Annotated in this window: 97 protein-coding genes and 2 pseudogenes (2 of these 99 only partly in view); 58 read left to right on the plus strand and 41 right to left on the minus strand. The window is 69.4% G+C overall.

The features are described from left to right. The 15 genes from F4560_RS02630 to F4560_RS02700 all read left to right on the plus strand — a co-directional run. On the plus strand, positions 1-2,224 hold the 3' portion of the coding sequence (locus F4560_RS02630) for an alpha-L-arabinofuranosidase family protein (protein WP_184915699.1). It extends 254 nt beyond the left edge of the window; 2,224 of the gene's 2,478 nt are visible here — the last part of the coding sequence; the start codon falls outside the window, past its left edge; the stop codon is at positions 2,222-2,224. Next, positions 2,221-2,373: a hypothetical protein gene (locus F4560_RS02635; protein ID WP_184915701.1), complete on the plus strand. Its 153-nt coding sequence runs from the start codon at positions 2,221-2,223 to the stop codon at positions 2,371-2,373. The genes F4560_RS02630 and F4560_RS02635 overlap by 4 nt, the downstream gene beginning before the upstream one ends. Before the next feature lie 158 nt (positions 2,374-2,531). Continuing rightward, positions 2,532-3,518 carry a LacI family DNA-binding transcriptional regulator gene (locus F4560_RS02640; RefSeq protein WP_246478049.1) on the plus strand — a complete coding sequence of 329 codons (987 nt, stop codon included), beginning with the start codon at positions 2,532-2,534 and terminating at the stop codon, positions 3,516-3,518. Positions 3,519-3,762: 244 nt separating this feature from the next. Then, positions 3,763-5,418, plus strand: a complete 1,656-nt coding sequence (gene araB, locus F4560_RS02645; protein WP_184915706.1) for a ribulokinase — start codon at positions 3,763-3,765, stop codon at positions 5,416-5,418. Positions 5,419-5,420: 2 nt separating this feature from the next. Further along, positions 5,421-6,074, plus strand: a complete 654-nt coding sequence (locus F4560_RS02650) for an L-ribulose-5-phosphate 4-epimerase (protein ID WP_184915709.1) — start codon at positions 5,421-5,423, stop codon at positions 6,072-6,074. A 20-nt stretch (positions 6,075-6,094) separates the two neighbouring features. After that, entirely contained in the window at positions 6,095-7,603 is a 1,509-nt protein-coding gene (araA, locus tag F4560_RS02655; protein WP_184915711.1) for an L-arabinose isomerase, read from the plus strand. Between the two features lie 83 nt (positions 7,604-7,686). Further along, on the plus strand, positions 7,687-8,799 hold the full coding sequence (gene chvE, locus F4560_RS02660) for a multiple monosaccharide ABC transporter substrate-binding protein (protein ID WP_184915713.1): 1,113 nt from the start codon (positions 7,687-7,689) through the stop codon (positions 8,797-8,799). A 7-nt stretch (positions 8,800-8,806) separates the two neighbouring features. Then, the gene (gene mmsA / locus F4560_RS02665) at positions 8,807-10,333 is read left to right on the plus strand and encodes a multiple monosaccharide ABC transporter ATP-binding protein (RefSeq protein WP_184915716.1); all 1,527 of its coding nucleotides are present in this window, start codon (positions 8,807-8,809) and stop codon (positions 10,331-10,333) included. After that, a complete protein-coding gene (gene mmsB / locus F4560_RS02670) occupies positions 10,330-11,553 on the plus strand; it encodes a multiple monosaccharide ABC transporter permease (protein WP_184915720.1) in 1,224 nt (407 codons plus the stop codon). The genes mmsA and mmsB overlap by 4 nt, the downstream gene beginning before the upstream one ends. Positions 11,554-12,021: 468 nt before the next feature. Further along, positions 12,022-13,422: a glycosyl hydrolase gene (locus F4560_RS02675; RefSeq protein WP_246477705.1), complete on the plus strand. Its 1,401-nt coding sequence runs from the start codon at positions 12,022-12,024 to the stop codon at positions 13,420-13,422. 233 nt (positions 13,423-13,655) lie between these two features. Beyond that, positions 13,656-14,777 (plus strand): right-handed parallel beta-helix repeat-containing protein, encoded by a 1,122-nt coding sequence (locus tag F4560_RS02680; RefSeq protein ID WP_184915723.1) that lies wholly within the window; start codon positions 13,656-13,658, stop codon positions 14,775-14,777. Positions 14,778-14,827: 50 nt separating this feature from the next. Continuing rightward, positions 14,828-15,958 carry an ROK family protein gene (locus F4560_RS02685; protein WP_312868241.1) on the plus strand — a complete coding sequence of 377 codons (1,131 nt, stop codon included), beginning with the start codon at positions 14,828-14,830 and terminating at the stop codon, positions 15,956-15,958. Between the two features lie 60 nt (positions 15,959-16,018). Then, complete coding sequence (locus F4560_RS02690) at positions 16,019-16,804, plus strand: DeoR/GlpR family DNA-binding transcription regulator (RefSeq protein ID WP_184915725.1); 786 nt, start codon at positions 16,019-16,021, stop codon at positions 16,802-16,804. 175 nt (positions 16,805-16,979) lie between these two features. Continuing rightward, positions 16,980-17,996: a LacI family DNA-binding transcriptional regulator gene (locus F4560_RS02695; RefSeq protein WP_184915727.1), complete on the plus strand. Its 1,017-nt coding sequence runs from the start codon at positions 16,980-16,982 to the stop codon at positions 17,994-17,996. A gap of 13 nt (positions 17,997-18,009) precedes the next feature. Next, positions 18,010-19,296 carry an ABC transporter substrate-binding protein gene (locus F4560_RS02700; RefSeq protein ID WP_184915730.1) on the plus strand — a complete coding sequence of 429 codons (1,287 nt, stop codon included), beginning with the start codon at positions 18,010-18,012 and terminating at the stop codon, positions 19,294-19,296. Between the two features lie 59 nt (positions 19,297-19,355). On the opposite strand, the gene F4560_RS02705 is transcribed toward F4560_RS02700, so the two are convergent. Beyond that, positions 19,356-20,564 carry an RNA-guided endonuclease InsQ/TnpB family protein gene (locus F4560_RS02705; protein ID WP_184928853.1) on the minus strand — a complete coding sequence of 403 codons (1,209 nt, stop codon included), beginning with the start codon at positions 20,562-20,564 and terminating at the stop codon, positions 19,356-19,358. Between the two features lie 155 nt (positions 20,565-20,719). Between F4560_RS02705 and F4560_RS02710 the strand changes: the two genes are divergently transcribed. Continuing rightward, positions 20,720-21,652, plus strand: a complete 933-nt coding sequence (locus F4560_RS02710; protein WP_184915733.1) for a carbohydrate ABC transporter permease — start codon at positions 20,720-20,722, stop codon at positions 21,650-21,652. After that, a complete protein-coding gene (locus F4560_RS02715; RefSeq protein ID WP_184915737.1) occupies positions 21,649-22,464 on the plus strand; it encodes a carbohydrate ABC transporter permease in 816 nt (271 codons plus the stop codon). Before F4560_RS02710 ends, F4560_RS02715 begins: the two co-directional genes overlap by 4 nt. A 61-nt stretch (positions 22,465-22,525) precedes the next feature. On the opposite strand, the gene F4560_RS02720 is transcribed toward F4560_RS02715, so the two are convergent. From F4560_RS02720 to F4560_RS02730, 3 genes are all read right to left on the minus strand, one after another. Next, complete coding sequence (locus F4560_RS02720) at positions 22,526-23,944, minus strand: MFS transporter (RefSeq protein WP_312868243.1); 1,419 nt, start codon at positions 23,942-23,944, stop codon at positions 22,526-22,528. A gap of 40 nt (positions 23,945-23,984) precedes the next feature. Continuing rightward, positions 23,985-25,037, minus strand: coding sequence for a sigma-70 family RNA polymerase sigma factor (locus F4560_RS02725; protein ID WP_184915739.1), 1,053 nt, complete (start codon positions 25,035-25,037; stop codon positions 23,985-23,987). A 155-nt stretch (positions 25,038-25,192) separates the two neighbouring features. After that, positions 25,193-26,053, minus strand: coding sequence for a LysR family transcriptional regulator ArgP (locus F4560_RS02730; RefSeq protein ID WP_184928855.1), 861 nt, complete (start codon positions 26,051-26,053; stop codon positions 25,193-25,195). 69 nt (positions 26,054-26,122) lie between these two features. Between F4560_RS02730 and F4560_RS02735 the strand changes: the two genes are divergently transcribed. After that, entirely contained in the window at positions 26,123-26,707 is a 585-nt protein-coding gene (locus tag F4560_RS02735; RefSeq protein ID WP_184915742.1) for a LysE/ArgO family amino acid transporter, read from the plus strand. Between the two features lie 10 nt (positions 26,708-26,717). Here the strand turns inward: F4560_RS02735 and F4560_RS02740 are convergent, their stop codons facing one another. Then, positions 26,718-27,791, minus strand: a complete 1,074-nt coding sequence (locus F4560_RS02740) for an epoxide hydrolase family protein (protein ID WP_184915745.1) — start codon at positions 27,789-27,791, stop codon at positions 26,718-26,720. Positions 27,792-27,935: 144 nt separating this feature from the next. Here F4560_RS02740 and F4560_RS02745 point away from each other — a divergent pair, with 144 nt between their 5' ends. Then, entirely contained in the window at positions 27,936-28,367 is a 432-nt protein-coding gene (locus F4560_RS02745; RefSeq protein WP_184915747.1) for an MmcQ/YjbR family DNA-binding protein, read from the plus strand. Position 28,368: 1 nt separating this feature from the next. On the opposite strand, the gene F4560_RS02750 is transcribed toward F4560_RS02745, so the two are convergent. Both F4560_RS02750 and F4560_RS02755 read right to left on the minus strand, forming a co-directional pair. Then, positions 28,369-29,565, minus strand: a complete 1,197-nt coding sequence (locus F4560_RS02750) for a hypothetical protein (protein WP_184915750.1) — start codon at positions 29,563-29,565, stop codon at positions 28,369-28,371. Beyond that, a pseudogene (locus tag F4560_RS02755) lies at positions 29,562-30,374 on the minus strand (alkaline phosphatase D family protein); the annotation flags it as partial. The gene F4560_RS02750 and the pseudogene F4560_RS02755, both read right to left, overlap by 4 nt. Before the next feature lie 63 nt (positions 30,375-30,437). On the opposite strand from F4560_RS02755, the gene F4560_RS02760 reads away from it, so the two are divergent. Next, a complete protein-coding gene (locus F4560_RS02760; protein WP_184915753.1) occupies positions 30,438-32,072 on the plus strand; it encodes a recombinase family protein in 1,635 nt (544 codons plus the stop codon). Between the two features lie 248 nt (positions 32,073-32,320). On the opposite strand, the gene F4560_RS02765 is transcribed toward F4560_RS02760, so the two are convergent. The 4 genes from F4560_RS02765 to F4560_RS02780 all read right to left on the minus strand — a co-directional run bounded on the left by F4560_RS02765 (position 32,321) and on the right by F4560_RS02780 (position 36,993). Then, a complete protein-coding gene (locus F4560_RS02765) occupies positions 32,321-34,651 on the minus strand; it encodes an FtsK/SpoIIIE domain-containing protein (RefSeq protein WP_184915756.1) in 2,331 nt (776 codons plus the stop codon). Beyond that, on the minus strand, positions 34,648-34,983 hold the full coding sequence (locus tag F4560_RS02770; protein WP_184915759.1) for a hypothetical protein: 336 nt from the start codon (positions 34,981-34,983) through the stop codon (positions 34,648-34,650). The genes F4560_RS02765 and F4560_RS02770 overlap by 4 nt, the downstream gene beginning before the upstream one ends. Then, a complete protein-coding gene (locus tag F4560_RS02775; RefSeq protein ID WP_184915762.1) occupies positions 34,980-35,324 on the minus strand; it encodes a WhiB family transcriptional regulator in 345 nt (114 codons plus the stop codon). Before F4560_RS02775 ends, F4560_RS02770 begins: the two co-directional genes overlap by 4 nt. A gap of 394 nt (positions 35,325-35,718) precedes the next feature. Continuing rightward, positions 35,719-36,993 carry a helix-turn-helix transcriptional regulator gene (locus F4560_RS02780; protein WP_184915765.1) on the minus strand — a complete coding sequence of 425 codons (1,275 nt, stop codon included), beginning with the start codon at positions 36,991-36,993 and terminating at the stop codon, positions 35,719-35,721. A 544-nt stretch (positions 36,994-37,537) separates the two neighbouring features. On the opposite strand from F4560_RS02780, the gene F4560_RS02785 reads away from it, so the two are divergent. After that, positions 37,538-37,906 carry an Imm1 family immunity protein gene (locus F4560_RS02785; protein WP_281391865.1) on the plus strand — a complete coding sequence of 123 codons (369 nt, stop codon included), beginning with the start codon at positions 37,538-37,540 and terminating at the stop codon, positions 37,904-37,906. 199 nt (positions 37,907-38,105) lie between these two features. Next, positions 38,106-38,417: a hypothetical protein gene (locus tag F4560_RS02790; protein WP_184915769.1), complete on the plus strand. Its 312-nt coding sequence runs from the start codon at positions 38,106-38,108 to the stop codon at positions 38,415-38,417. Positions 38,418-38,875: 458 nt separating this feature from the next. On the opposite strand, the gene F4560_RS02795 is transcribed toward F4560_RS02790, so the two are convergent. Both F4560_RS02795 and F4560_RS02800 read right to left on the minus strand, forming a co-directional pair. Continuing rightward, positions 38,876-39,604 carry an alkaline phosphatase D family protein gene (locus F4560_RS02795; RefSeq protein ID WP_246477706.1) on the minus strand — a complete coding sequence of 243 codons (729 nt, stop codon included), beginning with the start codon at positions 39,602-39,604 and terminating at the stop codon, positions 38,876-38,878. A 217-nt stretch (positions 39,605-39,821) separates the two neighbouring features. Beyond that, on the minus strand, positions 39,822-40,133 hold the full coding sequence (locus F4560_RS02800) for a hypothetical protein (protein ID WP_184915772.1): 312 nt from the start codon (positions 40,131-40,133) through the stop codon (positions 39,822-39,824). A 10-nt stretch (positions 40,134-40,143) separates the two neighbouring features. On the opposite strand from F4560_RS02800, the gene F4560_RS02805 reads away from it, so the two are divergent. The 3 genes from F4560_RS02805 to F4560_RS02815 all read left to right on the plus strand — a co-directional run bounded on the left by F4560_RS02805 (position 40,144) and on the right by F4560_RS02815 (position 42,256). Beyond that, positions 40,144-41,061: a hypothetical protein gene (locus tag F4560_RS02805; RefSeq protein WP_184915775.1), complete on the plus strand. Its 918-nt coding sequence runs from the start codon at positions 40,144-40,146 to the stop codon at positions 41,059-41,061. A 129-nt stretch (positions 41,062-41,190) separates the two neighbouring features. After that, positions 41,191-41,775 carry a flavoprotein gene (locus F4560_RS02810; protein WP_184915777.1) on the plus strand — a complete coding sequence of 195 codons (585 nt, stop codon included), beginning with the start codon at positions 41,191-41,193 and terminating at the stop codon, positions 41,773-41,775. Beyond that, the gene (locus F4560_RS02815) at positions 41,738-42,256 is read left to right on the plus strand and encodes an AAA family ATPase (protein WP_184915780.1); all 519 of its coding nucleotides are present in this window, start codon (positions 41,738-41,740) and stop codon (positions 42,254-42,256) included. Before F4560_RS02810 ends, F4560_RS02815 begins: the two co-directional genes overlap by 38 nt. Here F4560_RS02815 and F4560_RS02820 read toward each other — a convergent pair. The 3 genes from F4560_RS02820 to F4560_RS02830 are packed head-to-tail and all read right to left on the minus strand — an operon-like array spanning position 42,253 to position 44,982. After that, complete coding sequence (locus tag F4560_RS02820; protein ID WP_221483308.1) at positions 42,253-42,888, minus strand: hypothetical protein; 636 nt, start codon at positions 42,886-42,888, stop codon at positions 42,253-42,255. The genes F4560_RS02815 and F4560_RS02820 overlap by 4 nt on opposite strands. Next, positions 42,878-43,981, minus strand: coding sequence for a galactokinase (galK, locus tag F4560_RS02825; RefSeq protein ID WP_184915782.1), 1,104 nt, complete (start codon positions 43,979-43,981; stop codon positions 42,878-42,880). The genes F4560_RS02820 and galK overlap by 11 nt, the downstream gene beginning before the upstream one ends. Next, positions 43,981-44,982: a LacI family DNA-binding transcriptional regulator gene (locus tag F4560_RS02830; protein ID WP_184915786.1), complete on the minus strand. Its 1,002-nt coding sequence runs from the start codon at positions 44,980-44,982 to the stop codon at positions 43,981-43,983. Before F4560_RS02830 ends, galK begins: the two co-directional genes overlap by 1 nt. A 169-nt stretch (positions 44,983-45,151) precedes the next feature. Between F4560_RS02830 and F4560_RS02835 the strand changes: the two genes are divergently transcribed. Next, complete coding sequence (locus F4560_RS02835) at positions 45,152-47,875, plus strand: AbfB domain-containing protein (RefSeq protein ID WP_184915789.1); 2,724 nt, start codon at positions 45,152-45,154, stop codon at positions 47,873-47,875. Here the strand turns inward: F4560_RS02835 and F4560_RS02840 are convergent. Then, complete coding sequence (locus F4560_RS02840) at positions 47,872-48,459, minus strand: hypothetical protein (RefSeq protein ID WP_184915792.1); 588 nt, start codon at positions 48,457-48,459, stop codon at positions 47,872-47,874. The genes F4560_RS02835 and F4560_RS02840 overlap by 4 nt on opposite strands. 112 nt (positions 48,460-48,571) lie before the next feature. Here F4560_RS02840 and F4560_RS02845 point away from each other — a divergent pair, with 112 nt between their 5' ends. The 4 genes from F4560_RS02845 (at position 48,572) to F4560_RS02860 (ending at position 52,413) form a co-directional block, all read left to right on the plus strand. After that, on the plus strand, positions 48,572-49,105 hold the full coding sequence (locus tag F4560_RS02845) for a DinB family protein (RefSeq protein ID WP_184915795.1): 534 nt from the start codon (positions 48,572-48,574) through the stop codon (positions 49,103-49,105). A gap of 41 nt (positions 49,106-49,146) precedes the next feature. Beyond that, positions 49,147-50,688: a nucleotidyl transferase AbiEii/AbiGii toxin family protein gene (locus F4560_RS02850; protein WP_184915798.1), complete on the plus strand. Its 1,542-nt coding sequence runs from the start codon at positions 49,147-49,149 to the stop codon at positions 50,686-50,688. Between the two features lie 76 nt (positions 50,689-50,764). Beyond that, entirely contained in the window at positions 50,765-51,769 is a 1,005-nt protein-coding gene (locus F4560_RS02855; RefSeq protein ID WP_184915801.1) for a sensor histidine kinase, read from the plus strand. Further along, a complete protein-coding gene (locus F4560_RS02860; protein WP_184915804.1) occupies positions 51,766-52,413 on the plus strand; it encodes a response regulator transcription factor in 648 nt (215 codons plus the stop codon). The genes F4560_RS02855 and F4560_RS02860 overlap by 4 nt, the downstream gene beginning before the upstream one ends. A gap of 5 nt (positions 52,414-52,418) precedes the next feature. Here F4560_RS02860 and F4560_RS02865 read toward each other — a convergent pair whose 3' ends face one another. Beyond that, positions 52,419-53,639, minus strand: coding sequence for a S8 family peptidase (locus tag F4560_RS02865; protein WP_312868258.1), 1,221 nt, complete (start codon positions 53,637-53,639; stop codon positions 52,419-52,421). A 263-nt stretch (positions 53,640-53,902) separates the two neighbouring features. Here F4560_RS02865 and F4560_RS02870 point away from each other — a divergent pair, with 263 nt between their 5' ends. Beyond that, positions 53,903-55,726 (plus strand): DNA/RNA non-specific endonuclease, encoded by a 1,824-nt coding sequence (locus F4560_RS02870; RefSeq protein ID WP_184915807.1) that lies wholly within the window; start codon positions 53,903-53,905, stop codon positions 55,724-55,726. Positions 55,727-55,748: 22 nt separating this feature from the next. Here F4560_RS02870 and F4560_RS02875 read toward each other — a convergent pair whose 3' ends face one another. Then, positions 55,749-56,945 carry an FAD-dependent monooxygenase gene (locus F4560_RS02875; RefSeq protein ID WP_184915810.1) on the minus strand — a complete coding sequence of 399 codons (1,197 nt, stop codon included), beginning with the start codon at positions 56,943-56,945 and terminating at the stop codon, positions 55,749-55,751. Between the two features lie 82 nt (positions 56,946-57,027). On the opposite strand from F4560_RS02875, the gene F4560_RS02880 reads away from it, so the two are divergent. Continuing rightward, the gene (locus F4560_RS02880) at positions 57,028-57,561 is read left to right on the plus strand and encodes a TetR/AcrR family transcriptional regulator (RefSeq protein WP_184915813.1); all 534 of its coding nucleotides are present in this window, start codon (positions 57,028-57,030) and stop codon (positions 57,559-57,561) included. A gap of 34 nt (positions 57,562-57,595) precedes the next feature. Here the strand turns inward: F4560_RS02880 and F4560_RS02885 are convergent, their stop codons facing one another. The 3 genes from F4560_RS02885 to F4560_RS02895 form a co-directional block, all read right to left on the minus strand. Then, positions 57,596-59,035 (minus strand): RICIN domain-containing protein, encoded by a 1,440-nt coding sequence (locus F4560_RS02885; RefSeq protein ID WP_184915816.1) that lies wholly within the window; start codon positions 59,033-59,035, stop codon positions 57,596-57,598. Positions 59,036-59,129: 94 nt separating this feature from the next. Next, the gene (locus tag F4560_RS02890; RefSeq protein ID WP_312868263.1) at positions 59,130-59,984 is read right to left on the minus strand and encodes a DUF4253 domain-containing protein; all 855 of its coding nucleotides are present in this window, start codon (positions 59,982-59,984) and stop codon (positions 59,130-59,132) included. A 110-nt stretch (positions 59,985-60,094) separates the two neighbouring features. After that, the gene (locus F4560_RS02895) at positions 60,095-61,279 is read right to left on the minus strand and encodes a cytochrome P450 (RefSeq protein WP_184915818.1); all 1,185 of its coding nucleotides are present in this window, start codon (positions 61,277-61,279) and stop codon (positions 60,095-60,097) included. 109 nt (positions 61,280-61,388) lie between these two features. On the opposite strand from F4560_RS02895, the gene F4560_RS02900 reads away from it, so the two are divergent. From F4560_RS02900 to fxsT, 4 genes are all read left to right on the plus strand, one after another. Next, a complete protein-coding gene (locus F4560_RS02900) occupies positions 61,389-61,934 on the plus strand; it encodes a TetR/AcrR family transcriptional regulator (RefSeq protein WP_246478055.1) in 546 nt (181 codons plus the stop codon). Positions 61,935-62,081: 147 nt separating this feature from the next. Further along, the gene (locus tag F4560_RS02905; protein WP_184928859.1) at positions 62,082-64,016 is read left to right on the plus strand and encodes an MDR family MFS transporter; all 1,935 of its coding nucleotides are present in this window, start codon (positions 62,082-62,084) and stop codon (positions 64,014-64,016) included. A gap of 127 nt (positions 64,017-64,143) precedes the next feature. Further along, positions 64,144-65,655 (plus strand): VMAP-C domain-containing protein, encoded by a 1,512-nt coding sequence (locus F4560_RS02910; protein ID WP_184915824.1) that lies wholly within the window; start codon positions 64,144-64,146, stop codon positions 65,653-65,655. Between the two features lie 185 nt (positions 65,656-65,840). After that, positions 65,841-69,716, plus strand: coding sequence for an FxSxx-COOH system tetratricopeptide repeat protein (gene fxsT / locus F4560_RS02915; protein WP_184915827.1), 3,876 nt, complete (start codon positions 65,841-65,843; stop codon positions 69,714-69,716). On the opposite strand, the gene F4560_RS02920 is transcribed toward fxsT, so the two are convergent. From F4560_RS02920 to F4560_RS02930, 3 genes are all read right to left on the minus strand, one after another. Next, the gene (locus tag F4560_RS02920) at positions 69,713-71,551 is read right to left on the minus strand and encodes an HEXXH motif domain-containing protein (protein ID WP_184915830.1); all 1,839 of its coding nucleotides are present in this window, start codon (positions 71,549-71,551) and stop codon (positions 69,713-69,715) included. The genes fxsT and F4560_RS02920 overlap by 4 nt on opposite strands. Continuing rightward, a complete protein-coding gene (locus F4560_RS02925; RefSeq protein ID WP_184915833.1) occupies positions 71,548-71,730 on the minus strand; it encodes a hypothetical protein in 183 nt (60 codons plus the stop codon). The genes F4560_RS02920 and F4560_RS02925 overlap by 4 nt, the downstream gene beginning before the upstream one ends. 140 nt (positions 71,731-71,870) lie before the next feature. Continuing rightward, positions 71,871-72,773, minus strand: a complete 903-nt coding sequence (locus F4560_RS02930; RefSeq protein ID WP_184915835.1) for an effector-associated domain 2-containing protein — start codon at positions 72,771-72,773, stop codon at positions 71,871-71,873. A 108-nt stretch (positions 72,774-72,881) separates the two neighbouring features. On the opposite strand from F4560_RS02930, the gene F4560_RS02935 reads away from it, so the two are divergent. After that, a complete protein-coding gene (locus F4560_RS02935; RefSeq protein WP_184915838.1) occupies positions 72,882-74,147 on the plus strand; it encodes a hemolysin family protein in 1,266 nt (421 codons plus the stop codon). Between the two features lie 24 nt (positions 74,148-74,171). On the opposite strand, the gene F4560_RS02940 is transcribed toward F4560_RS02935, so the two are convergent. Then, positions 74,172-75,587 carry an aminopeptidase P family protein gene (locus F4560_RS02940; protein ID WP_312868269.1) on the minus strand — a complete coding sequence of 472 codons (1,416 nt, stop codon included), beginning with the start codon at positions 75,585-75,587 and terminating at the stop codon, positions 74,172-74,174. Positions 75,588-75,774: 187 nt separating this feature from the next. On the opposite strand from F4560_RS02940, the gene F4560_RS02945 reads away from it, so the two are divergent. From F4560_RS02945 to F4560_RS02965, 5 genes are all read left to right on the plus strand, one after another. Beyond that, entirely contained in the window at positions 75,775-78,297 is a 2,523-nt protein-coding gene (locus tag F4560_RS02945; RefSeq protein ID WP_184915844.1) for a hypothetical protein, read from the plus strand. A gap of 79 nt (positions 78,298-78,376) precedes the next feature. Then, the gene (locus tag F4560_RS02950; protein WP_184928860.1) at positions 78,377-78,823 is read left to right on the plus strand and encodes a GNAT family N-acetyltransferase; all 447 of its coding nucleotides are present in this window, start codon (positions 78,377-78,379) and stop codon (positions 78,821-78,823) included. 46 nt (positions 78,824-78,869) lie between these two features. Further along, positions 78,870-79,250: a hypothetical protein gene (locus tag F4560_RS02955; protein ID WP_184915847.1), complete on the plus strand. Its 381-nt coding sequence runs from the start codon at positions 78,870-78,872 to the stop codon at positions 79,248-79,250. Then, positions 79,243-79,671: a hypothetical protein gene (locus F4560_RS02960; protein ID WP_184915850.1), complete on the plus strand. Its 429-nt coding sequence runs from the start codon at positions 79,243-79,245 to the stop codon at positions 79,669-79,671. The genes F4560_RS02955 and F4560_RS02960 overlap by 8 nt, the downstream gene beginning before the upstream one ends. A 319-nt stretch (positions 79,672-79,990) precedes the next feature. Next, the gene (locus F4560_RS02965) at positions 79,991-83,080 is read left to right on the plus strand and encodes an efflux RND transporter permease subunit (protein ID WP_184915853.1); all 3,090 of its coding nucleotides are present in this window, start codon (positions 79,991-79,993) and stop codon (positions 83,078-83,080) included. A 66-nt stretch (positions 83,081-83,146) separates the two neighbouring features. On the opposite strand, the gene F4560_RS02970 is transcribed toward F4560_RS02965, so the two are convergent. Next, on the minus strand, positions 83,147-84,409 hold the full coding sequence (locus F4560_RS02970) for a helix-turn-helix domain-containing protein (RefSeq protein ID WP_246477707.1): 1,263 nt from the start codon (positions 84,407-84,409) through the stop codon (positions 83,147-83,149). A 137-nt stretch (positions 84,410-84,546) separates the two neighbouring features. Between F4560_RS02970 and F4560_RS02975 the strand changes: the two genes are divergently transcribed. Both F4560_RS02975 and F4560_RS02980 read left to right on the plus strand, forming a co-directional pair. Then, entirely contained in the window at positions 84,547-85,119 is a 573-nt protein-coding gene (locus F4560_RS02975; RefSeq protein ID WP_184915856.1) for a bifunctional DNA primase/polymerase, read from the plus strand. Further along, the gene (locus F4560_RS02980; RefSeq protein ID WP_184915859.1) at positions 85,116-85,436 is read left to right on the plus strand and encodes a hypothetical protein; all 321 of its coding nucleotides are present in this window, start codon (positions 85,116-85,118) and stop codon (positions 85,434-85,436) included. Before F4560_RS02975 ends, F4560_RS02980 begins: the two co-directional genes overlap by 4 nt. 111 nt (positions 85,437-85,547) lie before the next feature. Here the strand turns inward: F4560_RS02980 and metH are convergent, their stop codons facing one another. The 4 genes and pseudogenes from metH to F4560_RS03000 form a co-directional block, all read right to left on the minus strand. Beyond that, positions 85,548-89,138, minus strand: a complete 3,591-nt coding sequence (metH, locus tag F4560_RS02985; RefSeq protein WP_312868274.1) for a methionine synthase — start codon at positions 89,136-89,138, stop codon at positions 85,548-85,550. A 183-nt stretch (positions 89,139-89,321) separates the two neighbouring features. Beyond that, positions 89,322-89,621, minus strand: a pseudogene (locus F4560_RS46770) (LutC/YkgG family protein); the annotation flags it as partial. A 527-nt stretch (positions 89,622-90,148) separates the two neighbouring features. After that, positions 90,149-91,543 (minus strand): LutB/LldF family L-lactate oxidation iron-sulfur protein, encoded by a 1,395-nt coding sequence (locus F4560_RS02995; RefSeq protein ID WP_184915862.1) that lies wholly within the window; start codon positions 91,541-91,543, stop codon positions 90,149-90,151. Further along, positions 91,540-92,268: a (Fe-S)-binding protein gene (locus F4560_RS03000; RefSeq protein ID WP_184915864.1), complete on the minus strand. Its 729-nt coding sequence runs from the start codon at positions 92,266-92,268 to the stop codon at positions 91,540-91,542. The genes F4560_RS02995 and F4560_RS03000 overlap by 4 nt, the downstream gene beginning before the upstream one ends. Before the next feature lie 71 nt (positions 92,269-92,339). Between F4560_RS03000 and F4560_RS03005 the strand changes: the two genes are divergently transcribed. Beyond that, a complete protein-coding gene (locus F4560_RS03005; RefSeq protein WP_184915867.1) occupies positions 92,340-93,044 on the plus strand; it encodes a FadR/GntR family transcriptional regulator in 705 nt (234 codons plus the stop codon). Positions 93,045-93,092: 48 nt separating this feature from the next. On the opposite strand, the gene F4560_RS03010 is transcribed toward F4560_RS03005, so the two are convergent. The 3 genes from F4560_RS03010 to F4560_RS03020 all read right to left on the minus strand — a co-directional run bounded on the left by F4560_RS03010 (position 93,093) and on the right by F4560_RS03020 (position 96,318). After that, a complete protein-coding gene (locus tag F4560_RS03010) occupies positions 93,093-93,533 on the minus strand; it encodes a DoxX family membrane protein (RefSeq protein ID WP_184915870.1) in 441 nt (146 codons plus the stop codon). A gap of 1 nt (position 93,534) precedes the next feature. Further along, a complete protein-coding gene (locus tag F4560_RS03015; protein ID WP_312868279.1) occupies positions 93,535-95,166 on the minus strand; it encodes a peroxidase family protein in 1,632 nt (543 codons plus the stop codon). Between the two features lie 192 nt (positions 95,167-95,358). Then, on the minus strand, positions 95,359-96,318 hold the full coding sequence (locus F4560_RS03020; protein ID WP_184915876.1) for a helix-turn-helix transcriptional regulator: 960 nt from the start codon (positions 96,316-96,318) through the stop codon (positions 95,359-95,361). A 62-nt stretch (positions 96,319-96,380) separates the two neighbouring features. Here F4560_RS03020 and F4560_RS03025 point away from each other — a divergent pair, with 62 nt between their 5' ends. Both F4560_RS03025 and F4560_RS03030 read left to right on the plus strand, forming a co-directional pair. Next, positions 96,381-97,541: an epoxide hydrolase family protein gene (locus F4560_RS03025; protein WP_184915879.1), complete on the plus strand. Its 1,161-nt coding sequence runs from the start codon at positions 96,381-96,383 to the stop codon at positions 97,539-97,541. 72 nt (positions 97,542-97,613) lie between these two features. Further along, positions 97,614-98,474: a transglutaminase-like domain-containing protein gene (locus F4560_RS03030; RefSeq protein WP_184915882.1), complete on the plus strand. Its 861-nt coding sequence runs from the start codon at positions 97,614-97,616 to the stop codon at positions 98,472-98,474. Here F4560_RS03030 and F4560_RS03035 read toward each other — a convergent pair. Continuing rightward, positions 98,444-99,316, minus strand: coding sequence for an SDR family NAD(P)-dependent oxidoreductase (locus F4560_RS03035; RefSeq protein WP_184915884.1), 873 nt, complete (start codon positions 99,314-99,316; stop codon positions 98,444-98,446). The genes F4560_RS03030 and F4560_RS03035 overlap by 31 nt on opposite strands. A 94-nt stretch (positions 99,317-99,410) precedes the next feature. Beyond that, entirely contained in the window at positions 99,411-100,412 is a 1,002-nt protein-coding gene (locus F4560_RS03040) for an AraC family transcriptional regulator (RefSeq protein WP_184915887.1), read from the minus strand. A 70-nt stretch (positions 100,413-100,482) separates the two neighbouring features. Here F4560_RS03040 and F4560_RS03045 point away from each other — a divergent pair, with 70 nt between their 5' ends. Then, positions 100,483-101,985, plus strand: coding sequence for a flavin-containing monooxygenase (locus F4560_RS03045; RefSeq protein ID WP_184915888.1), 1,503 nt, complete (start codon positions 100,483-100,485; stop codon positions 101,983-101,985). 20 nt (positions 101,986-102,005) lie between these two features. On the opposite strand, the gene F4560_RS03050 is transcribed toward F4560_RS03045, so the two are convergent. After that, on the minus strand, positions 102,006-102,542 hold the full coding sequence (locus F4560_RS03050; RefSeq protein ID WP_312868283.1) for a TetR/AcrR family transcriptional regulator: 537 nt from the start codon (positions 102,540-102,542) through the stop codon (positions 102,006-102,008). A gap of 117 nt (positions 102,543-102,659) precedes the next feature. Between F4560_RS03050 and F4560_RS03055 the strand changes: the two genes are divergently transcribed. Continuing rightward, on the plus strand, positions 102,660-103,580 hold the full coding sequence (locus F4560_RS03055; RefSeq protein WP_184915891.1) for an SDR family NAD(P)-dependent oxidoreductase: 921 nt from the start codon (positions 102,660-102,662) through the stop codon (positions 103,578-103,580). Between the two features lie 22 nt (positions 103,581-103,602). Here F4560_RS03055 and F4560_RS03060 read toward each other — a convergent pair whose 3' ends face one another. Beyond that, positions 103,603-104,364, minus strand: a complete 762-nt coding sequence (locus F4560_RS03060) for an SDR family NAD(P)-dependent oxidoreductase (protein WP_184915894.1) — start codon at positions 104,362-104,364, stop codon at positions 103,603-103,605. A gap of 141 nt (positions 104,365-104,505) precedes the next feature. Here F4560_RS03060 and F4560_RS03065 point away from each other — a divergent pair, with 141 nt between their 5' ends. Together F4560_RS03065 and F4560_RS03070 are read left to right on the plus strand one after the other, a co-directional pair. Continuing rightward, complete coding sequence (locus F4560_RS03065) at positions 104,506-104,721, plus strand: hypothetical protein (RefSeq protein ID WP_184915897.1); 216 nt, start codon at positions 104,506-104,508, stop codon at positions 104,719-104,721. 87 nt (positions 104,722-104,808) lie between these two features. Further along, the gene (locus F4560_RS03070) at positions 104,809-105,174 is read left to right on the plus strand and encodes a DUF1330 domain-containing protein (protein WP_184915900.1); all 366 of its coding nucleotides are present in this window, start codon (positions 104,809-104,811) and stop codon (positions 105,172-105,174) included. A gap of 10 nt (positions 105,175-105,184) precedes the next feature. On the opposite strand, the gene F4560_RS03075 is transcribed toward F4560_RS03070, so the two are convergent. After that, complete coding sequence (locus tag F4560_RS03075; RefSeq protein ID WP_184915903.1) at positions 105,185-106,600, minus strand: MFS transporter; 1,416 nt, start codon at positions 106,598-106,600, stop codon at positions 105,185-105,187. Between the two features lie 55 nt (positions 106,601-106,655). On the opposite strand from F4560_RS03075, the gene F4560_RS03080 reads away from it, so the two are divergent. Further along, on the plus strand, positions 106,656-107,033 hold the full coding sequence (locus F4560_RS03080; RefSeq protein WP_184915907.1) for a MerR family transcriptional regulator: 378 nt from the start codon (positions 106,656-106,658) through the stop codon (positions 107,031-107,033). A 4-nt stretch (positions 107,034-107,037) separates the two neighbouring features. Here the strand turns inward: F4560_RS03080 and F4560_RS03085 are convergent, their stop codons facing one another. Beyond that, on the minus strand, positions 107,038-107,973 hold the full coding sequence (locus F4560_RS03085) for a helix-turn-helix transcriptional regulator (protein ID WP_184915910.1): 936 nt from the start codon (positions 107,971-107,973) through the stop codon (positions 107,038-107,040). 63 nt (positions 107,974-108,036) lie between these two features. On the opposite strand from F4560_RS03085, the gene F4560_RS03090 reads away from it, so the two are divergent. The 5 genes from F4560_RS03090 to F4560_RS03110 all read left to right on the plus strand — a co-directional run bounded on the left by F4560_RS03090 (position 108,037) and on the right by F4560_RS03110 (position 111,943). Next, positions 108,037-108,483 carry an SRPBCC family protein gene (locus F4560_RS03090; RefSeq protein WP_184915913.1) on the plus strand — a complete coding sequence of 149 codons (447 nt, stop codon included), beginning with the start codon at positions 108,037-108,039 and terminating at the stop codon, positions 108,481-108,483. 66 nt (positions 108,484-108,549) lie between these two features. After that, a complete protein-coding gene (locus F4560_RS03095; protein ID WP_184915916.1) occupies positions 108,550-109,668 on the plus strand; it encodes a sensor histidine kinase in 1,119 nt (372 codons plus the stop codon). Continuing rightward, complete coding sequence (locus F4560_RS03100) at positions 109,661-110,833, plus strand: hypothetical protein (RefSeq protein ID WP_184915919.1); 1,173 nt, start codon at positions 109,661-109,663, stop codon at positions 110,831-110,833. The genes F4560_RS03095 and F4560_RS03100 overlap by 8 nt, the downstream gene beginning before the upstream one ends. Continuing rightward, positions 110,812-111,489: a response regulator gene (locus F4560_RS03105; protein WP_184915922.1), complete on the plus strand. Its 678-nt coding sequence runs from the start codon at positions 110,812-110,814 to the stop codon at positions 111,487-111,489. Before F4560_RS03100 ends, F4560_RS03105 begins: the two co-directional genes overlap by 22 nt. Positions 111,490-111,718: 229 nt before the next feature. Next, on the plus strand, positions 111,719-111,943 hold the full coding sequence (locus tag F4560_RS03110; protein WP_184915925.1) for a hypothetical protein: 225 nt from the start codon (positions 111,719-111,721) through the stop codon (positions 111,941-111,943). A 7-nt stretch (positions 111,944-111,950) separates the two neighbouring features. Here F4560_RS03110 and F4560_RS03115 read toward each other — a convergent pair whose 3' ends face one another. Then, entirely contained in the window at positions 111,951-114,743 is a 2,793-nt protein-coding gene (locus F4560_RS03115) for a toll/interleukin-1 receptor domain-containing protein (protein ID WP_184915928.1), read from the minus strand. Between the two features lie 74 nt (positions 114,744-114,817). Here F4560_RS03115 and F4560_RS03120 point away from each other — a divergent pair, with 74 nt between their 5' ends. Then, positions 114,818-115,343, plus strand: partial view of an ABC transporter ATP-binding protein gene (locus F4560_RS03120; RefSeq protein ID WP_184915930.1) — the 5' portion only. The gene runs 413 nt beyond the window's last position; the window shows 526 of its 939 coding nt (coding positions 1-526); the start codon lies at positions 114,818-114,820; its stop codon lies beyond the right edge, outside the window.

Consider the following 115,343-nt stretch of genomic DNA (forward strand, 5'->3'; position numbering starts at 1 on the left):
CACCGCGTGGGCGCCGGCCGGCGGCACGCTCGACGTGGTCGACGACGACGGCCGGCTCAACGAGCGCAACCGCCGCTACCTCCGCGTCGGCCTGCCCGGCGGCGTGATCAACTCCGGGTACAACACCGGCGTCAACGTCGAGCGCGGCGAGCGCTACGACTTCTCCGTCTGGGCCCGCACGGACCAGGCCGCCGGCACCCCGCTGCACGTCGGCCTGACCGACGAGGCGGGCGCCGACCTGGCCGCGCCGTTGAAGCTCCAGGTCACCGGTGACGGCTGGAAGAAGTACACCGGCACGTTCGACGCCCGGCAGTCGTCCACGAACGGCCGGCTCCTGGTGAACGGCGGCGGCACGGGCACGCTGCGGCTGGACATGGTCTCGCTCTTCCCGCGGGACACCTTCAAGGGCCACGGCCTGCGCAGCGACCTGGCCCGGAAGATCGCGGCCCTCGAACCCGGCTTCGTCCGCTTCCCCGGCGGCTGCCTGGTCAACACCGGCAGCCACGAGGCCTACGAGGCGCCGAACTGGGAGCGCCGCCGCTCGTTCCAGTGGAAGGACACCATCGGCCCGGTCGAGGAGCGCGCCACCAACTGGAACTTCTGGGGCTACAACCAGTCCTACGGCCTCGGCTACTACGAGTACTTCCAGTTCTCCGAGGACGTCGGCGCGATGCCGCTGCCCGTGGTGCCCGCGCTGGTCACCGGCTGCGGCCAGAACCGCGCCACCGACGACCCGGCGCTGCTCCAGCGGCACATCCAGGACACGCTCGACCTGATCGAGTTCGCCAACGGCCCGGCCGACTCCACGTGGGGCCGCAAGCGGGCCGAGATGGGCCACCCGAAGCCGTTCAAGCTGACCCACGTCGCGGTCGGCAACGAGGAGAACCTGGCCGACGAGTTCTTCGCCCGGTTCACCCAGTTCCGCGCCGCCATCGAGGCGAAGTACCCGGACATCACCATCGTCAGCAACTCCGGACCGGACGACACCGGCGCCAACTTCGACCGGCTGTGGCAGCTCAACCGCGACGCGGGCGTCGACATGGTGGACGAGCACTACTACAACAGCCCGAGCTGGTTCCTGGAGAACAACGACCGGTACGACAGCTACGACCGCAACGGGCCCAAGGTGTTCCTGGGCGAGTACGCCTCGCAGGACAACCGGTTCTTCAACGCCTTGTCCGAGGCCGCGTTCATGACCGGTCTGGAGCGCAACGCGGACGTCGTGAAGCTCGCCTCCTACGCGCCGCTGCTGTCCAATGAGGACTACGTGCAGTGGCGGCCGGACATGATCTGGTTCAACAACCACGCGTCGTGGGGCTCGACCTCCTACGAGGTGCAGAAGCTGTTCATGACCAACGTGGGCGACCACGTGGTGAAGAGCACGGCCTCCGGCACGGCGTGGAGCCCGACCCCGATCACCGGCGCCATCGGCCTCTCCTCCTGGGCCACCTCCGTGGCGTACGACGACGTGAAGGTCACCGCCGCGGACGGCCGCGAGCTGTTCTCCGACGACTTCTCCGGTGACGCGGGCAACTGGACCGGGAACGGCGCGGGCAACTGGGGCGTCGTGGACGGCGCTTACGTGCAGTCCGACGTGGCCGCGACCAACCCGCTGGTCACCGCCGGCGACCCGACCTGGAACAACTTCACGTTCAGCGTCAAGGCCACCAAGAAGTCCGGCAGTGAGGGCTTCCTGATCCCGTTCGCGGTCAACGGCACGGGCAACCCCTTCTGGTGGAACCTCGGCGGCTGGAACAACACCCGGTCCGCCGTGGACGGCGGCAACTCGTCCCGGGTGTTCCACGCCGACAACACCACGATCGAGACCGGCCGCACGTACGACCTCCGCGTCGAGGTGCGCGACCGGCACGTGAAGCTCTTCATCGACGGCACGCTGTGGGCCGAGTTCACCGACGAGTCGGGCAAGAACCCGGAGCCCTTCCGCCAGGTCGTCACCCGCGACCAGGCGACCGGCGAGCTGATCGTCAAGGTGGTCAACGCCCAGGCGGACGCCGCCCGCACGAAGATCGACCTCGGTCGGACCACGCGGGTCAAGTCCACTGCCCGTGCCACCGTGCTCCAGGGCCGGCCGGACGACGTCAACAGCGAGTTCACCCAGCCGGTGCGGGCCACGGAGACGCAGGTGAAGGTCTCCAACTCCTTCACGCACACGTTCCCGCCGCACTCGGTGACGTTCCTGCGGATCAAGGAACGGCAGCGATGACCCCGGGCTCGGCCGATCGCGACGCGGTGTCGTTGCGGCTGGTCAGCGATTCGGAGGCGTACCCGGCGCACGACACCGGGCGGCTCGTGGTGGCCGAGCCGGGCGACGACCGGAGGACCGGGGACCGTGCGACTTTCCGACTCGGTTGACGCGTCTTGGCCGGTCCGGGCCGGTCCTTGGTGGACAATGGCGGTGACGGCGCGTTCACGGTGAACAGGCGCTGTTATCGCTAACATCGATAGCGAAGGCAATGTTCGACCATGGAGATGGGGCGGTAGTGGAGCACAAGACCTCGCGCGACCCCGCGATGACGGATGTCGCCCGGCTCGCGGGGGTCTCGCACCAGACGGTGTCACGGGTGCTGAACGGGCACCCCAACGTCCGGGAGCAGACCCGACTGCGGGTGCGGGCGGCGATCGCCGAATTGGGCTACCGGCCCAACAAGGCGGCCCGCGCGCTGGTCACCGGCCGATCCCAGTTGATCGGGGTGGTGGCGCAGAACTCGACGCTCTACGGTCCCGCGTCGCTGCTCGCCGCGTTCGAGACGGCGGCGGCCGAGGCGGGGTTCGCGGTGAGCGTCGGCCGGGTCAACGTGCTGGACCGCAACTCCATCTCCGACGCCGTCGAGCGGCACCGCGACCAGCGGGTCGCCGGAATAGTGGTTATCGCGCCGACCGCGTCGGCCAATGACGCCGTCGGCGCCGTGTCGGCGGGCATCCCGCTGGTCACGGTGGACGGCGACCCGGAACGCTCCACCCCGCTGGTGACGGTCGACCAGGCGGCGGGCGCCTTCGCGGCGACCCGCCACCTGCTCGACGCCGGCCACAGCACGGTGTGGCACGTCTCGGGTCCGTCGGACTGGTTCGACAGCCTCGGCCGCATACGGGGTTGGCGGTCGGCGCTGGAGACGGCGGGCCTGGAGGTGCCGCCGGTCGTGCCGGCGGACTGGAGCGCGTCCTCCGGCTACCGCGCGGGCCAGATGCTGGCCCGGATGCCGGAGGTCACCGCGATCTTCGCGGCGAACGACCACCTGGCGCTCGGCATCCTGCGCGCGATGAGCGAGCGTGGCCGCCGGGTGCCGCACGACGTGAGCATCGTCGGGTTCGACGACGTGCCGGAGGCGGCGTACTTCATCCCGCCGCTGACGACGATCAGGCCGGACTTCCACGCCGTCGCCAAGGAGACCTTGGAGCTGCTGCTGGCGCAGGTCGCCGACGGCGACGTCGGCGCGCCGCAGCGGACGGTCGCGCCGGCGCTCGTGCAGCGGAACAGCGTCGCCCCGCCCACGGAGTGAAATCGTCCGGCTCGTAGTGTTGCGCCGTCCACGTTGGGCGGCGCAACAATTTCGTAACCGGTCCGCGGCCGACGCGGCCCCGCATCGGTCGCGATCGCGCCTACCCTTGACCTGTGCGCCACGGTCGCCGTCGCGGCCGGCGCCGGTCAAGGTGATCATCGCGTTGTGCACGCTCACCAGGCTCTTTGCAGCACGTTGCGGGCAGGGCTTGACGCCGTGAATGTTAGCGATAACACTCCTTCTCATGGCGAGCGATCCATTGGTGGTTGGTGTCGACTTCGGCACGTTGTCCGGTCGCGCGGTGGTCGTGCGGGTGCGCGACGGCCTCGAACTGGGCACGGCGGTGCACGATTACCGGCACGGCGTGCTGGACCGGGCACTGCCCGACGGCCGTCCGTTGCCGCCCGACTGGGCGTTGCAGGTGCCCCAGGACTACGTGGACGTGCTGCGTCACGCGGTGCCGGCGGCCCTCGCCGACGCGGGCGTGGACCCGGCCGACGTGATCGGCATCGGCACGGACTTCACCGCGTGCACGATGGTCCCGGTCAAGGCGGACGGCACGCCGCTCAACGAGCTGCCGGAGTTCGCGGACAACCCGCACGCGTACGTGAAGCTGTGGAAGCACCACGCGGCCCAGCCGCAGGCGGACCGGATCAACCACCTCGCGTCCCTGCGCGGTGAGAGCTGGCTGCCCCGCTACGGCGGCCTGATCTCCTCCGAGTGGGAGTTCGCCAAAGGGCTCCAGCTGCTCGAAGAGGCCCCCGAGGTCTACGCGGCGATGGACCACTGGGTCGAGGCCGCGGACTGGATCGTCTGGCAGCTCGCCGGCACCTACGTGCGCAACGCCTGCACGGCCGGCTACAAGGGCATCTACCAGGACGGCTACCCGTCCACCGACTTCCTCCAGGCGCTCAACCCCGACTTCGGCGGCTTCGTCGCCGACAAGCTGGACCACCCGCTGGGCCAGCTGGGCGACCGGGCGGGCGGCCTCACCGAGCAGGCCGCCGAGTGGACCGGCCTGACGCCGGGCATCGCGGTGGCCGTCGGCAACGTCGACGCGCACGTGACCGCGCCCGCCGCGCGCGCCGTGGAACCGGGCCAGATGGTCGCGATCATGGGCACCTCGACGTGCCACGTGATGAACGCCGACATCCTGGCCGACGTGCCCGGCATGTGCGGCGTGGTGGACGGCGGCATCGTCCCCGGCCTGTGGGGCTACGAGTCCGGCCAGAGCGGCGTCGGCGACATCTTCGCCTGGTTCGTCGAGCACAACGTGCCGGCCGAGTACCACGAGCAGGCCAAGGCGCGCGGCCTGTCCGTGCACGAGCTGCTGACCGAGCTGTCCTCCCACCAGCGCATCGGCGAGCACGGCCTGATCGCGCTGGACTGGCACAGCGGCAACCGCTCGGTCCTGGTGGACCACGAGCTGTCCGGCGTGGTGGTGGGCCAGACGCTGGCCACCCGCGCCGAGGACACCTACCGGGCGTTGCTGGAGGCCACGGCCTACGGCACGCGGGTGATCGTGGACTCCTACACCGACGCGGGCATCCCGGTGACCGAACTGGTGATCGCGGGCGGCCTGCTGCGCAACCCGCTGCTGATGCAGATCTACGCCGACGTGACGAACCTGCCGCTGTCGGTGATCGGCTCCGAGCAGGGTCCGGCGCTCGGTTCGGCGATGCACGCCGCCGTGGCCGCGAAGGCCTACGACGACATCCACGCCGCAGCCAAGGCGATGGGCTCGGTCAAGCGCGGCGTCTACCTGCCGATCCCGGACAACGTCGAGGCGTACGAGCGGATGTTCGTGGAGTACCAGGAGCTGCACGACTACTTCGGCCGCGGCGCCAACGAGGTCATGCACCGGCTCAAGGCGCGGCGTCGTGCCGCGAAGGGGGAGTAGGGATGTCCGCCGTCTCCGACCTTCGTCGCACGGTCGCCGACCTGCACCGCGAGCTGACCCGCTACGAGCTGGTGATCTGGACCGCGGGCAACGTCTCGGCCCGCGTGCCCGGCCAGGACCTGATGGTGATCAAGCCGTCCGGCGTGTCCTACGACCAGTTGACCCCCGAGGCCATGGTCGTCACCGACCTGCACGGCAACCTGGTGGAGGGCGACTACTCGCCGTCCTCCGACACCGCCGCGCACGCCTACGTGTACCGGCACATGCCCGAGGTGAACGGCGTCGTGCACACGCACTCGCCTTACGCCACGGCGTGGGCCGCGCGCGGCGAGCCGATCCCGTGCGTCCTGACCATGATCGCCGACGAGTTCGGTGGTGACATCCCGGTGGGGCCGTTCGCGCTCATCGGCGACGACTCGATCGGCCAGGGCATCGTGGAGACGCTGCGGGGCAGCCGTTCACCGGCCGTGCTGATGCGCAACCACGGCCCGTTCACGATCGGCAAGGACGCCCGTGCGGCGGTGAAGGCCGCGGTGATGGTGGAGGACGTGGCGCGCACCGTCCACTTCGCGCACCAGCTCGGCAAGCCGGACCCGATCGAACAGCACCACATCGACAGCCTTTACGCGCGTTACCAGAACGTCTACGGGCAATGAGCCCACGAGGGGAGCCCCGCATGTCCTCTGCTGGGAAGCCGCAAGTCTGGTTCCTCACCGGGAGCCAGCACCTCTACGGCCCGGACACGCTAGAGCAGGTCGCCCGGCAATCGCAGCAGATCCAGCGGATGCTCACCGAGTCGGGGAGGATCACCGCGGAAATCGTGTGGCAGCCGGTGCTGACCGACACCGCGGCCATCCGCAACGTGATGCTGGCGGCGAACGCCGACCCGTCGTGCGTCGGCGTGATCGCGTGGATGCACACGTTCTCGCCCGCCAAGATGTGGATCACCGGGCTGGACGCGCTGCGCAAGCCGCTGCTGCACCTGCACACGCAGCTGAACGAGGCGCTGCCGTGGTCGACCATCGACATGGACTTCATGAACCTCAACCAGGCCGCCCACGGCGACCGCGAGTTCGGGTTCATCCAGACCAGGATCGGTGTGCACCGCAAGACGGTGGCGGGTCACGCGAGCGACCCGGTGCTGGCCGAGCGGATCGACGGCTGGGTGCGGGCCGCCACCGGCTACAGCCACCTGAACGGGATGAAGCTGGCCCGGTTCGGCGACAACATGCGCGGCGTCGCGGTGACCGAGGGCGACAAGGTGGAGGCCGAGCTGCGCTTCGGCGTCTCGGTGAACACCTACGGCGTGAACGACCTGGTCGAGCTGGTGGACGCGGTTCCGGACGACGAGATCGACCTGCTCGTCGCCGACTACGCCGACGCCTACCGGCTCGCGCCCGAGCTGCACCGCGGCGGGGAGCGGCACGAGTCGCTGCGTTACGCGGCGCGCATCGAGGCCGGTCTGCGGCGGTTCCTCACCGACGGCGGCTTCGGCGCGTTCACCACGAACTTCGAGGACCTGGGCGGGTTGCGCCAGCTGCCGGGCCTCGCCGTGCAGCGGCTGATGGGCGACGGCTACGGCTTCGGCGGTGAGGGCGACTGGAAGACGTCGGCCCTGCTGGCCGCGGTGAAGGCGATGGGCACCGGCACGGGCCGTGGCACGTCGTTCATGGAGGACTACACCTACCACTTCGGCCCCGGTGAGCCGAAGATCCTCGGCGCGCACATGCTGGAGGTCTGCCCGTCCATCGCGGCCGACCGCCCGTCGTGCGAGATCCACGCGCTGGGCATCGGCGGCCGGGAGGACCCGGTCCGGCTGGTGTTCGACGCGGCGGCGGGCCCCGCCGTGGTCATCGGCCTGGCCGACCTGGGTGAGCGGTTCCGGTTGGTGGCCAACGAGGTCGAGGTCGTGCCGCCGGACGAGCCGCTGCCGAACCTGCCGGTGGCCCGTGCCGTGTGGAAGCCCGCGCCGTCGCTGTCCACGTCGGCCGAGTCGTGGCTGACCGCGGGCGGGCCGCACCACACCGTGATGACGCAGGCCGTCGGCGCGGAGGTGCTGCGCGACTTCGCGAACATGGTGAACACCGAACTGGTGCTCATCGACAAGGACACGACTACCGGGTCGTTCAGCGACCGACTGCGTTGGAACCAGGCGTACTTCCGCCTCGCGCAGGGGCTCCGCTAGCCATCCCCGCGCAGGGGCTCCGCTATCCATCCCCGCGCTGTTCCGCGTGACTGCAACACCGCCATCCCGAGGAGAAAGAAACAATGAAGTTTCCACGGTTCGCCGCCGTCACCGTGGCGGCAGCCCTCACGCTGTCGGCCTGCGGTTCGGCGGAGAAGAGCGTCGACCAGCAGACCGGGTCGACCGAGGGCGCGCTGGTCGGCGTGACCATGCCGACGCGGTCGTCCGAGCGCTGGATCCACGACGGCGACAACATCAAGAAGGCGTTGGAGGAGAAGGGCTACAAGGTCGACCTCCAGTACGCCGAGAACGACATCCCGACGCAGGCGAACCAGATCGAGAACCAGATCACCAAGGGCGCGAAGCTCCTGATCGTGGCCTCGATCGACGGCACCGCGATCACGTCGCAGCTCCAGCAGGCCGAGGACGCGAAGATCCCGGTCATCGCGTACGACCGGCTGCTGCGCAACACCGACAGCGTCGACTACTACGCCACGTTCGACAACTTCAAGGTCGGCGTGCAGCAGGCGACGTCGCTGCTGACGGGCCTCGGCGTGCTCAAGGCCGACGGCGCCGCCGGTGACGCGAAGGGCCCGCTGAACATCGAGCTGTTCGCCGGTTCGCCGGACGACAACAACGCCACGTTCTTCTTCAACGGCGCGATGTCGGTGCTCCAGCCGCACATCGACAAGGGCACGCTGGTGGTCAAGAGCGGCCAGGTCGACTTCAAGACGGTCGCCATCCTGCGTTGGGACCCGGCGACGGCCCAGCAGCGCATGGAGAACCTGCTCACGTCCACCTACGGCGGCGCCCAGGTGAACGGCGTCCTGTCGCCGTACGACGGCCTGTCCATCGGCATCCTGTCCGCGCTCAAGAGCAGCGGCTACGGCACCGCGGGCAACCCGTACCCGACCGTCACCGGCCAGGACGCCGAGGTCGCCTCGGTGAAGTCGATCATCGCCGGCGAGCAGTTCTCCACCATCCACAAGGACACCCGCGAGCTGGCGGCGGTCACCGTGAAGATGGCGGACTCGGTGCTGAAGGGCGAGAAGCCCGAGGTCAACAACGAGAAGGACTACGACAACGGCAAGAAGGTCGTGCCGTCGTTCCTGCTGGAGCCGGTCATCGTGGACAAGACCAACTACCAGAAGGTGCTCGTCGACAGCGGCTACTACACCGCGGACCAGTTGAGGTAATCGGATCATGTCCGACGACATCCTGGTGATGCGCGGCATCACCAAGCGGTTCGCCGGGGTCACCGCGCTGCACGACGTATCGCTCGCCGTGCGGCGCGGTGAGATCCACGCGATCTGCGGTGAGAACGGCGCGGGCAAGTCCACGCTGATGAAGGTGCTCTCCGGCGTGCACCCGCACGGGTCGTACGAGGGCGAGATCGTCTTCGAGGGCGAGTCCTGCTCGTTCGGCGGCGTCCGCGACAGCGAGCGGCGCGGCATCGTGATCATCCACCAGGAACTGGCGCTGTGCGGCCAGCTGTCCATCGCGGAGAACCTGTACCTCGGCAACGAGCGGGCCAAGCGCGGGTTCATCGACTGGAACCGCACGAACCACGCGGCGGCGGCACTGCTCGCCCGCGTGGGCCTGCGCGAGAACCCCACCGAGCCCGTGCACGACCTGGGCGTGGGCAAGCAGCAGTTGGTCGAGATCGCCAAGGCCCTGGCCAAGGAGGTCAAGCTGCTGATCCTGGACGAGCCGACCGCGGCGTTGAACGACGACGACTCCGCGCACCTGCTCGACCTGCTGGACGGCCTGCGCGAGGAGGGCATCACCTCGGTGATCATCTCGCACAAGCTCAACGAGGTGACCAGGATCGCGGACAGCATCACGATCCTGCGCGACGGCCGCACCATCGAGACGCTGCCCGCGGCCGACGTGACCGAGGAGCGGATCATCTCCGGCATGGTCGGCCGCGACCTGGAGCACCGCTTCCCGCCCCGCACGCCGGACGTGGGCGAGGAGGTGCTGCGGATCGAGGACTGGACCGTGCACAGCCCGTCCCAACCGGACCGGGTGGTGGTCGACAACGCCACCCTGTCGTTGCGTCGCGGTGAGATCGTCGGTCTCGCAGGCCTCATGGGCGCCGGGCGCACGGAGCTCGCGATGAGCGTGTTCGGCCGTTCGTACGGTGTCGGCGTGTCCGGCCGCGTGATCAAGAACGGCCGCGAGATCGACACGCGCACCGTCCGCAAGGCCATCGAGCACGGCTTGGCGTACGTCAGCGAGGACCGCAAGCGGTACGGGCTGAACCTGATCCAGGACGTGAAGCTCAACGTGTCCGCGGCCGGTCTCCACAAGCTCGCGCCGCGCGGCTGGGTGAACGAGAACGAGGAGCACTCGGTCGCCGAGAAGTACCGGCGCTCGATGAACATCAAGGCGCCCAGCGTCGCCACACCCACCTCGTCGCTCTCGGGCGGCAACCAGCAGAAGGTCGTGCTGGCCAAGTGGATGTTCACCGATCCGGACGTGCTCATCCTCGACGAGCCGACCCGCGGCATCGACGTCGGCGCGAAGTACGAGATCTACTCGATCATCAACGAGCTGGCCGCCCAAGGCCGCGCGGTGCTGGTCATCTCCTCCGAGCTGCCGGAGCTGCTCGGCCTTTGCGACCGGGTGTACGCACTGTCCGAGGGCCGGATCACCGGTGAGCTGGACCGCGCCGACGCCACCCAGGAACGTTTGATGCACCACATGACCCAGGGACAGACCTCATGACCACCAAGACCGCGGCCACGCCGGAGGCGCAACAGGCCGGGCAGCCGCAGCGCAGGTTCACCATCAACCTGCGGCAGTCCGGCATCTACATCGCGTTCGCGCTGATCGTGGTGCTCTTCACGGTGCTGACGGACGGCGCTCTGCTGACACCGCAGAACATCTCCAACATCATCGTGCAGAACTCGTACGTGCTGATCCTGGCGATCGGCATGATCCTGGTGATCATCGGCGGGCACATCGACCTGTCGGTCGGCTCGGTGGTCGCGCTGACCGGCGCGATCTGCGCCGTGCTGACCGTCCAGATCGGACTGCCGTGGCCGCTGGCGGTGGTGATCACGTTGCTCGCGGGCGGGGTGATCGGCGCGGCGCAGGGCTACTGGGTGGCGTTCTTCGGCATCCCGGCGTTCATCGTGACGCTGGCGGGCATGCTGGTGTTCCGGGCGCTGACCCTGACCGTGCTGGGCAACCAGGGCATCGGCCCGTTCCCGGACCAGATCCGCACCCTGGCCAACGGCTTCACCGAGGGCTACCTGGGCAACGTCGGCCTCGGCCCGCTGGGCGGCGCGGACCTGCTCAGCCTGCTGGTCGGCGTCGCGGTGGTGGCGGGGTTCGGGTTCAACCAGTGGCGCAACCGCAAGGCGCGGCTGAGCTACGGGCAGGTCGTCGAGCCGTTCCCGATCTTCGTGGCGAAGATCGCGCTGGCGGCGGCCGTGGTGCTGGCCGTGGTCGTGCAGTTGGCCCGGTTCCGCAACCTGCCGTGGGTGCTGGTGCTGCTCGCGGTGCTGGCGTTGGGCTACTCGGTGATGGCGAACAAGTCGGTGTTCGGTCGGCACATCTATGCGATTGGCGGCAACCTCCAGGCCGCCACGCTGTCGGGCGTGAAGGTCAAGCAGGTCACGTTCTGGGTGTTCGTGAACATGGGCGTGCTCGCGGCGTTGGCGGGCGTGATCTTCGCGGGTCGGCTGAACCAGGCCGGTCCGACCGCGGGCAACGCGTTCGAGCTGGACGCGATCGCGGCTGCGTTCATCGGTGGCGCGGCGGTGCAGGGCGGTGTGGGTCGGGTGGTCGGCGCGATCACCGGCGGGCTCATCATGGGTGTGATCAACAACGGGATGTCGTTGATCGGCGCGCCCAGTGAACGGGTGATGCTGGTCAAGGGCCTGGTCTTGCTGGCCGCCGTCGCTTACGACGTGTGGACCAAGCGCCGGGGCCGTGCCTGACCCACCCGCGTGAGTCCTACGTTCAGAACGCGTGAGTCCTACGTTCAGAACAACCGTGTCCTACGTTCAGGACCCCTGAATTCAACGTTCAGAACCGGTAGCTCAATGTTCGGGGGCTTGGTGGTTCTGTCCGGCCCGATTTGACATGGGGCCCGTACGGGCACCCCAGGCAGGCCGAAGCCGGGCAGGCATGGCGGGAAGAGCGTCCGCCAAGCCTGCCCGGCTTCGACCAGCCTATGGCACCCGAACCCATGTCAAATCGGGCCTCTGCGTCTTGTGGGACGGGCGTCGGCGTCGGGTCGTTCGTCGCTGAGCAGCTGCTGCGCGTGTCCAGCTCCGGCCATCGCGTAGATCGTCACCCGGTAGGCGGGTACGGTGTTGACTTTGTTTCATCGTGGACTTAACGATGTGGTGGCGGCTCGGGCACGAGCCCTTCCGCCGCCGTCCGCGATGATCAAAGGAGATCGGATGCGCGCTCTTCGTCGCCTGGGCAGAGCCATGCTCGCCCTCGCGTTGGCCGTTCCCGCGTTGACCCTGGTCGGCACGCCCGCCAACGCCGCACCCGCCCCGCTCGTCGGGGTGGCCTCGAACCGCTGCCTCGACGTCGTCGGCGGGTCGAACGCCAACGGCGCGTTGGTGGACATCTGGGACTGCAACGGCCAGTCCAACCAAGGCTGGGATTTCACCGCCGCCGGTGAGCTGCGGGTCTTCAACGGCGGCCGGTGCCTTGACGTGCCGAACGCCTCCACGACGCCCGGTGTCCGGCTGGCGATCTGGGACTGCAACGGCGGCGCGAACCAGAAGTTCCGGCTGAACTCGAACGGCAGCATCACCGCGACCCAGTCGGGGCTGTGCCTGGACGTGAACGGCCAGGCCACCGCCAACGGCACGGCGGTCAACCTGTGGAACTGCAACGGGCAGACCAACCAGCAGTGGCGCGCCGGCTCGAACCCGGGCCCGACGTGCACGGTGAACCCGATCAACCCGAACGCCACCGCCCAGGCCCGCAAGCTGCTCTGCTACGTCTACTCGCAGTACGGCAACCACATCCTGTCCGGCCAGCAGGAGTCGACCTGGATCGGCGGCCCGGACTACGAGATGAACCACATCCGGAACAACACCGGCAAGTTGCCGGCGATCCGGGCGATGGACTACGGCGATTCCAAGGACTACGCCTCGCGCGCGATCGCGTGGTGGAACGCCGGCGGCATCCCGATGGTCGGCTACCACATGGGCGCGCCGACCAAGCCGGACACGTACGAGGGCACGCAGATGACGGTGTCCATCAACGCGGTCCTGACCCCCGGCACGGCCGAGTACAACTCGTTCATGCAGCGGCTCGACGGGGCGGCGGCCTCGTTGCAGCAGTTGGAGAACGCGGGCGCGGCGGTCATCTGGCGGCCGTTCCACGAGGCCGGCGGCACGTGGTTCTGGTGGAGCAAGGAAGGCGGCTCGCAGTACAACCGGCTGTGGCGCTTCATGTACGACTACTTCACCAACACCAAGGGCCTGAACAACCTCGTCTGGCTGCACGGCTACAACGGCCAGCCGCAGGCGTCGTTCTACCCGGGCAAGCAGTACGTCGACATCGGCGGCGCGGACACCTACGCGGGTGACGGCAACTACGACCCGCTGAACGCGATGTACAACTCCGTGCGCAACATCGTCGGCACCACCGTGCCGATCGCGCTGCACGAGAACGGCCCCATCCCGGACCCGGACCGGCTGGTCTCCACCGGCACGCGCTGGGTGCTGTTCGGCACCTGGCACGGCAACCACCTGACCGTCAGCAACTCGGTCAGCCACCTCCAGAAGGTCTACAACCACAGCTACGTCGTCACGCGCGACGAGTTGCCCAATCTGAAGTAGCGGGTCTGTACCGGTCAAGGGTCTGCCCATCCTGGTGAGACAGGCCCTTGACGGGGGTGCCGGGTGTCAGCTTCACTACAAGCCGTTCTGGGAACGCTCCCAGAACTGACTCGGCCGGCGGCCCACCACGTCCCCCGGTGGGCCGCCGCCGCTCTTCCCATGTGCCGCAAGTAACCCTAAGCTCGCCTACGCCGCCGCATGGAAAGCGCTTACCAACATTGGGAGATCAGCCCATGAAAGCACTCCTCGCCGTGTCAGCGTTGACAGCGGCGCTCCTCCAGGTCACCGCGCCGGAGGCTCAAGCCGCCTGCGGCGACGGCACGTACCAGGCCGAGGTGACCGGGTCCGGCAGCAGCTTCACCGCCCGCCGGGGCGGCAGCACCGTCTACAGCGGCAGCAGCCTGCGCGCCGCGATGCAGGCCGCCAACGACAGCCTCACCGCGAACCGCACGTACAAGGAGCGGATCGTCGTCCGGGCGTCCGGCTCCATCCCCGCGGGCGAGCGGTACTCGATGCGCAGCTACACGACGATCGACCTGTGCGGCACCATCAACGTCACCGGCACCGGCTCGGGCGACTACGCCCCGGTCTACGCGCGCGGCGTCCGCGACATCGAGGTCCAGAACCTCACCCTCACCGGCACCCCGTTGTACGGCATCTTCATGCGCAACGTCACCAACGTGGTGATCGGCAACGTGAACATGCGCCTGTCCAGGGGTCTGGGCGTGCGCATCGACAACCGCGGCGACACCAGCCAGTGGACCCGCAACGTCCGGATCGACTACGCCTACGTGTCGGGCGCCAGCTCGCACGCCGTGGAGACCTACGGCGTGGACGGCCTGACCATCGGCACGGTGGTGGCGCGCGGCGTCGGCGAATCCGGCCTGCTGCTCAACCAGACGATCAACGCCACCGTGGGCACCGTCGACGCCGAGAACGCGGGCACCGGCACCGGCTACGCCGCGTTCCGCACCGCCAACCGGAACGGCCGGGTCGGCAGCAGCTACCCGATCAACGTCCGGGTCGGCACGGTCAAGGCGCGCGGCGGCGGTCGCGGCATCTTCTGCGTCTCGGAGAGCGGCGGCCTCCAGATCGACCGGATCGACATCGCGCAGACCGGCAGCAACTCGATCCTGATCGAGAACTGCTACAACGTGAACCTCGCCGCGCAGAGCGGCAGCGTCACCGGTCCGGGTGATATCCGGCTGGCGGCGCGGACGGAGTTCCCGGTCACCCGGGACATCCTCGTCCAGAACCTGACCGTCACGAACTCGGCCATCACCGAGAGCCCGTGCGGCACCAACACCACCTTCCGCAACAACACGCTCGTCAACAGCAGGCAGAGCATCTGCTAGCCGTCCGCTCTCGGTGATCCGGCCGGGACGGGGCGAGGTATGTTCGGGCGGTGCCCTCGGGAACCAACGCTCGCACCACCCCGTCCTGGCCGGACCTGCCCGAGGTCGCGCGGGACGTGCTGCTGGAGGTCCTGATCCACGGGGCCATGCCCAGGGCGGAGATCGCCGAGCGGCTGAACCTGTCCCGCCCCACCCTCACCAGGCTGACCCGCACGCTGGTGGTGCACGGGCTGCTGGTCGAGGGCGGCACGGAACTCCGGTCGTCCACCGGAAGGCCGTCGGAGATGCTGCACGTGCGCGGCGAGGCGCACCACTTCCTGGGCGTGAAGCTGACCGCGGACCGGCTGTTCGCCGCCGTCACCGACCTCACCGCGACGGTGGTCGAGACCACCGAGGAACCGCTGCGCTCGACCGACCCGGCCGACGTGGTCGCCCAGATCGCCGACGTAGCGGCGGCGTTCCGGGACGTGACGGCGATCGGCGTGACGCTCGGCGGCATCGTGCGCGACGGCGTGGTGGTGGAGGCGGGATTCCTGCGCTGGACGGACGTGCCGCTGCGGGACCTGGTGGCCGCGGCGACCGGTGTGCCGACCGCCGTCGACAACGACGTGCAGGCGCTGACGTCGGCCGAGCACTGGTTCGGCGCGGGCGCGGGGCTGACGTCGATGGTGCTGATCACCGTCGGCGCGGGCGTCGGCTGCGGGCTGATCATCGGTGGCAGGCTGGTGGAGGGCTCGCACGGGTTGCCGCCCCGGATCGCGCACATCCTGGTCGACCCGAGCGGACCGGTGTGCGGCTACGGCCACCGCGGCTGCGCGTCGAGCTACCTGATGACGCACGTGATGCTGCGCGAGCTGGGCGAGCCGACATACGAGGAAGCGGTGGACCGGGCGCTCGCCGGCGACCCGGACGCCAAGCGGGTGTTCGACGACGCGGGCTACGCGCTCGGCATGCTCATCGGGACGGTGGCCAACCTCGTCGACCCGCAGAAGGTGCTGCTCACCGGTGAGGGCCTGCCGCTGTACGAGGTGTCGGCCGACCGGGTGGCCGACGGCATCGCGGCGAGCTACGAGGCGGACACCGCGTTGATCGACCTCGACGCGCAGCCGTGGAACTTCAGCGAATGGGCGCGTTCCGGCGCGGCGCTGGCCATCCGGACCACGTTGACGGACGTCAACTGAAGCGGTTCCGTTCGCAACGGGGCATCTGTAGTGTGCGTTCACTTCGGGGGAGGTGGCGCGGTGAACCGGTACGAGCGGCTGAACCTGCTGTTGGAACTGCTGGCCGATCGGGGCCGGGTCGAGGTGGACGACATCGCGGCCGAGTTGGACGTCTCCGGCGCGACCGTCCGCCGGGACCTGGACCACCTGGCCCGTCAGCAACTGCTCACCCGGACCCGCGGCGGCGCGGTGGCGCACTCGGTCGCCTACGGCCTTCCGTTGCGCTACAAGACTGTTCTACGTGCGGGGGAGAAGCAGCGCATCGGACGTGCGGCGGCCGGGCAGGTGAGCCGCGGCGCGGTGGTCGGCATCAACGGCGGCACCACCACGACCGAGGTCGCGCGGGCGTTGATGACGAGCCCCGACGTCGGCGGCGCGACCGGTGACGGGCTGATCACCGTCGTCACCAACGCGTTGAACATCGCCAACGAACTCGCCGTGCGGCCACAGGTGAAGCTCGTCGTCACCGGTGGCGTGGCCCGACCGCAGTCCTACGAGCTGACGAGCCCGCTCGCCGCGAAGATCCTCAGCGGGCTGAGCCTCGACGTGACGTTCCTCGGCGTCGACGGCATCGACCCGGACACGGGCGCCTACGCGCACCACGAGGGCGCGGCGGACGTCGACCGGATGCTCGCGGAACGCGCCCAGCGCGTGGTCGTGGTCGCGGACTCGTCGAAGATCGGCACCAGGGCGTTCGCCGAGGTCTGCCCGATCACCCGCGTGCACACCCTCGTGACCGACACCGACGCGGCCGAGGAGGACGTGCGCCGGTTCCGTGAACGAGGCGTCGAGGTGATCCGGGTGTGAACGCGCCGGCCAGGACACACCTCCGTTGCGGTCCGGTCACGTAGACCGTCCCACTCCTTGACACCGCTGTGTGGCGCGGGACACAGTGGCCGCCGCCTTTGAGCGGTCAAACGGCGGTCGGGTGAGCCATCGTGCGCTCTCCGTCACCGGTGTCGGCGGGAGGGGGAGCAGGCACATGGCACGTCCCGGCGGTCCGGTGACGATCCGCCAGGTCGCGCTGAACGCCGGCGTCTCCCGCCAGACCGTGTCCAACGTGCTCAACGCGCCGCACCGGGTCGACCCGGTCACCCGGCAGCGCGTCCGCTCGGCGATCGAGGACCTCGGCTACCGGCCCAACCGCAACGCCCGCAACCTCGCCACCCGCCGCGCAGGCCTGATCGGCTACTGCCTGCCGGCCCGCGACACGCCCAACCCGTTCATGGACCGCTTCCTGCACCTGCTCACCGCCGAGATCGAGCGCTCCGGCCGGCACGTGCTGCTGTTCACCGGCACCGGCATCGAGGTCTACGCCGACCTCGTCGCCCAGCGCGCGGTGGACGCGTTCGTGCTCGTCGACACCGTCGACCACGACTGCCGGCACCGGTGGCTGGCCGATCGGGACGTGCCGTTCGTGTCCTTCGGCCGGACCTGGGACGGCCGCCAACCCGGCCCCTGGGTGGACCTCGACGGCGCCGGCGTTTGTTACCGGCTGGTTACCCTTCTGTGCGATCTGGGCCGCAGTCGAATCGCGTTCGTCGGAAGGGCCGGTGTGACCGGTCAGAACCTCGACCGGATGCGGGGCTGGAAGGCCGGCTGCACCGCCCTGGACCTGCCCTCGGACCGTCTCGCGCTCGCCGTCGCCGACACCGTAGAAGCGGGCGGCGCGGCGATGCGGGTGCTTCTGGACACCGAAGTCCCTCCGGACGCGGTGATCGCGGTGACCGACCCCCTTGCTGTAGGTGTGCTCCGTGAAGCGCGCCGCCAAGGGCTCCGGCCCGGCACGGACGTCGCGGTGACGGGTTTCGACGACTCGCCGCTGGCTTCCGTTGTGGACGGTGGCCTCACCTCGGTGCGGCAACCCGTCGAGAGGTTCGCCAGAACCGTGGTGGACCTGCTGGACAGCGCGAACGGCGATCGGGGTGTGGTGCTGCCGGGTGAGATCATCAGCCGCGGCAGCGCCCCGATCCGCTTGACAGAGCAAGATGTGAATTGATGGGAGTTCGGTGATGGGCGTACGGACAACAGCGTTGCGGGCGACTGCGGCGCTGGGGGTGGCAGTTCTCCTCGCCTCGTGTGGCAGTGGTGGGAATGAAGGCGGCGAGCAGCCCAGTGGTGCGCTCGAAGGTCGGGGCGAGGTCACGTTCGCCACCGGCAAGGACACGTCCGGCAACATGCAGAAGCTCGTGGACGAGTGGAACGCCAAGCACGCGGACGAGCAGGTCCGGATCATCGAGCTGCCCGAGTCGGCCGACGCCCAGCGTCAGCAGATGGTGCAGAACGCGCAGGTCAAGTCCGACGCGTACACGATCCTCAACCTCGACGTGGTGTGGACGGCCGAGTTCGCCGCCAACCGCTGGGTGGTCGAGCTGCCCAAGGACCAGTTCGAATTGGACAAGTTCCTGGAGCCCGCGGTGAAGACCGCGCAGTACCGGGACAAGCTCTACGCGGCGCCGGTGTTCTCCGACGGCGGCCTGCTCTACTACCGCAAGGACCTGCTCGACGCGGCGGGCGTGCAGCCGCCCAAGACGTGGGCCGACCTCATCGCCGCGTGCCAGACCGTGAAGGCGGCACAGCCCGCGATCGGTTGCTACGCCGGTCAGTTCGAGAAGTACGAGGGCCTGACGGTCAACTTCGACGAGGCCGTGCACTCCGCCGGCGGTGACGTGGTCGACGCGACCGGCAAGCCCGTGGTGAACACGCCCGAGGCGAAGGCCGGGCTCGACGCCCTGGTCGCCGGCTTCAAGGACGGCGTGATCCCGCAGAAGGCCATCACGTACAAGGAGGAGGAGGGCCGCCGCGCGTTCCAGGCGGGCGAGCTGGTGTTCCACCGCCAGTGGCCCTACCAGTGGAACCTGGCCGGCAAGACCGACGGCTCGTCGCAGGTCGCGGGCAAGTTCGACGTCGCGCCGCTGCCCGGCATCAAGGGCGCCGGCAGCTCCACCCTCGGCGGCCACAACTTCGCCATCTCCGCTTTCGGCAAGAACAAGGCCACCGCGCTGGACTTCATCAAGTTCTACATCGGTGAGGCCGCGCAGCGCTCAAACCTGCTGGCCACCTCGCAGGCGCCGACCCTGGCGAGCCTGTACGACGACGCCGAGCTGATCAAGCAGTTCCCGTACCTGCCGACGCTGAAGGAGTCGATCCTCTCGGCCAAGCCGCGCCCGCAGGCGGTCCGCTACGGCGATGTCACGCAGGCCATCCAGGAAGCCGCCTACGCCGCGTTGACCGGCGAGAAGACCAGCGATGTGGCGCTGAAGGAGTTGCAGGCCAAGCTCGAAGAACTGATCAATTGACTTTCCCCTGCCCATAAGTGAAGGGCTGGAGTTCCCACGCGCTGTGCGGCGCGTAGCGCTTACGCGCCGCACCTCGCGATGGGGGTTTCCTGTTTCATCGCCGATAGCGGAAGGGAGGGCCCTTGCCGTCTGACATCAGCTCCGCAGGCATCGCCCGAGTCGCCTCGGGCTACGGCTCGACCAGCCGCAAGGATGTTCCGGGCCGCGTTGAGGTCCCGATCGTGTCGGGTGCGGCAGTCCGGACACGTCCAGTGCCGGACGGAAAGTTTCAGTTGCGCCAACACGTGTCCGCAGACAGAGCACTTCTTGCTGGACGGGTACCAGCGGTCGACCACCACGAGGGTGCGTCCGGCGCGTGCGGCCTTGTAGTCGAGCTGGCGCCGGAACTCGCCCCATCCTGTGTCAGAGATGGCACGGGCAAGGCGACGATTCCGGACCATGTTCTTGACAGCCAGGTCCTCTATGGCGATCACATCCGCCGAGCGCACCAGGTTCGTCGTGGTGCGGTGCAGGAAGTCCCGTCGCGCGTCGCGGACCTTCCGATGAGCGCGGGCAAGTCGGGTCTTGGCTTTGCGCCGGTTGTTCGACCCGCGTTGGCAGCGGGCCAACCTACGTTGGTGGCGTGCCAAATTCCGAGCCCTGGCTTCCAGATGGCGGGGGTTGGCGACCTGGTCACCGTCGCTGGTCACGAGGAACTGCTTCACCCCGAGATCGACCCCGACCGCGTGGCCCGTCGCAGGCTGCGGTTCCGGGTCGTCGGTGTCCACTGCGAACGTCACGAACCAGCGGCCGTCGGGATCGCGGGACACGACGACCATCGTGGGATCGAGCGTGGCGAGATCCACGTGGTCGAACGACCACACGAACGCCAGCGGTGCCGCGGTCTTGGCCAGCACGAGGTTGCCGTCGCGCATCCGGAATGCGGAACGCGTGTAGTGCGCGGTCTGCCTTCCGTTGCGGGACTTGAAGCGCGGGTAGCGGGCACGGGCGGCGAAGAAGTTCTGGAACGCCGCGTGCTGGTGGCGCAAGGTCTGCTGCAACGGCACCGAGGACACTTCGGACAGGAAAGACAGGTCCTCGGTGCGTTTCCACTGGGTCAGCGCGGCGTCCGTCTCCTTGTACGACGTCCGCTCACTTCCGGCGTGGTGGCGCCGCCGCCGTTCGGCGAGAGCTTTGTTCCACACCAGACGCACACAACCGAACGTACGGCTGAGCATCGCGATCTGCTCTTGGTCCGGATGGGCCCGGCACCGATACGCCGTTCGCATGAAGGTCAGTTTAACAATGGAGGCTCGATGGGTATGGGCGCGGTCGGTTCCCCTGCGCGCCGCGTGCCTGGTCCACCCCGGTTTCGCCGAGGTGCTCCCGGCAAGGTTCGAATCGCTTCGCGGCCAGCGGTCCGCAGCCGACCCGAGGGGGTCGAGTGACGACGGTCGTCCGCCGCGCCCGGGGTGCCACCTCGGGCGCGGGGCGACTCGCCCTGGCACTGCTGTCACCGACGTTCGTGGTGCTCGCCCTGGTGGTCGGGTACCCGCTGGTGGCGGCCCTGCGCGAGTCGGTGTTCCGCGAAGGCACGGACCTCGACGAGAGCGGATTCATCGTCGAGGGCTCGAAGTTCGTCGGCGTCGACAACTACGCCTCGATCTTCGCGGGTGAGGCGGCGAGCCGGTTCTGGAACGCCTTCGGCAACACCACGGTGTTCACCGTCATCACGGTCGCGCTGGAGGTGTTGATCGGTGTCGGCATGGCGCTGGTCATGCACCACGCGATCCGTTGGCGCGGTGTGGTCCGGGCCAGCATCCTGGTGCCGTGGGCGGTGCCGACGGCGGTGTCCGCGTTGCTGTGGCGCTGGATCTTCCAGGCCGACGGCGTGGCCAACTCGATCATCGGCCAGGAAATCCTGTGGACCACCGAGGGCTGGCACGCGAAGCTCGCGGTGATCCTGGCGGACGTGTGGAAGACCGCGCCGTTCGTCGGCCTGCTGGTGCTGGCCGGGCTCCAGATCATCCCGACCGACGTCTACGAGGCGGCCAAGGTGGACGGCGCGTCACCGTGGAAGCAGTTCTGGCGGATCACGCTGCCGCTGGTGAAGCCCGCGCTGCTGGTCGCGGTGCTGTTCCGGGTGCTCGACGCGCTGCGGATGTTCGACCTGCCGTTCGTGCTCATCGGCAACCGCAAGGAATCGGTGGAGACGCTGTCCATGGTGGCCTTCGACGAGGCGTCGAGTCTCCGGTTCGGACCGGCCGCGGCGTACGCGACGGTGCTGTTCGTCTACGTCGTGGTCGTCGCGTTCGTGTTCGTGCGGCTGTTGGGCGCGGACGTGATCGGCGAGGCACGGGAAAGGTCGCGGAAATGAAGGGCGTGCTGAGGTTCGCCGGGCTGGGGCTGATCCTGGTCTACTGCCTGGCGCCGTTCTACTGGATGGCGGTGTCGGCGTTCCGCCGTCCCTCCGACCAGTTCGAGCTCACGCCGCTGCCGTCGCCGTTCTCCCTGGACAACATGGCGGCGGTGTTCACGCCCGAGGTCGGGTTCGGGCGGTCGCTGTTCAACAGCCTGGTCGTCGCGGGCGTCACCACGGTGCTGACGCTGATCATCGGCGTCTCGGCGGCGTACGCGTTGGCGCGCTTGCAGTTCCGGTTCAAGAACATCGTCGCGGCGCTGATCATCGCCACGTCGATGTTCCCCGGCATCTCCCTGCTGGTGCCGCTGCTGGCGCTGTTCACCGACATCGGGTGGATCAACACCTACCAGTCGATGATCGTGCCCAGCCTGTCGTTCGCGCTGCCGCTGGCGGTGTGGAACCTGACCGCGTTCTTCCGGCAGATGCCGGCGGAGCTGGAGCAGGCGGCGATGGTCGACGGCTGCACCCGCGGCCAGGCGTTCCGCAAGATCATCCTGCCGTTGGCCGCACCGGGCGTCTTCACCACCGCGATCATCACGTTCATCGCGGCGTGGAACGAGTTCATCATCGCCCTGTCGATGGTCAACGACAGCAAGATGCAGACCGCCACCGTCGCGATCTCCCGGTTCACCGGGGCGTATGGTTTCGATCAGCCGTTCGGCACGCAGATGGCCGCGGGCGTGATCGTGACCGTGCCCCTGGTCGTGGTGGTGCTGCTGTTCCAGCGGAGGATTATCGCGGGCTTGACCGCGGGCGGCGTGAAGTAAGCGCCCAGCGGTGTCAACGGCCGGTCGTCACGTGATGGGAGAGCCGTGACGACCGGCCAATTTAATGTCCTACCGGTGCTGGGACGCCGACCTGCGGCACCGGTCGCCTGACCGGCATGCCGAGAGCGACGAGCATGCCGACGAACGCGAACGCGGAGACCGCGCCCATCCCGGCCGAGAACCCCTCGCTGAACTCCTCGGGCGACGAGTAGCCGCCGACACTGGCGAACACGGCGACGGTGACCGCGATGCCGAACACCCCGCCGAAGATCCGCAGCATCATGAACGCGCCGGACGCCTGGCCGATCTCCTGCGGTGTCACCGAGCCGACCACCGCCTTCTGCGCCGCGGGCATGGCCATGGTCACCCCGACGCTGCCGAGGACGAGCGCGGGCAGCAGTTCGAGGTAGCCCGTGTCGGTGTCGGCCACCAGGGCGATCCAGCCCATGCCGACGGCCTGGAGCAGCAGCCCGCCGACCACGAACGTCCGCTCGCCGTGCTTGTCGGCCAACCGGCCCGCGATCGGCGCGCACACCATCAGCGTCGCGGTCCACGGCATCAGCATCAGCCCGGCGACGAGCGGCCCTTCACCGAGGACGGTCTGGAAGTACTGCGCGAGGAAGAACATCGTGCCGTACAGGGAGGCGAAGACGAGGAAGTTCGCCGGGTTGGCGGTGGCGAACGCCCGCTGCCGGAAGAACCGCATCGGCAGCATCGGCGCCTTCGTGCGTTGTTCCCAGAGCACGAAGGCGACCACCAGCGCGAGCCCGAGGACCAGCGCCCCGACCACTTCCGCGCTCGCCCAGCGCGCCGCGTTGCCGCGCACCAGACCCCAGACGATGCCGAACGCGCCTGAGGTCACCAGCACGACGCCGACCAGGTCGAGCCGGTTGTTCGGACCGAAGCTCTCGGCGACGCGCCGGCTGGTGAGCGCGATCGTGACCAGACCGACGGGCAGGTTCAGCCAGAAGATCCACTGCCAGGCCAGCCCTTCGGCGATGGCGCCGCCGATGAACGGGCCGCTGAACGTGGCCAGACCGGTCAGGCCCAGGTAGAGGCCCATCGCCTTGCCCCGTTGTTGCGGCGGGAACTTCGCGCTGATCAGGGTGAGCGACAGCGGCAGCACCATCGCGGCGCCCGCGCCTTGCAACGCCCGTGCCGCGATCAGGGCGCCGATGTCCGGGGACAGCGCGCAGGCCACCGAGGCGAGCGTGAACACCGCCAGCCCGGCGACGAACATCCGTCGGCGCCCGAACCGATCACCCACTGCCGCGCCGGTCAGCAGCAGCACCGCGAACGTGAGGTTGTAGGCGTTGACGGTCCATTCGAGGTCTTCGAGCGATGCGGTCAGGTCCTGGCGGATCGTGGTCAACGCGGTCGACACGACGAGGCTGTCCAGCGCCATCATGAACGACGCCAGTGAAGCGAGGCCCAGCACCCATGCCTGTTCGGACGTCATCCGTCCGCGGTCGGTTTTCACCGTTTCTCCTTGTGGTTCAAGTTTCTGGGACGCGGAGCTTTCAGACGCGGAGCGACCGCGGGAGCCCGAACGCGGTCAGCAGGGAGTTGTCCACGAAGCGGGTGAGCGCGGTGATCCGGTCGCCGGTCAGGCTCAGCACGAGCACGCCGTGCGCGTGCAGGATCGGGTTGCGCGGGTCGCGGAGGTAGCAGCCGAAGGCCGGTTGGCGGTTGGCCCGGGTCGGGATCAGCACGTGCCGGCCGCCGTTGCGCAGTGCGACCGTGGCCAGGAAGTGCCGGACGTCGTCCAGGCCCTGGTACACCAGGGGCATGGGCGGCATGGTCAGCCGGGCGTCGTCCGTCAGCATCGAGACGATCGCGTCGACGTCGCCGGATTCGAACGCGCGGACGAAGTCGTCCACGATCCGGCGTTCCTGTGGCGAGTTCGGCAGCGGAGCGCTTTCCCGGACCGGCAGCTCGTGGGCGAGTGCGCTTCGTGCCCGGTTCAACGCGCTGGTCACGGCGTTCTCGGTCGTGTCGAGGATGCCGGCGACCTCGGCGGCCCGGAATCCCAGCACGTCCCGCAGCACCAGCACGGCCCGTTGCCTCGGTGGCAGTTGTTGCAGGGCGGCGAGGAACGCCAGTGAGACCGATTCCCGGACCTCGTAGCGGGCTTCCGGGCCGGGCACGTGGTCGGTGATTTGGTCGAGCAGCACGTCGGGGTACGGCTCCAACCAGCTCGGTTCCGCTTGGCGGTGCGACGGCTCGGGCAACGGGACCTCCGACCGGTAGGCCGCGTACTCGTGCGGCCGACGTGAGCCGGCGCGCAGTGCGTTCAGGCAGCGGTTGGTCGCGATCCGGTAGAGCCAGGTGCGGACCGACGAGCGTTCCTCGAACCCGCCGATGCCGCTCCAAGCGGCCAGGAGCGTCTCTTGGACCAGGTCTTCGGCGTCTTGGACGGAGCCGAGGATGCGGTAGCAGTGGACCTGGAGCTCACGGCGGTACGGCTCGATCAACTCGCGGAATGATTCGCCGTCGCCTGCCCGTGCCGTCGCCAGCAGGTCCTCGGGCGTGCGCCGGGTGCCGGTTTCCCCTGTCGGCGGCGTGCGTCGCATGGCGGCTCCTTCCGTTCCTGGTGGTCCTTGCACAAGGCCTCATGCAAGGCCTCACAGGGATGGACACCGCCAGAACCGAAAACTGATCGCCCGACCGTCGGTGAGGGATGAGGTGTGGCGTGGGTCACCCGGTCGAGGTTGGAAGTGAGGAGTGCTCAGTGCAGCTCTGCCGCGGCCGCGCGGAACACGGCGTCCGCGACGCGGGCCAGCGGCGGCGAGTCGAGCTTCCACTGCTGCCAGTGCAGCAGCACGTCCACCGGCTTCTCGGGGGCGAGGTGGACGAGCCTGCGGTGCGCGGCGATCTGGTGCTCGGTGAGCAGCGCCCACCCCGCGCCCGCGACCACGGCGTCCTCGAACACGTGCCCGTCCGGCAGGTGGTGGCGATGGGCCGACGCGTTGTGGCCGGAGAGCTCGCGGCAGAACCGGTCCTGGAGGTCGTCCTTCTCGTCGAACACGATCACCGGCGCGTCGTGCAGCGGACGGCCGTCGGACAGCCAGCGTCGCGCGAACTGTTTGGTGGCAACGGCGTGGTAGCGGATGCTCCCGAGTGGACGGACGACACAGCCTTGCACCGGCTGCGGCGACGACGTCACCGCGCCGACGACCAGACCCTGGCGCAGCAGTTCGGCGGTGTGGTCCTGATCGTCCCGCCGCACGGTCAGCACCAGGCCTTCGTCGGTGGCCAGCTCCTTGACCACGCGGCGGAACCAGGTGCCCAACGAGTCGGCGTTGACCGCGACCGGGATCGGCGTCGGGTTCTCGATCAGCCCCAACGCCTCCCGCGCGTCCCGGTCCAGCAACGCCTGCTGCCGCCCGTACCGCGCGATCACCGCGCCCGAGTCGGTCAGCTTCGCGGGCTTGGAGCGCACCAGCAGGACGCGGCCGGTCCGTTGTTCCAGCAGCTTGATGCGCTGGCTCACGGCCGACGGGGTGACGTGCAGCGCTTTGGCGGCGGCGTCGAACGTGCCCTCGTCCACGACGGCCAGCAAGGTGCGCACGCACTCCGGATCCATCATCACAGTTGCTAATGATACGTAAGAAACCGTAGCTGGCCTTATCGATGCGAGGTTCATACCGTCGGTGGCGTGACGTACGCGCTGCTCGCCGGGCTTGGCACCGGACTGTCCCTCATCGTCGTGATCGGCGCCCAGAACGCCCTGGTGTTGCGCCAAGGGGTGCTGCGGCAGCAGGTGCCGGCGATCGTGGCGATCTGCGCGGGATCGGACGCGCTGCTCATCGCGCTGGGCGTCGGCGGTGTCGGTGCGGCGCTGACCGCGTGGCCGACCGCGTTGACGGTGGTGCGGTGGGTCGGTGCCGCGTTCCTGGTCGGTTATGGAGTGCTTGCCGCACGGCGCGTGCTCCGGCCGGCCGCGTTGGAACTGGGCGGCGCGGCGTCCGCGGCGATCGTCACGTGCCTGGCGCTGACCTGGCTCAACCCGCACGTGTACCTGGACACCGTGCTGCTGCTCGGCACCGCGTCCACCGGCTTCGGCGGCGACCGCTGGTGGTTCGGGGCCGGCGCGATGGCGGGCAGCGTGCTCTGGTTCACCGCGCTCGGCTTCGGCGCTCGATGGCTGTCCGGCACGTTCACCCGGCCATCGGCGTGGCGGGTGCTGGACGCGGCGGTCGCCGTGGTCGTCACGGCGACCGGCATCTCGCTGGTGTTGTAGCGGTTCACGGTTACGAGCGGCCCGTGAAGAAGCGGCGGATGTCGTCGGCGAGCAGGTCCGGCGCTTCCATCGCGGCGAAGTGGCCGCCCCGGTCGAACTCGCTCCAGTGCTCGACCCGGTAGGTCAGCTCGGCCAACGGCCGCACGGACAGCACGATGTCGTGCGCGAACACGGCGACGCCGAGCGGCGCGGGGCAGGCGTTCGAGACCACGCCCGTCTCACGGTTCAGCCGGGCCGACGAGCCCGCCGTGCCGGTGAGCCAATACAGCATCACGGTGGTCAGGATCCGGTCGACGTCGATCTTCGAGTCGGGGTCGGTCCACTCGGTGAACTTCTCCGCGATCCACGCGAGCTGGCCAACGGGGGAGTCGGTCAACGCGTAGGAGATGGTCTGCGGACGGGTTCCGTGCAGCACCTGGTAGCCCGGCCGGTTCCGCATCATGGCCTTGATCCGGTCCAGCCGCCGGTTGTCCTCTTCGGACAGTCCCACGCCGTCGACGGGCGGCGTGGGCAGGTAGTTCACGTGCACCGCCACCACGTTCCGGGGCGCGGCGACGGCCATGGCCCTGGCGATGTTCGAGCCCCAGTCGCCGCCCTGCGTCCCGTAACGCGGGTAGCCGAGGCGGTCCATCAGCTCGGCGAACGCCCGCGCCACCCGGTGCATGTCCCAGCCGCGCTCCTTCGTGGGGCCGGACAGGCCGAAGCCGGGGATCGAGGGGATGACCAGGTGGAAGTCGCGGGACAGCGGCTCGATGACGTCCAGGAACTCCAGCACGCTGCCGGGCCAGCCGTGGATCAGCACGAGCGGCAGCGCGTCGGGGTTCGCCGACCGGACGTGGAGGAAGTGCACGCGCTGGCCATCGATCTCGGTGGTGAACTGCGGCAACGCGTTCAGCTCGGCCTCGTGCCGCCGCCAGTCGTAGGTGTGCAGCCAGTGGTCGGCCAGGGCGCGGACGTGGGCGAGGGGGAAGCCGTAGTCGAACCCGGCGTCGGGCAGTTCCTCGGGCCACCGGGTGCGGGTCAGCCGGTCGGTCAGGTCGTCCAGGTCGGCTTGGGGGACGTCGAGCGTGAAGGGCGTGATCATCTTGGTCGGCTCCGTTGGTCTCACCAATGTTGGTGACGCCAACGGTATATCGAACACGTTGGTCTTGCCAACGTTTATGCCGGCTGTCCTCCGGGCTGGGTTGTCAACCTGAAAGTGTCGGACCCCGCGTCTATCGTCCCCGGCATGGCTACTTGGGACGACGTTCACCGCCTCACGTCGGCGCTGCCCGAGGTCACGGAGCGCCCCTCCTACGACGGACGGCCCGCTTGGCGGGTGAAGGACAAGGCGTTCACGTGGGAAAGACCTCTGCGCAAGGCGGACCTGGCCGCCCTCGGCCCGGACGCGCCGGAGGGTCCGGTGCTGGCGGCGAGCGTGCCCGACCTGGGCGCGAAAGAGGCGTTGCTGGCCGACGACCCGGCGGTCTACTTCACCACGCCGCACTTCGACGGCTACGCCGCGATCCTGGTGCGGCTGGACGAGATCACCGTGCCGGAACTGGAGGAGCTGGTGACCGAGGCCTGGCTGTGCCGCGCGCCGAAACGCCTCGCCAAGCAGTACGAGGCCGGTCGCGGCGCGCCCCCGGTGGAAGGAGGCGGAGGCACGCCGCGAGCGTGAGTCACCAGGTGCTGTTGACCAGCCCGGTGCCCAGGTAGACCTGGTCGAACCCGTTGCCGTCGTTGTCGTCGGTGTAGGCGATGGTGATCCGGCCCCACCCGTCCACGCCGAGCGCGGGCTCGTCCTGTCGCCCGGTCGCCGTCGAGACCGTCGGCTGGCGCGGCAGCCTGCCCGCGACCGTGCCGTCCGGGTTCAGGCCCTGCGTCACCACGTCCTGCGCCTCGACGGACGAGACCACCACGTTCAGCTGGTCGTCGATGCCGATCTGCGGGTCGACGCCCGCGAGGAGGGTGTCGGTTGCCATCCGGGCGGTGCCGGCGGCGTTGAACGACCGCACGGCCACCTGCGCCGTGCCGGTGTGGTCGGTTTCCCAGGCCACCGCGTGGTCGCCGTTGAAGTTCGCCGCCACGACGGGCCGCCGCTGCTGCCCGCCACCGTTCGCGTTGACCGCGCCCTGCGCCACCTTCACGCCACCGGCCGGGGTGAGGACCTTGCGGCCGATGTTGAAGAACGCGTTGCCGTCGCCGTCCTCGTCCCACACCACGATCGCGTTGCCCGCCGCGCCCATGGCCACGTCCGGCCGCTGGTGCGTGCCGCCGGTCGTGTTGACCTGCGCCTCGTACGTCTTCGACGTGATGGAGGCGAACCCGGCGATCCGCACGGTCGGGTTGGTGGTGGACTGCTTGTCCTCCCACACCACCGCGAAACCGCTCGTGTCGGGGTCGGCGGCGACGGCCGGGTCGAGCTGCTGGCCGTCCGTGTTCGCGTTGGCCCGCGCGGAACCGGTGACCGTGCCGGTCGTGCCCAGCTCGCGCACCTGGATGTTGTAGTAGCCGTTGCCGTCCCCGTCGTCGGCCCACACCACGACCGCGGTGCCGTTGTCGTGCACGGCCACGTCCGGCTGCACGTGCCGCCAGTTCCCGGTGCCGCCCGTGGACAGCTTCTTCTCGTAGCGGGACACGCCGTCCTTGAACAGGCGCACCCACACGTCGCTGTGCACGGGGTCGGTCGGCGTCGTGCTGTCGCGGTCGTCCTCCCAGACCACGGCGGTCCAGCCGTTGCGCACGGCCGACACGGCGGCGTTGTCCTGGTCGCCGGTGGCCGTGCTGTTCGCGGCGATCCACGTGGCCGCCGCCGACGCGGTGCCGGCGCCCAGCAGCATGAGCGCGACCGCGGTGATGATCGTCAGCTTCTTCATGGCGCCTGCAATCCGGGGTTGCCTGCCTGGATGACGTAGCTCTTCAGGGTCCTGATCGGGTAGTCGCGCGTGGTGACCCGGTCCAGGAAGCGGAAGTCGACGTTCACCTGGGTGGGTGAGGTGACGGTCCGGACGTAGCCGCGCAGGTTCTTGTAGAACTTCACGTGCGGGTTGAGGCTGGACAGGCCGTTGTCCGTGGCGCTGCCGTCGCCGCCGGACGTCACCGACGTGGTGACCAGTTCCGTGCCGACGATCCGGTCCTGCGTGGTGTAGTTCGCCATCAGGTTGCTCGCCCACGACCGGTGCACGTCACCGGTCAGCACCACGGTGTTGCGCAGACCCGCCGCGTCCCAGCCGCGCTGCAAGCGGTCGCGGTTGGCGGTGTAGCCGTCCCACGAGTCCATCGACTTCGCGCCGTCCGCCGAGGCGAGCTTCTGCGCGAAGAAGACCTGCTGGCCGAGGAAGTCCCAGGTGCCGAGCTTCTGGCGCATGCCGTCGAGGAGCCACGCTTCCTGCGTCGCGCCGGTGAGCGTGCGGGCCGGGTCGGAGGCGTCCGCGCACACCTTGGTGCCGTCACCGCAGGCCTGGTCGTCGCGGTACTGGCGGGTGTCGAGCATGTGGAACGTGGCCAGGCTGCCCCAGCGGACGCGGCGGTACAGCTGCATGTTCTCCGCGACCGGCGCTTGTGCGGCACGCAGTGGCATGTGCTCGTAGTACGCCTTGTACGCGGCCGCACGGCGGAGTTTGAAGTCGCCGGCCGGGGAAGTGTTGGCGCGCACCAGGTTCGCGTAGTTGTTCTCCACCTCGTGGTCCCACCACGTTGGTCAGCCAACTACAGTCGATAGCGGCGTCTACCAGCGAGGATACCGACCATGAGCGCACCGACACCCCGGAAGCGGCGGCCCCGGTTCAAGAGGCAGACCAGCGACCGGAGTCCAGTCGTCCCGTTCACCCCGGACGACGATGCGGCGCTGTGCTATGTCCGACAGTCGCACTTCACGGACGAGAGCACGTCAAGCGAGGTCCAGACGCGGGACACACACCGGTGGGCGAACGCCTACGGCGTCCCGATCGTGGAAACCGTGGAAGACCTGCACGTTTCCGGCGATCTGGAACCGTACAAGCGGGACGGGCTCAAACTCTGGTTGTCGGACGTGGCCCCGATGCCGTGGAAAACGCTGGTCGTGTCCAAACTGGACAGGCTGGTTCGCAATGTCATGGATGCGCTTACCCTGCTGGAGTGGCTGAGGGCGCGGGGAAAGCGGCTGGTATGCATTGCGGAAGGCATCGACTCCAGTAACTCGATGTCGGAATTCCTGATTACGTTGATCGCCGCGTTCGCTCGCATGGAACGCGAGCGGATGAAAGAGCGTTTCCGTGATGCGAAGGCGAGGCTCAAGGAAGCGGGGCGCTGGTCGGGTGAGGGGCACATCTATGGCACCATGCCGGTGGAGTTGCCCGGTGGGGGCTGGATTCTCGGGCTCGATCCGTATGCGGTCAAGATTCTTCACGCGTTGTCCAAGATGGCAAGGGCGGGCAAGAGTCTCACGGAGATGTGCGATTGGTTGACCGAAAACAAGATTGTGTCCCCAAGGGACCGGCAATTGCAGCTATCGGCGGAACGGCGCGGAGAAAACTTTTCAACGGTGGAACTCAAGGGGTACGAGTGGACGGGAACCCCGCTCCGTCGCTTGCTCGAACATCCGGACCTTGTCGAGTTGGGCATCTTCGAGCCCGCCGAACAAGCGGAGATAACTGCCCGGCTGGAAGAAAAGGCGCGACGGAAGACGCGAGGCAGCAATCAGCCGTACCAGTTTTCCGGTGTCCTGGTGTGTCCGGAATGCCTCGAACCCCTATGGCACCGTATCGCCCATCAGAAGCGGAAGCGTAACGATGGCACGACAATCGAATACGAATACCAGTACTGGCGTTGTCCTACGCGCAAGCATGGTCCATCCATGCGGGCCGAGGAGATCGAACCGTTGGCCGAACAGGCTTTCTACAAAATCTTCGCTATGGTTCCGGTCCGGGAACGCATCGTTTTGCCGCCGACCAGCCACGCGAACGAAATAGCCAAGCTGGAACGGGAATATGGCAAGTTGATGTCCGGGGTGGCGCGGGCCAAGTCGTCGGAAGACCGCACTCGGATCATGAATGATGGTAATCGGATTCTGGCCGATATCGACACGCTCAGGGCGCTTCCGGCCGATCCAGGCGGCGTGCAGTGGGTTCCAACCGATCGAACCTGGCAACAGGAGCTAGCGGGTATGTCCCCGGAAGACCGACGCCTTAGGTGGCTCGAATTGGGGTTCACCTTCGCGGTCGGAAAACGGGCCGACGGCAAATGGTCGGCTGCCTGGCGTTTGCCGGACGGCTGGCAGGATGCAATGCCGGAACTGGCTGAATGGCACGACCGGATCGGCAGTACCGGGCAGACGGTCGAAATCGCCGACCTGCTCGACTGGACAACGGCCGGACCTGCAAAGCCGGAACACGGTACAGCCTGAAAACCAATAGACAGACGACAGAGCGCCCCTCCGCACGCTGCGGAGGGGCGCTCTGTCGTTAAGGCAGACGGGGTCACCGTCCGTGTGGCTGTTCCGGAATCAGTACCTCGCATACCTCATTGATCCTGTCCGCCAACTGCCGTACATCTACGCCGTCCACGGTGACCCACAGTGCACCGTCCGATCCTGTCGTGAGCGTCGCCGGAATCCGCCGCCCATCATCCTCTGTGGACGCTGGAACGGTGGCGTCAGTCATCGTGCGGCCCTGCCTCGCCCTCTGTAGGGAGGGAGCCACCGACAAGCCCACCAGACCCCGGAACCCGGCCCGTCGCCGGACCGCTCACAAGCGGACCGGTTTGCCTCCCTGACAGGCGTTTCCGCTGCTCAGCAGAGGGAAGCGGGTCCAGGGAGGGGGCAGGGAAAGATCCCTGACTCCCTGTCTCCCCCCTACCGTCCACAGAGGTTCCGCAACCAGCGTCGTCGTGGCTGCGGCGGGCGATCGCGTCGGCAACGTCCTCGAACCGAACGACCATCGCGCCATCGGATTTACGGGGCCGGATACCCAACCCGACAAGCGCGGCCCGCAGATCACGCGCGGTCCACGGCTCGTATTCATCTGGATTGAGCGCGACGAGTCGCGCGAGAACAGTTTGAGTGCGGACACGACTTTCCCCTTCGATCACCGATCGGATGTCATGCAGATGGTCAACTGGTGTGGCTTCGACTTCTTTCGGGGCGGGACCCGCCGTGAGGCGCGGAGACGCGACATCGGACATCGCGCGTGCGATGACGGGTGTCACCTCGTCAATACCGTCCTCGAACGGCAGATAGAACGTGCGTACAAGCTCAAACGAATTGTGTGTGACCCCGACTGCAACGCAGGTTCCCCGATCGGTATGCATCCTCAATTCAGTAGCCCGCACGCCGGACCGGTACTTACCTGATCCCAACAGTCCGTCATTGGCAATATGGTCCGCGACGGCGAACGCCACGCCACAGGCCACGTTACGCGTGATCTCCTTAGGAATGCTGTCCTTTGTCGGCGACTGGGTCGCCAACAGGACAACGATCCCGTACTTTCGGCCACGCTTGATCAGTTTGACCGCTAATTCCTCCGCACGCTTTCCGTGCTTCGGGTGCTGGAAAAGTTCATGACACTCATCGATCGACAGAACGATCGGATGCAACCCCAAACGCGGATTATCGGCAAGTCGCCGCGACACCTTCGGCGGCCGACCCGACTGCTCCCCGAGGGCACGACCACGACGCTCCATCTCACTTAGAAGGTCCTCAAGCGCTCCGACGGCATCGGCCGCGACCGAATCATCCATTCCCATGCGATAGCGACTCAAGCGCGGTGCCAGCGGATCGAAGTCCGGACTTTCGCCCATCACAAACACCCACAGTTCGGCGGTGGGATCGAGCGCCGCTCCGACCATGAGCACCCGGAGAAGGTTCGTCTTCCCCTGCCCCGGCCGACCACCGATCAACCAATTGCTACCGATCAGCGGTGCATTGACCACCAACCCGCGTTGCGTCAAACCGAACGGGACACCCTCGAACACATCAACGGTTCCATCACGCAACAGCGGCCAATCGCCAGCACCACCGGAAAGAGTTCCCTTGTCAGCAATCCACAGATCCAGAAGCCCGTCTTCCTCACCCGTGGTGGGCCACGTCTCCAATGACGCGCGACCAAGGTTGGCCGCCAACACCTTCCGCCGGTCGGATACCATCTCCGCCGTAACTCCGAGCGGCAGGCGGATTTGCGCTTGGGTGCCGTCTCCGTCCTTTCGCGCGGCAACGGTGTAGACGAGTTCGCCGCCACCCTTGAGGAAGGAATTCAGGGGCGCGATTCCCAGATGCGCAAGCGCCCTGGTGATCATCCTTTCGTCCACCCAGGAATCGGAATCGTGCCGGTCCGGTCGCGTCAGCCATCCCGCACCCGGTGTGCGGTCACGGCCTTCCCACACGGCCGCCACGACCACCCCGGCCACAGCCAGCGAGGGAAACCACGGCAATACCGCCGAAACCGCAGCCGTCAGAGCGTCCCTGATGGAGTAGACGGCCCTGAGCCACCCCGGCATAGCCGACCGGTCCAGAACGGCGTCCATGAGCGCTAGGAGGACCAGCAGCGTCGTCACGGCCGCCGCGCCGACAAGCACCCTCCGCAGGAAGATCCCCAACTTGGCCCACCGCGCCTTCGCGTCGGACCTGATCAACTCCTGAGCCGTGCGCCGCGCCTGGACGTCCCCGGACAGCCGGGCCGCTCGGGCGTCGGCACGAAGGTCCGAGTACGACGCCCACCGCCACCCCTTGGCGATCCACCGCCCGCTTCCCCGGGTGAGGAACCACAACAGGCGGACTACATCGCGAGGCACATTGCGCGCCCGGTACGTGATCACCGACCGCACCCGGATCATCACGTCAAGATCCACGACGGACCGCACGGCTGCCTTAATCTTGAGCGGCGATTTCCCTTGTGTTGTAACGGTTTTGCTCTCGGAGACGAACTCTCCATCTAGGACTTGACGGACGAGCTCCCCGCCACCGTCAGCAAGATCACCTTGAGAGGTCATCGCCGGCGCTGCCCCCGAACCCGGTCATCGACGGCCGCCACGGTCAGCGCCCGGACCAGGACCCATGACGCGAACATCGCCGGCACCGCCAACGCCGCCAGCTTCACCCACCCCGACGTGTCAGGGTGCGTCAGCGCCAGCCACTGCACCCCTGAGATGAGCAGAGCGCCCACGACCACCCGACCTGTCAGCGACAGCAGCCGCACACCACCACGGGCAGCCTTAGCCGCCTTACGCGCCCTCCTGATCGACAGTCGCCACGCCACCCAGAGCACCAGGACGGCGACTAGCCCGGACAACATGAGCGCCGGGGACAACTCGATCCCCGTCATGGCTGCTCACCCGCTACGGTGCCGCCGTCACGGCGTTCCTCCCAGCACTCGTAGACCGCGCGCCGCTCGTCCTCGGGCAACGGACCCCACACGCCGGCCGTCGCGTGACCACGAGTGCGGAACTCCCACTCCAGACACTCACGCTGGACCGGACACGCCGCACACACACGCGCGGCCAACTCCCGATCCGACCGGAAGTCACCCGTCCACTCCGGGTACTCGCCACTAGTCGACAGCCACCCGCACAGGCCCCGATTCCGGACCGCGTGCGCAAGCTGGTCATCCGCCAGCTCCGCGCACCCGTCAAGATCGGCGGCAACCCTCTCGTAGAAGTCGTTCATCGGTGGGCACCGCCAACCAGGTGCGCAACGGCGGTGCACGGAACTCGCATCTCGCCACGCCGCCACACCACGGGCAGCGTGCCGACACGAACCGCACGGCACACATTGGCCACACTGCCGCCAGTCAGCCACGCCACTTGCCTTAGAGACAGCAACTCAGTACGCGACATACGCATGATTGGTGTTCCTTCACTTGAGGCGTCGGCTCGTGAATTCACGGGCCGTGCCATCAAGTAGGCGGGAACGCTGCGACCACGACTATGTCACACGGTAGATATACGTATGCCGGCGATGACATACCGCAGGTCAGGAACGGTGCATCCCAACGCGATATGCTCAGGAAGAATATCCGGGTACAGCGATATTCAGTGCGAGGATGTTGATCAGCGGTCCATCACACGCCGTCTGCGCGGGGGTGATCGACGCCAGCCTTAACCTGCTTGAACAGGTCGCGGAAGTCGGAGCCGGCACGGACGCCATATGTGCTTAGCTCATCGTCCAGCTCAGATGCGACCATGAGGAGAGACGGCCGACTCTGTCGCCCGTGTTGCAACGCCTCCATGCCAGCAGCCGCAGCGCCTTCCACATCACCCGACCGGGCCGCGACGACGGCTAGCGTCAGCTTTGCCTCTGTGCTGCGCATGGGAGAGATGACGAAACCGTCCGTAGTCACGCTGCGCCGGATCACTTCTTCGGCGTTCCGCTTAGCCAAATCGTCGCGGCCAACGATCCGGTACGTGTCCATCGCGTAGAAGTCCCACTTCTCTGGGTCGACTACGAAGTGGTTTTCGGGACGCTCCGGATACGGCAATTCGCCCAGTAGCTCACTGCCACGCTCTAGAGCTGCGTATACATCCTCGGCCATTCCCATTCGCGCATACGCCTTAGCCTGCTGCCCATAGAGCTGAACCGCAACCGACTGGGACGGGGCCGAAATAATACCCGCTTGCGCGGCCTGAATCACCGCGCGATAGTTTCCCGCCGTGAGGTGGAACCAGGCCAACATCTCGTGAGCCCAGCCAACGATTGAAGCATCACCGGACTCGTTCCCTAGTTCCAGTGCCATTCTGCGAGTCGCCTTGGCGGCATTCATGTCGCCCAAGTCGTTTTCAAGACAGCCGACCAACAACGCCAGCAATCCCGCATTGTGCAGGAGGTCGCGATGCTGAGGAAGGGTCAACTGCTTTCCTAGCTGCATACTGACATGGTTAAGCCAGTACCTGCCCTTACGCATGAGTTCCCGCGCGTCAGCGTGCGCATAGTCGCAGCACAGTTGTTCCACGGTCAGACTCAGCGCGTCAATAGTTGGCTGATCCATTGCCGAGGCACGGACGCGTCGCACTAGCTCAGCCGTGTCCATTCCAGTGTTGGCGACCAGGATTCGGTTCTGCACCTCGGAATCCACCGGCCCGCCATCCGCTCGGATGGACCTTGACTCAGGAAGCCGCAAGCGCGTTTGACCCGGAAGGTCGAACCAAAGCATATGCGGGGGGAGATGCAGGATCTTGGACCAGTTTTGCAGGGTCTCAAGGTACTGCTCGGGCTTACCGTTTTCAATCCTGCTTACCTGAGCTTGAGTCAGGCCCAACCATCGTCCTAGCAGCTCTTGCGTAAGAGCCTTGCCGAACAAGGTCAGGTGGCGCGGATGGTTCCTATATGCCTTGAACACTCGCCCGATGTGCTGGCTCGCAAAGGCCGCCCGAAAGTCGTCCGTCTCAAAGAACTCATGCCGCAATTGTGCGGGAGGTGTCCGAAGTTGATCGCGTTGCTCCCTGTGGCAACGTCCACACAGCCGGGCCGAGTTGTCGGCAGCAAGCACTGCGTTGCAGCCCTGACAGCGACGGCCGCCACTAGGGGCCGCGCCCTGTGAACCAGGTGCACCCATCTCTTGACTTCCCCCGTCACGGTCGCGGCGGACGCCTACCTGGGACCCAGAGTACCTACGAGCTCATGTGCACACCATCGGGTTACACCGATCGCTGTTAGTCCGACCCCTGACAGGCGTTATGCCGAGTTGAACATGAGGCATGTCGAACTCGGCATAGACATCCGTCCTCGCCCGGCGCGACCGTTGACGAGAAACAGGGCTCATCGGGCGCACTCCCTTCGTGGAGAGTCGCGCAAAATTTGAGTGGAAGCGCATGTTTGTGACAGCAGTGCTGACGACTGGAGTTGCTCGCGTCACTGAGGGAATGCGTAACTCCACGCGACTCATGGACGAGGTACTGCGCATGGACCACACCGAATGGGAAACAATGATGTACGTCGGTGACAGTGAGTTTCGAGTCACCCAGGAAGGCCCGCACCCAAACCACCAACTACGAGTAAGCGTCCGACCGGCATACGGGTTCGCTGCGCTGAACTACATGGATCAGGAAGACCCACACCTGACCATCGCGAACTCATACAACCCAATACGCCCGGTGCCGGATGTGGATCTAATTTTCAGCGGATCGACGGGCACTGTTTTTCCTCGCACTGCCGCCATTTCGATTGTCGACGCGCGCTCCGCGCTAGTCGAATGGCTGATGACGCGCAAGCGACCGAGTTGCATTCAGTGGCGTCCATACGACGCCTACTGACCGAAATACTTCCTTAGGAGGTATGCGGTGACTAGCCTGAAGCCTTGGATGCGCCAGCGCCGCAGTGAAACACGTAAGCAACTACTAGACCGACTAAGTCAATCCTGCTACCGCTGCGGTATGCAGATTGCCGATCAGGCCAAGCTTGCCTACCACGAAGACACGTGTACCGGCGCTCAGGCGATTACGGCTTGACTTATTGAACCGAACCGGCGCATTGCCATCCCGCGTGCGTGGCGGGTTTGCCAATGCGTCACAACTGGAAAGAGTGACTGAAGAAATGCAAGCCGAGCTTGGTGCGCGAGTCCGTACCAGTGCAGACATCGACGCGAACTGCTTGATCGAGTATGAGGTTACGGGCAAGGCGGCGTTCTTCTCATTTGCGGACGGCGCGGTTAGCCTGCACTTTACCGATGAGCGCGCGTTCAGGAAGTTCATGGGGGAGGCAATCAAGGTGTTGAGCGTCCTCGGTCTTGACGACTTTGACCATGTTACAAATGGCAATGACTAGGCCGAGCGTTGTCGCATTAGAGGACCATGACGCGGCACCCACGTCCCATCGGTACTCAGTCAGACTTCGCGCGGATTATTTTTCCAAAGCCGTGACACTCGCTGGCTTCCGGAGTGGCTACGCCTTGGCTAAAGAGATGCGCCTTGCACGGTCCACAGTCATGCGTATATGCGCCGGGGAAATGCAGCCCGGTCCAGCCTTCATCGGAGGGGCGCTGACGGTACTTGCGCCTATGAAGTTTGAGGACCTATTTGAAGTCGTGGCCATCTGACCTTGGGGGCCGGTTAGGCCCTTCGCCTTGACGGTTTCCTGCTGAGGTTCACCTTGGCAGAGCGCACTGTTTCCAGGCAGTCAAACTCTGGGTGCCCTTTCCAGATATGAGCGCTGGCCCAACGGCTTGAATTGGGTATCAAGATCATGCACCGCACCTTGCCCCAGCTAGAGGCTCGTAGAGCCTGCTAAGCTGTTGTTAGTTGACACACATGGTGGTCGTCCCAGACGACGAGCCACGGCGCGGCGGCGTGCGCGGCCTGGAGGTCCACGTCCGTCTTGTACTGCGCGTGACGCACCCGGTAGTTGGCGAGGTTCGCGATCTCCACCGTCGGCGCGTGCTTGCGGACCGCGGTCGTCGACGCGGCGCCTTCGTAGAGGTAGTCGCCCAGGTGCAGGATCAGGTGCGGGTTCTCTTCGGCCATGCGGCGGTAGGCGGTGAAGTAGCCGGCCTCGAAGTGCGAGCACGAGGTGAAGAGCATGGTCAACGACGGACTGGTGCCGACCGCGGGCGCCGTCACGCCACGGCCGACGGGGGAGATGTGGCCAGCGGCGCGGAAGCGGTAGAAGTACTCGCGGCCGGGGAGGAGGCCGGTCACCTCGACGTGGACGCTGTGCGCCCGCGTCTGCGATGCGGTCGCCGTGCCGCTGCGGACGATCTGGGTGAACCGCTGGTCGGTCGAGACTTGCCACTCGACCGTGACGGAGGCGCTGGTCATGCCGCCCAGGCCGTCGGCGTTGAGCGGGCTCGGCGCCAGACGGGTCCAGATCACGAACCCGTCAGCCGCCGGCTCACCCGAAGCCACACCGAGCGTGAAGGGGTAGGAGATGGCGTTCGCGGTGGTGGGTGCGAGAACCGTAACGCCGGCGCTCGCGATGCCGCCGGCGATGAGCGTTCGTCGAGTCAGTGGGGACATCGGCTCTCCTTCGGTGCAGGGCCGGGGAAGAACGCGTTTCCGGTACTGCGTACACGGCGAAGGTGATCAGCGGCCATCCCCGACGTGTACGCCGGGTGGAGCCCCAAGAGGCCGCCGGTGCGCCACATCGGACCTCCGCACGTGACGTCGCAGGTGAATGCCTGTCCAACTGTCCGATGTATTGGTTACCGAAGAACATGGCGAATGGCGTTGGCCCTCACCGATCGCAGATTTCCATACCTCCCGCCACTGACGGAGCAGCCGTCTCACCCAGCCACACCACATGCGCCCGCCGCGTCCCGGCCGAGCGGGAGCTGATCTCGAACACCATCCGGGCGCTCTCCGCGCTCTCGGAGCTGAGTCGGAAGCCGCCTTCCACGGAGCCGACTTCGGCACGGTCGGGGTAAGCCAGTCCGTACCCCGCGACGCGTGCGTCCTCCGCTTCGCCGTACTCCTCTACGATGGCGAACAGTCGCGGAGCGTCGGCGAAGGTCGAATCAGGCGAACGCGAGCTGGTACGCCTGCCCATGATCGAAGCCGTGGCCGACGCACTGGGGATCGACCCTGCCGTGCTCACCGACCCGGTCCGCGCCGAACGCACCCGACGTTGCGTGGACACATTCGAAGTCCAAGCCATCCGCACCGCTCTTGCGACATATCCAGGCGTGGCCGTCCGTGTCCCCGAGAAGATCGGCTTGGCCGACATCAAACGTCAGGCTTCGTACCTCGACCACGCCTGGATGACGTCACGGTTCACGGTCGTCGCCCGCCATCTGCCGAAGCTCATGGCTGACGCCCAAGCCGCCGCGCGGCCCGATGTCGGGGCCGATCACGTCGAAGTATCCCGGAGCGTGGTGACGGCCTATCGCCTGGCGTCATCCATGTTGTTGAAGTTCGAATCACATGACGTCGCGTGGCTCGCAGCTGATCGTGCCATGCACACCGCACTCAGCGTTGACGACACCTGGTCCATGGCCAGGGCGACCCGCAGCGTGGCCCGGGCGATGACCGGAATCCACGAACAGCCGCAGGCCATAGCGGTGCTGTTGGCCATGGCCGACCGGATGCGCGACGAGGTCAACGCCGACGTCGGGCAACTCCTGGCACTACAGGGGATGCTGTACCTCGCGGCCTCGATCACGGCGGCCGGGCAGGAGGACGCCTCGCTCGCCAGGCAGATGCACGAAGAGGCGATGGCTGCCGCACGCAGGTTCCAGCCTCACCACGACGACCACCACACGTTCTTCGGGCTCGCCAACACCATGATCCACCGCGTGTCGGCACTGGTTGCGACTGCACGAAGCCGGGCGCGCCATGGAATTCGCCAAGACGATCGACCTCCGTGCGGTCATGGCGCTGTCGGCCGAGCGACAGTCGAACTACCTGCTCGACCTCACCGAGGCACACGCCGGCGTCGGCAACTACCGGGAGGCAGTCCGCTTTCTCGGGCAAGCTGAACGAGTCGCGCCGGAAGAGGTGCGCTGCCGACCGTTGGCACACGGGTTGCTCCGGTCGCTGCTGCACAACACGACGGGTGAGTCGGCACGGGTGGTTCGGCAGATGGCCGGACGGGCGGGGGTTGAGGCGTGAGCGCACCGGTTCTCTACCTGATGATCTGTGGCGCGGGGCCGGCCGATCACGTCGAGCGGGTGGTGAAGCTCGCCCAAGAGGACGGTTGGGACGTCTGGTGCATCGCCACGCCGTCCGCGGTCGAGTACTTCCTTGGTCTGGACGCGTTGGCGGAACTCACCGGACACCCGGTGCGCACCGGTCAGCAACGTGCGGGGCAGCCCGCCTTGCCCAAGGCCGTTGCCGTGGTCGTTGCGCCGGCGACCTACAACACCATCAACAAGTGGGCGGCGGGGATCGCGGACACCTACGTGCTCACTCAGCTGGCCGAACTGACCGGGCTCGGCCTGCCGATCGCGGTGCTGCCGTTCGTGAACACGGCGCTGGCGAACAACCGGGTGTTCCACCGGAGCGTTGCGGAACTGCGTGAATCCGGCGTCACGGTGCTCTTCGGCGAGGACGGCTTCGTGCCGCATCCGCCTCGGACCGGTGGCCAAGTGATGGACTCCTACCCCTGGCACCTGGCGTTGGAGGCGATCACAGCGGGTCGCGGTACCGTCGAGCATGATCGTGTGGCTGAACGGGACTTTCGGCGCGGGTAAGACCACGACCGCGGGCGAGTTGGCGGGCATCCTGCCGGACACGCGGATCTTCGACTCCGAGCACGTCGGCTACATGCTGCGGCATGTGATGACGGAGCCGGTCGAGAACTTCCAGGACTGGGCGCCGTGGCGTCCGCTGGTGGCGCGCACGGCGGTCGAGATCGTCCGTTCAGCCGGCGGCAACCTCGTCATCCCGCAGACCGTCCTGAACGAGGACTACCTCCAAGAGATCTTCACCGGCTTGCGCGACGAAGGCCTGGAGGTCCGGCACTTCCTCCTCCACGTCGAGAAGAACGCGCTCGTCGACCGCATCAAGGGCGACCTCGACGATCCCGGCGCGCAGGAATGGCGCCTGAACCACGTCGACCGCTACCAGGCCGCCCTCCCGTGGCTGCGCGACGCCGCCGAGGTCATCGACACCACCGACGTGCCCGCACCCGAAGTCGCCCGGAAGATCGCCGCACGACTAGGGCTGAACTAGACGTCACCGGAGGGCAGGCCGCGGTACTCGATGTGGAGTTCTCGGGCGTTGCCGAGGATGCCGTCATTGGAGTGGATCCGCGCGCAGTAGTGCTGGTCGTCGCCCGTCGGCCCGTGCTGGGCGACGTCCAGGAAGTGTCCGGCGGTCTCCGTGAACAGCCGCGCGCTGCCGGTCATGAACAGCGTCTCCGCGTGGACGTGCTGGTGGAACAGGTCGCGGTTCTCCCGGTAGTGGCGGGCCGCGAGGTCGACCTCGGGACGCGCCCGCGGCAGTTCGGCGACGTGCGGCCGGCCCGGACCCAGTCGCGTCCGCAGCTCCTTCCACCGGGCGGGCGCGAACTGGAGCGAGTGGTGCAGCAGCACCAGGTCCAGCCGGCTGCCGTCACCGGGAGCGCCGGCAGCCCGCAGCGGCAGGTGGATCAGCGAACGCTGGGAGCGCGCGGCGAGCAGCCACAAACCGGCCACCGTCCGCGCGCTGCCCGCGTCGAGGGAGAAGGTCAGCCACCGGTCGTCGTCCACGAGCAGCGCCTGGCCGAGCGACCGCGCGGGCCGGACGACCCGGTACCGGTCGGCTCCCAGCCGGGCCTCGTGGACCAGCACCGGCACCCGTTCGCCCACACCGCTAGTCGACACCAGCGGGAACGTGGTCGGCCCGGCGGGCGCCGGCGGACGCGGTGGCGGTCCAGCAGTCGGGGGTGGTGAAGTTCTTGTCGGCGAACGCGGCTCGGACGGCCCTGGTGCAGGCTTCTACGGCGGTGTCCTCCACCAGGGAGATCACGCAGCCGCCGAAGCCGCCGCCGGTCATGCGGGCACCCAGGGCGCCCGCCGCGACCAGGGCGTCCACCGCCACGTCCAGCTCCGGCACGGTCACCTCGTAGTCGTCCCGCAGCGACGTGTGCGAGTCGGTCAGCAACGGCCCGATCTCCCGGATCCGATCCGTCCGCAGCAGCTCCGCCACCTCCAGCACGCGCGCGTTCTCCGCCACCACGTGCCGCACCCGCCGAGCGAGCCGGTCCGGCAGGTCCTGGTCCGGCTCGTCCAGGTCGCGCAACGCCGGCACGCCCAGCAACTCCGCCGCACGATGGCAATCCCGCCGCCGCGCCGCGTACTCGCCGTCAACCAACCGGTGCGGCGCCTTGGTGTCCACCACCAGCAGCGCGAGCCCGGCCGGCGCGAGGTCGAACGGGATGTGCTCGGTCGCCATCGTGCGCGTGTCGAGCAGCAACGCGTGCCGCTCCCGCGCCAGCAACGACGCCGACTGGTCCATGATCCCGCACGGCATCCCGACGAAGTCGTTCTCCGCCCGCTGCGTGATCCGCGCCAACGTACGCCGGTCCAGCGACACACCGGACAGCTCCGTCACAGCCAACGCGGTGGCCGCCTCCAACGCCGCCGACGACGACAGTCCCGCGCCCAACGGCACGTTCCCGTCCACCATCAGCCCGAACCCGCCGATCGGGTGCCCCTCCTCGCGCAACGCCCACACCACACCGGCCACGTAGGCGACCCACCCGGTCACCGCGCCCGGCGCGAGGTCGACCAGGCGCAGCTCGGCCACCCCCTGAGCCTGACGCGACGCCACCCGCAGCACACCGTCGTCCCGCCGCGCCGCGGTGATCCGCACGACGTGAGGCAACGCGATGGGCAGCACGAAACCGTCGTTGTAGTCGGTGTGCTCGCCGATCAGGTTGATCCGACCCGGCGCCTCGAAAACCCCGTCACGCATCACGCGCCACCCCTCGTGCTTTCCCTGATCTCCAACGAGAACGGCGTCCGCACGTGCTCGGGCGGACGTTCCGGCTCTTCCACGCGTCGACGCAGCAAGTCCACCGCGGCCCGTGCGATGGCGGCCTTGTCCGGTGCGACCGTGGTCAACGACGGCACGCTGTACGTGCCTTCCTCGATGTTGTCGAACCCGACCACCGCCATGTCGGCAGGCACGCGCACGCCCCGCTCCACCGCCGCACGCACCGCGCCGACGGCCAGCAGGTCGTTGAAGCAGAACACCGCGTCCGGCGGCGAGTCGGCGGCCAGCAGCCGCGTCATCGCCTCCGCGCCGTCACGCCGGTGGTAGTTCAACGCCGTCGCCACCAGCTCGTCGCGGACCGGCAACCCCGCTTCGGCCAACGCGATCCGGTAGCCGGCAAGGCGTTGCGCGGCGGTGCCGCGGTGCGGGTGCGCGCCGATCGCCGCGATCCGGGTGCGCCCGAGGGCGACCAAGTGCGCCACGGCGACCCTGGCCGCCTCCACGTTGTCGATGCCGACGTGGTCGATCGGCAGGTCCACCGAGTGCTCGCCCAGCATGACCACCGGGATGCCGGGCGCCAGCTCGCCGAAATCCCGCGCCTCCAACGCCTCCGGGCTCACGATCGCGCCGTCGATCATGTGCGGACCGAGCGACGCGAGCGTGTCCCGTTCACCCTCGCGGGTGCCGAGGGTCTGCTCGATCAGCACGTTCCACTCGTGTTCCTGGGCGGCGCCGAGCACCAGCCCGGCCAGCTCGGCGAAGTACGGCACGACCAGTTCCGGCAGCACCAGGGCGACGAACCCGGTCCGCCCCCGGCGCAGGTTGCGGGCGCCAAGGTTCGGCCGGTAGCCGGTGGTGATCAGCGCTTCCTCGACCCGGGCGCGGTTCTCGGGTTTCACGAACGCGTAGCCGTTGACCACGTTGGACACCGTCTTCACCGACACGCCGGCAAGTGCGGCGACGTCCTTCAGCGTGGCCAAGCGGCGCCTCCGGTGCTTTCGGTGTCGGGCTGGTGGGGCAGTGCACGGTCATTCTCGGTAACGACCGGGATCGTAGCCGGCCGGTCGGACGCTTTACAACGTTGTATCAACAAGGTAGGAAATGCAAGTGACCCACGTCACCCTGCACCCTGCCGATCGTGGAGCCACCATGCGCAAGCTGTTGTCCGGGCTCACCGGACTCCTTGTCCTGAGCACCCTCGTGATCGCGCTGCCCGGCACCGCCTCGGCGGCCGTCTGGCAACCCAAACCCGCGCCCCTGACCACACCGTGGACAGCCCAGGTGTCACCGACCAACGCCCTGCCCGAGTACCCGCGTCCGCAGTTGGTCCGCTCGGACTGGCTCAACCTCAACGGTGTCTGGGAGTTCGCCGGCGTGCCGAACCTCTCCTCGCCGCCGTTCGGTCGCACGCTCGCCGAGGGCGTCCTCGTGCCCTACCCGATCGAGTCCGCGTTGTCGGGCATCAAGCGGCACGAGGACCACATGTTCTACCGCCGCACGTTCACCACCCCGTCCCAGTGGAACGGCCGCCGGGTGAAGCTGAACTTCGGCGCGGTCACCTGGGAGACCCGCGTCTGGGTCAACGGGGTCAGCGTCGGCGCCCACACCGGCGGGTTCGACGCGTTCTCGTTCGACATCACCAACGCCCTCCGCGCCGGCGCGAACGAGGTCATCGTCGGTGTACGGTCGACCGTAGACGGTAGTTTGTATCCAATCGGCAAACAGCGCCGCAACCCGAGCGGCATCTTCTACACCGCTACATCCGGTATTTGGCAGACAGTATGGCTGGAACCGGTAGCGGCCAACCACATCACGCGGCTCGACACGACCCCGGACGTGCCCGCCGGCGTCCTCGACCTGGTCGTCCAGGGCACGGCCGGCCAGCCGGTCCGCGCCGAAGTGCTGTCCGGCGGCCAGGTCGTCGGCACCGCCACCGGCACGGTAGGCGGCCACCTGCGGGTCCCCGTGCCGAACGCCAGGCTGTGGTCACCGGACGACCCGTTCCTCTACGACCTGCGCGTCACCATGGGCAGCGACGTGGTCACCGGCTACTTCGGCATGAGGTCGCTCGGCAAGGCGATGGTCGGCGGCGTGATGCGCCCACTCCTCAACGGCAAGTTCGTGTTCCAACTCGGCACGCTCGACCAGGGCTACTGGCCGGACGGCATCTACACCGCCCCCACCGACGCCGCCCTGCGCTTCGACCTCGAACGCCAAAAAGCGCTCGGCTTCAACATGGTCCGCAAGCACATCAAGGTCGAACCCGCCCGCTGGTACTACCACGCCGACCGGCTCGGCCTGATGGTCTGGCAGGACATGCCGTCACTGGACGCGGTGGACGACGCGCCGAACGGGCACGCCAACTTCGAGTCCGAGCTGCGGCGGATGATCGACCAGCTCAAGGGCATCACGTCGATCGTCCAGTGGGTGCCGTTCAACGAGGGCTGGGGCGAGTACGACGCCGGCCGCATCGTGAACCTGGTCCGGTCGATCGACAACACCCGCCTGATCAACCACAACTCCGGCTCGAACTGCTGCGTGTCCGACCCGGACCCGGGCAACGGCGACATCATCGACGACCACGCCTACCAGATGTCCAGCGGCACCAGGCTGCCCGACGCCAACCGGGTCGCCATGCTCGGCGAGTTCGGCGGCTTGGGGCGGCGGATCGTCGGCCACGAGTGGCAGCCGGGCGCGGGTTTCGCGTACGGCGAGCTGTTCCCCGACGAGACGTCGTTGACCGGCCGGTACGTGGAGATCACCAAGGAGGTCGGCCGGTTCGTGCACGCGCGCGGGCTCTCGGCGTCCGTCTACACCGAGCCCTACGACGTGGAGAACGAGGTCAACGGCTTCTACACGTACGACCGGCAGGTGCTGAAGGTGACCGAGGCACGGGTGCGCGAGGTGAACCGGCGGGTGCTGGCGATCGCCAACGGCACGGAGGTCGGGCGTGGCGAGACGATTTCGCTGAAGGTCACCACTTCCGGCTACACCGACCGCCACCTCCGGCACCGCGACTCGGTGGCGCGCACCGACGTGATCGGTGACGACGCGGGCCGGCTGGACGCCACGTTCTGGGCCCGGCCCGGTCTGGCGGACGCCGCGTGCCTGTCGTTCGAATCGCGGAACTTCCCGGGCCGGTTCCTGCGGCACTCGGCGTTCCGGGTGCGGTCGGACGCCAACGACGGGTCGGCCGGGTTCGCCGGTGACGCCACGTTCTGCGCGCGTTCCGGCAACGGCGGCACGGTGTTGGAGTCGCGCAACCTGCCCGGCCACTTCATCCGGCACTACGCCGAGAACGTGTACGTGGCACGGTCCGGTGGTCCGAACCCGTGGGACAGCGCGACGAGCTTCGCGGCGGACACGACGTGGGCGGCGGTCGTCCCGCTCTGGCGCAGCGGCGCGGACCTGCCGCTGGACCAGGCCCGGTCGTTCCGCGTGACCACGCCGGGCTTCACCGACCGGTACCTGCGGCACCAGGCGGGCCTGGCCCGGACGGACGTGGTGAACGCGGCCAGTCCGGAGCTGCTGAAGGCCGACGCGACGTTCATCGTGCGGCGTGGCCTGGCGGAGCCGTCGTGCTACTCGTTCGAGGCGCGGAACTTCCCGGGGCAGTACCTGCGGCACGCGGCGTTCCGGGTGCGGCTGGCCGCCTCGGACGGCACCGACCTGTTCCGGAGGGACGCGACGTTCTGCGCCCAGCCCGGGGTCGGTGGCGTCCGGCTGACATCGGTCAACGAGCTGGGCGCGAGCATGCGGCACTACGCGGAGGAGGTGTGGGTGGCGGTGAACGGCGGCGCCCACGCGTACGACAGCCCGACGTCGTATGACGCCGACGTGAGCTGGGCCGTCACCGCGCCCTGGACTGCTTAGGTCCTCAGTGGACTCGCACGGTGGTCGATCTGCCGTGCGGGTCCATCGGGGGTCCGCTCGGGGCGGAGCGAGAGCGCCAGCCACACCAGCGTGCCGCCGACGACGACGTGCAGCGCGCTGGTCAGTGGCGTGTCCGGGAGGCGCGCGGCGAAGGTGAAGACCGGCAGGGCGATGGCGTAGGCCCACGCCGGGATCTTCGGGTGGACGCCGGATCTGATCATGCTGATCGCGAACAGGACCGTGCCGACGGCGAAGATCAGCGCGCTGGCCGAGAGCATGATCACGGTGGGTGCGGCGAGCACCGGCTTGTCGAGGTGGAAGAGCACGATGTTCAACGCGTAAGCCGCCGCGCCGAACAGTCCGAGGCCGACGAAGTTCACCACGTACCCGACGGCGCCGAGCGTGGTGCGCGGCTGCTTCAGGTAGAGGGCGGTCAGGAGCGGCGCGGCCAGCGCGGGCGACACGCCGATCACGAGACTGGTCGCGGTCGTCTCCCCGACAAACCCCTCGACCGCTCCCGGCAAGGCGATGAAGAGGCCCGACAACGCGCCGGATATGGCGCCGAAACGCAGCAGCAGGTTCATGGTCGGGACGCTATTCGCGCAGGTAGCGGCATCGGGAGTGCCGGGCGGCCAGACTTGGGGTGCCGATCGGCACGTGCCGGGTGGCGGTCTCCCGCGCATAGACTCACCGACCATGACCGACGACCACGGGCGTCCGGAACCGCCGTTCGCGGCCGGTGAGACGGCGACGCTCCTCGGGTTCCTCGACTACCAGCGCGCGACCCTGGCGTGGAAGTGCGGGGGAGTGGACGCGGCCGGCTTGAAGGCCACCGTGGGCGTCTCGTCGGTGACGTTGGGCGGGTTGCTCAAGCACTTGGCCTACGTCGAGGACGACTGGTTCTCGCGGTGGCTGCACGGGCGCGACCGGCAGCCGCCGTGGGACGCGGTCGACTGGAAGGCCGACCCCGACTGGGAGTGGAACTCGGCCGCCGACGACTCACCGGAGCAGTTGCGCGCGCTCTGGCAGGACGCCGTGGCCCGCTCCCGTGCCTCGGTCGATGAGGCGTTGGCCGCCGGAGGCCTGGAACAGCGGTCCAAGCGCACCTGGCCGGACGGCAACGCGCCCACCCTCCGCTGGATCCTCGTCCACATGATCGAGGAATACGCCCGGCACAACGGCCACGCCGACCTGATCCGCGAGTCGGTGGACGGCGCCACCGGTGAATAGCCGTTGGTCGCGCTCCAGGTTGTGGTGACAGGATTCCGGGCATGTTCTCCGGTGATTTCGAGGTGCACCTGACCGGCTCCGCCGAGGAGGCTGACGCGCTGGCCGCATTCGCCTCCCGGCGGGGTGCGAAGTTCACCCACATCCTGCTCAGCCGCGGCGAGACCCCTTCCCAGCCGATGCTGACGGTGCAGGGCAGCGGCACGCTGGAGGACCTGCACCGGTTGGCCGAGGGCTGGCGGGCCGACCTGGCCGCGGAGGGGCTGGGGCTGCTGCGGGTCAAGATCGAGGCCGCGCCGTGGAACGAGGGCGTGCCCGCGTCGGACCTGGAGGCTTCCGACGAGCTGTACTTCGAGCACCACGTGAAGGTGCTGCTGCCCTCGGACGACCGCGACAAGGTCGACCGGTTGAGGTGGACGATCGCGGAGAACGGCGCGAACGTGTCGCGCAACGCCCGGCGGCGACGCGGCCGGCACGAGGAGCGGTTCGTCACGCAGCGGTGCCGCGGGGTGGGCCGCGCCACCGCCCGGATCCGCCTGGACGCGCTGCTGGCCGTGTTGCGCGATAGCGGGTACGAGGTGCTTGAGGTCGAGGAGGAGTACGTCGTGCACGACGACGCGCTGCACGTCGACCGCGGGTGGCTCGACCCGACCCGGTGGGGCGATCGGCACAACGTGCGGGACGACCTGCTCGGCAGCGAGGCGTCCCGGGGTGACGCGCCGTCGACCTTCCGCCCTCTGGCGGTCGAAGGGCGGGACGTCCTGCAGAACCGGGTGTTCGACCCGGCGATGAAGCACTTCACCCACGCGTACCGGGCGGGCGAGCCGTTGTTCGGCGACGAAGACGAGGGCGCTCGCTGGTCGGCCGCCCGGCGAGCCGCGATGGCGCACGTGCTCGCGGTCGTGGCCGCCTCGCCGTGGGCGGGGAACCTGGTGCTGCGCGGCAGCGTCGCGCTGCGCGCCTGGCTCGGCGAGATCGCCCGCGATCCGGGCGACCTGGACTTCGTGGTGGCGCCGAAGACCTTCGCCCCGGACGGCCCGGAGGCGCGGGCGATGCTGGAGGGCCTGGTGGCGGCCGTCGCCGCCGATCCCGGTCCGGGGCTGCGCGCCGACCGGGTGGTGGCCGAGCACATCTGGACCTACGAGCGGGTGCCGGGCCGGCGGCTGGTGTTCCCGTTCGACGTCGAGGACCTGCCGCAGGGCGCGGTGCAGGTGGACGTGGTGTTCAACGAGGACCTGCCCGACGCGCCGGTCACCGTCGAGGTCCCGCCGCTGGGCACGCGGGTGCTCGCCGCGTCGCCCGCCCTGTCGCTGGCCTGGAAGCTCCAGTGGCTGGTGACCGACAAGTACCCGCAGGGCAAGGACCTCTACGACGCGGTGCTGCTGGCCGAGCGCACCCCGGTGTCGCTGGACCTCGTCCGCGACCTGATCCGTCCCGAGCTGGGCGACGAGGCCGACGCCTTCACCTGGGCGTCCGTGCTCGAGCTGCCCGTCGACTGGGAGAACTTCCGCGCCGAGCGGCCCGGCGTGGCGGGCGACGCAGGGCCGTGGCTGCGCAGGCTGGCCGACGCGCTGTCCCGCTCGTGAACCGGTGCCCCGCCGGCCCGTGATCGACGCGGTGAGATCCTGCCCTCGCGTGGCCGGCGGGACGTAGCCTGCCGTTGTGCGTCCTCTGTCGTGGTTGACGCCCCTGTTGTGCGGGGTGGTGTTGGTGGCCGGCGCGTATGCCGGGTTGGCGGGGCTCGGGGAGACGCGGTGGGCGCCGTTCGTGCTCGGGCTCGCCGCCCTGGTGCTGGTCGACGCGGTCGGCTCGCGTTACCCGGCTGCGGCGGTGTTGGCGGTGCAGGCAGGGCTGGTGGCGCTCGTCGCGTTCGCCGACGGGTCGGGGATGGCGCGGGTGTTGTTCCTGCTGCTGCCGTTCGGCGCGTACTTCGCGTTCGGGCGGGTGGTCGCGGTGGGGATCGGGGTGGCGACGGTCGCCTTCCTCGTCGTCGCCTTCCAGCTCACCGTGCCGGGGTGGACGCGGTCCGTCGAGCACGTCTCGGACCTGCTGATGTTCGGCATCGGGCTGGTCCTGGCGCTGGCCATGGCCGAGCTGTCCGCCGCCGCCGAGCGGAACCGGGTGGCGCGGGACATCCACGACGGCCTCGGCCACCACCTCACGGCCGTGTCGGTGCTGCTCGAGAAGGCGTCGGCGTTCCGGGACCGCGATCCCGAGGTGGCGGACCGGGCCGTCGCGGACGCCCGTGAGTCGGCCCGGCGCGCGTTGGAGGACGTCCGCACGTCGGTCCGCGCACTGCGCGAGCCCTTCCGGCTGGGTGAGTCGCTGGCCGGGTTGACGCGCGGGTTGGGTGTGTCGGTCGACTGCACGGGTGACGAATCCCGTTACGCCCCAGGCACTTTGCTCGCGCTCTACCGGGCCGCGCAAGAGGGGATCACCAACGCGATGCGACACGCCCAGGGCTCCGACGTGCGAGTGACACTCCACTGTGGACCCCGTGAGGCACGGCTGGTGGTGGCCGACGACGGTCCCGGCTTCCCGCCCGAACGCGAGGGTTTCGGCCTGAACGGGCTGCGGGAGCGGATCGCGCAGGCCGGTGGCTCGGTCGAGGTCGTCGGCGACTCGGGCACCCGGCTCACCGTCGTGGTGCCGAGGGGGACGGCGTGACCGACGTGCGCGTGATCGTGGTGGACGACCAGCAGCTCATCCGCGAGAGCATCGCCGCCCTGCTGGACATCCAGCCGGGCATCTCGGTGGTCGGCACCGCCGGTGACGGCAAGGCCGCGGTCGACCTCACCGTCGCCGAGGACCCGGACGTGGTCCTGATGGACGTGCGGATGCCGGTGATGGACGGCATCGACGCGCTCGGTGTGCTCCGTCGCCGCAACCCGCGCACCAGGGTCGTAATGCTGACCACGTTCGATGACGAGGAGTACGTGGTGCGCGCGTTGAAGGCGGGGGCGAGCGGCTACCTGCTCAAGGACCGGCCCGCGGTCGAACTGGCCGCCGCCGTCCGGCTCGCGCACTCCGGCGTGGTCCAGTTCGACCCGGCCGCCGCGGCCCGACTGGCGACCGCGCTGGGACACGGGCTGGGACACGGGCGACCGGTTCCGCCACAGCTCGACCTCACCGAACGCGAAGTGGACGTCCTGCGGCTGGTCGCCACCGGCTCCACCAACCGGGAGATCGCCGGACGCCTGCACCTGAGCGAGGGCACGGTGAAGAACCACGTCTCCCGCATCCTGGGCCGGCTCGGCCTGCGCGACCGCACGCAGGCCGCCGTCTACGCCCGCGACCACGGACTCCTATAGGACGGTCACACCGGGATCATGCCCATGAACAGCAACAGGTTCGGCGATCCCGCGCCCGGATTGGTGATCACGCCCGGCGTGGCGTTGGCCCGCAGCGCCTCGGCCACCGCGACCGCCGAGTCACCCGGGAACTTCTGCCGCCACAACGCCGCCACGCCCGCCGCGTGCGCGGACGCGGTGGACCCGCTGATGGTCGAGTACGCGGTGTCCGACGTGCCCCACGCCGACGTGATGTTCACGCCCGGCGCCCACACGTCGATGCACGGCCCGTAGTTGGAGAAGCTCGCCTTCGCGTCGTTGACGTCCGTCGCGCCCACGGTCGTGGCCAGCGGGGTGCTGCCGAGGGAGTAGTTGCAGGCGTTGGCGTTCGAGCTTCCCGACACCACCGAGTAGTGCACGTTCCCGTTGATCGACGCGGTGATGGCGTTGTTGAACGGCTGGTTCAGCGGGCCTCCCAACGTCATCAGCGCGACAGCCTTGGAGCCGCTGGCCGCGGCGTCGTTGGTCGCCCAGTCGATGCCGGCGATGATCTGCGAGTACGTGCCGGAGCCCTGGCAGTTGAGCACCCGCACGGACACCAGCGTCACGTCCTTCGCCACGCCGGTGGTCTGGCCGCCGACCGTGGCCGCCATGTGCGTGCCGTGGCCGTTGCAGTCGTTGCCGGGCGGGGTGACGCCGCCGACGGTGTCCAGTCCGGGCACGGCACGGCCCTCGAACTCCTGGTGCGTGTACCGGATGCCGGTGCCGAAGATGTACGCCCGCACGGCCGGGGCGGTGTTCGGGTGGAAGTACTTGTGGTCCAGCGGCAGGGAACGCTGGTCGATCCGGTCCAGGCCCCACGACGGCGGGTCCGGCTGCACGCCCAGGGCTTGCGTGCTGACGGCCGGAGGGACGACCTCCCGCGCGGTGACGTCCTGCGCGGTCAGCCGCACCCGCACGTCCTGGGCGACGTAGGCGACGCGCGGGTCGGCGGCGAGCCTCTTGGCCTCCACCGCACTCGTCCTCATGGCGAACCCGGCCAACGCCGTCCGGTACGTGAACGTGACGCCGGGCGTGGCAGTCAACGCGGCCAGGTCGTCGTGCCGCTTCAGCACCACGATGTAGCTGCCCGCCACGGCCTGCGGGTGCCCGGCGTAGAGCACCGCACCGACCGGGGCGGCTTGTGCGGGTGCGCCGGCGAGACCGGCTAACAGCGCGGTCGCCACCGCCAGATGTCTGATCTTCACAGCTCCTCCAACATGCAGGGGTCGTCGGGGAACGTGCTCGACTCGCTCTTGAACCACAGCACGGCGGTGAGGGCGACGACAGGTCCGATCAGAGTTCAACTATCAGTCGCTCGGGCGTCAACTTCAGTCGATAGAGTCGCTGTGACTGCATTCGGTGGTCACCATTGGGCTGAACGGGTGAACGCGCGCGGTCCGGGCTAACACCGGATCGGGGGGCGTCGACAGCAAGGCACCGACGCGCGCATCCAGGGGGTTCGGCGCTCATGGCCAAGAAGAAGAACGGTTTGCAGACTTCGCTCCGGAAGTTCGTGCGCACGAAGGGCGCCGACTACCTGCGAGACCCGAACGTGTCCTCGATCGGGATCGGCTACAAGGTCGCCGACGGCAAGCCCACGAACGAGATCGCGATCCAGTTCACCGTGCGGCAGAAGGCCGCGCCCGAGGCGTTGGGCGCGCTCGGCACCGCGCTGCTGCCCGAGACGATCGAGGTCGACGGCGTCCCGGTGCCCACCGACGTGCTGGAACGCGACTACCGCGTCGACTTCCACGTGGTGCAGGAGACGGTCAGCGACGTGCGCAAGACGCGGATCGACCCGGTGGTGCCGGGCGTCAGCGTCGGGCACGTGCGCGTGTCCGCGGGCACCCTCGGCTGCATCGTGTACGACAGGGTCGACGGCACCCCGTACGCGCTGAGCAACTGGCACGTCCTGCACGGGCCGCAGGGCGCGTTGGGCGAGGACGTGGTGCAGCCCGGCGTGCACGACGACAACCGCACCGAGCGCAACCGGCTGGGCCGGCTCGTCCGGTCGCACCTGGGCGCGGCGGGCGACTGCGCCATCGCCACCGTCGAGGGCCGCGGGTTCGAGTCGGAGATCCTGGACCTGGGCGTGCCGGTGGACAAGCTGGGCGAGCCCGAGCTGGGCGACAAGGTCGTGAAGAGCGGCCGGACGACCGGCGTGACGCACGGCGTGGTCCGCCGCGTGGACACCATCGTCAAGATCGACTACGGCCCCGGTGTGGGTCAGCGGCAGATCGGCTGCTTCGAGATCGGACCGGACCCGGCGCGGCCCGCGGCCGACGGCGAGATCAGCATGGGCGGCGACTCCGGCGCGGCGTGGATGTTCAAGGCGTCCAACGGCAAGACCGGCAAGACGATGGCCGGCCTGCACTTCGCGGGCGAGGCGGGGGACAGCACGGACGAGCACGCGCTGGCGTGCCTGCCCGCGTCCGTGTTCGAGAAGCTGGGCATCACGGTCAAGCCGCCGAAGAAGCCCGAGGTGTCGCTGGTCGGGTTCGACGGCGACTTCCTCGGCGTGCCGGTGGGCGTGCCGGAGCTGGGTGAGGCGACCCGGGCCGACGCGGTCGAGCTGAACGGGTCGACGGTGATCGACTACACGCACTTCTCGCTGGCGCAGAGCAAGTCGCGCCGGTTCGCGTTCTGGGTGGCGTGGAACATCGACGGCGGCGGGCTGAAGTCCATCAACCGCAGCGGCATCCCGTTCGTGCTGGACTCGCGGTTCCCGGCCGAGTTCCAGGTCGGCGACGAGCTGTACCGGGGCAACCGGCTGGACCGCGGGCACGTGGCGCGGCGCGCGGACCTGCTGTGGGGGCCGCAGGCGCTGGCGGAGAAGGCCAACCGGGACTCGTTCTTCTTCACCAACATCACGCCGCAGATGGACGACTTCAACCAGAGCATGCGGCGCGGGCTGTGGGGTCGGCTGGAGGACGCCGTCCTGTCCGATGTGGACGTCGACGACCTGAAGGTCAGCGTCTACGGCGGTCCGGTGTTCCGCTCCGACGACCGGGTGTTCCGCGGCGTCGCGTTGCCGCGCGAGTACTGGAAGGTGATCGCGTTCGTGTCCGCCGGGGTGCTCAAGGCGCGGGCGTTCGTGCTGACGCAGAACCTGAACCAGCTGGAATCGCTGGAGCTGGACGAGTTCCGGGTGTTCCAGGTGCGGTTGGGCGAGGTCGAGGAGCGGTGCGGCTTCACGTTCCCGGCGGCGTTGACGGCGGCGGACACCCTGGTCGTGCCGGAGTCGGTGGAGGAGCGGGCACCACTGGAGGCGTTGACCGACATCCAGTGGTGACCGACATCCAGCGGGTGGTCGGCTACTTGGCGAGCGCGTAGTCCTTGAGCACGACCGAATCGTGCACGCGGACGGCGTTGCTGTTCAGCTTGGCCAACAGTTTGCCGAACGACGGCATCTTGGCGAAGAGGCGCAACGCCTGGCGCATCGTCCACACCTCGCGCGAGGTCGCCGGGACGAGGCGCTTCGCCGCGCCCACAGCGAACGCACGGCTGCGTCGCACGTAGTCGCCGATCTCCGCCTCGTACGCCGGGAACGCGACCGCCGGGTCACCGTGCGCCGCCGCCAGTTCGCCCGCCAGCACGTACGCGGCGACCACGGCGAGGCTCGTGCCGCCGCCGACCGCCGGGCCGGGGCAGCAGCCCGCGTCACCGACCAGCGACACCCGGCCACGCGACCACGTGTCCATCTGGAGTTGGGTGATGGAGTCGAAGTAGAACGTGCCGTCCATGTGGTCCAGCCACCGCGCCACCTCGCCGCCCATGTCCGCGAACGCCTCGCGCAGCAACTCCTTCTGCCGCTCGACGTCCCGGTAGTGGTAGACCAGCGGCTGGTCCGAGCGGAACAGGAAGGCGGCGCGTGCGTCCGGCAGGTGGTCGGTGCTGTACATCGCGGCCATGCGGCCGACGTCGGTGTAGGTCAGCGTGCTGTCGTGCAGGTCGAGGTAGTTCGGCAGTGAGAGCACGGCGAGGTAGGCGCCGATGAACAGTTCGGGCACGTCGCCGAACACCAGCCGCCGCACGTTCGAGTGCAGCCCGTCCGCGCCGATGACCAGGTCGAACCGGCGTGGTTCGCGGTGCTCGAACGTGACTTCGACGCCGTCCCCGTCGTCGGTGATGGACGTGATCGAGTCGCCGAAGAGGTAGTCCACGTTGTCGCGCGTGGCGTCGTAGAACACCTCGGCGAGGTCGTCCCGCATGATCTCGACGTGCCGGTTCGACACCGCGCCGAACAGTGTGCCCATGTCCACTTCGACCGGGCGTTTGCCCTGGCTGTGCACGATCATCCGGTCCGTGCCGGTGGCGAGTTCCAGGATCTGCGGCAGCACGCCCATGCGTTCGGCGATGTCCATCGCGGGTCGGAACAGGTCCACCGAGTGGCCGCCGGTCTTGCGCGGTCCGGGCGCGCGTTCGACGACCGTCACCTCGAACCCGTACCTGGCCAGCCAGTGCGCGAGAACCGGGCCGGCGACGCTGGCGCCGGAAATCAGAATCCCCATGGCGAAACCCCCTTACTTACCGGATAGTAAGTGGAGCGGCTCGCGGGCGCAAGACTGACTGACCGGTCGGTAGGCTCCGGGCATGGCGAGAGGGTCGGACACGAAGGCGCGCGCGCAGGCGGTGGCGCGCGAGCTGTTCCTCCAACAGGGCGTGCGGCGGACCACACTCCAGGAGATCGCGGACCGGCTCGGGGTGACGAAACCGGCGCTCTACTACCACTTCGCGTCACGCGAGGAGTTGGTGCGCAGCATCGTGCAGCCGTTGATCGAGGACGGGGACGCGTACGTCGCGGAACTGCAATCACGCCCGCCGGCCGGCCCCAGACCGTTGCTGGAGGGCTATTTCGACTTCCACTTCAAGCACCGGGACGTCGTCGCGCTGATGGTGCGGGAGCTGGTGGCGTTGGCGGACCTGGGGCTGGTCGACCGGGTGATGGACTGGCGGCTGACCCTGGCGACGCTGTTGGTCGGCGAGAACCCGTCGCTCGCGGACGCCACGCGTGCGACGGTGGCGTTGGGCGGGCTCGCCGACTGCGTGCTGGTGTTCGCCAACGAGCCCGTGGACGACCTGCGCGTCGCCGCCGTCGACGCCGCTTGTGCGGCCCTCAGGGTTTGACGTTTCCTACGTCCTGGCCGCGCGGCACCTGGCGTCACCCCAGGGCGGCGGAGACGATCGGGGCCAGTCGGTCGGCGATCTTGCGGTGGCCCTGGTCGTTCGGGTGCACGTTGTCGGTCGTATCGGTGGCCTCCACGATCCAGCCGGTGGTGTCCACGAATCGGATCTTCGGGTCGTTCACCGCCCGCACGGCCGCCTGCGTCTCCGGGATGTACCGCTTCCGGAACGTCTGCATCGCCAGCACGGTCGCCGTCGGGTACTTCTCGCGCGCCCGCCGCAGCAGGGTCACGTACGCGCTCTGGAACTGCGGCCCGGTGACGCTGTGCCCGACGTCGTTCGTGCCCAGGTTGATCACCACGACGTCCGCCCGGTACCGGGAGAAGTCCCAGTTCGTCGCGTCGGCCTGCAACCCCGTGCGGAGGAACCGGTCGCTCATGCCGATGCACCCGTCCGCCGCCGACACCAGGCACGCGCCGCCGACCGCGATCTGCGTGTGGCCGGCGCCGAGCCGTTCGCCGACCAGCCACCCGTACGCCGTCAGCGCCTGCTTGGACGACTGCTGCCCCACGGTGATCGAGTCGCCGACGAACTCCACGATCCGCGACGGCACGGCGGGTGCGAACGTCGTCGCGCCCGCGTCCAGCACGACGCCCTGGAACACCGCGTCACCCCGGTACGACCCGGCGATCGGCCGGTACGACACGCGAAGGGTGTGGTTGCCGCTCGCCAACGGGGTCGGCGTGAGGTCCACCGTGCCGCTGCGGTTGACGTACGACACGTCCGGGCCGCCGTCGATGCTGACGTAGAAGTCGATGGCGTTGCGCTGCCGCAACTTGACCGTCCGACCGGTGAACCCGACCACCACGTACGCGCCCGCCCACTCCGACACGTAGGCGGCAGGGTTGCCGTAGTTCCAGCGGCCGAAGTAGCGGATGTTCGGATCGGTCGGCAGACCCACGGTGGCCGTGCCGAGGCGCACGAGCTGCCACTGCTGGTTGGTCCCGCCGGTGTCGTCGTACTGGGAGATCCGCGCGCCGTCGGCGGTCGAGCGTTCCCAGACGTCCAGCGCCTTGCCGCTGTTGCGGTTGACGAACCGGACGTGCCCGCCGTCCGAGTCGGCCAACCGGAACTGCTGGTTGGTGGCGTTCTTGTCGGTCCACTGCACGACGTTCGCGCCGTTGGCGGTGGACGACGACGCGACGTCCACGACCTTCCCGCTCAGCCGTGACTTCAGCCGGTAGTAGCCGCCGCCGGAGTCCACGAACTGCCACTGCTGGCCGGCGGAGTCGGTCCGGGTGCCCTGGGTGACGGCAGCACCGTCCGATGTGGACACGACCTGCACCGCTTTGCCGCTGTGCCGGGAGACCAGCACGTACGTGGCGGTGGTGTCGACGGTCGCGGCGGCGGCCGGTGGGGTGGCGAGCACGGTCCCCGCGACGAGCGCGAGTCCGGTCAGCGTGGCAGTGAGCTTCACACCCGAGCACGCTCCTGCGGTCGTTGATCGCCGTCAACGGCCGCATCTCGTTTGGGCGCCTATTCGACAGTCACGAGGTTCTCCGCAGCCGGGTTCAGTCCCACCAGAACGCCCACGAGCCGTTGTCGATGAGCCGTTCGGCGTACGCGCCCAACGGGGCGGGTTCGCGGCCCTGCCAGATGTTGTCCGGGCAGAACGCGAAGTGCTCGGCGGCGACAGCGAGTGCTTCCTCGCGGTCGGCAGGCGGCGCGGCGACGCTGAGGAAGAGCGTGGCGAACCCGACGCCGACGACACGCGCGCCGAAGCGGTGCTCCCAATCGCGCAACACCGCTGAGATTTCGGCGGTGTCGTTGGTGTAGTTGGTCGGGCCGGTCCAGCCGGCCACGGTCACCGCGTCGGCGCCGCGGTCGGCCGCCACCAATCCCAGCCGCATCGACCCGCAGGTGGTCAGCAGCTCGTCGGCGAAGTCGTCGGACGCGCGGTCCGGGTCGGTCCGCACGGCCGGCGGTGACGTCAGACCGGGCCACCGACGACCGTATGGTGCTGTGACCGCCAGTCGTTCGGCCGCAGTGAGCATGTCGTCGTCATCGATGCGAGTGTGGCTGTCCCACCAGGAGGACAGAAGATCGGCGGGGTCGTGCAGGTCGGGCGAGGACATCTCCTCCGGCAGCACCTCGCCGTTCCCCCAGGGGCGGAAGTCCTCGTCATGACGGCGACCGTCCAGCAGCAAGGGCCACAGTCCCGAACGGGCGTGCTCGGCGCGCAGCCGAGCCCACATGCCCGCCAGGGCCGGTCGGTCGCTGAGCCAGAACGCCGGCGCGTCACCCTTGCCCTCATCAGAGACGACGGCACGCCCGGGTGGCAACGACACCGACAAAGTCCGACCGGTGGTGTTCCCATCGGCGAACAGGCCCATCAGGTCGATCGGCAGCGACGGTTCATCGATCACCCGACGAAGAGTAGTTGGTGGGCCTCGACATGCACCCCACACGTCGACGCCCACGGCGTCGGGCGCGGGCACAGGCGACGCAGAGACCGGATGCCGCACCGACATGCCCGTCACCACCGCACCGGGAGTTCGGCCAGGCCGCCGGTCAGCACGTCGCGGCGCATCCGCAATTCCTCCACGCTGACGGTCAGCCGCAGTGTCGGGAACCGTCGAACCAGTTGCGAGAACACGACTTGCAGCTCGATGCGGGCCAGCGGTGCGCCGATGCAGTACCGCGCACCGTGTCCGAACGTCAGGTGGGCGGTGGCCGGGCGGGTGATGTCGAGGCGGTCGGGGTCGGTGAAGACGGTCGGGTCGTGGTTGGCGGCGCCGTTGTCGAGCAGCACGAGTTCCCCGGCTTTGACGGCGACTCCGTCGATCTCCAGGTCGGTTCGGGCGTAGCGGGGAATCCCGCCGCCCTTGCCGGGCGCCCGCAGGATCTCCTCCACCGCGTTCGGCACGAGGTCGGGTCGGTCGACCAGGGCGTGCCACTGTTCCGGGTTGGTGAGCAACAGCAGCGCGCCCAGGCCGATCTGCACGACCGTGGTCTCGTGTCCGGCGAACAGCAGCGCCATGGACAGCCCGGCCGCCTCGGCGTCGGAGACGCCCTCGGTCGCGCACAGTCGGGAGATGACGTCGTCGTCGGGGTCGGTGCGCTTGTGGGCGACGAGTTTGAGGCCGTAGGCGAACAGTTCGCCCAGGCCACGTTCGGATCGGGTCCGGTCGCGGGTGTTGGCGGCGTCGGCCGTCCACGCGCGGAACTCCTCGCGGTCCTCGTAGGGCACGCCGAGCAGTTCGCAGATCACCAGGATCGGCAACGGCACCGCCACCGCGGCGTGCAGGTCCGCCGGGGATCCGTGCTCGTCCACCTCGTCCAGCAGCCCGGTGGTCAGGGCCTCGACCCTGGACCGCAACGCCTTCATGTGCCTGGGGGAGAAGTGGGGCTGGAGCAGGGACCGCATCCGGGCGTGGTCGGCCTGTTCGGTGCCGAAGTCGCCGAGCGGACCGCCGAACAGCGCCGACTCGCCGGTCCGGGCCGCGGTCTCCGGGGCGGGGTGGGAACGGCCGAGCCGGTCGTCGTCCAGCAGTCGCCGCACGTCGGCGTGGCCGGTGACCAGCCACGCCTCGTCGCCCACGGCGGTGCGTACCCGGTGGACCGAGCCGCGTGACTGGAGTTCGCGCAGCCGCGGCGCGACCCCCAGCGGATCCGACTGCTCGAACGGCAACTGCGCCGGGGCGACCATGACGACCTCCATCAAGTTGATCCTGTCTTGTACAAGACGACATAAACAACGTACTTGTATAGTCTGCCTTTAACAAGAGGGGGTCGACATGGTGGCAGAGGCCAGGAAGCCTGTGCGACGGATGCCACGCGCCGAGCGGCGTGAGCAGATCCTCGACGCGGCCACCCGCGCGTTCGCCCGCACCGGGTTCGCCGCCACCGGTCTCGACGACGTGGCCGCCGAAGCCGGCGTCACCCACGTGATCCTCTACCGGCACTTCGCCTCGAAGAACGAGCTCTACCGCGCCGTGCTCTACCGCGCCTGTGCCCGACTCGCGGACACCGTCGGGACCGACGACTTCGACCACACGAGCCTGCCCGCGCTGATCCGCGCCGCCGCCGCGGATCCCGACGGGTTCCGGCTGCTGTTCCGGCACGCCGCGCGGGAACCGGAGTTCCGCGACGTGATCGACACGATCCGCTCCGGGTCGACCGAAGTCACCCACCGGCACCTCGCCGACGCGATCCCCGACGGCCCGTGGCGGGAGTGGGCGGCACGCATCGTCCCCACATTCACCCTCGAAGCCGTCCTCGCCTGGCTCGACCTCGGCCAACCCGACCCGGACGGGGCCGCCGAACGCATCGGCCGCGCCGTCCACGGCGTGATCCAGGCCGCCCACACCGACTGATCACACCGCCCTGGCCGTCGACACGTTGTCGGGGTGATCTGAACGGGCGGAGGCGCGGGGACGGTTTTATCGTCGGGCCGGGAGGTCGACGTGGCCGAGCGGGTCGAGGTGGGGCGCGGGGCGCGGCGTGCCGTCATCGCGGTGATCATGCTCGGGATGCTGCTCGCCGCGCTGGACCAGACGATCGTGGCGACCGCGCTGCCCACGATCGTCAGCGACCTCGGCGGCGGCGGGCACCTGTCGTGGGTGGTCACGTCCTACCTGCTCGCCGAGACCATCATGACCGCCCTGATCGGCAAGTTCGGCGACCTGTTCGGCCGCAAGCGGGCGTTCCTGGTGAGCGTCGTGCTGTTCATGGTCGGCTCGTTCCTGTGCGGCTGGGCCGACTCGATGACGTGGCTGATCCTGGCTCGTGCGGTGCAAGGGCTCGGGGCGGGCGGGCTGATGGTGACGTCCGCCGCCGTGATCGCGGACGTCGTGCCGCTGTCCGAGCGCGGCAAGTACCAGGGGTTCATCGGCGCGGTGTTCGGCGTCGCCACGGTGGTCGGCCCGCTGCTCGGCGGGCTGTTCGTGGACCACCTGAGCTGGCGCTGGGCGTTCTACGTCAACCTGCCGTTGGGCGTGGTGGTGCTGGCGGTGGGCGCGTTCGCCTTGCCGGGCCTGAGCGGCGTGGGGCGGCCGAAGATCGACTACCTGGGCATCCTGCTCATCGCGTTGGCCGCGACCGGCCTCACTCTTGTCACCAGTTGGGGTGGTGTCGAGTACCCGTGGGCGTCGGCGACCATCGTCCTGATGGCGATCGGCTCGGTGATCGCGCTGGGCCTGTTCGTGCTCGTCGAGACGCGTGCCGCCGAACCGATGCTGCCCATGCGCCTGTTCCGCAGCCGTGTGTTCACCGTGTGCACGGTGCTGAGCTTCGTCGTCGGGTTCGCCATGCTCGGCGGCGTCACGTTCCTGCCGACGTACCTGCAATACGTGCACGGCGCGTCCGCCACCCAGTCGGGTCTGGAGATGCTGCCGCTCGTCCTCGGCCTGCTCATCGCCTCCATCACGACCGGCAACGTGATCAGCAAGACCGGCCGCTACCGGGTGTTCCCGCTGATCGGCAGCCTGTTCATGGTCGGCGGACTGCTCTTGCTGTCCCGGCTGAACCCGGACACGTCGTTCTGGCAGGCGTCGACGTACATGCTCGTGCTCGGCCTGGGCGTCGGCATGTGCATGCCGGTGGCGATGGTGGTCGTGCAGAGCACCAGCAGCTACGAGGACCTGGGCGTGGCCACGTCCGGTGTGAGCTTCCTGCGCACATTGGGCAGCTCGTTCGGGGTGGCGGTCTTCGGCACGGTGTACGCGAGCAACCTGCCGGGCAACCTCGCCGCCGCGATCCCGCCGGGCGTCGACCCGGCCGCCGCGTCGAACGTGCAGGCGCTGCACGCCCTGCCGGACCAGGTCAAAGCGCCGATCATCGCCGCCTACGCGGACACCCTGCACACGGTGTTCCTGGCCGCCGCGCCGGTCGCCGCGGTCGCGTTCCTGGTCGCCTTGTTCCTCAAGGAAGTGCCGCTGCGCGACACGGCCCGTGCCGCCGCCACCGAGGTGGGCGACAACTTCGCCGCGCCGCACACGTCCGACTCCGAGGACGAGCTGGAGAAGCTGGTAGCCCTGATCTACAGCCGCGAACGCCGCGACCCCACGCCGGAAGTGCTGCGGGCGTCGGACATCCCGCTCACCCATGCGCAGGCGTGGCTGGTGGTGAAGGTGTTCCGGCAGAGCGTCGACCACGGACACGCCACCCTCGAACGCCTGGCCGAGACCACGAAGGTGCCCGCCGGCGTCTTCGAACCGGTGGCACGCCAACTCCAGACCCGGGGCTACGTCACCGAGTCCGACGGCCGGTACCGCTTCACCCCGCAGGGCACCGACGTGTTCGCCGACCTGGTCGCGGCGTGGCGGCGCTGGTTGCTGGTCAAGCTCACCGACTGGAACTGCGACGACACCGAGTTCGCCGACGCGGTCGAACGCGTGGCCACCGAACTCACCACCAGCGGCCGAGCCCTCAGCACCGGCCGCCACGCCGTCGTCTGACCGCATTTTGCGGAGAACGAGCTTTCCGCCTGTGCGACAGTGACGACCGGGAGTCACGGTCCTCTCAGGTCGGCGCTTGTCCCGACGCGGTCGCCGATGGGGGACGGTGGGACAGGGGGATGGTCACATGGTCGTGGACCAGGGAGCGAACACCGCCCAACTGCGGTTACAAGGCGAGATCGTCGCCTTGCTGGAGCGCTGCGAGAGTCTGCGCGGCGAACGCGGGCGCACCTTGCTGGTGAACATGCTGTCCGACGTCCTCGGCGAGCCGGTGTCGTTGGAAGGCCCGGAGGTCCACCTCCAGTTCCTCGGCCTCGTCCGGTGGTGCTGTCGGCACGCGGGTGGGTTGCGCGCCCTGGTCGACTGCCTCAGGTTGCTGGACCCGCACGCGCCCGAGGTCGCCGAGTTGGTCGACCTCGGCGACGAGTGGGCCGCGTGCCGGGCGCTGCCGACGCGGGACTGGGACCGGTTGGCGAAGGCGCTGCGGTCCCTGCGGCTGTCCGACGACCCGTTCGAGGAACGACGTCAACTGCGTCGCCTGGCCGACGTGGCCACCGACGGTCATTGCGACGACCTGCCCGTGCGCTGCCGTTCGGCGTGGTCGCTGTTCCTCCACCTCGCCGACCACAACGCGGGCCTGGGTTCCATGCCGCCCGCGATGGTGTTCGTGGACTGCCTCGCCGGACGGCTCGGGGACGGCGCCCTGGCGGACGAGCTGCGTCGCTGCAACTGGCGGCTGGCCGAGAAGTTCGAAGTGACCGACCTCGTCGAACAGGCCCGGTGGCGCGACGAGATCAAGACCGACGACGATGACCCGGATGTGGTGCACCTCGTCTTCGAAGTCGACCCGGACCCGGTCGACCGGACGAAGGTGGTGCTCTCGCACTGGTTGAACTGGAAGGGCTCGGGCTGGCACGGCCGTCGCCGTGGTGACGCCGCCATCGGCCGGGAGGACCTGGAGTCGGAGGTCGACCGCGTCCTCGCCGAACTGGAGGCGGAACTGGGCATCACCCCGGCGGCCGAGCGGGTGAGCGCCATCGTGGTCGAGTTCGCGCTGCCCTGGGAGATGATCAACACGGCGGTGGAGTTCTGGCCGAAGGCCTCTCCTTCCGACGTCACCGTGCCGTTGGCGGTCGATCACCCCGTGCTCGTGCGGAGCCTTGAACGGACGAGGGCGCAGCGGTACTGGCTGGTGTGGAAGCAGCGCTGGCGTGCCGTCTCGGGCGAGACGGCACGCCCGTACTGGAGCCGCACCAACGGCGGCTGGGACCTCACCGGCATGGCGGTGGACCTGAACGACACCTCGATCGTGTCGCTGGTGCTCAGCGAACCACCGGGCGACCGCCGCAGTCGGGCCTGGCACGAGGCCGCGATGGCGTTCCGGGCCGGGATCCCGATCATCATCTGGGACCGGGAGGACTGTTCCAGCAGCCACTTCCACGAAGCCGTAACCCGACTGTTCGCCAGTGGTGACGTCCGCCGGCTACCGGACCGGTTGGCTCGGTTGCGCCGCGAAGCGCTGCTCGCGAATGACGCGGATGGACCCCACGCCGGTCGCAGTCTTGCCGTATTGTGGGACGACGCAGAGCGTTTACCGGAACCACTGGCCTCGGGTTGGGGTTCGCAGGGAGGTATCTGAGCCATGCCCCGCAGGCGCGCACTCGATACCCGACACGCATTGGTTTCCTATTCACCCGGTAGGCCCAAAAGGGCGATCGCCCGAAACGGTGATGGCGTAGCCGATTTCACGGTGTCGATCCGATTACCGGCGAGCTTCGGAATCGATTCACTTCGCCAATACGCACGCGTCGGGAGGATGTGACGGTGCGCGCCGCCCCCGAGGCCGTCGACGCGCGAACGGCAGCCGGTTCGGACGTCCACGAGTGGACGGCGGACGGGCTGCGGGACGTGCTCGCGCCCCTCGTCGGCCAGTCGCACGACATCGTGGTCGCCGTCGACGAAGGTCCGGCGATGTCGATCTGGGCGCCGACGGTCGATGACTTCATCCGTGCGCTCGCGGAATCGGGTGTGTTCGGGAGCGTCACCGTGTGCGCGCTGGGTGTGGACGACAGCGGTCGGGTGACGCTGCGCGGCTCCGACGGGGGAGATCCACTGGACCTGACGGGTTCCGGGCGCTGTCTGCTGCTCGCCCTGACCGACGCCGTCGACCCCACCTGGCGGTTGGGCGGGGCGTGGGCCGCCCTTCGCGATCTGGGTGCCGCGCACTCCGTGGCCGTGGTGAGCCCGCTGTCGTGGTGGGCGGCCTGTCGCATCGGCACGGACCTGCACCGCTTGCGCCTCAAGGCCGTCGAGCCGGGCGCGCCGAACCACTTCCACGAGTGGGAACCGCAGGTCGACGTGCCCGGGATGTACGACGACCTCGGCGACGTCGTGGCGGTCTCGTTCGTGGAACTGGCGCCGGCGGCCCTGCGCGAATGGGCCACCCTCGCCGCGGCGACCGGGTGGGCCAACCTGGGCGCGGCCCTCGTGCCCGCCCAGCCTCGCCCGGCGACCGGGACTCTTCACCGGGGTGAAGCGACGGTCGACGTCGCGGAACTCGTCGCGGCGTACCGCGCCACCGCGTCGAAGGTGGTGTTCGACCTGGCCGTTCACCTGGCCGTCGCGCCGCTGGAGATGCCACTCCTCGTTCGCATCCTCGAACTCCTCCATCCGGAGGCCGGGCGTGCGGCGCTGTCCGAGTTCCTCGCTAGCCCATTGGTGGTGACCGCGCCCCACGGGTCCGACACCGACGAAAGCCGAGCCGAATTCAGTTTCGTTGCCCGAGGTGTTCGGGAGGAACTACTGGCACACGGGCGACGCATCGACACCGACCGGGTGCGCAAGCTGGTCCGTGATTACCTGGAAGAACGCCGACCGGAGGTTGTCGCGTTCTCCTCGTCGCTGGATGAGGAACCGGTGTCGGCCCCTTCGGTCAATGTCGCGCCACCCCACGTGGCGGAAGCGGAGCGGGCGCTCTGGGGGGCCTTGTCAGGAGTCCACTTGCGCCGCAAATCCCTCTTGATAGACCCCGAGGACGAGAGGCGCCTGGCGATCCGGAATGATGCAAAGAGCGGAGCATTACCCTTTGATGGACAGGACCGAACACGTGTTCGTGAGGACACGGCCGATGTCGAGCGAAATGCAGGAGGAGTAAAGGTGACTGCCGTCGAGCAGCAAGAAAGGAGAAAGGCCCTCGCATCGCCCGTCTTCGGCGGCGTGCCGCCGAGGAACGTCAACTTCACAGGGCGGGCGGACCTCCTCCAAGAGCTCGAACGGCGCCTCGTCCGGGGTGGGACTGCGGCCGTGCTGCCCGAAACGCTCCACGGCATGGGCGGTGTGGGCAAGTCGCACCTGGCCATCGAATACGCCTACCGCAACCGCGCGAATTTCGACCTGATCTGGTGGGTGCCGGCGGAACGGTCGGTCAAGATCGTCAACTCGTTGGTGGACCTGGGACAACGCCTGGGCCTCGAAGGCGGCGCCGAGTCCAACGTGGCGGTCCAGGAGGTGCTCGACGCCCTGCGCAGCGGCAACCACCCCAAGGTGCCGACCAACTGGCTGCTGATCTTCGACAACGCCGACAGCCCCGACACCGTGCAGGAGTACCTGCCCACCGGCGGCTCGGGACGTATCCTGGTCACCTCGCGCAATTCCCAGTGGTTGAGCGTCGCCCGACCTCTTGAGGTCAACGTCTTCCAGCGTGCCGAGAGCGTTCAGTTGTTGCGCCGACGCGACCCCGAACTCAGCGAGGAAGACGCCGGTCGCCTGGCCGAGGCGTTGGGCGACCTGCCGCTCGCCGTCGCGCAGGCGGCGGCGTGGCGCGTGGAGACCGGCATGCCCGCCGGCGAGTACTTGGAGCTGCTGGCCGAGAAGCAACTGGAACTGCTCAACGTCACCACGACCCTCGACTACCCCGAGTCGGTGGCGGCGATGTGGGACCTGTCGCTCAACGAGCTCAAGCGCAAGAACCCGTCGGCGCTGAGATTGCTCCAGGTGTGCGCGTTCCTCGCGCCGGAGCCGATCAACCGCACGATGTTCAGCTACAGCCGCAACATCACCGGTGTGCCGGCCGAGCTGTCCAGGGTCCTGCGCGACCGCCTGCGGCTCAACGAGGCCGTCCGCGATATCAACCGCTTCGCGTTGGTGCGTGTCGACCACCGCACGAACTCCATCGAGCTGCACCGCCTCGTCCAAGCCGTGCTCATCAGCCAGATGAGCGAGGACGATCGCGTGATCATGCGCAAGGCGGCGCACCTGATCCTGAGCGAGAACGACCCGGAGGCACCGGAAGAGCCCGACAACTGGCCGACCTATGTCGACCTGAGCGCGCATCTGGCCGCCTCGAACGCCTACGAGAGCGATGCCGAGTCGGTCCGGTCGCTGCTTTACAACCTGGTCGTGTTCCTCTACCGGTGGGGCGAGCACCAGCGCAGCATGGATCTGTCCGGGCGGATCTACCGGATCTGGTTGGAGCGACTGGGGGAGGACCACCCGGAAACCTTGCGGATGGGCCGTTGGTACGGCTTCATGCTCTGGGTGCAGGGCCGGTATGCCCAGGCGGCCCCGCTCAACCTGGACCTGCTGGACCGGCACCGCCGCGCCTTCGGCGAGGAGCACGAGGAAACCATCAAGGCGATCGGCCAGGTCGCCGCGGACAAGCGCGCGGAGGGCGACTTCGTCGGCGCGCTGGAGCTGTCGAAGCGCAGCTACGACATCTGCGTGCGCTATCTCGGCGACGAGGATCCGGTGACCCATGGCGCGGCGCACAACCTCAGTGTGAACCTCCGCCTCGTCGGTGACTTCGCCTCCGCCGTCACCCTCGACGCCGACACCTGGGACCGCAGGGTGCAGATCTACGGTCAGGAGCACGAGGTGCCGCTCTACACCCAGGTCGGCCTCACCCTCGACAAGCGGGAACTCGGTCACTACCGGGACGCCGCATCCGAGCACGAAGAGATCGTGCGCGCGTACGAACGGCTCAGTGTGGGGCGACCGCTCAATCCGGCATGGCTCCACGCCATGCGGCACCTGGCCGTGATGCGGCGCAAGGCGGGTGACCACGAGGGCGCGATGCGGGCGGCGGAGGCGGCGTTCGAGGGTTTGCGGCGGCGGTACGACCTCGACCACCCCGACACGCTCGCCGCCGCGTTGGCCCGTTCCATCGAGCTGAGGCACTTGGGTCGCCACGAAACGGCCGCGCAGCTCGGGCAGGACACGCTGAGCCGCTATGCCAAGACGTTGGGGGCCGACCACCCCCACACGCTGTCCGCGGCCGTGAACGTGGCGATCCTCCGCCGCTTGAAGGGTGACTTCGAAGGTGCCCGCGAACTGAACCAGGCGACGCTGGCCGGCTTCCACGCCCGCTTGGGTGATGGCCACCCCTCCACGTTGATCACCGGGATCAACCTGGCCAGTGACCTGCACGCGTTGGGGGACTGGCAAGGCGCCCACAAAGCCGATGTCGAACTGCTGAGTCGGGTGACAGCGGTCTTCGGCATCGACCACCCCACCGCATTGGCTTGCCAGGCCAACCTCGCGCAGGACTTGCGTTCACTCGGGCGCACCGACGAGGCGGACGAACTCCACCTGCGAGCGGTGACCGTCCTGCGGGAACGGCTCGGGCAACACCACCCCGCGGTGTCCGAGTTGAGCGACCCCGGGGTGCGGGCGAACTGCGACATCGACCCGTTGCCGCTCTAGTGACCCCGACCCAGCCACTCGGCGAGGCGCTCCACGTCGGGCGTCTCGCCGGTGGCGGCGATCCTGCTCCGCACGGCGTGGACGACGTGCGGGCGTTCGAGCAACACCCGCGACGCCGGACCAGGTGACAGTTCGCGCACCGCGATCCCGAAGCCGGACCACGCGACGGGCCGGTTCGAGCCTTCGGCCAGTTCCGTCGCGTACAGCGCGTGCGCCCGTGCGTGGTCTTCCACCACGATCGCGAAATCCGCCTCGGTCAGGTCTTCGGCGATCTTGTGGAGATGACCCGGAGGGCCTGACTGCAACGCGTCGAACTCCGCCCGGCCAGCCAGCAGGACGCGGGTGAGGATCGCCTTCGTGTCCAGCCTGGGTGGCGTGGGGGCGGCCACCACGGGGAAGTGGGTTTCGGGGGGTGGCGCAGGCCCGCCCGCGAGCCATCGCTCGGCGCACTCCTGCACATGTGCCTGTTCCGGGCGGAGGTGCGTGGCGCGCCACGCCGCGCGGTGGTCCAGTGCCGCCGTCTCGGCGGCTGAGAGCAGTTCGGCCGGCACGGCGGCCTCCGCCAGCGCCTCCAGCCGCTCCGCCAGGCGAGCCGCGAACCTCCGTCCGAGGTCGGTCAGCGAAGGGTGCCGGCGCAGCGCGTAGAGCGCTTCGGTCACCTGGATTCGAACGAGGGCGAACTCGAAGTGCCCCAGAGCGGCGTCGGATCCGTTCAAGTGCTCGCGTTGTCGCGCCCAGAACTCCGCGACGGCGAGGAAGGCGTTCACCCCTTGGTACAGACCGGATACCGGACGCGGGTCGTCGCGCCACGGCGCGTAGGAGGTGGCGGACGGGTCCACGCGGGTCAGTTGTGCCAGGTGACTGATCGCGTTGAGCTTGCTGTGCTGGTACTCGTGAACCAGCGTCACGGCCAGCTGCGAGGCGTCGTGCGGTTCGGAGATGATCGCGGCGCCGTAACCTTCGCCGACAGACCCGCTGTACGGTCGGAAGCGGTAGGCCGCGCGGCGCGGTGTGATCACCGACAGGCCGCTGGAGAGCTCCCGCGCGTGATGCGGGTGGTTCCGCTCCAGGATCGTCCACGCGTCGGCGAAGACCTTGTTCCATCGCGTTGCCGACGATTCCGACAATGGTTCGGGGTGCTCGGGGATCTCCAATCCCCGGTACGGTCCGGTGTCGTCCAGGTGGATGCGCGGCGCGCCGGAGCCGACCTCGTCCCCGAGAATGCGAATCGGCTCACATTCGACCGGGTGGGCCGCGCCGCTGCCGGTTTTCACCGTCAACCCCGACGCATCCGCAACCAACGCGCCGTGACCCCATTCGGTCGCATCGGGCACTCGCACGGTGCCCAGGCCGGGAAGGGTGCCGATTCCATTCCATAGCGGAATCGCCATCGTGAAACGCAATTTTGCGGACAAGCCCGCCGCGGCGGCCAAAAGATGCAGTTGGCCGATGTGGAACCACACCGGCGCGGTATCGGTGACCTTGTTCCGGAGGCGACGCAGGACGTGCGCCAACCACATGCCGACCTGTGGGCGTGCCAGCAGGTCGGCCACCGCTTTCGGATCGGCGCGCTCGGCCGCGATCAGGAGTTCCCACGCCTCCTCCACCGGCGGCAACGGGCTTTGCGGGGTGTGGTGGTGGCGGGCATGGTGCAACACCAGGCGCAAGGCGAGCAGTCGTCGTGTTCGCTCGATGTGGTGCAGCAGCGCCGAGGCGTCGCCCTTGGTTCGTTCGGACGCCAAGCCGTCCAACTGGGCAAGGGACATGCCGTGGTGGGGCGGCGATATCCCGTGCGCGGAGTTCCAGCCTGCCACCTCGTGGTCGCCCCTCGTCATCGGCGCCGGGTGCAGGAGTCCTGGTGGCCGCCCACGCTGCCGCTGGCGTGGTCCACCTGTCTGAGGAAAACGACCGTCGACGCCGCCAGGATCTCGTCGTCGAATGTGTCCAACGCGTCGAGAGGAACGTTCGTCAAGTCGACCAGACCGGAGTCGATCCGAATTGCCGATTCATCCACTAGTGGGCCTCCCGAGTTGGCCACCGGGTAGCGGCGCCCCCGCGCGGTGGGATTCACCTTCGATGGCATGACCCAGTGTAATGTCGATGAAACAGAGCGGAAGTGGTGCGTATGGCGGTATTCGGTGCTACGGGCGGCAACTAAACGCCGGAGTCGCGTTGCGCCAACAGGGTGTCCAGTTCGGCCATTGAGGTGGCGCCGGCCGCGTAGAAGCGAATCCCTTCCACCAGTCCTTCGAGTCCGCCGGGGTAGTTCGCGCTCGTGCGGACGATGCTGACCGTGTCGGGTCGGTCCGCGCCGTGGCGGGGGATGGCGGCTGCGAAAGGCAGGTCGCGCAGCACCAGGTCGCGTCCCTCACGGGTGTCGAAGCCGGGGATGCGCAGCATGACCTCGACGATCGGTCCCAGCTCGGCCAAGGGCATCGCCGGCTGACTGGTGGGGGAGGTGTGCCGGGTGGTCTCGATCGGGTGGCCGTCCACCAGGCGCACCCACACCCGGGCGTGCACTTCCTTGACGTCCGCGTCGACCTGCCGGTAGGCGTCCGGGCGGGCGGCGGGGTGGTGGCGGATCACCGCTTGGTAGAACGGGTCGGAGGCGATCAGCACCAGCGTGGCCGTGGAATCGCGCAGCGTCCGCTTCGCCTCGCTTGTGTCCAGGATGCGGTAGGTGAAGATCATCTCCGCGCTGGTCTTGCCGTGCTCGTCGTAGTGCACCTCGCCCGCGTGCACGGCCATCCGCAGGCGCAGTCGTGCCTCGGTGGCGTGCACGTGGTTGTGCTCGCGTAGCGCGGCCACCAGCCGTTCGGGCAGCCGGTCGACCAGGACGCCCTTCGGCGTGTCGGCGGGCAGCAGGACCATCACGCTGTCGCCCACGTCGTCCACGGCCTCGACGTCCCACGGCAGGCCGCAGTCGGCGAACGCGCTCTTCAGGACCCCGTACATGCCGTCGCGCACGGCGGTCCGGTGCCGTGACGTCCTCTCCTCGTCGCCGTAGGACTCCACGTCCACGACGACGAACGACCGGTGCACCGCAGCCGACCCCATGTGACCTCCCCACGCCTGTTGTAGCCCAGTACGGGGGTGTGAGGGCAGCGCTGCCACTCGAAATGACCAACGCGTTGCGCGCCCGGAGCATCGGGGTACTGAGTGGGGATGGACGGGTTCGGTTGGACGATCGTGCTGGTGGCGGTGTTGGTGCTGCTCAACGCGGTGTTCGCGGGGAGTGAGATGGCGTTGATCAGCCTGCGCGAGGGGCAGTTGCGGGCACTGGAGCGGGACGAGCGGGCCTCCGCGCGGACGTTGGTGCGGCTGGCCCGCGACCCGAACCGGTTCCTCGCCACCATCCAGATCGGCATCACGCTGGCGGGGTTCCTGGCCTCGGCGACGGCTGCGGTGTCGTTGGCCGCGCCGCTGGTGCCGGTGCTGTCGTTCCTCGGCGGAGCGGCGGGCGCGGTGGCGATCGCGCTGGTCACGATCCTGCTGACGTTCCTGACCCTGGTGTTCGGCGAGCTCGCGCCCAAGCGGCTGGCGATGCAGTACGCGCTGCGGTGGGCACTGCTCGTGGCACGTCCGCTGCACGTCCTTTCCGCCGCGTCACGGCCGGCGGTGTGGGCGTTGAGCGCGTCGACGAACCTGGTGGTCCGGCTGCTCGGCGGCAAACCGGACCCCGAGTCGGAGCAGATGTCGTCGGAGGAGCTGCGCGAGCTCGTGTCCGCCCAGCGCGGTCTCAACGCCGAGCAGCGCATGATCATCACGGGCGCGCTCGAGATCGACGAACGCCGGTTGCGCGAAGTCCTGGTGCCGCGCCGGTCCGTGGTCACGCTGGACGCCGAACTGGACATTCCGTCCGCCCGCGCCCGGCTGGCCGGCTCCGGCCACTCCCGCGCACCCGTCGCCCGGGGCGGGCACCTGGACGACGTCGTGGGCGTCGTCCACCTCCGTGACCTGCTGGAAGACGACACCCGACTGGTCGACGTGGCCCGGCCGCCGGTGGTGTTCCCGGACTCCGTGCGGGTGTCCGACGCGCTGCGCCGGTTCAAGGCCGAACGCGCGCAGCTGGGGCTGGTCATGGACGAGCACGGCGCGGTCAAGGGCATCATCACGCTCGAAGACCTGCTGGAGGAGATCGTCGGCGAGATCATGGACGAGACCGACCGCGACGTGATGGCGGTGCGCAACGCGGCGGACGGGTCGCTGGTGGTGCCCGGCAAGTTCCCCGTGCACGACCTGCCCGACCTGGGTATCGAACTGCGCGACCCGCCCGAGGGCGACTACGCCACCATCGCGGGCCTGATGCTGGTCGAGCTGGGCCGCATCCCGGAGGAGCCGGGCGACCGCGTCACCGTGGGCGACTGGACAGCCGAAGTGCTGAAAGTCGAACACCACGCCATCACGTCCGTGCGCCTGAACAGGGTGTGAGCCCTGCTCAGGCGCAACGTGCCGCTAGCGGCCCGCGCCTGCCACCCAGGCCTCCAAGCCGGCCACGTCATTCGGCAGCGCCGACGACAGCACCCGGTTGCCTTCCGGCGTCACCACGACGTTCTCCTCCAGCCGTACGCCGATGCCCCGCAGCTCCGGCGGCACGGTCTCGTCGTTCGGGTGGAAGTACAGGCCCGGCTCGACGGCCAGCGCCATGCCGACCTCCAGCGTGCCCTCGTGGTACGCGGTGGAGCGGGAGTTGGCGCAGTCGTGCACGTCCAAGCCCAGGAAGTGGCCGACGCCGCACGTGATGTAGCGGCGGTGGTGCTGGCCGTCCGGGTCCAGCGCCTCGTCCACCGACACCGGCAGCAAGCCCCAGTCGTGCAGGCCCTCGGCGAGCACCCGCATCGCCTCGTGGTGGAAGTCCCGGTACGCCGCACCGGGCCGCACGGCCGCCAACGCCGCCACCGACGCCCGCTCGATCAGCTCGTGCACCCGCCGCTGCGCCGGGCTGTACGCACCCGAGATCGGCAACGTCCGGGTGATGTCGGCGGTGTAGAGGGTGTCCAGCTCCACGCCCGCGTCCAGCAGCAGCACCGCGTCCTCGGGCACCGGCCCGTCGTTGCGCACCCAGTGCAGCACCGGCGCGTGCGGCCCGGCGGCCACGATCGAGGCGTAGCCGGGCCCGTTGCCAGCGGTCCGGGCGCGACGGTCGAACGTGCCCTGCAACCACCGTTCGCCACCGCCCTTGACCGCGGTCGGCAGCTCGGCGGCGACGTCGGCGAAACCGAGGACGGTGGCGTCCACCGCGGCCTGGAGCTGGCCGATCTCCCAGTCGTCCTTGATCCGGCGCAGCTCGGCCAGCACGGTCCGCAGCGACGCGGTGTGGTCCGCGCCCACCAACGCGTCCAGCAGCGGGTCGACGCCCGTGGTCGCGTGCACGGCGGGCAGCCTGCCGCGCAGCGCCGACGGCAGCTCGTGCAGCGGACGGCAGCGCACGCCCAGGGCCTCGGTCCACTCGGCGAGACCGGGCACCGGGCCGATCCACAGCTCGCCGTCACGGGCGTTGGCGAAGAAGTCCTGCTCGTCCGGCCCGGCCGGCGGGCGCAGGAACAGCTCGGCGTCGTGACCACCCGCCACCGGGCGCATCACGAGCACCGCGCCCTCCGCGGAACAGCCCGTCAACCAGGAGAAATCACTGTCCGGGCGGAACCCGTGGTCGGTGTCGTTGGACCGCACGGGAGCCCAGCCGGCGGCCACGGCGATGCGCGCGCCGGGCAGTGCGGCGCTGAGCCGGTCGCGGTGCGCGGCGGCGGCTTCGGAGGCGCCGGGCGTCACGCGGGCGGCGCGGTCTGCCGGACCCCAGCCGTGCTGGACGAACTCGCGGAACCCGGAGGCGTCGACTAGCTTGCTCGGGTCGCGGCGGGCGGGTTTGGTCACCTTGGGCAGCCTTTCGGGTAGGGGCCGTCGTCCGCCCGACCGCGATCGGCGGCCGGGCGTCGTCCACGATGCTCTCACCGGTCCTCGTATCGCCCAACCGGGTGGCTCCATCCCTGAAACGGGTTAGCCGATGTGGGCGATCCGGTAGGTAGACATCCCACGGCCTACCTACGGCAGGTGATCGCGCATGCGTCCCGAGGACGTCGTCGAACTGCGGGTGCACGGGGTGTCGGGCACTCCACCCGAAGCGATGCTGGGTGATCCGTTCCCCACCCCCGTGGCCGGTGACGACGTCGCCCGGTTCCTGCGGGCGGGCAAACCGGCTCGGGCGCTGTCCAGCGGGCGCACGCGGACGGTCGAGGCGTTCCACTGGGGTCGGTTCACGTCGGGTGGTGCGAGTCGGGCGTTGTGGCTGGTGCTGATCCCGTTCGCGATCCTCAACCTGGCCCGGTACACGCTGCTCGGCGCGGGCCGGTTCGCCGAAGCGGTGTTGCGGCTGCTCGGGCTGGTGCTGACGTGCATGCTGGTCACGTCCGTGGCGTACGTGTCGCTGGAGTTGCTGGTGCGGCAGTGCGCGGGCACGGTGGCGTGCCGGGCGGCCAACCTGGGGTTCTTCGACGGCTGGCCGTTCGGGGCGATGCTGCTGGTCGGGATGGCGCCGCCGCTGCTGGTGATCACCACGCTGTGGTGGTTCGGCCGGCAGACGTTCCTGTACGAGCCCAAGGGCACCCACCACGCGTGGGAGACCCGTTCCGGGAGCCTGGGGGACTACGCGTTCTGGCACACGTCGCCGCGCACGCCCGTGCTGCGTGACGCGCATGTGGCGGCGGCGTGCGTGATGGTGGGCGTGCTGTACGCGGGCGCGTTGCGGACGGAGCAGCCGGACCGGCCGTCGGACGTGCTGTCGTGGTCGGTGGTCGGGCTCGGCGTGCTGGTGCTGTCGTGGGCGGTCGGGTGCGTGGTGATGTCGCCGGACCGGCGGAAGGTGAACTCGCGGGCGTTGAAGTGGGCGTCGGTGGCGTACCTGCTGGTGGCGGCCGGCGCGGCGACGGCGTTCCTGTGGCGGTTGCCGACGGACGCGAGCGCCGGGGTGACGCCGCTGGCCGGGTTCGAGGCGGTGACCAACGTCCTTGGCGCGTTGGCGATGTTGCTCCTGATCGTCCTGTTCGGAGCGTGCGTGCACCTGCGGCACTCGGCGCGTGGTGTCGAGTTGATGGTGGCGGACAAGCGTTTCCGGCCGATGTGGCACGGCTACGCGGCGGTGGTGATCGCGGCGTTGGCGACCACGCTGGCGGTCGGGTTCAGCGGTGGGCTGGCGTACCGGGTGGTGGAGTGGGTCGGCGATCCGGTGCCGGACGCCGGGCGGCAGGGGTTGGTGCTGAGCACGAGCTACCTGGTCGGCGCGGGGCTCTGGGGTGTGCTGGCGATCGCGTTCCCGTTGCTGGTGGCGCCGATCGTGGCGGCCATGGTGCGGCAGGTGTCCAGCGCGATCCTGTTCGCCGCCGGGTCGGTGGTCGCGGGCGTGGCGGTGGCACTGCGGTGGACGTCCGTGCCCGGCTGGGTGTTCTGGGTCGCGGCGATGGTAGCCGGTATGTTGTATGCGATCGGCGCGGTTTCTTGTATACGACATTCGGTAGGCGCGGCGATCAGGGAGGGCGTGCTGGCCGACTACCCGGGCCGCCCGGACCGGCCGGGCATCCGCAAGGTCGCGTTCAACCAGCGGCTGGCGTCGGCGAAGTACCGCTACCACTGGCTGCTCGGCGCGATGGCGCTGCTCGGCGGCGTGCTGGTCGCGGCGGGCGGCGGTGTCGCTCTGGCGAGCCTGGCGTACCCGGACTGGCGGTCCGCGGCGCCGTCGGGACTGGCCGACTGGCTGTCGTCCTGGCTGTCGTCGCGCCCGGCGCAGGACCTGGGCGCGTTGGGCAGCCTGGTGGTGTCCGGTCTCGTCGTGGTCCTGCTGCTGTTGGGCGTACGCACGTGGCAGAGCCCCAGCATGCGCACAGCGGTCGGCATCGTGTGGGACCTGGTGGCGTTCTGGCCGCGGCTGGCGCACCCGATCTGCCCGCCGCCCTACGGTGGTCGCGCCACCATCGAACTGACGTCCCGCGCGGTCCGGCTGGCCGGGCACCACGACGTCGACGCGGTGGTGTTGTCCGGGCACAGCCAGGGCAGCGTCGTGTGCTTCGCCGCGTTGTCGTTGCTGCGCGGGGAAAGCGAGCGTCCCGACCCGGCCGACGGCGAGCGGTACATCAGGCAGGCGGACGCCGTCGCGGCACTGCGCCGGGTCGGCCTGGTCACGTACGGCTCGCAGTTGCAGTGGGCGTACTCGCGGCTGTTCCCGCACTACCTCGGGCACGCCGAACTGGCCCGGCTGCACGACGAACTCGGCGACCGGTGGTGGAACGTGCACCGGTTGACCGACCCGTTGGGCGGGCCGGTGCAGGTGTGGGCGGAGACGGCGGACGAGCCGCTGTTCGCCGGGCAGAAGCTGTGGGGTTTCCGCTGCGGCAACGACGTGCGGTTGCGGGACCCGGAATTCCTCGACCCGGATCCGGACATGGTCGCCTCGCCGTTGCGCGGGCACAGCGACTACTACGACGACCCGGTGTTCGACGAGGTGGTGGCGCGGGTGGCGGAGGCCGTCTCGACACCGCGCACGACCGTGGTGATCGGCGGTCTTGCGCTGTCGGGTGACCGGATCGGTCCTTGAGCCCTTCGAGTGCCTAGGGTGCTGAGGTGTGACCCGAGAAGGTGTGACCCGACAAGGTGTGCCCAGAGAAGGTGTGACCCTGACCATCCGCCGTGCCACCGCCGAGGACGTCCCCGCGATCGCGGCCATGCTCGCCGACGACGAGTTGGGCGCGCTCCGCGAGTCACTTGACGACCTCGCGCCGTACGAGCGGGCGTTCGCGGCCATCGACGCGTCCGACCACGACGTGCTGGTGGTGGCCGAGCGGGACGGCGTGGTGGTGGGCACGCTTCAGCTGACCGTGTTGCGCGGGCTGTCGCGGCGGGGTGCGTCGAGGGCCCAGATCGAGGCCGTGCGGGTCGCCTCGTCGGCACGCGGGGAAGGGCTGGGGAAGCGACTGGTCCGGTGGGCGGTCGACGAGGCGAAGACACGGGGGTGCGCCGTCGTGCAGCTGACCTCCCACAAGAGCCGGGTCGACGCGCACCGCTTCTACCTCCGGCTCGGTTTCGTCCAGTCGCACGAGGGCTTCAAGCTGCCGCTGTCGTAGCGCGGGGTAGGTTTCGGCGGAAAGTCCGCTCGACCGGGAAGATCCGATGATCGAAGTCCTCGCGACCGCGTTGACGGTCGTGGCTCTCGTCGCGGCCGCGTGGTCGCTGGTGCTGGCCATCGCCAACCGGCCGATCACGTTGGCCACCAAGCCGACCCTGGCGCTCGCCGGGGTTGTCGTGCTGCTCGAAGTCGGGCTGCTGGTGCAGGCGGTCGCCGGTGTGGTGAACGTGCTGGGCGCCGACCGGGAGCTGGACCGGGTCACGTTCGTCGGCTACCTGATCGGCGCCGCCGTGGTGCTGCCGCTCGGTGCGTTCTGGTCCCTCGCGGAACGGTCGCGCTGGGGTGCGGGCGTGTTGACCGTGGCGTGCCTGAGCGTGCCGGTGATGATCCTGCGGCTGAACATGCTCTGGAGTGGTCATGGCTGAGCGGCGGTCCCAGGAGTTGAAGGAGACGACCCGGTCGGGGCCGGGGCGGCTGCTGATCGCGGTGTACGGGATCTTCGCCATCGCGGCCACGGCCCGGTCGGCGGTGCAGCTCGCCACCAGGTTCGAGCAGGCGCCGCTGGCGTACCTGCTGTCCGCGTTCGCGGCGGTCGTGTACGTCGTGGCCACGGCCGCGCTGGCCGGTGTGGTGTCCCGGCGGGTCGCTTACCTGGCGTGCGGGGTCGAGTTGGCCGGGGTGGTCGTGGTCGGCGCGGTGAGCCTGGTGTTCGCGGACGCGTTCCCGGACGCCACCGTGTGGTCCGCGTTCGGCGGCGGTTACGGCTACGTCCCGCTCGTGCTGCCCGTGCTCGGCCTGCTCTGGCTCCGGCACACCGGTCGGCAACGTCCGTCGGCAAGCCCCTGATCCGTCGGCAAGCCCCTGAGCAGCGACGTTCCTCTGTGCTTCGGGACCCCGAAGTTCTTGGTTGAACGGATGGGCCACTTACCTCGTAGTGAGGGCGAGCCGTCGGGAACGTTCCGACGGCCGATCCGTGGCGGCGGCTGTGACCAAGGCGTCCGGCAGGGTAACGCCGCCGTGGGTGGCCGGAGGCCGGGGGCGTGCTCCCGGCCTCCGTTGGCTGAGTCGGTTCTCAGGTGGCGTGTGCGAGCGTTTCCCCATCCCGCCCGCGGTACCCACATGCAATGACGCATGGGAAGGTCCGCCCACCAAGGAGATTCCCACGATGTCCGTGCTGGCTCGACTGAGCCTGGCCAACCGCAGTCTCGTCGGGCTGTTGAGCCTGCTCGTGATCGGTTTTGGTGTGTTCACGCTGCCCTCGATCAAGCAGCAGCTGTTCCCGTCCATCGAACTGCCCGCCGCGGTGGTCATCGCGGCCTATCCCGGAGCGTCGCCGGACCTGGTCGACAGCCAGGTCGCCGAGCCGATCCAGTCGGCCGTGCGCGGTGTCGACGGTGTCGAGCAGGTGCTCACCCGGTCCGCGGAGAGCTCCACCACGGTCCAGGTGATGTTCACCTACGGCACCGACATCGACGCCGCCGTGGCCCAGATGCAGCAGGCCGTGAACCGGCTCCAGCCCCGCCTTCCGCAGGGCGTCGAGCCGACCGTCGCGCAGGGCAGCACCGACGACATCCCGGTGATCGCCCTCGCCGCGACGTCCGGTGACGACGACATCGCCGCCGCGGCCCGGCTGCGCGCCGAGGTCGTGCCCGGCCTCGAAGCCATCGCCGGCGTGCGGGAGGCCACGGTCAGCGGTGAACGCGACCGCCAGGTCACCGTCACCGTGGACTACGCCAAGCTCGGCGCCGCCCGGGTCGAGCCGCAGGCGTTGACCGCCGCGCTGACCACGGCGGGCGCCGTCATGCCCGCGGGCACCGTGCCGGACGCCGACAAGACGCTGACCGTGCAGATCGGCAGCCCGGTCGGTTCCGTGGACGACCTGCGCGGGTTGCTGCTCGCCTCACCCACCGGCCCGGTGAAGCTCGGCGACGTGGCGAAGGTCGAATCCGTGCCCGCCGCCGCGAGCCTGCTGACCCGCACCGACGGCGAGGCCACGCTCGGCGTCTCTGTCACCATGGCGGCCGACGGCAACGCGGTGGAGATCTCCCGCCAGGTGCGCGAGAAGCTCGACGAGTGGGGCGAGGCGGCCGACTCCAAGCTCACCGTCGCGTTCGACCAGGGTCCGCAGGTGGAGAAGGCGATCAGCGGCCTGACCACCGAGGGTCTGCTCGGCCTGCTGTTCGCGGTGCTCGTGATCCTGCTGTTCCTGCTGTCGGTGCGGTCCACGTTGGTGACGGCGGTGTCGATCCCGCTGTCCGTGGTGGTCGCGCTGATCGCGCTGTACACGGGTGACCTGTCGCTGAACCTGCTCACCCTCGGCGCGCTCACCATCGCGGTCGGCCGGGTGGTGGACGACTCGATCGTGGTGCTGGAGAACATCAAGCGGCACCTCGGGTACGGCGAGGAGAAGGAACGCGCGGTGCTGGACGGCACGCGTGAAGTGGCGGGCGCGGTGACGGCGTCCACGCTCACGACGGTGGCCGTGTTCCTGCCGATCGCGTTCGTCGGCGGTATCGCGGGTGAGCTGTTCGGGCCGTTCTCGATCACGGTGACGGTGGCGTTGCTGGCGTCCTTGCTGGTGTCGTTGACGATCGTGCCGGTGCTGGCGTTCTGGTTCCTCAAGCGCCCGGCCGTGCCGACCGATCCGACGGAGGCGGCGGCGGCTCGTCAGGCGGCGCTGGAGAAGGAGAAGCGCAGCCCGTTGCAGCGTGCCTACGTGCCGGTGCTCAAGTTTGCCACCACGCGGCGCTGGGTGACGTTGCTGATCGCGGTGCTGATCTTCGGCGGCACGCTCGGGTTGGCCGGTTCGCTGGAGACCAACTTCATCGACAACGCCGGCGGCACCGCGTTGCAGGGCACCCAGAAGCTGCCGCCCGGCAGCAGCCTGGCCGCCCGTGACGACGCGGCGCGCAAGCTCGAAGGCGTGCTGGAGGAGACCGACGAGGTCGAGACGTACCAGATCACCGTCGGGACCGACAACAGGCTGGCTGCCTTCGGATTCGGCGGCAACGGCGACACGAGCGTGCGTGCGACGGTGCGTGAGGGCACGGACCTGGAGGCGTTGCAGACCAGGTTGGTCGAGCAGTTGAAGAACACGACCGGCGCCGGTGAGGTCGAGTTCGGCGCCGCGGCGTCCGGTTTCGGCTCGTCGACGATCGACGTGCTCGTCACCGCGCCGGACGCGGCTTCGCTGCGGGACGCGGCCGACCGCGTGCAGCAGGCCGTCACGGGGACGCCGGGTGTCGGCGAGGTGACCAACGACCTCTCGGTGAGCGCACCGCGGGTGCAGGTGACCGTGGACCAGGCCGCCGCGGCGGCTCGTGGGCTGAGCGGGCAGGTCATCGGTCAGTTCGCGGCGCAGGCGTTGCGTGGTGTGCCGGTGGCGCAGTTGCCGATCGACGGGGAGTCGCAGCAGATCGTGCTGCGGACCGGTGACGCGCCAGCGGACGTGGATGCGTTGCGCGCCTTGCCTTTGCCCGGTGGGGTGACGTTGGGTCAGGTCGCTTCGGTGTCCGTTGTGGACGGTCCGGTGCAGGTGCGGCGGACCGATGGTGCGCGTAGTGCGACCGTGTCGGCGAAGGCCACCGGTTCGGACCTGGGCGCGTTGACCACCGAGTTGACGTCCCGGTTGAACGCTCTGGACCTGCCTTCCGGCGCCACGCACAGCATCGGTGGCGTTTCGGCTGACCAGGCCGAGACGTTCGCCGACCTGGGACTGGCCATGCTGGCCGCGATCGCGATCGTGTTCCTGATCATGGTGGCCACGTTCCGCAGCCTGGCCCAGCCGCTGATCCTGCTGGTGTCCATCCCGTTCGCGGCGACCGGTGCGATCGGCCTGCTGCTGCTCACCGGGACCCCGCTCGGCCTGCCCGCGTTGATCGGCATGCTGATGCTCGTGGGGATCGTGGTGACGAATGCGATTGTGCTGATCGACCTGGTCAACCAGTACCGGCGGGATGGGATGCCGGTGCGGGAGGCGGTGATCGAGGGCGGTCGGCGGCGGCTTCGCCCGATCCTGATGACCGCCGCGGCGACGATCTTCGCGTTGCTGCCGATGGCGATGGGCATCACCGGTGAGGGCGCGTTCATCGGCAAGCCGTTGGCGATCGTGGTGATCGGCGGTCTGATCAGCTCGACGTTGCTCACCCTGGTGCTCGTGCCGACGCTCTACTCGATGGTCGAGGGGCGGAAGGAACGTCGCTTGGCGCGGAAGACCGAGCAGCCGGTGGAGGTTCGGGAGCCGGTCAGCGTCTGAAGCACTGATCGCGAAGACCCCGTTGCCCTCCTATGGGCGGCGGGGTCTTCGTTCCACTACGGACTCTTATTGCCTGCACATCTCTTCATACGCCTCACGCAGCTCCACGGCCTCCGGCAGCCCTCGTGCTTCGACGGCCCGCAACACCTCGGCCGCCCGCCAATGGTTCGAAGGCACCACGCGACCGGAAGTGATGGCCTGCAAGGTGTGGCCGCACGCCTCGTCGAGTCGGCCGTTCACCAGCAACGCCAGTGAGAGGTCGATGTTGGCCGAGGCAACGCGACGCGGCCACTTGGCCGGATCGTTTCCACCGCCGAGGCGCCGGATGATCTCGCGCACGTAGCCCTCCGCCGCGGGGTCGCCGACCCACGCCAGCGTGGTGGCGGTGTAGGCCACGGCTTTGTCGGGGTCGTAGCGGTAGTGGTGTTCAGGCTGATCCGGCCTGGTCAACGGTGCGGCGAGGTGCTGAACCTCCTGTATCGCGGCGTATGCCTCACGTCGTTGTCCCAGCCGTGCGAAGGCCCGACCTTCCTGGGCCACCGCCTGGATCGCGATCGAGCCGCCGGCTGGGGCGATGGACTTCGCCGTCTGCGCCAGTTCCAACGCCTTGGCGTGGTGGCCGTCCGTCAGCGCGTGCCACGCCTCCGTTTCGTACACCCAAGCCCGGATTTCGTCATGCCCGGTGTGCAGCGCAAGACTGGCCGCGGTCTTCAGTCGTGCTGCGGCTGCGGACTCCTGGTTGAGGTCGATGTGCACCGTGGCGCCGAGCAACGACAACCACCCACCGACTACGAGAAGCCGCTGGTGTTCGGCAAGCGTCTTTCGGGCATCAAGCAGGCGGCCGACGTACCCGAGGTACTGCCGGACACGACCGAGCAACACGTTCGGTGGTGTTGTGGGGTAGGCGATCGCCAGTTCGTCAACGGCCGCTTCAAGACGCGTCAGCGTCTCGTCGCCGACATCGCTGGCATTGATCCGTCGCACGAGTTCGAGCGCATCCTGCTCGTCGTCATCGGCGGACACCGGCGCGCACCAGCGCTGGACAGCCGAGGTCGGAGTCGCGTCGGCGGGCGACAGCAGCTTGTCCAGCACGTCCATGTCCACCTTGAGCAGGCGCGCAAGCTTTGCACGTTGGTGGGGCAGCGGTTCGCGTGCCCCCGTTTCCCAGCGGGCCACCGCGGAACGGTCGACGCACATGGCTTCGGCGAAGGACTCCTGCGTGAAGCCGGCGGCCTTCCGGGCATGGGCCAAACCGGTCCGCCGTACTGCCATCGAGTGACCTCCAAACGCCGGTTCGCGCATGTTGGGGTGCTCATCCTCGCTGGTCAAGCGTAGCGCTGCACGAAATGGCCACGCATGGGCACGGTCTGGCGTCGTCCTGGCGCTGTCGGTCGCCCTGGCCGGATTCCATCCTTGATCACGGCCCCACCGGCGAAGTAGACCCTCAATCGAAAGGCAAGGCAGTGGTGACCAGTAAGCCGGACATCCCTTCACCCACGAAGTTGCAGGCAGCCATCGAGTACGCCGCGCTCGGTTGGCCGGTCGTCCCCGGAGCGATCTGGCACGACGGACACTTCGCTCACCCGGTTGACGAACGTCCCGTCACCAGCCCCTGCCTCCGGCCGATCGAGGAAGCGACCACCGACGCCGCTGTGGTGCGGGAGTGGTGGTCGGCCCCCGGCTTGCACGCGCCCAACGTCTTCACCGTGACGGGTTCGGAATTGGGCGCGTTCACGGTGGCCGAGTCGCTGGTCATGGCTCTGGCGGACGACCCCTGGTTCGCCGCCCTGCCGACCCCGGTGCTGACTTACCCGAACATGCCGATCGCCTACTTCCTCGTCCGGCCACCACTGCCATCGGTGCTGCTGAGCAATGTGGCGCGGGTGCTGGATGCGGGAGTGCCCCTGCCCTTGCCGCCGAGCGACCTCGAAACCACACCGGTCATCTGGCTGGTCACCCCCGAACAAGCCGGCAACGTCCTGATGCCCGGCGACGCGCTGGCCGACCTCATCCGGAGCTACGAAAGGAAGAGCGCGTGAACGAGTTGGCCGAGGTCGAGCAGCGCACGGACGTGGACAGGGTCTTCACCGCGTTGCTGCGCGAGGTGGCGTGGGAGGAGGCGCCACGGCTCTTCGCCATCGTCGAGGAGTACGGCGAAGCAGAGGACGCCCGCGTCGCGGGCTACGGGCTCGCGTACGCCGACCGCGCCGAGGTCGACGCAGTGGAAGGCGGCTTCCGCCTCAGCTCCGAGAGTGCCGAGAGCGCCAGGACGCTGTTCGAGATCACCAGCGGGGACGAGGCGGTGCGGCGGGTGCACCTGGTGTGGCTGGACGACAATCGGCTTCGCCAACCGTGACCGGGCGGCACTTGATCGCGGCGGTGGACCGGCGGCTGGAGATCAGCCGCCGCTCGACCTTCCGGCTTTCGGCCGGCCCGCTTATTCGCCGGCGCTGCGGGCACCCGGCCGTCAGGCGCCGGGCTCGTAGGCCAGGTTCGGCCGCAGCCAACGCTCGACCTCGGCCAACGGCATACCGCGCCGCCGGGCGTAGTCGACTACCTGGTCACGGCCGATCCGCCCCACGGTGAAGTAGCGGGACCCCGGGTGGGCGAAGATCACGCCGCTCACGCTCGCCGCCGGCGTCATGGCGAACGACGTGGTCAGCGCCATGCCGATCTCCTCCGCCTTGAGCAAGTCGAACAAGTCCTGCTTCTCGCTGTGGTCCGGGCTCGCCGGGTACCCCAGCGCCGGCCGGATGCCGCGGAACCGCTCGGCGTGCAGGTCCTCCAGTGCCGGGTCGGCGTCCGGCTCGAACCAGTCGCGCCTGGCCTGGAGGTGCGCGTACTCGGCGAACGCCTCGGCCAGCCGGTCCGCCAGCGCCTTCACCATGATCGACCGGTAGTCGTCCTGCTCGGCCTCGTACCGCGCGGACAGTTCCTCCGCGCCGTGGATCGAGACCGCGAAACCGCCCAGGTGGTCACCCTCGGGCGCGATGTAGTCGGACAGGCAGCGGTTCGGCCGGCTCTCCGGCTTCTTCGTCTGCTGGCGCAGCATCGGCAGCCGAACACCACCGTCCACCACGATGTCGTCGCCCTCGCTGTGCGCGGGCCAGAAGCCGTAGACGCCCTTCGCCCACAGCGACCCGTCGGCGATGATCTGGTCGAGCATGGCGTTCGCGTCGTCGAACAGCTCCTGCGCCGCCGGGTTGGTCTGGAGGATCTTCGGGTACTTGCCCTTCAGCTCCCAGGCCAGGAAGAAGAACGTCCAGTCGATCATCTCGCGCAGCTCGGCCACCGTCGGCTCGACCACCCGCAACCCGGTGAACGCGGGCGTCGGCAGATCGTCGAACGGCACCACCTCGGCGTTCGCCCGTGCCTGCTCGACGGTCAGCAGCGGCGTGCTCTGCCGGTTCTCGTGCTCCTCGCGCAGCCGCTGCTGCTCCACGCGGGTCGACACGCCCAGCTCCTCGGCCCGGTCGTGGTCCAGCAGGGCCGACACCACGCCCGCCACCCGCGACGCGTCCAGCACGTGCACGGTGGTCTGGTCGTACACGGGCGCGATGCGGACGGCCGTGTGCTGGCGGGACGTCGTCGCCCCACCGATCAGCAACGGCAGCTTCATGCCCCGGCGCTGCATCTCCGCGGCCACCGACACCATCTCGTCCAGCGACGGCGTGATCAGCCCGGACAGGCCCACCACGTCGGCGCCCTCGGCGATCGCGGTGTCCAGGATCTTCGCCGCGGGCACCATCACGCCCAGGTCGATCACGTCGTAGTTGTTGCAGCCCAACACCACACCGACGATGTTCTTGCCGATGTCGTGCACATCGCCCTTCACCGTGGCCAGCACGACCTTGCCGTTGCCGCGGGTGGAGCCGGAGGCTTCCTTCTCCGCGTCCATGTACGGCTCCAGGTGCGCGACCGCGCGCTTCATCACGCGTGCGCTCTTCACTACCTGCGGCAGGAACATCTTGCCCGCGCCGAACAGGTCGCCGACGATCTTCATGCCGTCCATCAGCGGCCCCTCGATCACGTCGAGCGGGCGCTTGGCCTCCAGCCGGGCCTCTTCGGTGTCCTCGATGATGAAGTCCACGATGCCGTGCACCAGCGCGTGCGCCAGCCGCTTGCCGACCGTGCCCTCGCGCCACGACAGGTCGATCTCGCGCTTGGTGCCGGACCCGGACACCGTCTCGGCGAACGACACCAGCCGGTCGGTGGCGTCCTCGCGGCGGTCGAACAGCACGTCCTCGACCAGCTCCAGCAGGTCCTTCGGGATGTTCTCGTAGACCGCGAGCTGACCGGCGTTGACGATGCCCATGTCCAGGCCCGCGCGCACACCGTGGAACAGGAACGACGAGTGCATCGCCTCGCGCACGGTGTCGTTGCCGCGGAACGAGAACGACAGGTTCGAGATGCCACCGCTGATCCGCACGCCCGGACAGCGCTTCTTGATCAGCGGGATGGCGTCCAGGAACGCCTTGGCGTAGCCGTTGTGCTCGGCGATGCCGGTCGCGACGGCCAGCACGTTCGGGTCGAAGATGATGTCCTCGGCCGGGAAGTCCGCCTTCTGCGTCAACAGGTCGTACGCGCGACCGCAGATGTCCACCTTGCGCTCGGTGGTGTCCGCCTGGCCCTTCTCGTCGAACGCCATCACCACCACGCCCGCGCCGAAGTCGCGGATGCGGCGGGCCTGGGTGAGGAACTGCTCCTCGCCCTCCTTCAGGCTGATCGAGTTGACCACGCCCTTGCCCTGCACGCACCGCAGCCCGGCCTCCAGCACCGACCACCGCGAGCTGTCGATCATGATCGGCACCCGGGCGATCTCCGGCTCGGTGGCGATCAGGTTCAGGAACGTCGTCATCGCGTGCACGCTGTCGAGCAGGTCGGCGTCCATGTTGACGTCCAGCAGGTTCGCCCCGCCGCGCACCTGCTCCAGCGCGACGTCGACCGCCGCCTGGTAGTTGTCGCTCTCGATCAGCCGGCGGAACTTCGCCGAGCCGGTCACGTTGGTGCGCTCGCCGATCATCACGAACCCGGTGTCCGCGCTGATCTCGAACGGCTCCAGCCCGCTGAACCTGGTCCGGTCCGGCACCTGCGCGATCGGGCGCGGCTTCATGTCCTTGACCGCCGCCGCGATCCGCGCGATGTGCGCCGGCGTGGTGCCGCAGCAGCCGCCGACGATGTTGACGACGCCCTCTTCGGCGAACCCGTGCAGCAGCGCGGCGGTCTCGTCGGGGGTCTCGTCGTAGCCGCCGAACGCGTTCGGCAGACCGGCGTTGGGGTGGCTCGCGGTGTAGGTGCCGGCGATCCTGGACAGGTCGGCGACGTGCGGTCGCATCTCGGCCGCGCCCAGTGAGCAGTTCACGCCCACGACCAGCGGCTCGGCGTGCGCGACGGAGTTCCAGAACGCCTCGACCGTCTGCCCGGACAACGTCCGGCCGCTCAGGTCCACGATGGTGACCGAGATCCACAGCGGCAGGTGCGGCGCGACCTCGCGGGCGGCGGCGACGGCGGCCTTGGCGTTGAGGGTGTCGAAGATCGTCTCGATGAGGAGCAGGTCGACACCGCCCTCGGCGAGCGCGCTGATCTGCTCCGCGTAGGTGGCCTTGACCTGGTCGAACGTCACCGTGCGGTACGCCGGGTCCTCGACGCGCGGTGAGAGCGACAGGGTGACGTTGAGGGGGCCGACGGAGCCGGCCACGAACCGGCCGCCTGCCTCGTCGGCGGCCTGGCGGGCCAGCTGCGCGCCGCGCACGTTCATGTCGCGGACCAGGTGCTCCAGGCCGTAGTCGGCCTGCGCGATGCCGGTCGCGGTGAACGTGTTGGTGGTGGTGATGTCCGCGCCGGCGGCCAGGTACTGGCGGTGGACGTCGAGGATGACGTCCGGGCGGGTCAGGTTGAGCAGGTCCGGGTCGCCGGTGACGTCGTGCGTGTGGTCGCCGAGGAGATCACCGCGGTAGTCGGCCGGAGCGAGACCGGCGGCTTGGAGCATCGTGCCCCAGGCACCGTCCAGTACCACGACACGCTGGTCCAGCAGTTCTCGCAGGGCGTTTTCCGACACGCAGCCTCCCAGTTTCGGGAGGCGCCCTTACGGTCTTTCAGCCCGGGCCGAGCGTGGCGGGCCGTTGCCCGTTGCAGCGCCTCTCGGTCGGGGTCCCGATACTAGCGAATCCCGTGATTCTGGTCGGACCCGCCCACTCTGTGGGACACCACCACCATCGGGTGGTGGCGTCCCGCAGCCGGTTCAGCGGACGATCACGACCTCCAGGGTGCGCGGGCCGTGCACGCCTTCCACGCGTTCCAGCTCGATGTCGCTGGTCGCGGACGGTCCGCTGATCCACGTCTGGGTGCGCACCCCGGCCAGCGCCGCCACCGCGTCCGGCACGCCCGGCACCACCTGGTCCGCCCGGACCACGACCAGGTGGTAGTCCGGCACGAGGGTGAGCGCGCGGGGGCCCTGGTCGGCGGCGTCGTGGTCGAGCACGATCGTGCCGGTCTCGGCGATCGCCACGTGGCACGCCGTCACCACGGCATCGGTCCGTTCCAGCGTGTCGACGGTCACCGGATCGCGGATGACGTCCACACCCGCGGCATCGGCTTCGCGCAGGTCCCCGCCAAGGGGATCCCTTGATTCAACTCTACCGACGGGGTCCGACAATTCCCGCTGGTCGGGCAGCTCCGGTTGGTCCGACGGCTCGGGTTGCTCCGACAGCTCCTGCTGGTCCGACAACTCCGGCTGGTCGGGCGGCTTCGGCTGTCCGGGCTGGTCCGACGGCTCCGGCTGGTCGGGCAACTGCTGCTGGTCGGGGAGGGCCGTCCACTCCACAGGCGTCCCAGGAGCAGCCACGACCCGCCGCACACCCCGTTCCAGCAGCGCGGCGACGACGGTCGCGGCGACCTGGTCGGCATCGACCACCCGCACCCGCGCCCGGTAGTCGCGCAGCCGCTCGGCGAACAGGCCGAGGTCGCCCACCCCCAGCGTGCCCGCCACCCGGTAGTCACGCAGGACCGGCGGCGGCTCGGCCGGACCCTTCGCCCGCCTGACCCGGGCCAACACCTCGTCACGCGCGCTCATCGGGACTCCCACCAATCACGGAACGTCTGCTTCGGCGGCAAGGGCAGGTCACGGGCCGACGACCAACCTGGCAGCGGCACGTGCCGGCTCGCCAGTCGGCCGAACTTGCCCAACCGGATCAACCGACTCCACCGCCGGGAATCCGACATCACCCACCCCACGGCACGCATGGCGGTCGACTCCGGCGTCGCCCGCTTCGACTCGGTGACCCGCGACCGCAGGTGCACCAGCATCGACGGGATGTCGATGGCCACCGGGCACACGTCGTAACACACACCGCACAACGACGACGCGAACGGCAGCGTCGGATTCTTGTCCACCCCTGTGAGCTGCGGAGACAGCACCGCGCCGATCGGACCGGGGTATGTCGACCCGTACGCGTGGCCGCCGGTGCGCTCGTACACCGGGCACGAGTTCAGGCACGCCGAGCACCGGATGCAGCGCAACGCCGCCCGACCGTCCGGATCGGCGAGGGTCGCCGTCCGACCGTTGTCCACCAGCACGACGTGGCTGGTCTGACCCTCGGTCGGCCCCGTCCACACCGACGTGTACGGGTTCATCCGCTCACCCGTGGACGACCGGGGGAGCAGTTGCATGAACACTTCGAGGTCACGCCACGACGGCACGAGCTTCTCGATCCCCACCACGCTGATCAACGTGCGCGGCAGGGTCAGGCACATCCGGCCGTTGCCCTCGGACTCGACCACCACCAGCGCGCCGGTCTCGGCCACGCCGAAGTTCGCGCCCGAGATCGCCACGTCCACCGTCATGAACTTCTGCCGCAGGTGCTTGCGCGCCGCCTCGGCCAGCGCGCGCGGGTCGTCGGTCAGGTCCGGGTCGACGCCGGCCATCTCGCGCCGGAACACGTCCCTGATCTCGGTTCTGTTCCGGTGGATCGCGGGCACCAGGATGTGGCTGGACTTGTCGTTGCCCAGCTGGACGATCAGCTCCGCGAGGTCGGTCTCCACCGCGTGCACACCGGCGTCCGCCAGCGCCTCGTTCAGCCCGATCTCGACCGTGGCCATCGACTTGACCTTGATGACCTCACGCGTGCCGGTCGCCTTCACCAGGTCGGTGATGATCCGGTTCGCCTCTTCCGCGTCCCGCGCCCAGTGCACGTGCGTGCCCCGGCTCGTCAACGCCTCCTCGAACCGGACCAGGTACTCGTCCAGGTTCGCCAGCACCTCGTCCTTGATCGCCGCACCGGCCAGGCGCAGCTCGGCCCAGTCCGGCAGCTCGCCGACCACGCTCGCCCGCTTGGTCCGGATCGTGGAGGTGGCCTTGGCGAGGTTGCGGCGCAGCTGGTCGTCACCGAGCGCGCCGCGTGCCGCCTTGGGGAACGGGGTGCCGGTCAGGTTCCCGCCGCCGGCGGGCATGCCGAGGAACGTCATCGCGTGTTCTCCAGTACCTGGGCCAAGTGCAGCGTGCGGGTGCCGCTGCGCAGCCTGCTCAGGCCGCCGCCGATGTGCATCAGGCACGACGAGTCGCCCGCCGTGAGGACGTCCGCCTCCGTGCTCAGCACGGCGCTCGTCTTGTCCTCGAGCATGGCGGTCGACGTGGCGGAGTTCTTCAGCGCGAACGTGCCGCCGAAGCCGCAGCACGTCTCGGCGTCGGGCAGCTCGACCAGGTCGATGCCCTCCACCGCCCGCAGCAGCTGGAGCGGCTTGTCCTGCACCTTCAGCATCCGCAGCGAGTGGCACGTCGGGTGGTAGGTGACCCGGTGCGGGAAGTACGCGCCCACATCCGTCACCTTGAGGACGTCCACCAGGAACTCGGACAGCTCGAACGTGCGCTTGGCGGTGTCCTCGGCGGCCTCGGCCAGCTTCTCGTCACCGCCCTTCCGGGCCACGTCGGCGTGCTGGTGGCGCACCGACCCGGCGCACGACCCGGACGGCGCCACGATCACGTCGGCCTGCTCGAACGCGGCGACGTGGTTGCGGACGATCGGCAGCGCCTGCCCCTGGTAGCCGGTGTTGATGTGCATCTGGCCGCAGCACGTCTGCGCGGACGGCACGACCACCTCGTGGCCGAGCCGTTCCAGCAGTCGGACCGTGGACTTGCCGACGTCCGGGAACAGCGCGTCGACCAGGCAGGTGACGAACAGTGCGACTCTCACGGCGAGGAGTCTAGGCTCTGTGGTCTGACCACACCAGCCCTGTGGTCTGACCACATAACGGAGGTGTCCGGGTGTCCGGGTACGGAGCGGTGCTGCGGCACGTCGAGGCGGAGTTGACCGAGGGTCGGCTCGGCGTGGGGCAGCAACTGCCCGCCGAACGCAAGCTGGCCGAGGACCTGGGCGTCAGCCGGGCCACCGTGCGTGAAGCGATCCGGGTGTTGCAGGCCATGGGCGTGGTGCGCAGCGGCGTCGGCTCAGGGCCCGACGCGGGCACGACGGTCATCGCGGACCCGGCCGGTGGCCTCGGCGCGGCCCTGCGACTGCACCTGGCCACCCGCAGGCTGCCCATGGCGGACCTCGTCGGCACCCGGGTCATGATCGAGAGCCACTCGGTGCGCGCCGCCGCGGCCGTGCCCGACCACCCGGACCTGGCCCGTGCCGCCGACCTGCTGACCCGCATGGACGCGCCGGAGCTCACCGCGGACGCGTTCCACCAACTCGACGCCGACTTCCACGTCGCCCTGACCGCCGCCGCGGGCAACGCGGTGAACACGGCGATCATGGCGGCGCTGCGGGACGCCATCCACCACACCGTGCTGGACGCCGTGCAGGCGCTGCCCGACTGGTCCCGCACCGCCGTCCGGCTGCGCCGCGAGCACCGGTCCATCCTGCGCGCGATCCAGGCGGGCGACGCCGATCTGGCCGCCACCAGGGTGACCCGCCACGTCGAGGGCTTCCACCGCGAATGGGCACGCCACGCCCTGAACGCGCCCTGAAAGGTGTGAAGCCCGGCCCCCGGGAGGACCGGAGGCCGGGCTTCACGGCTAGCTCGTCCGCTGCCTTTCGGCCCGACCGAGCAGCACCAGCGCGGCGCAGATCAGCACCACGTTCTTCAGCACGAACTCACCGCTCGTGGTCAACAGCAACGGATTGCCGTCCGTCATCATGAGAGCCGGCGCCTGGACGAAGACCACGAACGTCCCCGCCAGGTGGACCGCCGCGGCGACCAGCGTCAACCGGGGCAGCCGCCCGATCAGCAGCACCGCTCCCAGGACGACCTCGAACCACCCCAGCGCGGGCACGAGGAAACCCTGGTCCACCCACGGCACGGCGGCGCTGACGAGGTAACCGACCGGCGAGGAGCCGATCACCTTCAGCACGCCGAACCAGACGAACACGACACCGATCGACACCCGGAGTGCCGGCCCGGCCCAACGGTCGAGCTGTGCGCCGACAGCGGTTCGCTCCCCCAAGCGAGTCGACATGTCAGTCCCCCAACGGGTTCAGCAGGTCCGCCTTGCCCTCGAAGGCGAACAGCAGCAGATCGGTCATCCGGAACGTCCGCGCGTCGGGTCCGAACGTGGGCCGCCACGACGGCTCACGGACGATCGACGTGTGGCTGCCCTCCATGGTCCGGTGGAACACCTCGGCCACGATCCGGCCGCCCACCGGCCCGAGCAGACCGCCGTGGAACTCCGCCTCCCGCAGGACGTAGAACCACAACGGGGTCGCGGCGGTCACCGCGGCCTTCTGCGCGTCGGTCAGCGAGTCCAGGGACGCGCCCTGGTTGCCGACCAGGATCTGCTCGGCGGTCAACGGCTCCACGCCCAGGAACTCCGCCATCTGCTGCCCGCTCGCGAGCCGGACCATGTCGGCCCTGGTCAGGTTGCGGAACGCCAGGTTGCGCTGGATCTCCGGGAACGTGGTGCCCCGCCCGTCGAACGTGCCCGCCGGCAGCTGGGCCAGCGGGTTCACCAGCAGGCTGTCGAGCCTCTGGGTGACGTTGCCGCCGTCCGCGGTCGGCGGCGCCAGGTCCGGCCGGTCGGCTTCGGTGAAGTCGTACAGCCGGCGGAAGTCGGCGATCCAGTTGGTGGGCAGGGTGTCGCGCGTGCCCGAGTTCGGGTTGTCCAGGTCCGGCAGCTGCGACCCGGGGTCGAAGTTGCCGGAGGTGCCGGTGAAGACGAACAACAGGAACAGCGTGGCGGCGCCACCCGGTCCGGTGGTGTTGAACACCCGGTTCCACTGGTACCCGCCCCGGATCATGCTGTGCCCCAACCGGTATGCCGCCACCGAGAACTCCAGCGGCATGGTCGGCTGGAGCCCGTGCGGGAACCGCCCGCGGCCAGGCGCCTCGAAGAAGCGCCGACCGTTGGCGAACACGTCGTCCACGATCGCCGGGTCCACGATCCGCGGCAGGAAGTCCGTGCGCAGCATCCACTGGTAGTGCCGCACCACCTGCTCGCGTGCCGTGGTGAACAGCCGTCGCCCGGTCAGCCCGCGCAACGCCAGCTCGTCCACGACCCGGTTGTGGAACCTGATGAACGCCAGGTGCGTCTGCGCGACCGCCAGGTTCTCGTCGTTGCGGGTGTCCGGGATGAGCGGCCTGCGCCGGTCCGCCCCGGTGAGGCCCGCCCCGCCGAACCGCGGCAGGTCGAACCCCTCCAGCGCGACGTCGACCCGCTGGTCCGGGAAGTCCACCGGCGAGGTCGTGCCCACCTTGAGCTTCACCCCGTCGCGGGCGTAGAACACCCGGTCGGTGCGGTCACCGGGACCGCGGCCGTACACGGAGTCCAGGTCCAGGGCCGGTGATCGGCCCTGCACCAGGTCATCGAGGTTCACGTCGTCGCCCAGCTGCGACTCCGTGCGGTCCATGGTCAGGTCGTGGTCGACGAACTGACCGAGGTACGTGAAGCCCGCCGGGATGGGCGGGTTCGCGGAGTCCGGCTGCGGCACGTCCGCCGTCATGGCGTTGGCGAGCGCGATCCGGGTCTCCTCGTCGAGCGGCGTCCCCTCCGGCCCCATCCGCGAGAAGCGGAACCGGCGCAATTCCTCGACGGTGCGCGGTTGACGTTTCGTCGCCGCACCGTCGCGGTCGAACTCGAGCACTCCTTCGCCCACGACGAAGAAACTGTTCGAACCGTGCTGTTTCATAGACCCCCCCAGGTCTGTGATTTCCCGGTGACCCGGGCAGGACGAACGCACCCCCTGTGGTCGCCCTATACATAGGAGCGTACTCCTGTCCATCGGATACATGGCCTAGTTGAATAGTCCGGATGCACTAACGCTGTGGTCGGCGATGGCCTACGAGATTCACGTGGATGCGCCACCCGCGGCGCGGCGGAACCTCGTCGTGAGGCGATCGAACGCCACCGCGAGCTCGTGTCCGTCGATCACCTCGATGTCGACGTCGAGCTGAGCCATCCACAGCGCGAGCCGGTCCGGGTCGTCGGAACCCACCTCGACACGGCACGTGGACTCGTCGACCACCTCGATGTCGACCGGAATGTGGATCTTCGCGGCGACCTTGGCGGCGGGAGCGTGCACCAGTACCCGGGCGCGGTACTTCCAGGCGCCCTTGCTGACGCGTCCGACGACGTACTCGACGACACTGTCCTCCGGGATCACGCGCGGCCGGAACCGCGCACCCGTCGGTGCGTGCGGAACCATGCGGTCGACCCGGAAGACCCGCCAGTCGTCGCGGACGAGATCCCACGCGAGCAGGTACCAGAGCGTTCCCCAGCTCACCAGCCGTTGCGGTTCGGCGTGGCGCGCTTCTTCCTCGCCCCCTGGCTTCGTGTACCCGAACCGGAGCCGTTCGTGGCCGCGGATCGCGGCAGCGACCGCGCCGAGAACCGAGAGGTCGAGTGGCGGCCCAGCTCCTCGGACAACGCTCGTCGCTTCGCGCACCGCCTCCACGCGCCGGCGCAGACGCGAGGGCAGCACCTGCTCCAGCTTCGCGAGCGCGGTGAGCGATGTCTCCGCGACTCCGAGCCCCTGGGTCGCGACCGCACCCAGTCCGACCGCGACGGCGACGGCCTCGTCGTCGTCAAGCAGCAGTGGGGGCATCGCCGTCCCGGCGGCCAGCCGGTACCCGCCCGCGACGCCGGGGCGCGCGTCCACGGGATATCCGAGCGACCGCAGCTTGCCGATGTCGGCGCGCACGGTCCTCGTGCTCACGTCGAGCCGGCCGGCGAGCTCGGAGCTCGTCCAGTCGCGCTTGAGCTGGAGCAACGACAGCAGTTCGAGCAGACGGGCCGAGGTCGCCAACATGTCCCGATCGTGCCGGCAATCGCGGAAGCTACCCTGCCGCATTGCCTGCGACCGTCGACGTCATGAACGAGAACAACGCACTCACACCGTTCCGCATCGACATCCCGCAGACGGACGTCGACGACCTCCGCAACCGGCTGTCACACACGCGCTGGCCGATCCCCGTGCCGGGCCGGGACGATCGCACCGACTTCAGCCGCGGCATCCCGCTGGTGTACCTGAAGGAGCTCGCCGAGTACTGGCGCGACGGGTTCGACTGGCGTGCGCAGGAGGCGAAGCTCAACGAGCACGAACAGTTCACGACGGTCGTCAACGGCCAGACGTTCCACGTCGTCCACGCTCGATCGGCGAACCCGGAGGCCACCCCGCTGATGCTGAACCACGGCTGGCCGGGGTCGTTCGTCGAGTACCAGCGACTCATCCCGCTGCTGACCGACGAGTTCCACGTGGTCATCCCGTCCCCGCCCGGCTTCGGGTTCTCCACCCCGCTCTCAGGGACCGGCTGGGAGCTGGCGCGGACGACGGAGGCCTACGCCGAGATCATGACGCGTCTCGGGTACGAGAGGTTCGCGGCCCACGGCACCGACATCGGAGCGGGCGCCACCGGCCGCCTCGCGGCGCTCTACCCGGAACGCGTGATCGGCACGCACGTCGGCAGCGACCCGCGGTGGCTCGGGTTGGTCGGCGACAAGTTCCCCTACCCCGACGGCCTGTCCGATGACGAGATCGCCGAGATCGAGGCGGTGCGCACCGAGGCCGCGGCCGAGCGCGGGTACCTCGAGATGCAGAACCACCGCCCCGACACGATCGGCGCGGCGCTCACCGACTCGCCGGTCGGTCAGCTCGCGTGGACCGCCGAGAAGTTCAAGACCAGGACCGGCGGCGACTACCGGACGCCGGACGAGTCGGTCGACCGCGACCAACTCCTCACGAACATCAGCCTGTACTGGTTCACCCGCGGCGGCGCGTCGAGCGCGCAGTTCTACTACGAGGGCGAGCACTCCGGACTCGACTACTTCGCCATGGCCTCCGGCGTGCCGTCCGGATGGGCCGTGTTCGACACCCACCCGCTCATGCGCCGCGTGATGGACCCGTGGGGAGCGATCGGCCACTGGAGCGAGTTCACCGAGGGCGGTCACTTCCCCGCGATGGAGGAGCCGAAGCTGCTCGCGGACGACATCCGCGCCTTCTTCCGCGGCATTTCCCGACCGCCGCGAGCCTGAGGTGCTTGACCGTGCCCCAGGGGCAGGGCTTAGACCTGTCCGGAGGCACCAGGTGATCAGGAGGACGTCCAGATGATCGACTACACGACGCACAGCCCGTTCACGGATCCAGGACCGTTGGCGGGGTGGCTCGACGGCGTCGGACCGGACCTGGCGAAGCTGCGGCGGGCGGCGTCCGGGCTGGTGTTCCACTTCTGGGGCAACGGCGACATCACCGACCACGGGTTCCCGGCCGAACGGCGGGCGGAGGTCGACCTGCGGTACGCGGCGGACATGTTCGCCCGGCTGCACGAGCTGAACCCCGCGCCGCTCGACCAGGAACGGGCGCCGACCGAGCGGATCGTGGGCTGCTGCCGCGACTTCACCCTGCTGTTCGTCTCGATGGCACGGCACCACGGCATCCCGGCGCGGTCACGGGTCGGGTTCGCCGGGTACCTGGCCCCCGGCTGGTACATGGACCACGTGGTGGCCGAGGTGTGGGACGGCGGGCGGTGGCGGCTGATCGAGCCGCAGTTCCCGGAGGGCACCGGCGTGGACGTGATGGACGTGCCGCGGGACGGGTTCCTGGTGGGCGCGGACGCGTGGCGGGCGTGCCGATCGGGCGCTCTCGACCCCGAGAAGTTCGTGGTCTCACCGGAGATGACGGAGCCGAGCCTGCGCGGGCTGACCCAGGTGCGGCACGACCTCGTGCAGGACCTGGCCTCGTTGAACAAGCACGAGATGGTCCTGTGGGACCTGTGGGGCGGGCTGCGCGACGTGCCGGAACTGTCCGAAGAGGAGATGGAGGCCGCCGACGAGCTGGCGGCCTTGATCACGGACCCGACCGACGACGTGGTGCGGGCGGCGTTCGACACCGACGCCTACCGGGTGACGTCGGTGATCACCTCGATGAGCCCGACCGCTCAGCTGCCGCTGGAGGTCGTGTTGCGCTGAGAGGGCTTGGCGTTCCGGGCGGTCGACGGGCTGAGGCGGCTGATCACGGCCATGTAGGAGGTGGGGAACAGGCGGGCGAGGATGTCCGGCGCGACGGCGGTCCACGCGATCAGCACGCGGCCTTTGCGCTTCTCCACACCCGCCAGGATCCGCTCGGCCGCCTTGTCCGCCGGGTACGTGAGGAGCTTGTCGAAGTTCTCCTTGCCCTCCGCCGCCTCGGCCTCGCTCGCCCCGGACGCCACCCGGGCCGTCTCCGCGATCCTGGTCCGGATACCGCCCGGGTGCACGCTGGTCACGCCGACGCCCCGGTCCGCCAGCTCGTGCCGCAACGACTCGCTGAACCCGCGCAGGGCGAACTTGCTGGCCGAGTACGCGGTCTGGCCGGGCGGCCCGATCAGGCCGAACAGGCTCGACACGTTCACCACGTGGCTGCCCGGCGACGCCAGCAGCGTCGGCAGCAGCAGGCGGGTCAACGCGACCGGCGCGCGGAAGTTGATGTCCATGACCCAGTCGAACTCGTCCGCGCTGACCTGCTCGAACGTGCCGCCCAACGCCACGCCCGCGTTGTTCACCAGCAGTGTGACGCGCGGGTTCGTGGCCAGCACGCGTGCCGCGAGGTCGTCCAGGCCGGCGATGTCGGACAGGTCCGCCACCAGCGTCTCGACCCGCACCCCGCTGATCTTCGCGGCCACCGCCGCCAGCCGCTCGGCGTCCCGGTCGATCAGCACGAGGTCGCTGCCGCGCCGGGCCAGGCCGTACGCCATGTGCTCGCCCATGCCGCTCGCCGCGCCCGTCACCACCGCCGTGCCGCCCGCGAACCGGTAACGCGACAGCTGGGACATGCGGCCTCCTCAGGACGTCCGATGCCACCAGTCTGGCCTTGATCGACCGGTCGGGGCTTGACTTCACGCGACAGGAATTTGACCTGACGCGACTTCATGCACCACGCCGCACCGCGCTCGGCGTCATGCCCCACCAGCGGCGGCAGCAGCGGCTGAGCGCGGACTGCTCGGACAGCCCGAGCATCCCCGCGACCTGGCTCATCGGCATGTCCGTCGTGGTCAGGTACCGCTTCGCCGCGTCACGCCGCACCTCGTCCAGCACCGCCGCGAACGTCGTGCTCTCGGCGGCCAACCGGCGCTGGACCGTGCGCGGGTGCAGGTCGACCAGCCGGGCCACCGCGCCGATCTCCGGCGCGATCGTGCCCAACGACCTGGTCAGCACACCACGCACCCGTGCGGTCAGGCTCGCGCCGTCACCCGCGGTCTGCTCGGCCAGGAACGCCAGCGCCAGCCGCCACACCCGCTCGTCACCGCCCGCCAACGGCTGGTGCACGAGGGCGCGCGGCATCCGCAGCACGGGCGCTTCCTGTCCGATGTGGACGGTCGCGCCGAAGAACTCCTCGTACACGTCCAGCGGCGCGGCGGGTTGGTAGGGCAGCTCCACGCTCCGCAGCCCGTACGGGCCGCCCAACAGGTACGTGATCGACCGGTGCAGGAAACCGAGGCCGAGGTCGACCGCCTGCACCGACACCGGCAGCCCCGGCGGCAGTCCGTAGCGCAGCGCGGCGAGGTCAGGAGCGCCGTACGGGTCGTCCACCAGCGTCAGGCTCAACGACCGGGCGTGCACGAACAGGTAGCGGGAGGTGCACTCCAGCGCGTCGGCCACGGTCGGCGAGTTCTGGATGGCGAGCGCCAGCGGGCCGAGCATGCCGAAGTCCTGGCGTGCGGCCACCCGGAGCCCGAGGTCCGGGCACCGCAGCTCGGCGGCGGCGACCTCCAGCACGGCGGCCATCACCGCGTCCGACACCAGCAGGTCGTCCACGTCCAGCGCGGCCACCGGCAGACCCGCCGCGCGGGCGTAGTCCTCGGCCCGGCCGCCCAGCTCGGCCACGGTCGCCCGGAACCCGCGCAACCCCGCGGACCGGACCACCGACATGTCGTACAGGGTCAAATACTTGTCGTCCCCGGTCAAGAACCCATCCGGTGGCTCCAGGACACTGGAGCGCATGACCACCCCCGAGCACCTCGACGTCGTGATCGTGGGCGCCGGACTGTCCGGTGTCGGCGCGGCCTGCCGGCTGCGCGCCGAGTGCCCCGGCAAGTCCGTCGCGATCCTCGAAGCCCGCGACGTCATCGGCGGGACGTGGGACCTCTTCCGGTACCCGGGCATCCGGTCCGACTCGGACATGTTCACGCTCGGCTACCCGTTCCGGCCCTGGCGCGAGGCGAAGTCGATCGCGGACGGCCCGTCGATCCTGCGGTACGTGCGGGAGACGGCGCAGGAGCACGGCATCGACCGGCTGGTCCGCTACCGCACCAAGGTGGTGGCCGCCGACTTCTCGACCGAGACGGCGCGCTGGACGTTGACGATCAACCGCCGGGACGACGCGGGCGTGGTCACGTCGAGCACGCTGACCTGCGACTTCGTCTACTCGTGCACGGGGTACTACAACTACGACCAGGGCCACGACCCGGTGTTCCCCGGTATCGAGTCGTTCCGCGGTGACGTCGTCCGGCCGCAGTTCTGGCCCGAGGACCTGGACTACGCGGGCAAGCGGGTGGTGGTGATCGGCAGCGGCGCGACCGCGGTGACGCTGGTGCCGTCGATGGCCGAGACCGCCGCCCACGTGACGATGCTCCAGCGTTCGCCGACGTGGATCGGCGTGGTGCCGGGTCGGGACAAGCTCGCCGACCGGGTTCGTCGACTGCTGCCCGCGAACGCCGCGCACCGGCTGATCCGGACCAAGAACATCCTGTTCGGGCTGGCGTTCTACCAGTTCTGCCGCCGTTGGCCCCGGGCCGCGCGCAAGATGCTCACCGGGCTGTCGGCGAAGGCCCTGCGCGACCCGGAGGCGGTGCGGGAGCACTTCACGCCGACCTACGACCCGTGGGACCAGCGGTTGTGCGCGATCCCGGACGCCGACCTGTTCGAGGTGCTGAAGGCGGGTCGGGCGTCGGTCGTCACCGATCACATCGACACGTTCACGTCGGACGGCGTGCGGCTGAAGTCGGGGCGTGAGCTGGCGGCGGACGTCGTGGTCACGGCGACCGGTCTGCGACTGCTGGCGCTGGGCGGGATCGAGCCGAGCGTGGACGGGCGGCGGGTGAAGCTGTCCGACCAGTTCCTGTGGCGTGGCGCGATGATCACCGGGCTGCCGAACCTCGCGGTGTGCGTCGGGTACACGAACGCGTCGTGGACGCTGCGCGCCGACCTGACCTCGCGGCTGGTGTGCCGGGTGGTCAACCACATGGACCGGCACGGGTACGCGTCGGTCGTCGCCACGCCGGACCGTGAACTGGACCGCCGTCCACTGCTGGACCTGGCGTCCGGGTACATCCAGCGGGCGATCGACACGTTCCCGGGTCAAGGCGACCGCGGGCCGTGGCGGGTGCGGCAGAACTACGTGCTCGACGCCGTGGCCACGTTGCGGGGCGACTTGAGCCGGCAGCTCGTCGGCACGCCCCGTTCGGCCGTGCGGCGGTCCGTGCCTGTCGGTCAGGGCGGGTAGTCAGGGCCGGTGGTCAGCGCTCAGGGCCGGTAGCGCAGGCCGTTCAGCACGAGGTCGAGCATGCCGTCCGAGGGGCCGACCTCGCCCGCCGCGATCGCGATGCCGCCGAGGGTGGCCAGCACGTCCAGCGGGGCCACGTCCGTGCGGTCGATGGCCTCCAGCAGCACGGTCATGGCCTGTGTCAGCCGTTCCAGGCTTTCCCCGTACGGGTCGCCACCGCTTGCGATCACCGCGCGCAGTGCGTCCCCGAGATCGCGTTTCGTGGTCATGTAGTCCAGGAACCGGTCCATCCAGGCCCTGGTCGCCTCGTCCGGCGGCAGCGTGCGCACCAGCTCGGGCGCGGCGTCGCAGAGCTTGCCCAACTCGTTCCGGTAGACCGCCTCCACCAGCGCCTCCCGGGTGGGGAAGTGGCGGTAGAGCGTGCCGATGCCGACTCCGGCGCGCTTCGCGATGGACTCCAGCGTCACGTCCGAGCCGTCGTGGCTGAACGCGTCGAGGGCCGTCTCGATCAAGCGGTCGCGGTTGCGCTGGGCGTCCGCGCGCAGCGGGCGGGACACGATGCCTCCGTGGTCAGGGTGACGCAGCTCACAATGCTAAGCGGAGGGTCCTCCGCATACAGTCGAACGTAACGGAGGAACCTCCGCTTCAGTGTACGGCAGCAGACGGGGAACATCATGACCGAGCACATCACCACGCCGTTCGACGTGGAGTCCACCGCCGCGCAGGTCGTGGCGGGCATCGACCTGACCGGCCGGCGCGCGGTGGTCACCGGTGGCGCGTCGGGCATCGGCGTCGAGACCGCGCGGGCGTTGGCGTCGACGGGCGCGGAGGTCACGTTGGCGGTCCGCGACACCTCGGCCGGGCAGCGGGTGGCGGACGAGATCGGCGGGAACGTGCGGGTGGCGGCGGTCGACCTCGCGGACCGGGCGTCCGTGGCGGCGTTCGTGGCGGGCTGGGACGGCCCGCTGCACATGCTGATCAACAACGCGGGCGTGATGGCCACGCCGGAGACCCGCACGCCGGAGGGCTGGGAACTCCAGTTCGCCACCAACCACCTGGGCCACTTCGCGTTGACCACCGGCCTGCACCGGTTCCTCGCGGCCGAGGGCGCGCGGGTGGTGTCCGTCAGCTCCGCCGCGCACCTCATGTCGCCGGTCGTGTTCGACGACATCCACTTCGTCGAGCGGCCTTACGACCCGTGGGCGGCGTACGGGCAGTCCAAGACGGCGAACGTGCTGCTGGCGGTGGAGGCGACCAAGCGCTGGGCGGCCGATGGCATCACCGTGAACGCCGTTATGCCGGGCGGCATCAGGACCAACCTCCAGCGGCACGTCGGACGGGAGGCCATGGACGCCATGATCGCCCAGGCCGTCGAGGACGGCTTCAGGCTGAAGACGCCGGAGCAGGGCGCGGCCACGTCGGTGCTGGTGGCCACGTCACCGCTGTTGGAGGGCGTCGGCGGGCGGTACTTCGAGGACTGCGCCGAGGCCCTGCCGAACGACGGGAACATGGTCAGCGGTGTCGCGGCCTACGCGCTGGACCCGGCGGCGGCGACGCGGCTGTGGGAGGTGACCGAGAAGACGTTGGCCGGCTGAGCGGCCGGTCGTCCGGAGTCGATCACGTGAGCTTGACGCCGGTGATCTCCGCGCAGGCGTCGAGCAGACCGTCCTGGAGTCCGACGTCGTACGCGGCGGGGTTGGCGGGGAGGTCTTCGCGCCACTTGAAGTAGCGGCCGGTGACGGTGGCGGCGGGTTCGTCGGAGGTCGCGAGCCACACCTGGGTGTCCGCGCCCTTCGGGAGCTCGTCGGTGGCGTTCGGGCCGCCCAGCTTGGTCTTGATCCAGCCGGGGTCGACCGCGTTGCTGATGACGTCCGGCCAGTGGCGGGCCACCGCGAACGCGAGGACGACGTCGAGCAGCTTGGAGTCGGAGTAGGCCTGCATGCCGTTCCACTCGCCGCGCTCGTGCTGGAGGTCGTCGAGGTCCGCCACGCCCTGCGACTCCAGGCCGGACGTGAGGTAGATCAGCCGGCTGGGGCGGGGCATGAGGGCGGTGAGCAGGTACGGGGCCAGCACGTTGACCTGGAACAGCAGCTCCAGGCCGTCGTCGGTGAGGGTGCGTTCCTGCAGGCCGCCGCCCAGTCCGGCGTTGTGGATGACCACGTCGCACGGTCCGGCCGCCAGCGCGAGCTCCCTGGTCTGGCTGAGGGACGTGAGGTCGCCGATCACGACCCCGTCGGCTTTCGGCACGGCGGCCAGCGCCTGCCCGGCCCGTGCCGCGTCACGTGCGTGCAGCACCACCCGGTGCCCGAGCCCGACCAGCGTCGCCGCCGTCTCCCGACCGATACCGTCCGACGACCCCGTGACCAGAACGCTCACCATGACGGGCAGCCTACCGTGGGAGCGCTCCCAGCCCGCGCGTCGCACACCGTGAGTCGCGCACATCGTCAGCGACTCGTCAGGTCGAACCGCCCGTTGCCGGGACACCCTGTTGGTGGATCGACCGACAGCTGGAGGACGAGCATGGGGCCTGAGGCCGCACAACAGGACCGGTACTGCATGGAGGCGGTCGGCAGGCTGGCCGTCGAGTTCGGCGGGGTGGTGTCGCGGAGGGTCGTGACGACCACGGTCCTGGAGGCTCGGCGGGACCTGGAGGGCCGGATCGTCCCCGAGGCCCTGGCCGAGATGCTGCACCGCCTCGCCCACCACCGCCTCGACCGGATGCGCGCGAACACCTGATCGACCGCCCCGCTCGCGGCGGCCGTGGACGCGGGGACGGTGGATGTACCGATGCGGGGTCGAGGGCCGGGCAGCATGCTGGCGGGCATGGCTGTGGATCCGCGAGGCGCCGACCTGAAGCGACTGATCGCCGACGACCCGGGTGGGCCGGTCGTCATGCTCAACCTGCTGAGGTTCGCGGAGGGCGGGTTCGAGTCGTACCAGGAGTACGCACGTCAGCTGCATGAGACGTTCCTGCCCCGGTACGGCGGCGAAGTGCTCTACGCGGGCACCGGCTCCACCGTCCTGGTGGCCGAGGACGGGCAGAGCTGGGACGCGGTCGTGGTCGTGCGCTATCCCCACCGGGAGGCGTTCAGCCGGATGGTCGCCGATCCGGAGTACCAGGAGGTGACCCGGCTGCGCACCGAAGCGCTGACCGAGGCGGTGCTCCAGGCCACCATCCCCTGGGGCTGAAAGCGGCACGTCACGCGGCTCGCCACGCGACGAGGGCCAGCACCGCGGACACGGCGGCGGCGATGGCGGCGATCGTCACGAGGCCTGAGGTGAAGGCCGCGTCGACCGCGGCCGGCGGCAGGGTGTCCGGGATGCGCCCGTCGACCCGCGCCCGGTACACGGCCGCGCCGATGCTGCCCAGGACCGCGACACCGAGGGCGAGCCCGAGTTCCGTGCCCGTCTCCGACAGCGCCGACGCCGCACCGGCCTTGCGCGGTGGCGCCGAGCCGACGATGAGATCGGTGCTCAGCGCCATGATCGGTCCCTGGCCGAGGTAGACGACCACGATGCCGAGCACGACCAGCGCCACCCCCGACGTCGCGGTCAACCGGGTCAGGATCACGAACCCGACCGCGGCGATCAGCAGCGAGACACCGACGATCCGCCCGGCCGCGAACCTCCGCGCGAGCACGGGCGCGAGCACGGAGGTGACGACCATCGCGCCGGACGAGGGCAGCAACCACAACCCCGCCCGCAACGGCGACAGCCCCACCACTTGTTGCAGGTACTGCGTGACGAACAGGTAGACGCCCGCGGTCACCGAGATGCCCGCCGTCATCACGATCATCGCGGCCCGGAACCGCCGCTCGCCGAACAGCCGCACGTCGATCAACGGGTCGGCCGTCACCAACTGCCGTCGCACGAACAACACCCCGAACCCGGCACCCACGCCGATCGACGCGACCCCCGTGGCGACGGCATGGCCCGCGAAGAGGTGCTTGACGCCGTAAATCGTCGGCAGCACCGTCGCCAGCGACAGCGCGACGCCGGCCAGGTCGATCCGTCCCGGTGCGGGATCGCGGTGCTCCGGCAGCACCCACGGCGCGGTCACCAGCATCAGCCCCATCACCGGCACGGCGATCAGGAAGACCGAACCCCACCACCACGATTCCAGCAGCGCGCCGCCGACCACCGGCCCGAGCGCGACACCGCCGGAGAGGCACGCCGCCCAGATCCCGATGGCCGTCCCGCGCTGGGTCGCGTCGCGGAACATGGTGCTGATCAACGCGAGAGTGGACGGCATCATGGTCGAACCGGCGACACCCAGCAGCGCACGGGCCACGATCAGCGTTGTCGGCGTTGGCGCGTAGGCCGCGACGACCGACCCGAGCGCGAACGCGGTGGCGCCGATGAGCAGCAATCGGCGACGTCCGATGCGGTCACCGAGGTTGCCCATCACGACCAGGAACGAGGCGATCAGGAACCCGTAGCTGTCGGTGATCCACAGCAGCTCGGTCGCGGTGGGCCGCAGGCTCGCCGCCAGGTGCGGTGTGGCCAGGTAGAGGACCGTGACGTCCATCGAGAGCAAGAGGGTCGGCAGGGCGAGCACCGCGAGCCCCAGCCACGTCCGGATGCTCGCGTGCGGCACGACTGATCGACTTGTCATGCGGCCGACGCTAAAGTCTCACACTGATGTGAGAGTCAAGTCAGGCGGAGAACCCATGCGAATCGGCGAACTCGCGCGCCGGACCGGTGTCAGCCAACGGTTGCTGCGCTACTACGAAGACCAGGGCCTGCTCAACCCGACCCGGCGTTCGAGCGGCTATCGGGAGTACGCGGACTCCGACGTGGTGGCGGTGGCGCACATCCGGAACCTGCTCGCCGCCGGCCTGTCCACCACCACGATCGCGGATGTGCTGCCCTGCATGGGAAAGGACGGCGAACGGCTCATCGCCGACTGTCCCGAACTCGTGGACGACCTCTACCGCGAGCGTGAGCGCATGACCGCGTCCATCCACGCCCTCGAAACCGCCCGAGCCACCCTCGACGGCATCATCGCGACCGCACCGCCTTCCCTCGCCCGGACCGCCGCCGGCTGAATCCTCAGTACCGGTCGCGCAGCCAGCCGCCGAGTGCGCGCAGCCGGTCGGCGAGCGCGGTCGGTTCGACGACGTCCAGGTCGAGGTTGAGGTACACGAGCCACCGGGCCGCCCAGTCGAGGTCGTCGGCGCCGAAGTGGAGTTCGCACTCGTCGTCGTCATCGTCGATCACGGTGGCGACGCTCGGGTCGACCAGTTCACGCACGAGGTCCGCCGACGTGTGCACCCGCACGCGCACACGGTGGCGTGATGGGCCGTGGGCCAGGGTGTCCGAGACGAACGCGGCGGCGTCGGCCGGTGGTTCGGGGATCGGGTAGCGGGTTCCGAGCGGCTGGACGTGGTCGACCCGGTCGAGGGCGTAGACGACCCAGGCCGTGGCGCCGCGCGGGCACGCGACGACGTACCAGCGTCCCCGCAGGGTGACGAGCCGGTGCGGCTGCACGTCGATCGGCCTCGCCTCGGCCGCGTCGTGACGGCGGTGCCGGATGCGGATGGCTTCGCCCGCACGGCACGCGATCGCGGTGGGGATGAGCACGTCACGGTCCGCGCCGCGCCGGGACGGCAGCGACTGCACCTCGGCCAGCGCGGTGAGCCGGGTGCGCCAGCGCGACGGCACGACCTGCGTCAACTTGGCCAAGGCCGTGATCGCGGCGGCTTCGAGGCCGTCCACCGCGACCGCCGTGCGAAGTCCGATGGCGACGGCGGCCACCTCGTCGGCGTCAAGCAGCAACGGGGGCATCGCGTGGCCGGACGCCAGCCGGTAGCCACCTTCCCGACCGGCCTCGGCGTCGATGCGGTAGCCGATGTCGCGCAGCTGGGCGATGTCACGGCGGGCGGTGCGCTCGGTGACGCCGAGCCGGGCCGCGAGCCGGGTGGCGGAGATGCCGGGGTGCGCCTGGAGCAGGGCCAACGTCTCCAAGCGGCGGCTGGTGGTGTTCACCGGACCATCGTCCGTTCCCTACCCTGACAGTACCTGTCCGGGTAGGGGACCACACTGGATCGCATGGCACAGAAGACGCGGAACGAGGTCGGGCACACCCGCGACGCCGGTTGGCAGATCGGGGTGTCGAAGACGGTGGACCACCCGGTCGCGGACGTGTGGGACTTCATCACGTCGCCGGCGGGTGTCGCGATCTGGTTGGGCGAGGGCGTCACCGTGTCGTCGGAACTCGGCGCGGGCTACGAGACCGCCGCCGGCGTGCGGGGCGAGACGCGGGGCTTCCGCGAACTGGACCGCGTCCGGCTCACGTGGCAGCCGCGCGACTGGACGCACGACACGACCTTGCAGCTCACGGTGAGTTCGGCGGGGGAGGGGCGGGCGAGGCTGGTGGTCCACCAGGAACGCCTGGCCGACGCGACCGAACGCGAGCAGCAGCGCCGGCACTGGAAGGGCGTCGTCGCCGCGCTCGTCGAAGCCCTGACGGCATTCGGCGATAAGCCGTCCGGGTGATCGCCTTGACCGGTAACGTAACCGTCACGACATTCGGCGGGTCGACGGCGGGCGAGGTGTGGACCGGTGCAGGGGGAGGCCGCGCGGCTGTTGGGGCGGTTCGGTCGCCGGTACGGGGCAGCCGTGCGCGTTGCCGCCCTGCCCCTCATCGGCGCGATCGCGCTGCTCCGGGTCTCGTCCGGGAGAACACCGGCCATCGCGTTGACGCTCGCCGTCGCGGTGGCCTGGACCTGCGCGTACGCGTGGTGGGTGAGCAGACATGACGGCCCGTTCGTCGGCCCGGTCGCCCTCGACGTCGCCGTGTTGCTGGGCGTCTGCCTGAGCCTGCTCTGGACCGACGCGCTGGTGGCGACCACCATGGGGTGGCTCCGGCTCCTGGTCGCCTTCGCCTGCATGACGTGGCAGTGGCACACCACACCGCTGACCGGCGCGGTCGCCGCTCTGGCCGCCGGCGGGGGGATGATCGCGATCACCGCCGCGGCCGGGATCCGCCCGACCGTCTCGCAGGTGTGGGTGCTCGCGGTGGCCGCGATGTCCAGGGCGACCTGGGTGCTCGTCGCCCGCGCGGCCGAGCGCGCCGACCGCATCGCCGCCAAGGCGGAGCAAGCCCGTCGGGAGGCCGCGGTGGCGGCGGCCGTGCGCGCCGAGGAACGTGAGCTCGCGAACTCGCTGCACGACACCGCGGCCACCACCCTGCTCATGGTCGGCACGGGACAGGTGCCGCCCGGCGCGAGTTGGCTGGCGCCGCAGGCTCGGCGCGACCTGGAACGGCTGCGTTCCGAAGCCGGGGCGACGCCCGACCGCGCCGACCTGGTCGACCTGTTGCGCGCCGACCTCGACGCCGGCCACCTCGCGGTCCACCTCGACGCGCCGCAGCGGCTGATGCTGCCGTTCGGCGTGGCGAGCGCGATCGCCGGCGCGACCCAGGAGGCGCTGAACAACGTGCGTCGGCACGCCGGCACGGACCGGGCGTCGGTCCGGCTGCACGGCGACCCGCTCGCGCTCCAGGTCGAGATCGTCGACCAGGGCAGGGGGTTCACGGCCGCCGGCGGCTCGATCGCGCGGCGTGGTCTGCGCGAGTCCGTGACCGGCCGGATGAACCGGGTCGGCGGCCTGGCCACGATCACCTCCGCCGAAGGGGCGGGCACCGTCGTGCGGTTGGAGTGGCGGACCGATCGTGGATGACGACCAGCTCGGCCGGCAGACCACGGCACAGCTCCAGCGCGGACTCCGGATCTCGATGTTCGTCGTCGCCGGGGCGATCCTGTTCGGGCTCGGCCTGCTGAACCTGGCGCGGAACCTGGATGAGTACGACCTGCCGGTGGTCCAGCTCGGCGCGTTCGCGATGCTGGCCGCGGTGCTCGTGGGGGTGGCGGCGCAGGTCGTCCTGCGGCGGCCACGGGTGGTGTCGCACCGGGTGGCGATCGCCGTGGTGCTCGCCGCGTCCGTGCTGTCGTACCTGGCGCTGCCGAGCGGTCGCACGTCGAGCGAGGTGGACTGGGTCTTCGGCGCGGCCAACTGGGTCGGCCTGGCCGTGCTGCTCGACCGTCCATTGCGGACGGCGGTGGCGTTCCTCGTGACGCACGAGCTGCTCGCGTTGGCGAACCTGCTGCTGTTGCACGACGTCGGCCTCCGGTCGTTGTCGCGGTTCGCCACGGGCTCGGTGTCGGTGTTCTGCTTCCCGCTGTGCGTGGCCGTGGTGGCGGCGGTGTTGCACCGGATCGGCACGGCGGCCGCGGTGGCCACCCAGGAGTTGGAGCGGGTGCGCACGGCGGAAGCCGTCGCGGTGGCGGCGCACCGGCGTCGCGCGCAGCGGTTCGCCGAACTCGCCGGCACCACCGTGCCGCTGCTCGAAGGGCTCGCCGACCGCTCGCTCGCGCCGTCCGACCCCGCGGTGCAGCGCCGGAGCGCCATCGAGGCGGCCAGGATGCGGCGGCTGCTCGCCGAGTCGGACACGGTCGAGAACCCGCTGCTGCACGAGCTGCGGCACTGCGCGGACATCGCCGACCGCAAGGGCGTCGAGGTCGAGCTGGACGCGCGGGGCCGGTGGCCGGTGCCGCCGGTGGCCGTTCGGCGCGCGCTCACCGACGCCGCGTTGACCGCGCTGGCGACGGCCGACTCGTGGGCGCGGGTCACCGTGGTCGGCGATGACGACCTGGTGTCGGTCAACGTGGTCGCGGACGTCGCCGAGGACATCGGGACCGGGTACGGCGTCGCTGGGGACGGCGCGATCGAGGACTGGGGGGAGACGGGCGCGCCCGCCACGGTGGAATCCGATGTGCGGGTCGAGACCTTCAGAACTGGCGGCACGGTCTGGACGGAGGCCCGATGGAAGCCCACGGCGAGCTGATCACGGCGGTGATCGTCGACGATCACGCGGCGATCACCGCCGGCGTGCGGTTCTGGTGCGAGCGGGCCGACCCGCCGATCGCCCTCATCGACGCCGGCGACCGGCTCGCCGGCGTCTGGACCGCGCCCGGCGCCGACGCCGACGTGGTCATCTTCGACCTGGAACTGGTGCCGGGCAAGCCCGACTTCGGCGAACTCCGGCGGCTCGTGGAAGCCGGTCGCCGCGTGGTCGTGTACTCCCAGCACGCCGACGACGCGACCGCGATCAAGTGCATCGACCTCGGCGCGCTCGCCTACCTGACCAAGCGCGAAGGCCCCGATCACCTGGTGCCCGCCATCCGCGCCGTCGCGCACGGACACCCGTACACCGCGCCTTCCCTGTCCGGCGCCCTGGCCGCCGACGAAACCCCCGACCGCCCCCGCCTGTCCCCGCGCGAGACCGAGGTGCTGCGGGCGTGGTTCGCGTCGTCGTCCAAGGAACTGGTCGCCGCGAAGCTCCACATCACCGTCAAGACGGTCGACACGTACATCGCCCGGGTCCGGGTGAAGTACGCGAACGTCGGCCGGGCCGCCCGCACCAAGAGCGAACTCGTCTCGCGGGCGCTCGACGACGGTGTCATCACGCTGGCCGAACTCAACCAGGCCGCCTCCCCCTAGGTCCTCCACCGGAACTGTGCCCGCGCGAGCGGATCGGCGGTGTCAGGTGTTCACCCGACACCGAGGGCCCGTGAACGCCCGGCTGCCGTCGTCTGCCGCGGTCTGCCGCCGTCTGCCGCGGACCTCACCCCATCGGGTGGCATCGCGGAGCTGGGCCGTGACCGATCCGAGTGCGCCCGGTTAGGGTTCGCGCGTCCTCTCATCTGGCAGCTCTTCGGAGGGAACCTTCGTGGCTATTTCGGCGAACCTGGACAAGCAGCTGGACAAGGCGTACGAGGAACTGGAGTTGGCGAAGGTCCTCGACGCCCCGGTCGCCGCGTTGGCCGGTGTCAGCGCGGGCGACGCGGAGAAGCTGGCCGCCGCGTTCAACATCAAGACCGTGCGGGACCTCGGCACCAACAAGCAGTTCAAACTCGCCGCGGCGCTGGTGGCGCTGGAGCAGGCGTCCCGCTAGCGGGCGATCACCGCAGGCACGCCAGGGTGGCCGGTGGCTCGGTGCCGACGTGGCGGCGCCACTCGTCGTCGGTGAGGTCACGGCCGGCCGACGCGCAGGCGATGCGGGTCCACTCGTCCTCCGCGGTGTGCCAGCGGGTCAGCTGGCCGCCCGGCTCGGCCGTCACGACGGCTCGCCCGTCACTGGTGAAGGCCGCCGCGATCAGCTGTGGCATGCCGGCGGCCGGGTCCAACCGGACGGCGCCGATCTCCTCACCCGAACCGAGGTCGGTGAGGATCATCGTGTGATCGGCGCGGATCCGGGCGGCCAGCCGACCGTCGGCTGTGGCGGGCACACCACGGGTCCAGACGCCGGTGGACGGGATCGAGCGGACCAGGGTCGTGCCGTGTCGGTCCCAGACCTCGACCGCGCTCCTCCGCTGGATGATCAGGTGTTCGGACGTGTGCTGGACGGACAGCGCCGAGCCGCCGGGCACCTCGCGGCCGGCCGCGGTAGCAACGTCCACAATGGACACGGTGTCCGCGCCGGCAAGCGCGACGCTGTCGCCGTCCGGGCTGATGGCCGCCAGGCTGGGCCCGGGGGGCACGCCGAACACCGACCCGTCGACACCGGTGTCCACGACGGTCAGCACCTCGCCGTCGGACGTGTCGCGGACGTGCACCCGGCCGTCCTGGTCGACCAGCAGGAACCGCGTGCCGTCGGACGAGACGCGGCTCGCCATCACGTAGACCACCCCGTTCAGGGCAGGCCACCGGTCCACGACCTCGCCACCGTCCCCGGTCAGGACGCGCACCGTCCCGCCGGGTGTCGACGGCACGAGCAGCCTGGTCCGGTCGGGGGTCCACGCGGGCGCGACGAGGGTGTGCTCGACGTCGTCCTCGTCCTCGAACCCGCTGGTGTCCCCGTCGTCGGACTCGATCCGCAGCCGACGGTCCAGGGTTCCGACCAGTGCGATCCGCCCCGGCGCGGTGGCCAGCCAGGGGGGCCGGCACGCGCGGCAGGTGGAGGAGACAGCGGTCCGCATCGGCGTGCCGACGCGGGTGTTGCGGGTCAGGTCCCACAGCACCAAGGCATCGTCGGTGCCGGACACCAGGCGGTCGGAGTCGATGAACGTGATGGCCGGCGCCAGGCTGTTGCCGGGCAGACGCCACCGTGCGCCCTCGTCGTCCCCTTCGGTGTCGAACACGTGCACGACGCCCGTGTGACCGGCGGCGATCCGGCCCCCGTCCCGGCTGATGGCGAGCGACTCGGGGTTCGGCTCACCGATCGTCAGCCGGACGTCGGCCGAGCGGAAGTCGGCGCTCGGCACGTCGGTGCGCCACTGGTAGGTCTCGCCGTTCCTCATCCACCCCATGTGCGCGGCATCGGGTGAGAAGCCGGTCTGGAACCCGCCGTCCGCGGGCAGAATCCCCACGTCGGCGGACCGCAGCACCGCGAGATCTCCCGCCGACCGCGTCTGCCACGTGGAGGACCCGAGCACGACCAGCAGGTCGTCGGACCGCAGCGCCACCTTCTCCGGCCATCCGACCGCCACGGACTCCGCGGTCCGGCCGGTCCGGACGTCGTGCGCGATCAACCGGTCCTCGTCGGGGCCTGTCGCCCCCGCCGTGAGATGGCGGGAGATGAACGCGACGACGTCCCCGGACGGGGAGATCGCCGCACTGCCCCTGTTGTGATCGCCGAGCGCCTGAATCTCCGTGGGTTCACCGTTTCGGGTGTCCCACCGGAGCGCACGGCCCTCGACCAGCACCGCCACCTCGTCACCGTCCTCGCTGACGGCGACATCGATCACGGGCCGGTCACCGGTGGTGGTCGCGGTCCGGGTGTCGGTGGTCAGGTCCCACCGCACCACGCGGCCGTCACTCGCGCCCGCGACGACGACCGTGCCGTCCTCCGACGCCGCCACCGACGTGACCGGTGCGCCGACGTGCAGGTAGCGCTCAAGCTGCGGGCTCGCCGCCAGGACCTGGAACAGCGCGGCACGGGTCTGCGGCTGCGGATCGGTCCGGTACGCCTCGACGGCGAGCAGTTGGGCGAGGTCGAGCCGGGTGTCCGCGTTCGCCAGCGCAGCGGACGCGAGGCCCCGCGCGGTCGCGGCCCTGGCTTCGGCACGGGCGTTGTCCCGCTGCACGAAGGCCACCACCGCGGCGACCAGGGTCAGCACCACGAGCAGCGCCAACGACACCACGGCCGCACGGGCCAGGCGCAACGTCCGGCGGTGCTGACGCACGTCCTCGCCGACCAGGTCGTCCTTCGGCAGGCCGCGCACCGCCGACGCGATATCCGCCACGCAGTCCCGGAAACGTGGGTCGTCGCGGTCGACCGGCTCGGCGTCGCGCATCCACCGCAGGTCCACCCACCGCGGCTCGGTCATCGCCGCGGCACGCATCGCCGGCGGCAGGGCCGTCGCCTCGTGATCCGGGTCGGGTTCGCCGTCGGTCAGCACGATGAGCACCCGGTCGGCGGACCGTTGGGTGAGCCACCACTCGACCTCCCGGTTCACCCACACCGACCGGGCGGCGTCGGTCGAGGCCATCAGCACGAGCCACCGGGAGTCCGCCAACGCCCGTTCGATCGACCCCCACAGGTCCGGGTTCGCGGACAGGCTGGCGTTGTCCAGGAACACCCGCATCGCGCGCAGCCGGTACCAGGGCTTGGACAACCGCTGGAGCCCGGCGCGCAACGTCGGCGCCAGCGTCCGGTCACGCGCGTGGCTGTAGGTGATGAAGGCGTCGTACCCAGTGCTGCCACCCGACATCCGGCCACCCCCTTCCTCCAGGATGTCCGCCGGGCCGGCCATCACCGCCGCACAAATACGGTCCCTGCCGGTGATCGCCGCTCCGGTAGCGTCACCGAGAACACTGGGGGGAGACCATGAGCGTCCATGTCCGGAACCTGACCAGGACGTACCGCAAGGGCAAGGGGTGGCGGCCGAAGGGCGAGGAAGTTACCGCGCTCGCCGGGCTGACGCTGGACGTGCCGACGAACGAGGTGCACGGCCTGCTCGGACCGAACGGCGCCGGCAAGACCACGTTGTGCAAGATCCTCTCCACCATCCTGCTGCCGACGTCCGGCACCGCCGAAGTACTCGGGCACGACGTCGTGGCCGACGCGGACAAGGTCAGGCCGCACATCGGCATCGTGTTCGGCGGCGAACGCGGCCTGTACTGGAAGCTGACCGCGCGGCAGACCATGCGTTACTGGGCCGCGCTCTACAAGATCCCGGACGCGCGCGCCAAGGTGCGCACCGACGAGCTGCTGTCCCGCCTCGGCCTCGGTGACAAGGCCGACGACCTCGTGGAGACGTATTCGCGCGGCATGAAGCAGCGGCTGCACCTGGCACGCGGCCTGATCGGCGACCCGAAGCTGATCCTGTTCGACGAGCCGACGACCGGCATGG

This window comes from Saccharothrix ecbatanensis (assembly GCF_014205015.1).
GTDB classification, from domain to species: Bacteria; Actinomycetota; Actinomycetes; order Mycobacteriales; family Pseudonocardiaceae; genus Actinosynnema; species Actinosynnema ecbatanense.

Excerpts from the sequence above, each read along its gene's own strand:
- F4560_RS02730 (WP_184928855.1), bottom strand. The coding sequence starts at position 26,053 with ATGATGGATCCGGAGTGCGTGCGCACCTTGCTGGCCGTCGTGGACGAG.
- F4560_RS02945 (WP_184915844.1), top strand. The coding sequence starts at position 75,775 with ATGCGTCCCGAGGACGTCGTCGAACTGCGGGTGCACGGGGTGTCGGGC.
- F4560_RS02995 (WP_184915862.1), bottom strand. The coding sequence starts at position 91,543 with ATGACGTTCCTCGGCATGCCCGCCGGCGGCGGGAACCTGACCGGCACC.
- F4560_RS03065 (WP_184915897.1), top strand. The coding sequence starts at position 104,506 with ATGGGGCCTGAGGCCGCACAACAGGACCGGTACTGCATGGAGGCGGTC.
- F4560_RS02760 (WP_184915753.1), top strand. The coding sequence starts at position 30,438 with ATGAGCGCACCGACACCCCGGAAGCGGCGGCCCCGGTTCAAGAGGCAG.
- F4560_RS02650 (WP_184915709.1), top strand. The coding sequence starts at position 5,421 with ATGTCCGCCGTCTCCGACCTTCGTCGCACGGTCGCCGACCTGCACCGC.
- F4560_RS02870 (WP_184915807.1), top strand. The coding sequence starts at position 53,903 with ATGGCCAAGAAGAAGAACGGTTTGCAGACTTCGCTCCGGAAGTTCGTG.
- mmsA (WP_184915716.1), top strand. The coding sequence starts at position 8,807 with ATGTCCGACGACATCCTGGTGATGCGCGGCATCACCAAGCGGTTCGCC.
- F4560_RS02815 (WP_184915780.1), top strand. The coding sequence starts at position 41,738 with ATGATCGTGTGGCTGAACGGGACTTTCGGCGCGGGTAAGACCACGACC.
- F4560_RS02770 (WP_184915759.1), bottom strand. The coding sequence starts at position 34,983 with ATGACGGGGATCGAGTTGTCCCCGGCGCTCATGTTGTCCGGGCTAGTC.
- F4560_RS02680 (WP_184915723.1), top strand. The coding sequence starts at position 13,656 with ATGAAAGCACTCCTCGCCGTGTCAGCGTTGACAGCGGCGCTCCTCCAG.
- araB (WP_184915706.1), top strand. The coding sequence starts at position 3,763 with ATGGCGAGCGATCCATTGGTGGTTGGTGTCGACTTCGGCACGTTGTCC.
- F4560_RS03090 (WP_184915913.1), top strand. The coding sequence starts at position 108,037 with ATGGCACAGAAGACGCGGAACGAGGTCGGGCACACCCGCGACGCCGGT.
- F4560_RS02930 (WP_184915835.1), bottom strand. The coding sequence starts at position 72,773 with ATGGGGTCGGCTGCGGTGCACCGGTCGTTCGTCGTCGTGGACGTGGAG.
- F4560_RS03010 (WP_184915870.1), bottom strand. The coding sequence starts at position 93,533 with ATGTCGACTCGCTTGGGGGAGCGAACCGCTGTCGGCGCACAGCTCGAC.
- galK (WP_184915782.1), bottom strand. The coding sequence starts at position 43,981 with ATGCGTGACGGGGTTTTCGAGGCGCCGGGTCGGATCAACCTGATCGGC.
- F4560_RS02880 (WP_184915813.1), top strand. The coding sequence starts at position 57,028 with ATGGCGAGAGGGTCGGACACGAAGGCGCGCGCGCAGGCGGTGGCGCGC.
- F4560_RS02740 (WP_184915745.1), bottom strand. The coding sequence starts at position 27,791 with ATGATCACGCCCTTCACGCTCGACGTCCCCCAAGCCGACCTGGACGAC.
- F4560_RS02910 (WP_184915824.1), top strand. The coding sequence starts at position 64,144 with ATGGTCGTGGACCAGGGAGCGAACACCGCCCAACTGCGGTTACAAGGC.
- F4560_RS02750 (WP_184915750.1), bottom strand. The coding sequence starts at position 29,565 with ATGAAGAAGCTGACGATCATCACCGCGGTCGCGCTCATGCTGCTGGGC.
- F4560_RS02745 (WP_184915747.1), top strand. The coding sequence starts at position 27,936 with ATGGCTACTTGGGACGACGTTCACCGCCTCACGTCGGCGCTGCCCGAG.
- F4560_RS02965 (WP_184915853.1), top strand. The coding sequence starts at position 79,991 with ATGTCCGTGCTGGCTCGACTGAGCCTGGCCAACCGCAGTCTCGTCGGG.
- F4560_RS02725 (WP_184915739.1), bottom strand. The coding sequence starts at position 25,037 with ATGCGACGCACGCCGCCGACAGGGGAAACCGGCACCCGGCGCACGCCC.
- F4560_RS02900 (WP_246478055.1), top strand. The coding sequence starts at position 61,389 with ATGCCACGCGCCGAGCGGCGTGAGCAGATCCTCGACGCGGCCACCCGC.
- F4560_RS02845 (WP_184915795.1), top strand. The coding sequence starts at position 48,572 with ATGACCGACGACCACGGGCGTCCGGAACCGCCGTTCGCGGCCGGTGAG.
- F4560_RS03060 (WP_184915894.1), bottom strand. The coding sequence starts at position 104,364 with ATGGTGAGCGTTCTGGTCACGGGGTCGTCGGACGGTATCGGTCGGGAG.
- F4560_RS03080 (WP_184915907.1), top strand. The coding sequence starts at position 106,656 with ATGCGAATCGGCGAACTCGCGCGCCGGACCGGTGTCAGCCAACGGTTG.
- F4560_RS03075 (WP_184915903.1), bottom strand. The coding sequence starts at position 106,600 with ATGACAAGTCGATCAGTCGTGCCGCACGCGAGCATCCGGACGTGGCTG.
- F4560_RS02765 (WP_184915756.1), bottom strand. The coding sequence starts at position 34,651 with ATGACCTCTCAAGGTGATCTTGCTGACGGTGGCGGGGAGCTCGTCCGT.
- F4560_RS03055 (WP_184915891.1), top strand. The coding sequence starts at position 102,660 with ATGACCGAGCACATCACCACGCCGTTCGACGTGGAGTCCACCGCCGCG.
- F4560_RS02905 (WP_184928859.1), top strand. The coding sequence starts at position 62,082 with ATGCTCGGGATGCTGCTCGCCGCGCTGGACCAGACGATCGTGGCGACC.
- F4560_RS02800 (WP_184915772.1), bottom strand. The coding sequence starts at position 40,133 with ATGGGCAGGCGTACCAGCTCGCGTTCGCCTGATTCGACCTTCGCCGAC.
- F4560_RS02960 (WP_184915850.1), top strand. The coding sequence starts at position 79,243 with ATGGCTGAGCGGCGGTCCCAGGAGTTGAAGGAGACGACCCGGTCGGGG.
- F4560_RS02840 (WP_184915792.1), bottom strand. The coding sequence starts at position 48,459 with ATGAACCTGCTGCTGCGTTTCGGCGCCATATCCGGCGCGTTGTCGGGC.
- F4560_RS03105 (WP_184915922.1), top strand. The coding sequence starts at position 110,812 with ATGGAAGCCCACGGCGAGCTGATCACGGCGGTGATCGTCGACGATCAC.
- F4560_RS02875 (WP_184915810.1), bottom strand. The coding sequence starts at position 56,945 with ATGGGGATTCTGATTTCCGGCGCCAGCGTCGCCGGCCCGGTTCTCGCG.
- F4560_RS02775 (WP_184915762.1), bottom strand. The coding sequence starts at position 35,324 with ATGAACGACTTCTACGAGAGGGTTGCCGCCGATCTTGACGGGTGCGCG.
- F4560_RS02795 (WP_246477706.1), bottom strand. The coding sequence starts at position 39,604 with ATGTCCCCACTGACTCGACGAACGCTCATCGCCGGCGGCATCGCGAGC.
- F4560_RS03115 (WP_184915928.1), bottom strand. The coding sequence starts at position 114,743 with ATGGCCGGCCCGGCGGACATCCTGGAGGAAGGGGGTGGCCGGATGTCG.
- F4560_RS02695 (WP_184915727.1), top strand. The coding sequence starts at position 16,980 with ATGGCACGTCCCGGCGGTCCGGTGACGATCCGCCAGGTCGCGCTGAAC.
- mmsB (WP_184915720.1), top strand. The coding sequence starts at position 10,330 with ATGACCACCAAGACCGCGGCCACGCCGGAGGCGCAACAGGCCGGGCAG.
- F4560_RS02785 (WP_281391865.1), top strand. The coding sequence starts at position 37,538 with ATGGACGAGGTACTGCGCATGGACCACACCGAATGGGAAACAATGATG.
- F4560_RS03040 (WP_184915887.1), bottom strand. The coding sequence starts at position 100,412 with ATGTCGGTGGTCCGGTCCGCGGGGTTGCGCGGGTTCCGGGCGACCGTG.
- F4560_RS02640 (WP_246478049.1), top strand. The coding sequence starts at position 2,532 with ATGACGGATGTCGCCCGGCTCGCGGGGGTCTCGCACCAGACGGTGTCA.
- araA (WP_184915711.1), top strand. The coding sequence starts at position 6,095 with ATGTCCTCTGCTGGGAAGCCGCAAGTCTGGTTCCTCACCGGGAGCCAG.
- F4560_RS02850 (WP_184915798.1), top strand. The coding sequence starts at position 49,147 with ATGTTCTCCGGTGATTTCGAGGTGCACCTGACCGGCTCCGCCGAGGAG.
- F4560_RS03045 (WP_184915888.1), top strand. The coding sequence starts at position 100,483 with ATGACCACCCCCGAGCACCTCGACGTCGTGATCGTGGGCGCCGGACTG.
- F4560_RS03070 (WP_184915900.1), top strand. The coding sequence starts at position 104,809 with ATGGCTGTGGATCCGCGAGGCGCCGACCTGAAGCGACTGATCGCCGAC.
- F4560_RS02955 (WP_184915847.1), top strand. The coding sequence starts at position 78,870 with ATGATCGAAGTCCTCGCGACCGCGTTGACGGTCGTGGCTCTCGTCGCG.
- F4560_RS03030 (WP_184915882.1), top strand. The coding sequence starts at position 97,614 with ATGATCGACTACACGACGCACAGCCCGTTCACGGATCCAGGACCGTTG.
- F4560_RS03025 (WP_184915879.1), top strand. The coding sequence starts at position 96,381 with ATGAACGAGAACAACGCACTCACACCGTTCCGCATCGACATCCCGCAG.
- F4560_RS02700 (WP_184915730.1), top strand. The coding sequence starts at position 18,010 with ATGGGCGTACGGACAACAGCGTTGCGGGCGACTGCGGCGCTGGGGGTG.
- F4560_RS03035 (WP_184915884.1), bottom strand. The coding sequence starts at position 99,316 with ATGTCCCAGCTGTCGCGTTACCGGTTCGCGGGCGGCACGGCGGTGGTG.
- F4560_RS02835 (WP_184915789.1), top strand. The coding sequence starts at position 45,152 with ATGCGCAAGCTGTTGTCCGGGCTCACCGGACTCCTTGTCCTGAGCACC.
- F4560_RS02715 (WP_184915737.1), top strand. The coding sequence starts at position 21,649 with ATGAAGGGCGTGCTGAGGTTCGCCGGGCTGGGGCTGATCCTGGTCTAC.
- F4560_RS03020 (WP_184915876.1), bottom strand. The coding sequence starts at position 96,318 with ATGTTGGCGACCTCGGCCCGTCTGCTCGAACTGCTGTCGTTGCTCCAG.
- chvE (WP_184915713.1), top strand. The coding sequence starts at position 7,687 with ATGAAGTTTCCACGGTTCGCCGCCGTCACCGTGGCGGCAGCCCTCACG.
- F4560_RS02705 (WP_184928853.1), bottom strand. The coding sequence starts at position 20,564 with ATGCGAACGGCGTATCGGTGCCGGGCCCATCCGGACCAAGAGCAGATC.
- F4560_RS02635 (WP_184915701.1), top strand. The coding sequence starts at position 2,221 with ATGACCCCGGGCTCGGCCGATCGCGACGCGGTGTCGTTGCGGCTGGTC.
- F4560_RS02675 (WP_246477705.1), top strand. The coding sequence starts at position 12,022 with ATGCGCGCTCTTCGTCGCCTGGGCAGAGCCATGCTCGCCCTCGCGTTG.
- F4560_RS02920 (WP_184915830.1), bottom strand. The coding sequence starts at position 71,551 with ATGACGAGGGGCGACCACGAGGTGGCAGGCTGGAACTCCGCGCACGGG.
- F4560_RS02935 (WP_184915838.1), top strand. The coding sequence starts at position 72,882 with ATGGACGGGTTCGGTTGGACGATCGTGCTGGTGGCGGTGTTGGTGCTG.
- F4560_RS02895 (WP_184915818.1), bottom strand. The coding sequence starts at position 61,279 with ATGGAGGTCGTCATGGTCGCCCCGGCGCAGTTGCCGTTCGAGCAGTCG.